This window comes from Pseudoalteromonas sp. DY56-GL79 (genome assembly GCF_041414765.1).
GTDB lineage: Bacteria > Pseudomonadota > Gammaproteobacteria > Enterobacterales > Alteromonadaceae > Pseudoalteromonas > Pseudoalteromonas piscicida.
In genome coordinates, this window is the sequence record NZ_JANHZS010000001.1 from 230687 (window position 1) to 340007 (window position 109321).

Consider the following 109321-nt stretch of genomic DNA (forward strand, 5'->3'; position numbering starts at 1 on the left):
GCGCCAGCAAAACAGGTAGGAAATGTATTAACCTTCGCTCTTGCTTATCCCGATTAGCATGCAGTAGATTTTTAAACAGAAAATAGACTAAAGGCCCAGTAGCTAGGGTGAATACAGGCGTGATAAGTAAATAGCTTCTAACCCCTAACGCTTCTTCAGCAAAATTGGTTGCCATCAGCACACATTGAAATAACAAATAGATGACGAGCATTCGTGCGCGTGGTTGATTGGCAAAAATTAATATTGCGAGGAGATAAGCTCCAACAGAGACGAGTTGGATTATGTTAACTGGAACAATGTGAAATGACTGAAGCACAAGCCGTATTTTTATAATTATTTTTCGCTATTGTACGCCACATTGGCTAAAAACAACAACGCCAGCGTACTAGCTGGCGTTGTGAATAAAGCAAATAAACAATTTTACTTCTTCTTTTGCTGCTTACGTACATTTGCAATACGAGAGCGGTTTTTTAATCTTGCTTCTGCACTTGCTTGATTCGAAGGCTTATTCACCCGCGCCTTACGACGTTGATGCGCAGGTTTCTTCTGGATAGTTTCTACCAGTCTTTCACGGTTTGCTACTTCGTAGCCCGGCAGATAATAGCGTGAAATTTGCTGCTCAATTAACTGTTCAATATGAATAAGATCAGATTCTTCTTCACGGCTTACAAAGGTGATCGCATAACCAAACTGACCTGCGCGACCTGTTCTTCCAATGCGGTGAACATAATCTTCGGCAAGGTAAGGCACATCGTAGTTAACCACGCGTGGCAGGCCAACGATATCCAATCCGCGAGCTGCGACCTCGGTTGCAACCATAACGCGTACTTTACCTTCAGTGAATTCTCTTAAAGCGCGACGACGAGCGCCTTGAGTTTTGTCGCCATGACATACATTTGCATCTATACCATCAAGCTTTAGCTCTTCAACTAGCTTGTCTGCGGTTTCTTTCATATTGACGAACACCAGCACTTGTTGCCAATTTTTGGTCCCGATCAGCTCAGATAGTAACTCGCGCTTACGTTCTTCTTTAACTGGATAAACAACGTGGCGAACCGTGTCGGCTGTACTATTTTCTGGCGTCGCTTGGATTAACTTAGGGTGATCCAACACTTGTTTCGCGAACTGCTTCATTGCAGACGGGAAAGTTGCAGAAAACAACAATAGCTGCTTTTGCTTATCCACCAGCTCAATGATTTTTTGCATATCGGTGATAAAGCCCATGTCTAACATGCGGTCGGCTTCGTCTAACACTAAGTGTTTAACGTTACTCAACGTGACATTACCTAAGCGGATATGGTCTAACAAGCGTCCAGGGGTCGCTACTAAAATATCCACGCCCTGCTTTAAGCGCTCAGCTTGGCCATTGGCGTTAACCCCACCAAACAGTGCCTGCACTTTTAAGTCTGTGTACTTTGCAAATGTCGCACAGTTGTTGGCGATCTGCTCGGCAAGCTCACGCGTTGGCGCCAAAATCAACGCTCTTGGCGTCGACTGTGCTTCAGCCTCAAGCAATTTTTGGATGATAGGTAATGCAAAAGCTGCGGTTTTCCCAGTTCCAGTTTGCGCTGTTGCGAGCACATCACTACCTTGACGGACAGCTGGGATAGCCGCCTGTTGAATTGGCGTTAATGTATGAAAATTGATGTCTTGCAGCGCATCTAAAAGAGGCTGTGCGAAACTAAATGAAGAAAACGTTGCCATAATAACCTACGACCGAGTCAAAAACGGTCGCAGATTATAAATGACAAACCGACTTTTAACAAAACTTAAGCAAGGTTTCGTCAATTAATTTTGGTGTCGAGCCGACAAAGTCACTTTCTTTTAACTGAGAGAGGAGTTCAATTCCCTCTTTTTGTTGAGCTTGCGACAGTGGCACATAAGGTAATCTAAATACCGGTTTGACCGCACCGGTCATAATCAAAGCCGAATTGATAGCGATTGGATTTGGTTCGCAGAAGAGCCAGTTCATTAACGGTTGTAGTGACTGGTTTAGTTCTGGGCTCGGTGTATCCATTAATTGTCTAAATAAACCCGGAATGATGTTTGAAGCAACAGAAATAACGCCATGAGATTGGCTGTTATGACGGCTATCGTGGGCTTGATCATCGTTACCTGACCAACACGCAATGCCTTTCGCTTCATAGTGCGCGATACGCTCATCACCCGCACATTCTTTCATACCAACAAAATGCTTGTGGCTGGCCAGCGGCTCTATGATATCAGGCGTAATATCTTGTCCCGTTCTGCCGGGGACGTTGTAAATAAAGCCCGGACCGATTTCCAAGACTTCTTTCAAGTGTGCCTTCACACCCGTAATTGAGGTTTTACCATAATACGGATTTATTTGTAGTGCACAGTGCATACCCGATGCAAACCCATATTCAGTCGCTTTTTTTGCTTCTCTGGTGTTATTGCTGCCAGTGTTACCAACAATGAGCAATTTATCACCAAATTTATTCGCAGAATGGGCAATGAGCATTAAGTGCTCTTCCCAATTCATCAGTTGGCCTTCACCTGTGGTGCCACCGACAACAATACCATCGACACCGCCTGCTATTTGCGCTTCGACTAGCTTGTCGTAAGTATCTAAGTCAATTTCACCCGCCATTGTGTAAGGGGTTTTAATAGCGGTAATTAAGCTTGCTTTTTTTATTGATTGGATCTGATGCATGGTCTTTCTATTACTCTTCCAGTTGACAGCCATTTTTACCATAAATCTGACTGAGATCCGACCCATAAACCTGAGTAAATCGGTTAAATCTAACGAAATTTAACTTTAGTGCTTGTTATTTGCGTAAAGATCCAGCAAAATCCAAAGCACTGTATATTTATCCAGTTTAATTTTATGGGACTGACACATTTTCTAAATACGCACTTTTATACCACTTTAGAGCTGAGCAGCAGCTTAAAGATACCTGAAGAACAGCTCTTAGAATGGCAACAAATGAGCCTATTCCCAAATCCGAGTTATAGTATTCAAAATCAAATTAAGTGTAGTTCGTACTTTGGCCTGTACGAATGTGAAGAATATACTGATTTTTATGCCCGAGGCCTACTAAATTGGGGGCAACTGTTACTTAAACATAAAGTAGATCAATCAAGTAGTGCATTTGAGTTATTTCAACAGCGTTACTGTGAAGCACTTGCGAAATGTATTGAAAAAGGCTTTTACACCGAAGATCCAAGCTTTAGTGATGACCTTACAGAGCACGTACAACAAGTTTGGCAACAGTTTTTATGTGGCAAGTATGGGGTGATCAGCCAAAATGGTCTCGTAGAGGAAGCGCTTTATATCGATCTAGGCCGCGCGATTATCGACGACATTACAGAAGCAAGAACCGCCAGCAGCATTGCCCCAGAGCAGCGTAGTCAAGTACACAGCGCCATGAAGCTACTAAATAAAGCATTGGCAGCCAATACTCAAGCTGAGCAAACAGAGTCGCTACGCACTCGATACATTGACCAATTGATTAGTAAGTACGACTTATCAATCAAATAATCTGCCGTCTGGCGCACAACCGTTTCGCCAGACAATCTATGCGTATTTATATTTGCTGTTCTATGTGCGCACGAATTATCTCAAATGCTTTTAAGACCTTTAACTGATCTTTACATAAGCTGTCGTACCAAGCATCGAACAGTTCATCATCTTGCTCACTGAGCGTTTGATACTGTGCCAGTAGTGTCACTATGTCACTATGTGTGCAAGAGAGTGTGTCTAATTCTTGCTGTAACGCGCTGTCATCGCTGCTGTGAAGCTTAGCTAAAATTGAGTTATCTAACTCAGCATGTTTATCCATAATAAATGCTCTATATCTGTATTGCGTTGGCGAACAAAGTACCTTCGCGAACGTACTAGGTTTTAATTATTTGCTAGGCCTCTCTCATTTAGTGAAGGTTATTAACCGTTAAGCCAGCCTCAATTGGATCTCACTCTTTTATCTCATATCTATCAAACCAAAAGGCTTACATCGATAGCTATATTCCAAAAAAGTCTATTCGCTACTATTCCGGTTAGGTGTCAACACCAATATGACTACTTGAGAAACTATCTAGAACTAGTTATATCAGGCAATTTTAAGGAAAGTAAGCCCCTTTTAATCAACTGCTCAAGATGCATTCAGTTTAGTTCCGCATGCGTCGACAAATTAGCCGTATCGCACTAAATAGCGGCAACGACAAATTAGTTGTTGAGAATAGTTTTTATTTGATTTATATTGATACAATATAACAACACATTATCTAGGAGTCGTTGTCGTGAAACCCAATATCCACCCTGATTATCAACTTGTTGCCTTCCATGATACATCGGTTGATAAGTACTTTATTGTCGGTTCAACCATAAAATCAGACAGAACCGTTGAACTAGATGGTAAGACTTACCCTTACTTCCCAATTGACGTCTCTAGTGCGTCCCACCCTTTCTACACAGGTAAACAGAAGTTGGTGGCAAGTGATGGTCGAGTTGCGCAATTTAACCGTCGCTTTAAAAACCTTGCGACTAAAAAAGGATAAACCAGATGAAAGTACTAAGCTCACTAAAAAGCGCTAAAAATAGACCGGGATGCCAAGTGGTAAAAAGACGCGGTCGGGTTTACGTAATCTGTAAATCTAATCCGAGATTTAAAGCGGTTCAAGGTAAAAAGAAGAAGAAACGTTAAAAGTCACAATAAGTACGTTTTAAAAAGGTGGGCATTGCCCACCTTTTAACTAAAAGGCTAGTCTTTTGCTTCCCACAATGAGAATTCGCCTAGCTGAATTAGGCGTCCGCTAGCACCGCCAATTCCACCGCCTTCACGGGTATGCTCAAGTTCCAAACGATACTGGGTATACGCATTTGGACTCTCGATAGCAAAGCTATAGTATTCTATTGTATTCGGTAGTTCGTTAAACTGTTGAGTATCTAGCGTAATCCAATTCGTACCGTCATTTGAACCCTGTAGCTGCCACGCATTAGGAAAGCGATGAGGGTTGTCTCCCGCTGTCGCTAATGAGTAGTATTTTGCTGTTTTAGCGCTGTCAAACACATAGTTAACCTGGGCCTTATCAACCTGTTTTATCGGCAACAAGTCAGGCGCATATTGTGCAAGCCAAGCAGGGGCTTCCAACACCACATTAAATTTAGAGGTAATATTTCTATCATTAAGCTTATCTGCCCCCTCATTAAAAGGCACAAGTGCAGTTCCGTTTGTTGTTACCTGAGTGCTAGTGGGCGCAAAGTTCTGATAGCCAAGTGGTACTGGTGGTAACTTACCGACGCTTGCAAGGTAGACTTGATACTCTTCAAATACCGCATCAATCCCACGTTGTTCACCAAATATAGATTTAAAAGCGGTGTCTAAACTCCACGCATCAAGTGTTTTTGCTGCCGCATTAAACTTGCGGATAAAATCGGTGTTACGGTGACTGTTTTCTACCCACTCAAAGAAGAATGCTGTTTGATCGTAAGCATCAACATTGTAGTGTTCCATCCAGCGAACTCCACCGCGTCTATGCTCTAAGTAACCAGCATCTATTCGAATAAAGTTAGCTAGCGCTTCAAGATAGGTGTGATAATCCGTGCCCGGACGATATTCACCTTCAGCCGGAACATTATTGTAGCCATGAGTCAGCTCATGCCACAGCACGCCAATGACTTCGTTACGGATAGCCTCATCTCCAAGACCCTCTAGATTGGCGATGTGCTTAACATCAAACCTAAGCTCCATAAATTTGCCTTCACCGGCCTTTGAAGCCGGCGCATCAAAGTCTCCGGTAATAAAAGTAACGTGCTCAAAAACGTTGATTTCGGTTACATTATTAAATAAGCGCTTGGCAATCTTCAAAGAAATCTCATGAATAAGGGCATTTAGATCTGGTACCGCACGTTCAAGCGCCAGCTGTCCAGGGTGCTCTGGTAGTTCCTTTTTCACTTCAATCACAGGCTCTGGAAACCCTGCCCATGGCGAGACTGGATCCCACACACGGATAAAGTCTTGCTGAACTAATGTCGCTTCCCCTTTGTCGTTACTCGCAACCAGTGTAATGGTTTTTGGCCCTAAAGCTTCAAACTTAACCAATGGGCTTTGCTCTGTACTTGTCGCAGGAATACCACCTTCAAACGTCCACTGCCAGTGAGTCGGGTTAACTAACGACTCATCTCTAAAAACAATATACTCAGAGACTTCTGGAGTCGTGTTTGTTGCATTAAATGCGACGATAGGAATATCCGATACCGTTTTGATTTCGAGTTCCGCTAGTTGCGTAATATCAGCACCATAGCTATCTGTACCACCATGTACTAAATCAAATTTGAAGTAGCGATACTTTTCGCCGCTTTCGGCCAATTCAAAATTGCGAGTCAGTCCTCGAGCAGAGAATATTTCTCCCGCTCTTGAGTCCAGCTCAATCCAATCTGATTTATCATTTGAGCCGTATACTACCCACTGTTTTGGATCTCGGTTCGCTTCATCGTTTGCTGACGTAAAGCTATATTCTCTAAGTTCAATCTCTGTCGCGGCTTTAAACACTACAGTGACGTTTGGCGCAAAAGCGAGGAATTTTGTGCTCGTGTTAGCGTCGATAAGTTTGTCGACACTTTCACCTGCAGGCGAGGCCTGTACACCATCCGCTAAAATAGCCTCAATCTCAACCCCAGTATCTGAAGTGATATTACGCAATGCGCCAGTGTCGGGCTGCCCGGATGATTGAGTTTGTTCAGGCTTATCACGTTCAACAAATTCAGAACCATCATTACAGCCTATTAGTGTCGCAGCGACGGCCATTGCCACCGCTGATAGCATTAATTTTCTCATTTCGTTACCCTTTATTATTAAAATTGGTAGTTAACTTTTAGTAAGAATTCGCGACCGTTCGTGTCATAATTACCCGCTTTATAGAATGGGTAACTTCTAAACGAGTCGTCTTGAGGTGGCATCGCATTTAATAAGTTTTGTACCGTAAACATCACTCGCGTGTTGTCATTAATGTAATGACCAATGGTTAGATTATGCTTTATCCATGCAGGTAACTTTTCTCTTTGACCAAAATCAGCACCGTTCCAATTTTTTCCTTTATAATTTACCTGCCATGAAATTGCGGTCTTTTCCAACTGCCAAGTCAGGTTAAACGATGCCATATCTTTGAAGTTATAGTTATCTTGACTGTCTAACACATCTTCAAGCGGATCTTCGGGACGAAGCTTTTCTTTTTTATTTAAAACATGGCTGTAATCAAGCTTATAAATAAACTCGCCAAGTTCTGACTCAAACGTACCTTTCACACCAAAATTGACGCCGCCATGTTGTCTTTCCGCGGCGTTTATATAACCTTCTCTGATAATTGCTGCGGTGTACGGTAATCCTTTTTTCGTGTTCCCTAACCAGTCGGTTGCCAAACCATCTTGGTCAAAACGCTGTACTCTGTCTTGCATATTGGCGCATTTAGCAGAAGACGAATCAATTAAGCCGTTTTCACACTTCCAGACATTATCAAGAATTTCGCCAGACCCAAGTCGAGTAATTTTGTCTTTAAGGACAATGTCATAAACATCAACATTGAATGACAGCTCAGGGGAGTACTCATACACAAGACCAAAGGTTAATGAATGACCTGACTCTTCTTTTAAAGTTGGATCGCCTGCCGAGATTGTCTCAAAGTCAGCATCTAACTTTGGCTCGTTGATATTTGTTGTGTCTAAGTCTGCGCAGCTGATAGTTAATGCATCAGCATTATATTGAGCGGGATCACCTGTGGTTTGAAAGCGTAGGCAAGCATCTGCAATCACTCTGTCCGAGCCACGTCCAAAGTTACCAGCAAACCCTTGATATACCGAGCTCATGCTAGGACCTCGGAACGTTGTTCCATACGCACTTCTTAGCATCAGCGCGTCAGTAGGAGAGTATTTAAAACCGACTTGATAAGTGAATGCCCCCCCAACATCAGAAATATCATCATAGTGGTCATAACGCAGCGCAATTTCACTAGAGATCTGTTCAGTAATAGGGATCATAAATTCTGTCGCCGCTGCATAACGGTTACGTTCACCATCGGTGATAACACCAGTCAGACCGACAAATTCTTTATTTAGTATTCTGCTATCAGGTGTCGCCCTCGTCCCTTCTTTCATCAGCTCAATATATGCTGCAAAAGACACAAATCCAGCTGGCAATTCAAATAAATCCCCGGACAGATCTGCGGTTAGCGTTTCATTGAACGATAAGCCATCATAGGTTGCCCAATCAGCCATGTTATACATATTGTCTTGGGTCAGAGGCGCAAAAAAAGCTTGGTAATTTGGACGGTAGATTGGCATGCCGTCAACCTCTCCCAACTTTGGTCCTTTTAGCCAGTTATTTCCTTCAACCGTGTGATGCAAGTACCTATCAGAGAAATCGTATTGTGAACGGCTGAAGCCAACGGAATAATAGTAATCTGCTATTTCCCCTTCAAGACCAAAACTAAATGAATAAGATTTATCATCGTATACCCGGCCTAAGCCATCATTTGTATATTCTGAATCATTCACTATCCGCCACATATACTTAACTGGAGCGCCGTAGCCACCAGCTTTATTTTTGATATCAGGATCCCAAAACATGGAACCGTGAATTGACTCTGCATGAGCAAAGAAGAAAGGATTTCGTGCCCCTTTCTTTTCTTGATCGATATAAAATCCGTTAACAAAGAAGCTGTGTTCGTCGTTAATGCTGTACACCGAGTTGATATACAAACTCATGGTTTCAACTTGGTTTCGTAGCAAATTATTACCGGTTTCATCCCACCCACAGCTTAGGCCGTAATCATTGCGGCTTATAAAGTGCTGAACTGCAGTTGGGTGTGGATTATCATCTGTATTACAGTACTGCGCTGAATATTGATTTTTGAACTCGGTGTTCTCAGCCCATACGGTAATTGAACGATTGAGTTCTCGTTTGTTTGTTGGGTCTGGATTATCCCAAACGCTGTCATGAAAAGGTCTGTCGGCACCTGTTAGCGCTTCTTCCGTCTTGTATTCTAGCGAGTAGTCAAACGTAAAGTTGTCTTGTTCAAAACCACCAACAAACGACAAGCCTTTTTTATCACCCGTACCATAGGTATCTTGGCCGTAGAATGCTTCAACGACATGCTCGTCCATACCTTTTTTGGTGATAATATTGACTACCCCAGCCATTGCGTCTGAACCATAGATTGCAGAGCCGCCGCCGGATTGAATATCGATGCGCTCAACCATCGCCGTTGGCAACATATCGAGATTAACAAAATTAGTTTGGCCACCGTAAGGCATTGGGTAATAGGCCAAGCGCTTGCCATTAACGAGAATAAGTGTGTATTCAGGTCCAACGCCTAATAGGTTTAACTCTTTGGCGCCAGGTGTATAGGAGCCAGTTTCTACTTCACCGAGGACGGCACCACTGGCGGCTGAAATGCTACTCAGTGCGTCATACACTGTGTTAAAGCCACTTCTTACCATATCAGCGGAAGAGAGACTTTGAACATTGGTAACACCTTCAATGGCGATACGCTTAATACGAGACCCTGTCACCTCAACACGTTCTATTTCTTCTGCTTGTTCATCTGTTGCGGCTGTTACTGAGTTAGTTGTTACCGCTGCAAGAACAGCAGCGGCGATCAGGCTATGTTTATACATTATTGTTGTCATAAGACCCCCATAATTTAAAGGAACGTTCCAATTTTTTATTAAAATTCTATTTCTCCCTTAACAAAACCAACAAAGCATTAGGCAGAAATACAAAAAGGAACGTTCCAATTATGAGCAATAAAACAAACCTGTCAACAAATTATGTACATTTACAGTACAGTGATGACAAATTGTAATCACCTAGTTCTTGCTAGTTCATTGCAATTTCTTGGTATTTAGCTCACTTTGGTAACGAGACCAAAGCTTATCAAGGGACTCTCCAGTAACTGATTTTATTGCATCTTCAAATGACCAATCTTCTAGTTTTACCGCAGTTTGATTAAAACGATAGGCAAAATCAGGATGAGACTCAGCGAGCCATGCGAGAAAGAACCCAGTATTTGTGTATCCACCAACCCAAGAATCTGACGGCTTAGGTGAACGGGTTTTATGGAATCCAGCTTGAATGCGAATGAGATCAGCCATTCCTTCAATAAATGCATGGACATCGGGTTCAGCATAACTTCTTTCTTTTGGAAATAGCTGATATCCATGGGTAAGTTCGTGCCAGAGCACACCAAGGAGTTCGTATTCCACTTGCTCATCTGGTTGTGCAGCGAGTTTTTCGGTGATGTACTTTGAGCTAAACACAATTTCCATATTCGTTTCGTCTCCAGAGCGATACGCTATTGTGTCCATCCACTTTAGCCTAAATGTGACTTGCTCAAACTCTGGCAGCTCTGCAAAGTGCTTGTACAACCTTGGGGCCAGTTTACGAGTTACGTCATCTACCGTACTGGCTATATCAGGAAAGAGTGCTTGCAGGCGTTTCGACCCTGCCGACTCAGTATCTTCGATAACCACTTTGACCTTTGGCGGCTCAAAGCCTTTCCAAGGGTGATTTGGATCGTAGATTTTTAAATAGTTCGCACGGGTTTTAAGGTCGGAGCCATGCGCATTTTTAGTCATTAGAGTAACATTGTAGTTACCTGGCTTGTCATAAACTACTTCAACACTTTTTGTGGTTGGCAGCGCCGCTTTGCCCTCAACCTTCCAGTTCAGTGCTGTAGGTGAGTTTGCAGATATCGACTGCAGAGAAATTGGCTCATTAAGCTTGGCAACCGTTTTATCTGCAGTAAAGTTCGCCAGTGGTAAGTTTGTTTGTGCATAGAGCGCCAAATCAGCGATTTGCAAAAAGCGGTCGCCCCACTGCGTTTTACCTTCTTGTGCTATCGTAAAGCGCACGTACCTCGCATCCGTTGTTTTGGCTAGGTCGAAAGCGAGTGTTTCACCCCGCCTTGAAAATACGATATTGTTGCGTTTATCAGCCTCTTGCCATACCTTACCATCTATAGATACGGCAACAGTCCAATGCTTTGGGTCTCGAGCGGGTGCATCTTGGGCTGAGGTGAGACTATATTGTCCAAGCGCTTTGACGTCTTTCAGATCAAATACAATCTCAGCGCTAGATTGCTTAGATAAGAATTTGCTTTTTAACGATCTATCAACTAATTGCTCTATTCCCTCACCTTGGATTTGCTCCTTTACGTCGCTCGTTACAGAGAATGCATCGCGTTCGGTGATGTCGTAGAGCGCATTGGCATTCGCTGATGAGGAGCCACAAAATGAGAGTAAAATTAGACTGGCTAATGAGGAGGTTTTCATTGAAATTTCCCAGATTAAAAACAAACATACTGGATCGTTCCAATTAATAATGCAACTTATTTTGAGCAGATTTTTATGTAATTTCTAATAAGTACAGAAAAGGATATCGCTATTTCACCGCTTTTGGAGCTGATGGAAAACTAGCGAGTGAGCCAGAAAGATCAAGCCACGACTCGCTAGTCTTTTTGCCATGTTCAACTAAAGCCAAGACCGATAAGCTAAGCCGCTGTGATAGCACAAGGAATAACCACAGCGATAGGATAAGTTAACTATTCGAATCTCAGCTTAGCTACCAAATAGTAACTCCCAAAAGCCCGGTGGCTCGTGTAGTTTGTGGTATTGCTTTCTCAGTTCATCAATTTTTAAAAGCATTTCACGGGCTTTTTCAACTCTTCCCGAGTCTACTTCTTGGCTCGCCTCAGTAATGGTTTCGAGTACTTTATTCAAGCCCTCAACTGACTCGGCAGACACCTCTTGCTTAAACTGAAATTGCTTACTTTCATTAACGAGTGTAGTCAGCTCGGTTAAGTGTGCTTGCATTTCTTGAGCAGATTGCGCTTTCATAGCCTGCTTATAAATATGGCCCATTTCCTTCATGGTTTTATTCAGTTCGCTTGACTCATGCGCCCCCCCTGACATCGAAAACAACAATACGAATATAAATACGATTTTTCTCATCAAAGTCCCCTTACTCTTTGCGCGCTAGTATAAAGCAATTAACGCATGAGCTAAATTCAATGCTATGAAAAATATGCAGGTTCCGAATAACATTCAAAAAACAGGCAGATAGCGCAACGATTCTAGCGTAAGCTATACTTGTAGCGTATTTAGCAGCACACTTTTTGAATATCAAAAATGTAGAGACTTATGATCCGAAAATTGTTGTTCATCTTTTTATTTTTATCACCGATGGCCGTGCTATCTGCACAACGATTCAACGTTCAGTTTGTAAACCCCGGCTTTGCAACAAAAAATCCTACAGGGGATTTTTGGTATAACGTCAGCAACGTGATGACTGCGGCCGCTAGTAACATGAATATTTCCCTTAAAATAAGTTATGCGCAGCGCAACCATATTTTGATAAAATCGCTCGTAGAGCAAGCCTTGAAAAGTGATGCTGATTACCTTGTGCTGGTTAATGAAAAGTCGAGTGTCGTTCCCTATTTGTTAAACACCAAAGCCACCAACATTAAGATTATTTTCTTGCTCAATGGACCGTCTAAAACAGAGGAAGTGGCTTTGTTAAAGGCAGGACACCAACTCATTGGCACCATTGAGCCAGACAATTTCCAAGCCGGTTTTAAGTTAATGCATCAACTTGCGCGAAAAGCGCTTAGATCTTCTAATCCATCACAGCATGTATTAGCTTTGCTCGGTGATGTAGCGACGACTGCGGCATTAGACCGACAAAAAGGCATGCGCGCTTATCTTGAGCACCATACAGAGCTAGAATTAATTGCAGAGGCAAATTGTCAATGGTCTCAGAATGAAGCTTATCGCCTCACTAAAGCGTGGTTACAGCGAGATCCCGCAATCACAACTGTTTGGGCTGCCAATGATCCTATTGCTTATGGCGCATTACTCGCGGCTAAAGAGTTAAACCGTAAGATCGTCATAGGTGGGATTAATTGGGATGAAGGTATTGCGCCTAAGTTAGATGTTTCGATTGGAGGGCATGTGTTGCTTGGGGCCTATACCTTAGCTCGATTAGCACAATATCATAGAGACTTCACACCGATAGACAGCGTGACCTTATCTATTTTCGAACCGCTGGATGACGCTCACTTACCTTTGTATCATGCCATACATGGAAACTTTCCTGAACACCTGGACTTTTTACGTTACATTAACGATCCAGCGCAATTTACCATTACAGAACTAACTCACTCACTTAATAAAAATAACCACAATAATAATATAAAAAATTGAGAATTTAAGAACGATTAATTAATGCATTAAACAAAACCCAGAAAGATAATGCAATTTAAACCTGTCTAATCTTTACACATTGACAGCGATGTCAACACCTGTTTTAGTAACAAACGTAAACAACATGTAAAACAGGTGAAATATGAAAAACAGTAATACAGTAGTAAAACTTCTTAAGCTTTCGACCCTTAGTGCCTGCGTTTGTGCAAGCCTTTCAGTTGCTCACGCAGATACACAGCGCGTTATTGTCACATTAAAAGACAGCGCAACACCAAATGTTCTGCCAGTGCGCTTAAATCAAGCAGAAGCGACGCAGTTTAAAGCGCAGGCTTTGTCTGAAGCTGCCTACTCCACCTTAGGTACAGCGGCTGTCAACACATTGCCAAGCATTAATGCATATGTCGCCGAAGTTTCTTCTGCGCAAATGCAACAACTACAAGCAAGCGGCAATGTTGCGCAAGTAGAAATTGACCCTAAACGTTATTTGCCAAGCGTAGAAACTTCGGCAATTGATTTACTTGCTGAAACCACACCTTACGGTATTAATATGGTGCAAGCTAACCAAGTATCCGACGGCTACAGCGGCAACCGTAAAGTCTGTATTATGGATACAGGTTATACGCTAGGTCACCAAGACTTACCTAGCACAGGCGTTACTGGTAATGACGGCTATGGTAACTACGACACAGGTGTGTGGAGTAACGATGGTAACGGCCACGGAACACACGTTGCCGGCACAATAGCCGCTTTAGGTGGTAACGGCACAGGTGTGGTCGGGGTAAATCCATCAGGGCAACTAGGTCTTCATATTGTTAAAGTGTTTAATGACCAAGGCCGCTGGGCATACGGTTCCGACCTCATTAAAGCAATTGAACAGTGTGAGCAGGCAGGCGCCAATGTAACCAGCATGAGTTTAGGTGGTAGCGGCAGCTCTACAGCAGAGCGTAATGCGTTTGAACAAAGTTATCAGCGTGGCATGCTACATATCGCAGCCGCTGGCAACGCGGGTAATAGCTCGTTGAGCTACCCAGCATCATATAATGCAGTTGTATCTGTGGCAGCGGTCGATAGCTCTGAGTCAAAAGCCTCTTTCTCTCAATACAACAGCCAAGTAGAAATTGCAGGTCCGGGGGTTGGTGTAAACTCAACATGGAATAATGGCGCGTATCGCAGTATTAGTGGTACTTCAATGGCAACCCCGCATGTTTCTGGTGTTGCAGCTTTAGTGTGGAGCCACTTCCCGCAATGTACTGCTCAGCAAATTCGCCAAGTATTGAATACAACAGCAAAAGACAAAGGCCAAGCAGGTCGTGATACTTCTTACGGCTATGGTATTGTGCAAGCAAAAGCGGCGGTTGATTATCTAACAAATAATGGCTGTGATACTTCAGGTGCAGTCAATGCAAACTTTAACTTCACTGTATCCGGTCTCACTGCGACATTTAACAACCAATCAACAGCAGGTAGTTATCAGTGGGAATTTGGTGATGGTGCAACAAGTTCACAAACCAATCCAGCACACACCTATGCTAGTGCTGGCACATATCAAGTGACACTCACTGTGACAGCTTCAAATAACAGAACAGCTTCTAAAACACTGGCAGTTACCGTTAGTGATGCACCAGCCGGGTGTAATGGTATCCAAGAATGGAGTGCAACTAAGTTCTACAATACGGGCGACCGGGTTTCATTCAAAGGCTTTGAATACCGTGCTACGTACTGGTCACAAGGCGCAAGCCCAGAGATCTACTCAAACGTTTGGACTAAAGTCGCGCAATGTAAGTAAGTTAGTCATTTTAAGTGGCGCTTAAGCGCCACTATTTAATGCCAACATTGCACTACAACACAAAATAACAGAGATCATCAGCCATTCTTTTATTGAAATTGCCTCTTTAAAGAACCACATCCCAAGCATACTCGCGCTGACTATGCCAATGGCTCTTTTCAATCCTTCAACAAGCCCCGGCTGAATTTCGGTTAACGCCTGCATTTGAAAGATAACAGCGACAGCGAATACCACTGAAGAAATAGCCCAGAGCAACCAATGTGCGCGGAAATTTTGATTTTTAAATTGTGGTCGTAACAAGATTAGATTAACAAAAAATACCATAAAGGTTAGAAACCCAGCATGAAAAGAGAGCGAGCTGTGTTGCAAAGCCTGTTTATCGAACACGATACAAAGCCCCCAGCAAAAAGAGGTGATTGCAACTTGTTTTGCACCTGGCTCTTGAAAAGAGAACCTGCCTCCTTGCAATAAAAACGAAGCTAAGACAATCGCAGCGATTAGTATTGACTGCAGTGTGGTTAAAGGTTCCCCAAGTAGCAACCAAGCAAACACACCTGCAAGTGCTGGAGTGATGGATAAAAGAGGCAGGATAACCGCCATTCGCCCAAGCGCAAGGGCCTGAATAAAGTTTACGCTACCAATTGCAGCCAAAATTCCGCTAGCTATCGCAGGTGCTAGATAAGCAGAACTTGGAAGCTGTTTGTCAACAACCAACCAATAGCCTATGTATGCAGGTAAGACTAGCAAACTAAATATCACCGACATTTGCGCGGCTGAATAATGGCTCGCTAGTCTTTTTCGTAAAAAATCAAATACAGCCCAATTTAACGCACTGAATAAGGCTATGACCATTTATTATCCCTGTTGTAATGCGATTTCCGTTTGAAATTTCATGTAATCATTAATTTTTACATGGTCCGGTTTCCAACCCAATAGAAAGCGATAGAAGTCAGCCCACACTACAGGCCACAACAACTCCCACTCAGAAAGGATCTGAGCGATATCAATAGAGGCTGCTTTGCCCAATAATTCTATTCTCAACATATCTAAATACAACTTGAGATACTCATCGGCATGCAGGAGCTGTTCCTTTTCGTCTAGTACCGACGTAATAAACAGCATTAAGTCTGACACACCAATACCCTTTCCGACATACTGAAAATCGAATCCCAGAGCTTGGTTGCCATTAAAGGCAAAGTTAGCAAGCTTAGCGTCGCCATGGATCCAAGTATGCCAATGGCTATTTTTGATACGATCTCGCAATCGTGGTGCCGCTTGTTTAATACTACTGTGCTGCATTCGCTCAAGCTCATCTGGCCGTGTATCCAGATGCCAATAGTTTCCTTGCTCCCACACATGTTCTGCTGGGCTTTGTAAAAAGTGAGCATGGAATTTAGCTAACCACCCTATCACCGCTAATATTTGTGACTCGGACGGGTTAGCAGTTTGCGAAAAGCCTTGAGTTGAAAAGTCTCTAAAGACGATGTAGTCCATCCCTTCACTTACCCCTTCTCCTAAATAGCTAGGTGTATTGCAAGGTGAAAGTAACTCGCATGCATGATGTTTGTAAAAGTGACGTTCTACTTGATAAGACTTAGCTTTACGCGCAAGCGCTACAGAAGATTGTTCAATTCGCCGATGTGCAATATCATTAGGCACTTTAGTGCGCTTAATTGCAAGCTTCCCAGCATCATGATTGATAAATAACATATCACCACAACCGCTCCATAATTGTTGCTCTTGCTGTGTTGACATAGGCGCAGAAATTACATCGTTCGGAATACTTATTTTCACTGTGTTACACCTTTTTGTTATTTAACCTGAGAATTGTTCAATAAACAGCCAAGCTGTTTATTGTATAACTCAGGTTACTGAAACACAGTACAACCCTTTACTTACTATTACGAATACCAATTTGCTTAATTAAGTGACCTATTTTGAGGCGAGAAAGTCTTGTCAATAACAGGCAAAAATTTTTCTATTTAGTTGTTCTAAATAAGAAATTTTTAACGCTGTTAGCGTCAGATATGCACCTTCAAATTGAGCAAGTATTAAAACAAATTGGTATAATAAGCAAACCGTTTTACAGTGCTCGATAATTATAGCTGGTGTTATTATCTTTACCCAACATGAAAAAGCCCTTAACCAATTGGTTAAGGGCTTTTACTTTTACAAAAAAGTTATTTGTTTAACTTACTCATTCACGGCTTGCTTGACTGTTTCTCTCGCGCTTTGTTCATCTAACAAGTTTAAATCGAAGTCGAACTCATCTACTCGGATTGCTTTTTCACGCTTGCGGTTGTAATCAACCAGCTTTGCGTACTCTTCTTCGTTGATAAGGTTACCAACGAGCGCATTATCTAAAGTTTGCTCGAAACGAACACCTGGTTGGATCTCGCGCTTGCGAACTGCCTTCTTAACTTTGGCAAGCAGGTCAAGGCAACCCATCTTAGCCTTATATGCTTGTTCATTGATATCATGACCATCACCTGCGGTAGGCTTCACAAGATGAGTAAGCTGCGCTTTGATTGGCGTATCCATTTGCGCCGCTGCCGCTAATTCTCTGATCATATCATCATTAATTTTAGGCATTTGTTTAGCACTAAACTGCATCGTGATCACACGCATAAATTTACGAGTACCACTTGCCGGGAAGTTGTCTAAGAACTTATGTAGCGCTTCTTCTGCACTAACAAGTGCATGCCTTGTCGCATAATGGAAATAAGGTGCTGCCTGCTCACGCTCTGCTACCGCTACTTTTTGCTCGTAGTATTTGATTGAAGCCATCGCTGCATACAAGTGACTCATTACATCACCAAGGCGTGCTGACAGCATCTCTGCTTGTTTCAGTTTTCCACCTAGTACAAGCAATGAAAAGTCTGCGTATACCGCAAGCTTAGCTGCTAATCTATGCGCGGCTTTTTCATACGCACGCACTTCAGGTAATGGTGATTTTGCATCAGCAGTGAATGGCATAAGACCATATTTGAAAGCACGTAAGCTGTTGGCAACACTATAGCTAACTGTTTTCGTCAAAATACCACGGAATTTACTGTCGGCGTCTTTCTCTTCGCTGTGAATAGATTCAACCATCGACTGCAAATATGGGTGACAGCGCATTACACCTTGACCAAAGATCATCAGGTTACGCGTTAGAATGTTTGCACCTTCTACGGTAATCGCTATTGGCTGTGCAACATAACCGCTTGCAAGGGTATTCTGAGGACCATTTTGAATAGCTTTACCTGCAAGGATATCCATTGCAGAGTCCAATACGTCACGACCTGTTTCAGTCATGTGGTATTTTGCAATTGCTGTTACTACAGATGGCTTAAGACCCATACCTAAACCTTCTGTTGTTAATACCCGCATCGCCTCTTGCATGTAAGCTTTACCTGCAATATCAGCAAGCTTTTCTTGAATACCTTCAAACTGACCGATCGAGAGACCAAACTGCTCACGTACCGCTGCATATTCAGATGCAGATTTCAGTGCGACTTGGCTAGTTGATACACCTAGTGCTGGTAAAGAAATACCACGTCCAGCACCTAAGCAGCTTACCAACATCTGCCAACCGCGACCAATATTCTTCTGGCCACCGATGATAAAGTCCATTGGGATAAAGACTTTTTCACCACGTGTCGTGCCATTATAGAAGCGTATCCCCATAGGGTCATGACGGTTTCCAAGTTGCACACCTGGGTGGTCATGTGGAATTAACGCACAGGTGATCCCTAGTTCTTTCTTACCGCCTAGTAATCCCTCAGGATCCAATACTTTAAAGGCTAAACCGAGTACTGTCGCAATCGGCGCAAGTGTGATGTAGCGTTTGTCCCATGTTACTTCAAGACCAAGTACTTCCTCACCGTTATGCATGCCTTTTTTAACAATACCTTGGTCCGGAATACCACCGGCGTCTGAACCGGCTTCAGGGCTTGTTAACGCGAAACACGGAATATCACGGCCGTTTGCTAAGCGGGGAAGGTAGTGCGCTTGCTGCTCTTTAGTACCATAATGTAACAATAACTCACCTGGGCCTAGTGAATTAGGAACCATCACCGTTACCGCAACCGCAGAGGATTTAGTCGCAATCGTACCTACAATCGTTGAGTTTGCGTAAGGGCTAAACTCTAGACCGCCGTATTCTTTTGGAATGATCAAGGAGAAAAATCTCTCTTTTTTCAAAAATTCAAGCACATGCTCTGGCAGGTGTTTGCCATTTTGAATTTCCGAGTCATCGATCATACCCATTAATTCTTTAACTGGACCTTCTAAAAAGGCTTGCTCTTCTGCACTTAGCTTAGCTTCAGGTACAGCACGAAGCGCCGAAAAGTCAGGCTTACCTTGATAAATTGACCCTTCTAACCAAACATCACCGGCATCTAATGCTTCTTGTTCTGTGATTGAAATGCTTGGGAGGATCTTTCTTAAATTCGTTCTTAGGCTCATAATTAACTCATCCGACCAGATAGATATACCTACATTACGGCATAAAAAATCGTTTAGATCAATTACTCTACTTAATTTTTTAACGGCTTTTTTACTGAGTTATCGAGTGATTAATATAAATGACTGCTAAATTAATGGCTTACAGCTGTAAGTCGAAAAAAGTAAATTACTGTTCTTAGTGAGAAAAATAGGAGTGAACGAGGAGGTTTGACAGCCTCAGCAGTTCTAGACTGACATTTTATCTATAATCAAGTTGGTTTTTAAAACAAACACTGCCACTAAAACAGTGCGATTTTTGCTTTGCATAGCTGCTCTATCGTAGCAGGTGAAACAACAACTTCAACTCCCCGTTTGCCTGCACTAACGTAAACTTGCTCATATGCTAAAGCACTCTCGTGAAGTAAAGTTGGCAACTGTTTTTTCTGCGCAAACGGGCTTATACCGCCAATTAAATAACCGGTTACCTTTTGCGCGTTCTGTTGATCTGCAAGCTGTGCTTTTTTCCCCTTACACGCTTTAGCAAAAGCTTTTAAATCCACTTGTTGCGTGGCGGGAGAAACGGCTACATGCAATGTACCATCAACGTCAATCAGCAGGGTTTTAAATACTTTTTCTCGGTCTAGATTTAGCTTTTTCGCCGCTTCATTGGCAAAGTCGTGATCGTTAGGGTCATGCTCAAATTGCAGCACTTGGAACGCCACTTTAGCTTTTTTAAGTAGGTTAATTGCAGGTGTCATTACAAACTCCTTTTAAGCAGATGTTGATTTCAGTTATACCAAGAAACAAACGCTTATGCTATCGCCTTGCGATAATACCTATCATCCGTCAAAACAAAAATGCCCGCTATCGCAGCGGGCATTTTCAAATAAATTTAAGTTACTTAGTTAAGTCATCAAAGAACTTCTTAACGCCGTCAAAAAAGCCTTGTGCCTTAGGACGGTTCTTACCGTTGTTTTCACCCATAGACTCTTCAAACTCTTGCAGAAGCTCTTTTTGACGCTCGTTTAAGTTTACTGGCGTCTCAAGAACAACTTTACAAATTAAGTCGCCTACCGCACCGCTACGCACAGACTTCACACCTTTACCCCGCATACGGAACATTTTGCCCGTTTGACTTTCCGATGGAATCTTCAGTTTTGCGCGGCCATCTAGGGTCGGCACTTCAATCTCACCACCGAGTGCTGCCGTTGTGAAGCTAATTGGCACTTCACAGTATAAGTTGTTGCCGTCACGTACGAAGATTGGGTGCTCTTTTACACTCACTTGTACGTACAGGTCGCCAGCTGGAGCACCATGCGCTCCCGCTTCACCTTCGCCAGACAAACGTACTCTATCACCCGTATCAACCCCTGCTGGGATCTTAACGTTAAGTGTCTTCGTTTTCTCTACACGGCCTTGTCCGTGACAGCTGTTACAAGGATCTGAAATGATCTGACCTGTGCCCTGACAAGTTGGACAAGTTTGCTGTACCGCAAAGAAGCCTTGGCGCATTTGTACTTGACCTGCACCATGACAGGTTGTACAAGTTTTAGGCTTAGAACCTGCTTTCGCACCACTACCATCACATGGTTTACAGCTCACCCAAGTTGGTACTTGGATATCAACCTGCTTACCACGTACCGCTTCTTCAAGACTTAACTCTAAGTTATATCTTAAATCCGCGCCACGCTGTTGTCTTGATTGACGACGACCACCACCGCCACCAAAGATATCACCGAATACGTCCCCAAAAATATCGCCGAAGTCGCCAGCGCCGCCAAATCCACCATGACCAGCACCACCACCTTGTTCGAAAGCTGCATGGCCGTATTGATCATACATCTGGCGTTTTTGACTATCAGTCAATATCTCGTAAGCTTCTTTTACTTCTTTGAATTTCGCTTCGAGTTCGGTGTTACCTGCAGTACGATCTGGGTGATATTTCATTGCAAGACGTTTATACGCCTTCTTAATGTCACGTTCACTGGCGTCTCTTGCAACACCTAATACTTCATAATAGTCAGGTTTAGACATTTTTATCACACTACTCTTTCTTGGCAACTTATGTCGTTGCAGACTCTGATGAGCCCTGTCGCTTGCAAATTAATGCTAGACAACAGTCTAATTTATAAACACGTAGGGCGCGACAAGCCATACAGCCAGCGCGCCCTCCTTCAAGACTTACAATTACTTGTCGTCTTTAACTTCTTCAAATTCAGCGTCAACTACATCGTCGTCTTTTTTCGCTGAACCTTGTTGGGCACCTGCGTCACCGCCAGCTTGTTGAGCTTGCGCTTTTCCTTGAGCGATTTCCATAAGCTTTTGCGATTTCTCTGCTAGTGCTTGTGTCTTAGCATCGATTTCGTCTTTGCTATCGCCCTTGATTGCTGTTTCTAGCTCGCCAAGCGCAGCTTCAATTGCCGTCTTGTCGTCAGCTGGAAGGTCGTCACCTGCTTCTTCAACTTGCTTGCGTGTAGCATGAACAAGTGCATCAGCTTGGTTACGAGCGCCAACTAGCTCTTCAAACTTTTTATCTTCTTCTGCATTTGCTTCTGCATCACGTACCATTTTTTCTACTTCTTCATCACTTAGACCTGAAGAAGCTTGGATTGTGATCTTCTGCTCTTTACCTGTGTCTTTGTCTTTCGCAGACACGTGTAAGATACCATCAGCATCCACATCAAAAGTAACTTCGATTTGTGGAACACCACGCTGCGCTGGGCGAATACCTTCTAGGTTGAATTGACCTAGAGACTTGTTATCGCTTGAACGCTTACGCTCACCCTGTAGTACGTGAATTGTTACTGCAGACTGATTGTCTTCTGCTGTTGAGAAAGTTTGCGACTTCTTAGTAGGGATAGTCGTGTTTTTCTCGATTAACGCAGTCATTACTTGACCCATAGTCTCAATACCTAGAGACAGAGGACAAACGTCAAGTAGCAGTACGTCTTTCACGTCACCCGCAAGTACACCACCTTGAACCGCAGCACCAACTGCTACCGCTTCATCAGGGTTTACGTCTTTACGAGGCTCTTTGCCAAAGAATTCAGCTACTGTTTTCTGTACCAGTGGCATACGTGTTTGACCACCAACTAGGATGATGTCATTTACGTCGCTTACAGAAAGGTCTGCATCAGCAAGTGCACGTTTTAGCGGCTCGATTGATTGCGCAACTAAGTCTTCAACTAATGACTCAAGTTTTGCACGAGTTAGCTTAACGTTCATGTGCTTTGGACCTGTTGCATCAGCAGTAACATAAGGTAGATTTACCTCAGTTTGCTGTGCTGAAGACAGTTCGATCTTCGCTTTCTCAGCCGCTTCCTTAACGCGCTGCATCGCTAGCGGGTCAGTTTTTAGGTCGATGCCTTGGTCTTTCTTAAATTCTGCAACTAGGTAGTTGATAACGCGGTTATCAAAGTCTTCACCACCTAGGTGAGTGTCACCGTTAGTTGCTAGCACTTCAAAGGTGTGCTCGCCTTCAACTTCATCAATCTCGATGATTGAGATATCGAATGTACCACCACCTAAGTCGTATACTGCAACAACGTTGTCGCCTTGCTTCTTATCCATGCCGTAAGCAAGTGCTGCTGCTGTTGGCTCATTGATAATACGCTTAACTTCAAGGCCTGCGATACGACCTGCATCTTTTGTTGCTTGACGCTGTGAATCGTTGAAATATGCAGGAACTGTGATAACAGCTTCTGTTACTGGCTCACCAAGAAAGTCTTCAGCTGTTTTCTTCATTTTCTTAAGAACTTCAGCTGAGATCTGAGGTGCAGCTCTTTTCTCACCACGCACTTCAACCCAAGCGTCGCCGTTGTCCGCTTTTACGATGTTGAAAGGCATGATGCTAAGGTCACGCTGTACTTCTTCATCTTCAAAACGACGACCAATTAGACGCTTGATCGCGTATAGTGTGTTTTTAGGGTTAGTCACTGCCTGGCGTTTTGCTGGCTGACCGACTAGTGTTTCACCATCATCTGTAAATGCAATAACAGAAGGAGTTGTGCGGTCGCCCTCAGCATTTTCAATAACGCGCGGCTTGTCACCATCAAGTACCGCTACGCAAGAGTTAGTAGTACCTAAATCGATTCCAATAATTTTACCCATGAATCATCTCCGACTTCAAAATTCGTTGTTCAGTTAGTTGATTTGATAAATAAGGTCACCGATTTGTAATTCAAGCGTCACAACTAAAAAAAAATGAAAAAAATTGAAATTTTTTTGCTTTTCGAACGTTTCGGTCAAAAAAACACCCTTAATTGCTTATTTTGAAACAAGTGAAGAAGAAAATACGATGTAATTGACGCTTGATTACCTGGTTAGACCAGTTATGCTAAATGCAACATAATAAATAATGAGAAATGACAACATGACATTTGATGAAATTATTCAGTCGGAGCATTTACAGCAAGCGCAAACACAAATGACGTTTCCTGCAAGTTGGTGTCAAGGCCGCACTGCGTTTGGCGGATTGTCTGCAGCAATAGCAGTGCAAAGCATGAAGCATCAACTGACAGAGCCTCGTCGATTGCTCTCTGTGAGCGTAAATTTTGTCGGACCACTGCTAGAAGGCACACCATTTACCGTTGCAACAACCATTTTGCGTAGTGGAAAAAATGCCACTCAAATGCAAACTCAACTGATCCAATCAGGCGAGGTTTGTCTTATTGCTATCGGGTGCTTTGGCAAGGATAGAGCATCCGCTATCCAAGTTACAAATGTCGATAGCCCTACTCTTTCAGATGTTAATCCAAAGGCAGTTCTTCCATACCAAGAAGGTGTGATGCCTGCATTTTTCCAGCATGTCGCGCTCAATGCCCAGCAAGGAGCTTTACCATTTTCAGGTGCACCATCTTCGAATCTAGGTGGTTGGATGCGATTTAAAGCACAAACTACATCGGTAAATGAACTGCATACACTGGCTCTTGCTGATTCATGGCCGCCAACCTTACTCCAGATGTGTAAAGCGCCAAGCCCCGCCAGCAGTATGTCTTGGTATATAGAATTTTTGTGTGATATTTCACTCGACTCAGACTCTTGGCTGGGCTTTGAAGCCGTGACCCACCATAGCCAAAATGGTTATGGTATTGAAGATGCTAAAATTTGGTCACAAGATGGCAAGCTGCTCGCCCTAAGCCGCCAGACCGTCGCAGTATTTGATTAACATTGATAAATTTGGGCGCATCAAGCAAACTAGCATAAAAGAAAATCAACGGATTTTTGTGTGATTACAGCTTGCCCTGAATGCGATACGCTTGTTGAAATAGACTCTATCGAGTCCCAAAAGCGTGCGGTGTGCCCAAACTGTCGATGCGTGTTGTGTCATGTACAAGGACATCAAAACCAATTAGTACAAGCCTTCAGCTTTTCTGCATTACTATTTTTATTCGCGAGCTTATTTCCAGACTTTATTTCCTACACGCAACACGGTATCACTCAAGTTGTGAGCCTCTGGCAAGCGCTCATATTGTTAGCTGAACATTACAGCTATTTTCTTGCTGGATTATTTGCCTTCACTATTTTAGTTATGCCTGTTGCAGTATGCTCCTTGCTACTGCTTGCGCACACCGAGTATTGGCAAATCATCAATGCGCACAATGCCCGGCATTTAGCCAAATTACTTTCAGCACTGAAACCGCTTAATCTCACGGATATATTTTTAGTCGCCGTGCTCGTAAGCGCTTTTAAATTAATGTCTTTCGCTGAATTAGAGATGGGCCTTGGGTTTTGGGCCTATATTCTGTTCGTTTTGTGTTTTATTGAAGCGCTCTCACTTTTTGATCACGAGTATATGTGGCGTAATCAGACTCAATGTAATCGTCACCTAGTGGAACCGAAGAATTTATCTTCTACGCTAAAACGTTGCAAGGTTTGTGGCTTTTTGGGTGAAGGTGAAAAGTGTCAGCGCTGCTACGCTAAACTAAAATACCGAAAGTCCCAATCAACGCAAAAAAGCTTAGCTTGGATGCTCACCAGCGTCGTGCTACTTATACCTGCTAATTTTCTACCCATCATGGATACCATTAGTCTCGGGCTCCATACGCCTGCAACGATTTTTTCAGGCGTTCAAGTGCTTTGGGAAGCCGGTTCTTATCCTATAGCAACACTTATTTTTCTCGCAAGTATATGTATTCCTATCGCAAAAGCGTTACTATTGAGTTACTTACTTGTACGAGTTAAAAAACCAAAAGACCCAATCACAGCAACAAAAGTGTACCGCTTGCTCGAATTCATTGGCCGCTGGTCCATGATTGATGTGTTTGTCGTGATTATCTTAGTGTCTCTGGTACAGCTCGGTACGGTGCTAAATGTCGAACCGGAAATTGGTATCGTGTTTTTTACTTTGATGGTGCTTTGCCAAATCGCAGCCGTTAATAGTTTTGATCCAAGATTATTGTGGGATAAAAATAATCAATGACTACTCAAGCTGATATAGAAGACAAACCAACGTTTTCAGTGATATGGATTATTCCAATTATCGCGTTGCTCATCACAGGCTGGATGTTATATCAACATCAGGCAAATAAAGGCCACACTATTTTTATAAAAATGACTGACGCAGATGGCATTATTGCCGGCAAAACTGAAGTGAGAGTAAAAAGCGTTAAGGTCGGGTTAGTCGAGTCATTAAAGCTTGAATTAGAACAAAATGCAGTGGTTGCAAAAGTTAGGATTTTACAGCCCTACCGTGATTTATTGGCTGAAGATTCTACGTTTTGGGTAGTAAAACCTAGAATTGATGAATCCGGCATCTCAGGCATGAATACGCTACTCTCTGGCGTATATATAGAGCTCTCCCCTGGTGACGCAAAAACACGTTCGAGCATCTTCACCTTAATGGATGAACCTGCATTAATTGGCTCAGAGGTGCAAGGAAAGCGCTATCAACTCGTGGCTTCAGATGCTGAAGTATTAGACGTTGGCTCCAGTATTTTTTTCCGCAATTATAAAGTGGGTCAGGTTGAGTCTGCACACTTTAGTGTCGAAAGCTTAAAAATGGAATATGGTATTTTTATCTATTCGCCATACGATACGCTTATCACAGACAACGCTATTTTCTGGATTAGCTCAGGCATTGATTTTAAACTATCAACGGAAGGCGTTGAAGTGTCAACAGGATCGCTAGCAAAGATGATCAAGGGTGGGATTTCTGTTGACTATCCACCAACTATGCCAAGCGGCACAGTAGCGCTCGAAAACAAAACCTACGCCTTACACAAAAACTTTGCAATGGCTTTAGAGCAACGTTTTGATCACTTTGATTACTATCTCATTGAGTTTGAGCAATCAATTCGAGGACTTCGAGCTGGTGCACCAATTGAATATCGAGGTATGCGAATTGGCACGATAGAACAAGTTCCTGCGACTGGTGTTAGCGACGATAGACCTTTATACTTTCAACAAAATAACACTTCTGTGCCTGTACTGGTTAAAATTGAGTACGGCCGCATTTACGAAGATGCGCAGCTTGCACAAACATATTGGTCAGAAAATATAGACAAATGGATTAGTAGCGGCCTTAGAGCGTCACTAAAAAGTGGCAATTTGTTAACGGGTGCGGTATATATAGAGTTAGACTTTTATCCAAGTGCAGAAGTCGTTAGTTCAAACAAAACGACTATTTATCCTGTATTACCCAGCGTTCCGAGCGGTATTACAGCACTTTCTGAACAGGTCACAAGCTTACTGAACAAGTTAAATGGGTTACCTCTTGAAACAACTGTTAAGGAACTAGAAGGTGCCCTTCAGCAACACAGGTTACTAGCAATGGAAATGAATCAACTCGTAGAGTCTATTAATAATAACAAGATAACAGACAAGGTTGGCGGTAATTTAACGAGCTTAAAAGATACGTTAAGCCAGCTCACATCAAGCTTGAAGCAATTTGAGCAAACCATGACTCAGTACCAAAAAGGTTCGGGTGTTATGGATCAACTTAGTAATACCCTTGAAGAACTTGAAAGTTTGTCAAATCGCTTAAAGCCTATTTCTAAAGGGTTGAATGAACAACCGAATATGCTTATTTTCAATAAAGAGAGCGGTACAGATCCACTCCCGAGGAAAAATAAATGAAGACTGGCTTAGCGACATTTTTGCTTTTATTTTGTTTAACGGGATGTATAACGAATCCATCGCAGCCGGTTAGTTATTATCAGTTAGGAGCAAAGAGTGTCGCTGACGAAAAGCAAGTTGGGCTCAATCACGTTCTTTTGGTTGATAAAGTGCAGTTAATTGAATTGTTTGATCAGCAAGCTTTAGTGCAATATCAACCAGAGAACAAAGTAAATATCGCTAATTTTCATTTTTGGGCTCAGCCACCTTCAGATATGCTGACGTGGAACTTAGTAAACGCATTAAATGCAACCAACCAAACCACTGCAATTAAAAGCGATAAGTTTTATCGCAACTCGCAAGAACATCAACGTCTCGTTGTAGAAATTAACGAGTTTGCAGGACACTTTGACAAAGGCGCTGTGATGAGCGGGACTTGGTATCTTTACCAATACAAAGAAGGGAGCTATCAACTAACTCAAGTGCAACCATTCCAATTTGAAACAACGCTTGAGCAAGATGGCTTTAGTGCACTTGTATCTGCACATCAACAAAACTTTAACCAACTAACTGCACAAATAAGTCTGCGTTTATAGTTGGTACTCAAACACCACTACAGGTGTTAAGTCGTTATCAATTATAATTTTACCAATACGACTAAATCCCACTCTGCTAAGTAGGTTAATACTGTTGCTGTTGCTTTCTAATGTAATAGCAGCTAGCTTGGTGTAGCTTTGTTCTAATTTCGCATATTCCATAAGTAACCTAACGGCCTCAGACGCATAGCCTTTTCCGGTGAACTCATCTAAAAGCGCATAACCTAAGTCTGGAATATTAAAAAAAGGTCTTTGATATAAACCACACAATCCGATACTAGTGTTGCTGCTTGCTTCTACAACGATGTAAGCTGCGGGCGTACCAATTTGATAGGGAATAAGGTAAGCTTGCTCGATATGCTCCTCAGCTTGTTGTTGCGTTTTTATGCCTTTATCGCGGATGTTATCGATAAAGCTTTTTTGATTCAAAAGCCTGAGTAAAAAGCCGGCATCATTTAAAGTTGCTTTCCTTAAAAAGATCCGTTCTCCCGTCGCTATCGTCATTCTGCCTCCAAAAATATCATAATTAACCTGAGGTTTGGATAAGGAATGTTCCAACTCATTGTTTCTAAAGCACAACTTAGTTTTTTCCTTGTCTAGCCAGAGAGTTTTAGGGAAAACACCGCTTCCGCGTCCTGCTCTCGCTAAGGTACCTACATCCTGTAGGCAAGGCGAATTTACGCACCAATAGCTGGCTATTGGAAGTGAATTCAACGCAGTTAGCGCTAAAACTGGCTGCTAGAAAGGCATTAATTATCCGCAGCTCAGGTTAATTAACTTCCATAGGAACTTTAGCATTTACATAAGCGAATAAAAAAGCTGGGAAACGAATTTGCCCAGCTTTTAATTACTATTGAAATACCGACAGGTTACTGTTGAAACTTGACGTTTTTATACATTTGCTCAACTGAGTCTAGCTTAGTTTGCTTAGGTAAATCTGCAAACGGCTCAGCTTGGAACTTAGCGCCACGTAATTGAATATTTAATCTAGCAGCATCGGTGTTCATTACAGTTTGCTGATAGTACGCTTTAATATCTTCTAATGTGACCGCTTGAACTGCGGCGATTAACTTAGCTTCGGAGTCAAATGCCATATTTTCTTTGAACCAATCGCCTATTAACGGTTGTAGTTCTTCAGAAAGGTTTTTTGGCTCTTCGGTTAATGAGACTAACACTGCATTTTTTAACTGCTCGAATGTTGCCTCATCTAACGCAGCTAAGTCTTTAGCGTATTCATCTTTATACGCATCAAAACGAGCTTGCATGCTTTTAGCATCTTTTACTGGTGTTTGAATATAGAAACCTAGCGCTGAATATTCGTCAATAGCAACACTCGTTGCACCAACCGCATAGGCTAGCTGCTCTTCGGTTCTCAGACGTTCAAATGCCGCCGTTCTTAAGTGCCCTTGAAGCACCATCGCCGCCGCTTTTTGCGCATAGCCTTTGATTGGGTGCACTGCAAAATCGATTACAGCAACATCAGCAACATCAATGTCTTGCTGCCATACAAGTGTCTGCTTTTGCTCTGGTTGCCAATATTTAGCACGTGCGTACTTGGTCACTTTTTGGCGTTTAGGCAGCGCATTATCAAGCGTCTCTTTTACTGTTTGCAAATCGGCTTTATCGTAGTTGCCATAGGCAAAAACACGAACTTGATTATTCGTCAGAATTTGATTTTGCACTTTATCTAAGTCGGCCAGAGTCAAAGATTTAGCTGCTGATATCAATGCAGAATCATCATAACTTCCTGAACGGATAAGCTTTTGATAAACACCGAAAGCTTGTCTGAATGGGAATTCTTTCTCTTGGTTTTTAATGCCACGTACATAACGATCAATGGCTTGGTCAAATGCTCGTTTATTCGTTTCTACACGAACACCAGAGAGCGCATCCTTTATTAATAAAGCTTGCTTATCAGTAAAACCCGAAATATCTAGCATTATCCCATTTGCAGGAGTCAGCCCAAGATGCATACCCGCTATGCTCGCTTCCGTCATTAACTTTGCTTTATCCAAACGGTATAAATCAGCCCAAATCGACAGTGCAACCTCAGTTTTGATGTCTTTTAATGCACTTGGGTTATTGACGTAAATTTTCAGACTACCTTTAGGCTGTTGGTAGAAACGCTCACTCGCAGCATGCCAAACCGTTACGCCATCCGCATCAATAACCTTCTGAACACCCTTTTTCGCATCATCCGCAGATGTTTTCAGTGCGAAGTTTTCAGGTAGCAAGGTATTTACACTAGGAAGTGCTAAATCGAAATTTGCCTCTTCTTTCCATTTATCAAAATCGCTGCGTTTTAAGTCTACAATCTGATATTCACCATCATAGAAGTGTAGTTTTGCATCAGTAGGTTCATCTTTACTGATATACCATACTCGCATTTGCTCAGGTGTTAATTGCTTCAAGACGGCATTAACAGCATCAGCATCAAACTGCGCATAGTAGTAGCTCGCATTGATAGCGTGGTTCATTGGGTAATGCTGCATGCTATCCGCAAGGTTACTGACGTAACCAAATTCATCGCCTTTTTCTAAAAACCTAAATTGATTATTTAGCGACGTTTGGATTTCCTTGAAGTAACGGCTATCGACTCCTTTATCACGGATCATATCGATATAATCAAGTACCGTACCTGTAATTAACTCGCGTTGCTTTAAGCCCTCATCGGTTAACTGAATATCAATCTGTAATGTGCCGTAGTTACCATAACTATTCGGTGTCGCAAATGCACTTAACGATGAGATTAAGCCTTTATCTTTTAGTACTTGAGCAGGGCTACCCGCCATTTCATTACTTAGAAGATAGGTAATGAAATAGTTCGGTTTAACCGCAAACGCACTTGCGTTGTTTTTGATAGTGAAATCAAGCTGTAGCGTCTTAACGTCTTCATTTGGTTTATAATGGACCAGCTTTTTCCCAACGTTATCGAAGTTAAGAGATTGTTTAACCTCTGGCTTCTCGATGTTTTTATTCTTGATTGTCGTGAAATGCTTTTTCGCTTTTGCCACCATCTGCTCAATCGGCTCGTTAGAAATCATGGCTAACTTCATGATGTTCGCAGAGTAGTACTTATCATAAAAAGCAACGGTCTCTTGGTGTAGTTTGCTACCTTCTTTATCACCTAACGTTTCTAGGTTACCAATAAGAAAGCGGTTAGCTGGATGCTCTCCCATCATGTTTCGTGCAAGTTTAAATTGACCAAAAAAGTCCATTTCACGACGCATCGACCACTCTGCGTTTACTGCATTTTTTTCTTTTTCTGTGTACTCAGGGTAAAGCTTTGGAGATTTAAAGAAGTCGGAAAATCTGTCTAATGCCTCGTCATAGGCATCGTTGTTCACTTTGAACATATAATTAGTAATATCCAGCCAAGTGTAAGCATTGTGTGCCCCACCGTTTTTGGTCATGAACTCAGAATAACCTTTGCTATCCGGATATTTTTCTGTACCAAGGAATAGCATATGTTCAAGATAGTGCGCCATCCCTTGCTGAGACATAGGATCGTGTAGTAGACCAACGCCAACACTCAGCGCTGCCGCTGACTTCGATACAGAAGGATCTGATACCAAAATGACTTCAATGCCATTTTCCAAGGTTAACGTTTGATATTGTCTATCATCATTAGGACTTACAACCAGTTGCTCAGAAAGAAGATTCTCAGTCGTGTCTGAATGATTGAGTGAAGAAGTTGTACCACATCCAGTCAAAACTGCTAAGGTAAGTGTGCTAATTGCGAATAGCTTTTTCATAAAACAATCCATTATTGTGATAATTACTTTTTGGAACCAGACTATCATCGTCATTCGACTAAGCTTTTGCAATATAGAAATTTTTTGTTTTGTAACACTTCGTAAACTGAGGAACCTATGCCGACATCCATTTATTTACTGCTCGCTGCGCTATTATTACAAACTCTACTGACCTTAGTTATCATGGTCATAATGGGTAAACGTCGATTTAAAGCTGCGCGAGAGAAACAGATCCAGTTTGATCAGTTCAAAACCATGGCGCTCGACAACGCGCCTGAAGAAGTCATTCTGGCATCTAGAAACTTTACTAATCAGTTCGAAATTCCCGTGTTGTTTTTTGTGGTTTCTCTTGCCGCACTCGCAATGAAACTTGTTACGTTGTGGTTCAGCATATTCGCCCTACTGTTTGTAATTAGTCGTATTGCACATGCCTATGTTCATATCGGTAGTAATCATATTCGAACACGTTTTCGCCTCTACCTTGCAGGGTGTGCCTTCATTGTGTTGCAGTGGATCACATTACTTTTAACACTTATATAACTAAAAATAATAAAAATGCCATCCGTTTTAGCTAATTGTTCTTTAATCTCTGAGCCAATTTGTTAGCATGGCGATGGCAAAAAGAACAACAGGGGCACATAGATGAAACAGGATAATGATATCTGCGATTTTGGACTTCATGCTGGAGAACCATATTCCACGCTGCCAGCTAGCTTTTTAAACTGGATGATAGAAACAGACCATGCAAAATGCGAGTTAGCAAAGTTTGAACTGGACAGAAGAGTATCTGCGGTGGCACAAAACGCCAGAAAATATAGCAATTTTGAGTGTTAGCACTATTAAAATAATTATAATGATCTAGAATACGCGCATAATTTATCAAATAGCTTCTAAATTATGCGCAACTTACTTATTCTTTCAACGGCTTTGCTATTATCAGCATGCCATTTTTCCTCTCCTAAGCAGTCGCAACAAGCAGAATACCTAACCGTATTACACACCAACGATAATCATGGTCGTTTTTGGCAAAATGAAAAAGGTGAATATGGTATGGCAGCCAGAAAAACCTTAATTGACCAATTAAAGAGTGATGCAGAGAAAGCTGGACATGCCGTTATATTGCTTTCTGGAGGCGATATAAACACGGGTGTACCAGAATCTGATTTACAGTTTGCCGAACCTGATTTTAAGGGAATGAGTAAACTCGGTTACGATGCCATGGCAATTGGTAACCATGAATTTGATAACACTCGAGATGTACTAGCCAAACAAATTGAGTGGGCAAGCTTCCCAGTACTGTCAGCAAATATTCTTGATAATACAAATCAAATGCCAGCATACGAGCCTTACACAATTATTGAACGTGCAGGATTGACCATTGCAGTCCTTGGACTTACGACAATTGATACCGTTAAAATTGCCAATCCAAAACATGTTCATGGCCTTACTTTTATTGAGCCTTTAGCAGCCACAGAAAACTGGGTACCTAAGATCAAAGCCAAATATCATCCAGATGTAATGATTGCTGTCACACATATGGGTCACTATCACGGTGCCAATCATGGTATCAATGCACCCGGTGATGTAACGCTTGCTCGCCGACTTCCCAAAGGTATGCTTGATTTGATAGTTGGTGGACATTCTCAAGAACCTGTCTGTGTAGACGAAAATGGTAACGAGGACACCGCTTTTGCTCCTGGCAAAACATGTAAGCCTGATAATCAAAATGGTGTTTGGATTATGCAAGCACATGAGTGGGGTAAGTATGTGGGTAAAGCTGTATTTAGGGTTGATGGTGATACAAAAACCTTGATTAGCTATAACTTAATCCCAGTGAACTTAAAAAATAAAGCGGGTTCTGTGATTGGTGAAACTATTCAAGAAGATCCTCAAATGCTCGCTTTTTTAACACCTTTTCAAGAAAAAGGGCAAGCGCAAATAGCTGGTGCTGTGGGATACGTTGATAGTTTCTTAGATGGCCGTCGCAGTACAGTTAGATTTAAGCAAAGCAACCTCGCAGATCTTATCATTAACGCGCAAATGGCAGCTGTCGAAGCAGACTTTGGCATTATAAGCGGCGGCGGGATCCGAGATAGCATAGAGCAAGGTGATGTCAGCTACAAAGATGTGCTGAAAGTTCATCCATTTAAAAATCGAATTACTTATATAGACTGGAAAGCAAGCGACCTAATTAACTACTTAAACATTGTCGCCAAGTTCCCACCAGACTCTGGTGCTTACTTACAGTTCCACCATATTACGTTTGATATCAAGAACGATAAGGTAACCAATGTTCGCATAGCGGGCGAGTCATTGACTGACGGTAAGACCTACCGTATGAGTGTGAATAGTTATAACGCATCTGGTGGTGACGGTTATCCAAAAATTAATCATCTTCCAGAATATACCGCTACCGACCTAACTGATGCACAGGTCCTCAAAGATTACTTCCAAAAGAAGAGCCCTATAAAGGCCGTGGATTTATAAAAAGGCCCTCATATAAAGCGGTGTGATGCACCGCCTTATATGCATTCATTCTATTTACCAATAATATCAATATCTGACTTTTTCACTCCACTCAGTCCGTAACTATGTAGTTTAGAACGAGACCCTTCTCCATGCGCCTTCGGCGGATAAAACAGCACCTTTTTTTCAGGAAATGCGTCTAATACCTCATCCAGTGCAGCTCTAATTTCACTTAATGTTTTTTCTAAACTATTAGTAAAGTTGGGTCGTTTTCTAATGGTATGCCCAAGCTCAACTAAACGGTAAAAATATTTATCAGCGAGATCCAACAACTCCTTTGGCATCTCTTTGTTTTGATTGAGAACAGTATCGGGATTTACATCGCAAAACTCAACAAGCGCTAAATAGAAGCATAATGGTTTGTTGGCAAGCTGGACACTTACTAGTTTGTCTCTATTCGTCGTTACTGTTTTTGAATACAAATCAATAACAAGCTTAAATTCCGGTAACTTTTCTAGCGCTTGGTTTGAACTTACCTTCGCCTCAATACCTTTTCTTCTCACCCAGTTGAACACTGCAACGCCGATAAACGCCATAATCAGTGGAAAAATATAGGCTGATTTTGGTTTGGTATCATCTAATGAGACCGCAACATAGAAGTTTCTATGCGGCGCAGACAATGTTAGCACTTCACTTTTTTCACCCTGTCCTGCTCCAGACGTATTAATATCAAGAACAGTTAAACGGGCATCTTGAGCGTCTAACACAGTATTGAGTGAGTTTATATATTCTCTTAACTCAGTTTCATTACCTGCGTAATGTAAAAAAGGATCTGCGACAGGTAAACGATTCATATCAATAGCAACACGAAGCGCAACCGCTTCTTTTTGTTGCTTCAAAACCCGCTTAGTTTCAATACTTTGAGAAATGTAGAAAATACCGCTAAACAATAACGCCAAAGCAATAAAAACGGATATATTGCGCTGGCTAATTTCCATCTTCTTCTCCGATAAAGCCATAAGGTAAGGCTTCACATTGCCAGTATCTATCTACCTTATCAAAGTAACTAGATGTTCTTAATTGAGCCACCTGGTTAATAATTCCCTGCATTGCACAAGCTAAATCAGTGTTATTGTTGTTCATTTTTAAATACCATTTACTGCCACTAACATTATCGGCAATTGGCGTAATGTAATTCTTCGAAAACCGCGGCTCATCTTCTTCGGACCAATAAGAAGCTATAATATCAACCTCGCCAGCAGCTAACCGATCGCGGAGCGCTTGATGCGAGCTTAAATAGGTAATATCGAGCGCATTGATATCGATATCTAACTCTTTAAACGCACTTTTTGGTAATATGTGGCCAGAGCGACTTGTTGGATAGTCAAGCAAACCTATTTTTTTATCTAAGAAATACGATTTAGATAATTTAGGTTTTTCTGTGTTTGAGATAAAAAAGGCGGAATAAGCTGGATAACCGATAACAGGCTTATAACTATGCGTTGATTCAGCCATCAAAGCCGACATGATATTGTCTTTCGTTAAAATAAGATCGGCGATCCCCTTAGCAAGAAACTCTATTTGCTCAGCGAGACTTCCTCCCCAATATACTTTCACCTGCCCATATTGCCTAGTGACCACTTCATCTTCACACGCTCTAACTAATACGTCTAACGCGAGACTTTTAATCGGAACATGTATTTTTAACGTGTTGATATTGGACACTGAACGCGTTTTGCAGGTATTTGAGTACTGGACGACAGGATCAAGAATGAGAGGCTTAACCGAAATTAATCGAGCCCCTAAAATCCAGCACAATAATGCGCTTACAAACAACAAAGATACAATTGTTGATTTACTAGTCAAAATGTTACTATGTATCACTAATTGGAATAACCTATCCTTTCTTGACCGCTATTAGATCAATTTTCTTTACTCATTGCAATAGGTAATTTTACTAATAACTCATAACCAAATGAATTTATTACTTTATTGACAAGAAATTATGAATCTTATTGAGTCCTTTTATTTTGTTGAAAAATACGGACAATTGGCCTCACTTTTCGGTTGGGAAGATTGTTCCCTTTTCTACAAGAGATACAAATGTTACGTAAAAGCTTGTCATTACTTTTCGCTGTAGGGATGACTATCACGACGTCAAGTGCACACGCCTGGGGTCAAAATGGTCATAGGATCATTGGCGAATTGGCTGAGGCACATTTAACCGAGCAGACTCGCGTTGCGATTCAACCTTTATTAGAGGGCGACTCTCTGGCTGAAATTTCAACTTGGGCTGATGAGATGCGTTCGGATCCAAGCACGTTTTGGCGTAAACAATCTTCGAAGTGGCATTACATCAACATCGACAACCCAAAAGCAATGCATGAGCACGTTCATGCTGATTTGAATGACAAAGAGAAAGTAAAACACATCCTAGATGGCATCTACTATTCCATCAATACGCTAAAATCAGAATCTAAATCAATTGATGAAAAGCGTTTTGCATTCCGTTTCCTAGTTCACCTTGTAGGTGACAGCCATCAACCGTTTCACGCAGGTCGCGGCAAAGACCGTGGCGGTAACATGATTAAAGTAAAGTTTTTTGGCAGTGATTCAAACTTACACAGCACTTGGGACACCAAATTAATCGAAAATGAGAATCTTTCATTTACCGAGTTTACACGTTTTATTCAAACCACAAATAATGAAATAATTGCTGAATACTTAGACAGCTCGCCAGCAGATTGGTTGCTTGAGTCAAATAATATTGCTGAAAAAGTTTATAACAGCAATGAAACTGAAATAAGTTACGGTTACATTTATAAATATATGCCAACAATTAAATTTAGGCTGCAACAAGGTGGCATTAGATTAGCTGGCCTATTAAACCAAATTTATGATCCTAATTCTAAACCGCTGGTTTCATCATTGAAGTCAGCAAATAAAATAACAGTTAACCATTAGTTTAAAATAACCTACTAACACGGGAAACAACATAATGAAAATCCAACTTCGCAAAAATGCACTTACGCTTGCTATCGCTGCAAGTTTAGGCATGAGTGGCATGGCGGTTGCGGCAGATACATCTTCGTCTATTAAAGGACAGATTGTAGGACCTCAAGGTAATCCAGCTGCAGACACTAAGATTATCATCGTTCACGAACCGACAGGTACACGCCGCGTTGTTACAACGAATGACACTGGTACGTACAACGCATCAGGTCTTCGCGTTGGTGGTCCATATACCATCACTATCGACTCAAACAAATTCCGTGACGCTGAGCTGCGTAACGTTTACCTATCACTAGGTGAAGCACAAAAGATTGACCAGCAGCTAAGCGAATTGCAAATGGAGTCTATCGTAGTTACTGGTACTCCAGTACTATTTAACTCATCTGCAAACGACACTTATTACGGTGCAGATGCAATTAAGAGCACGCCAAGTATCAACCGTGATATTAAAGATGTAGTAAGAAATAACCCGCTAGTTGTTATCCAACCTGGTAATGACAGTGCGATGACAATCGCAGGCTCAAACCCGCGTACAAACTCTATTACTGTTGATGGTATTCCGCTAAACGATGACTTCGGTCTTAACTCTGGTGGTTACCCTACACAGCGTAACCCCTTCCCTCTAGACGCACTTGACCAAGTAACCGTTCAAGTAGCACCAACAAATGCTAAATCAAGTGGCTTTACTGGTGGTAACGTTGATGCGGTATTTAAGTCTGGTACTAACGAAGTCACTGGTAGCGTTTTCTATGAGAAAATGACTGACAGCTGGGCTGGTACGCCTAAAAACGAAGGTAAAGAAGTTCCACTAGAGTTTGAAGAAGAGAACTACGGCTTCTCAGTCGGTGCGCCTCTTATTGAAAACAAACTGTTCTTCTTCGGTGCTTACGAAAAGTATGAATCTCCTCAGTCAATTGAGTGGGGTCCAGCAGGTTCAGGTATCGGCGCTAACGAAACTAACATCACACAAAACGATTTAGCAGCTGTACGCAAAATTGCTTCTGAAGTATATGGTGTTGATACCATCGGTGGTGCAGACACACAACCACAACTGGAAGATGAAAAATACATCATCAAACTAGATTGGAACATCAACGACTATCACCGTGCAAACTTCGTATATATGTTCAATGAAGGTAACCGCACAAACAACATGACTCAAAGCTCAAACGAGCTACGCTTGAGTACTCATTGGTACAATAAATCAGAGAAACTAAATAACTTCAGCTCAACACTATACTCGGACTGGACGGATGATTTCTCAACACAAATCAGTCTCACAAGCAAGTCTGTTGAAACTGGCCAGGTTTCACTTGATAGCGCTTTAGGTCTAGGTGATATTAAAATATCTAATATAGATGTGGACGGAGATGGAACAAAAGGTGATATTAGCTTTGGTTCAGATGAAAGCCGTCATTCAAATTCACTAGAAAACGACCTAACAACATTCAAGTTTGACGGTACTTACCTACTTGACGAACATACACTAGAGTTTGGTATTAAGTATGACATTCTAGACGTTGAAAACCTTTATCTAGATGGTTCTAAAGGTGTTGTCGAGTTTGACAGTCTTGAAGACTTTGCAGGACGCCAAGTAAAAGATTATTCATATTCGAATGGTGTAGGTAATGATCCAAGTAAAGTCGCAGCTGCGTTCAAACGTAAAGACCTAGCTTTATACGTGAATGACCGTTGGGACTTCAGCGATGAACTAGCGTTTAGCTTTGGTCTTCGTTACGAGCGTTTAGGCTCTGACGACAAGCCTGCTTTCAACGAGGAATTATTTCAAAGTACAGGTTATGACAACACTTATAACCTAGACGGCGCTGACATTTGGTTGCCTCGTGCAGGTTTCACTTACTATATGAACGAAGACGTAACTATCCGTGGTAGCGTAGGTCGTTATGCTGGAGGTAATCCTAACGTTTGGATATCTAACTCATATTCAAATGACGGTATAAGCCGACAAGACTTTGGTAAAAAGGATTTTGTAGCACCGAATAACATCCTAAACAATATTTTACCTGAAGCAATTGATGGTATAAACCAAGCTAATAACGGTTCAGTTTCAAACTTTATCGATCCTAACTTCGACATTCCATCACAGTGGACATATATGCTAAATGCAGATGTAACACTTGATATCCCAGGTCTTGGTGACGGATTCGCTTGGACAACGACAGCAATCTTCACTGATAAAGAAAATACTGCAGAGTGGGTGAATGCTCGACTTCTTAATGGTGCAAATCGTCTAGATGCTGAAGTGAACTCTACAATTGATGGGGAGCTTCCGTTCTATAACACAAAAGAACTGGATATTATGCTCACTAATGCAGACGAGAATGGCCGTTCAATTATATTAAGTACAGGTCTTTCTAAAGAGTGGGACAATGGCATTAAGTTTGATATGTCTTATACTCATCAAGATATCACCGAAGGTAACCCTGGTGGTTCTTCTACAGCACGTAGTAACTACCGTTATGGTCACTTTTTAGATCATCAAGAAACACAAATTGGTACTTCGACATATGAAACTGAACACCGCTTTGTACTAAATCTTGGCTACTCAACAGAGTTCATTGAAAACTATAAAACGAATTTCAATCTATTCTTTGAACGTCGTTCAGGTTCGCCGTATAGCCACATTGCGAGATGGACAAGTCTGACAGATGAGAGATATTTCAATGAAGACCTTATTCAGCCTACAGGATATGGTGCAGCGCGAGGCGGGAATTACCTAGCTTATGTTCCAACAGCTAACGATCCTAATGTACTTCGTTATGAAGGTATTACCGAAGCAGAAGTACTAGCTCACTACAAAGAACTTGGCTTATCGGGTTACGCTGGCGGCTTTGTTGACCGCAGTGCAGGAAAATCACCTTGGACTACGACGATGGATCTGTATGTTTCTCAGGAGCTTCCGGGCTTTACAAAAGATCATAAAGGTGAAGTCTACTTTGTAGTTAATAATTTACTTAATCTGATTGACTCTTCAGCAGGTAAGGTACATGTTCAAGATTTTGGTACTAACCGTGTTATTGAAATGGATATTGACCAAGCTACAGGTAAGTACATTATAGGTGAAACTTCTCTTGATAAGAGTAAATTTGAGGCAGAAGACTCAACTTACCGCATCAAGATCGGCGTACGCTACAACTTCTAAGTTTTGACACGAGGGGAAGAATGGTTCTTCCCCTCTTTTTATAAAAGGAAAATTTGAAATGAAACTTAAGTTAATCTCCCTTGCAATTCTAGCAACTTCTTCATTAGCAAACGCAGCTGGATACGAAACTGAATATGTCGGAGAAAAAACGATTAATATTCAATCGACTAATCAAGCGCAATTCATGGACAATATACTAGACAAAATTGAAAAAGGTGCAAAAAAGAAAATAGCATCCCTCTTGCTGAATGCAATCTTTGGTAGCTCAGGTCCAAATTATGCCACCTTATCTCAAGAGTCACTGCAACAGATTGAGAATATAGTAAATAGCTCAATTTTAGAAGCCGATGTGAAACGTGCTCTTGCGGATCTTGATTCTCTTGATGATGGTATAACTTTTTACAACTCTCTACTTACAAGTGGTAGCGAAGACTTCTATTACTTGACAGGCCTAGATAACGAGGCAAGAGACTTGATAAATGAATATATTTTCAAACAGGCTGGCAACGAAGACTTCTTCTTATTAACAGGAAGTTACGCAACCGTTATAACTCTCGCGATGGCAATAAAAACGGAGCTATACCTCAAAGGTCGGATCAGTCAAAGTACCTTAAAGAGCTATGCAGGCCAGTATAAGAAAAAATTACAAGTTTTAGTTAATGAAGCGACTTCTCATGTCCATTCTAAAGTTTATGGAAATTTAGTCCCAGATGATGGTTTTGAATCACGAGCTGTCATTTATGACCTATTTGAAAGTTCGCAACCAGATTATATTTCTGTTCCACCTAGCCGAGAAGGCTTAGAAGAATTATATGATAGAATCGATAACAAGAGAGAGTATTATATCTCAAATATTGTGGGCGAAGCGCGAAGTGTACTTGCCACGTTAGATAGAGTAGAAAATAATTAGTTTTACTTTTAAAGCATCAAATATTTGCACTTAATTAGTTAATATCTCATTGGTCAACACTAGTTGACCTTTTTTACAGTAAAGCTATAGCTGCACACAGCAACAGGAATATGCAGAAAGCAAACTATAAAGCCAGAAAACTAACGTTTCATTCAACCTTACTTTGAAGCGTCATTAACAGCCCAATAAAATTCTCTTTCTGCTCATCGCTAAAACAACTAAGTAACTCAGCTTCCCATGCCAATGCAAGCGGCGTTAATGTTTGATAAAGCGCTCTTCCTTGCTCTGTCACTGCAATAGTTTTTGCACGTTTATCACTTGGACTCACTAACATCTCAATCAACTCTCTGTCTTGTAACTGCTTAATTGCTCTTGAAACGGTTGATTTATCCATGCTTGCCAGTTCGCAAATGTGCTTAGCGGTGATCCCCTCCTTCTGTATTGCGTGTGATAACACCCGCCATTGTGGCTGCGTTAACTCTCCCTTTTGTTCATAGACGTGTGCAAAGTCATTGCTCACTTTTGTTGACAGTGAAACGAGCTGATACGGCAAAAATTCGTTTATATTCAGCAGCTTTTCATTATTTTTAGACATTATTTTACACTCCCAACTGTCACTATAAATTTACAGAGCGACTAGATGACAAATATTGAAAATACTCTCACATGAGAGTATCTTACTATAAAACACAAAGGAGTCGAGACACATGAGCCAAGAACTTCAATATTTAACTGGATTTGGTAATCAATTTGAAAGTGAAGCACTGCCGGGCGCTTTACCGATTGGTCAATTTTCACCGCAAAAAGTAAAATACGATCTTTATGCAGAGCAATATAACACCACCGCTTTTACAGCGCCTCGTGCTGATAATCGTCGAAATTGGTTCTACCGTATTCGCCCTTCTGTTTTACAAGGTGAATATGAAGCTATGGATAATGGCCTATTGCGCACGGCACCAATAACTGAAGCCGTTGCCCCCCCTTCCATGTTGCGCTGGAACCCTATCGATATACCACAAGAAAAAACAGACTTTATCGATGGCTTAGTGACGATGGCAGCTAACGGCAGTGCCAATGGCCAAAGCGGGATTGGTATTCATGTTTACGTTGCTAACGCATCAATGGAAGGTCGTTATTTCTATAATGCGGATGGCGAGTTGTTATTCGTCCCACAGCAAGGTGAACTCATTTTACACACTGAGTGTGGAAAACTCGCAATTAAACCAGGTGAGATTGCCGTTATCCCTCGTGGTATCAAATTCAGTGTAGAGCTTTTAAGCGATACGGTGCGTGGTTATATTTGTGAAAACTACGGACACCCTTATATATTGCCTGAGCGAGGCCCTGTTGGTGCGAATGGCTATACCAACGAACGTGACTTTCAATACCCGGTTGCCGCCTTTGAGGACAAAGAAGGCGATTTTGAACTCGTTGCAAAGTTTAATGGTAATCTGTTCCGCTCTGAGATTGGCCACTCACCGCTTGATGTGGTTGCATGGACAGGTAATAGCGCCCCATACAAATATGATTTAGCGCGATTTAATGTAATGAACACCGTAAGCTTTGACCACCCAGATCCGTCAATCTTTACTGTACTTACTTCTCCATCAGGCACACCTGGTGTTGCAAACGTAGACTTTGTGATCTTCCCACCGCGCTGGATGGTGGCAGAAAATACATTCCGTCCGCCTTATTATCACCGTAATATCATGAGTGAGTTTATGGGCTTAATCGAAGGTGTTTACGACGCTAAAGAACATGGTTTTGTGCCAGGTGGTATGAGTCTACACAACTGTATGTCTCCTCATGGGCCAGAAGCTGATGTATTTGAAAAGGCGAGCAACGCAGAGCTTGCACCACAGCGCTATGAAAACACACTCGCGTTTATGTTTGAGTCACGTTACATTATCTCTCCAACTAAGTATGCTTTAGAAGGCAAAGCGCGTCAGCCTAACTATGCTGATTGCTGGAAAGGCATTAAAAAGTACTTTAAAGGAGCATAAAGATTATGTTGAAACTCTATACTTATTTTCGCTCATCTGCAGCCTATCGTGTGCGTATTGCTTTAAACCTTAAAGGATTAGACCACGAGTTAGTCCCAGTAAACTTGCTTAAATCGGAGCAAAGCGGCGAGGCATATTTAAGTAAAAACGGTCAAGGGTTACTACCGGCTCTGGAAACTGAGCATGGCGTTCTTGCACAATCTTTAGCGATATTGGAGTGGCTAGAAGAAACCCAAACTGGCCAAGCATTGCTACCACAAGATCCTTGGCAAAAAGCGCAGGTAAGAAACTTTTGCTACGCCATAGCCTGTGATATCCACCCTATCGATAACCTACGTGTGCTTAAATATCTATCAAGTGAGCTAGGCGCATCTGATGAACAAAAAAATGAGTGGTATCGCCACTGGGTTATCGAAGGCTTTAAAAAGCTAGAGCCTATGATTGGCGACGGTCAATTTTGCTTTGGCACGGAGCCCACACTCGCGGATGTTTGTTTAGTACCACAAGTATTTAATGCACTGCGCTTTAAAGTAGATATGACTGCATTTCCTAAGATCAGTCGAGTGTACGAATATTGTAATACGCTTGATGCGTTTTCTGATGCGGCGCCTGACAATCAATTAGACGCACAATAAGGCAAGTAAGCGATAAGCCAATTAAAAAGAGTGATATGCTAAGCGTATCACTCTTTCAATCAAACGAGCGTTTGTTATTTCAGTGCGCTATAGACATGATCAAAATGGCCAATAAGGTCGTGACCAAGATCAGTCAAATAACCCCCATCTGGGCTGTCAATGACCCCTTTTTCAAATAGTCGCATCGCTGCACCTTGTATACCTTCAGGCGCACTGCTATGAATTTTTATCCCCTGATGCAAACTATGTCTTGGAAATCTAGCTAGTAAGGTCAACTCATCCAACAATTTTTGGTCTAATGCCATTGTCATTTTTCCTTATTCTTCTATAGTCATTTAACACTCTAGTTCAAAAAACCAAATTTGATGAAGTTTTTAATTTGTTTAATCGCTGTTAATTTGATCTCACTGCCTGTTTTGGCTACAACGCCCACTGATTTGAGGTTATATGGAGAAATACCAAAGCAAGTCTGTTGGTATGAAGGAAAGTCATATAGCGAAGGCGCACTATTGCTACAGTTTGACATGCTGTTTGTCTGTGCAACGAAAAAGTACAACGAAGACAATGGCAAACTTGTGTGGGTAAAAGCTGACGCGTCTGGTGCACCAATAAGACCTGAAATTTCGGATAAAATTAGGGTAAACTAGGCGTAATATCTAAAGTTATATAGAAGTAAAAGATGACAACCCAAGCGAATAACCCCCTTCACGGTATCAAGTTAGAAGAGATCATTGTAAAACTTGAGCAGCAACTAGGCTGGAAAGAAATGGCTGCCGCCGTAGATATCAACTGCTTCAAAGATAACCCAAGCGTTAAATCTAGTCTCAAGTTTTTGCGTCGCACACCTTGGGCAAGAACCAAAGTGGAGCAACTGTATCTAGATACCTTCCACGGCTTTCAGTGGCCAGATATAAAAAAATAACCCGCTTTCTCTAAGCTTATTTGGCTGCATAAAGCGCGTTGTAGGTGTCCTTAAGCTTTTCAAGAATATGCTTGGGAACATTTTTATTGCAAGCCAAATAAAGTGATGTATTAAACTGCTCTAATGTGTATACCGGCTCAAGTAATTGAGCCGTATGCTCTTTTGCACTTCGAAACCTAAACTGGGCATCACTTAATATCACCAAATCAACAAAGTCTTTGCGTGTCTTGAGTAGCTCAAAAACCTTATCAAAAGAATTAATCAGGATCAGCTGTTTTCCTTCTTGAAAACCATGCTCCATTAAAAATTGGTGGCTAAAATTGTCTCGGATAACCGCTGTTCGATAAGCTTGCGCATCTTCTAATTTATTCAGCTTGATTTTGCTTTCACGTAGCGCATAAAAAGAGGTGGAAAACGTATCAATTGGAAATACCCAAGTAAACTCATTTTCGCGGATGGTATTTCTGGCTGTTGAAAACACACAGGTATCTTCTTTTCTTAATGCAGCATTATAGGCCGCAGGCCATGAAAGTACGTTGATGGTGTAATCAATGCCAGAGTCATCAAGCACCGCCCTGACTTTATCCGCTGAACGCCCAATTAGTTCTCCTTTTTCATTAAGGTATTGGAAGTCAGGAAAGTTCTCAGTGACTATATTTAGCGTATAGGCAAGCGCACTGAAACTCATCAGCAAAATACAAAGACCAAAAGAGCGTGCACCCTTCATGAAACTCTCCCCATAGCTACTTGAATAATATAGTCTTAACTTAAAGGTTGAGCAATTTTTAAAGAGATAGAATGGCTTCTTGTAGATGGGAGTTATGGCTAATTTATCGAAGCGAATGATTGATAGACAAGGATCCCCCCGCCTATCACAGAGTTAATAGTTACTTTAGCTATTGTTGATAGCATCGATTAGAAATGCACTCAGCTTAGCACCTTCTTTAAGCGTGGTTTCTGAGCTCGTTTGTCCAACAAGAGAGCTATCGGTAAATGGGGCAATTTCCATCATGTCTGCACCTGTGATTTTAAACTCACCACGCAGCGCTTGTAGAATTAACATCGCTTCGTCTGGAGTCATACCGCCTGCCTCTGGAGTACCCGTTGCAGAAGCAAACTCTTCATCAAGTGCGTCAATGTCAAAGCTAACATAAAGCTCTTCAACACCGTCAGCCTTTAGCTGTGCAATAACTTCATCTACAATCGCTTGTGCACCACGCTCTCTGATCTCATGAGCCCAATGCTGCTTAACGCCGAATGTAGATTCCCAATGAGACTTAGGTTTGCCACTCGAGCGGATCCCAAATTGTACTAAGTGATGGGGTGCAGGTAAAAACTCTAGGATATGCGTACACCAAGAGCCAAAGCATAAATCGATACCTAAGCGCTCAACAAGTAAATCCGTGTGAGCATCAAAATGGATAATCGCTGTTTTTACACCACGAGCACGCTTTGCTTTAAGATACGCTTTTGTTAACGGGTAGCTGATTGAGTGATCACCACCAATGCCAAACACACCTTTATCTGGGTAATTTTCGTAAAAGCCATCACACACATCTTCTGTAATAGATAATGGTGAGACGTAATAATCACTCTCAGGGTCAGCATAAAGTGCCTTTTGACAATTACTGATCGTGCTCTCGTTTAAATATTTGTCATGTAGTAAATGTGGAATAACACGCACATCGCCAAGGTCAAACGCGCTCGTTTGCGGCTGTTGCTCTATTAATGTCGAACGCAAAAATAGTGGACCCCAGTTGGCGCCGCGTAAAATACCACCGCCACAATCTGAACTGATCCCAAGAATTGCCGCTTTATGTTCACTTTCGCCCAATTTTTCCAGTGAGGCTTTCCATAACGTATCGACCCCCTCTGTTTGTCCATATAGCTTTTGTCTTAGCGCGTCTTTTCTTTCTTTCGCTGTGTTTACTGTAAACACACCATCACCCGGCGGGCATAAACAGTGCTCAAGTTTTTTATGGAATTGTTTTTTGCTCTCAGACATCGCTATCCCCTCTTATATGCATAATCATGCGACCCAGAAAAATCTCCACTATTGCGCTTTATATTTTGCGTCACACTCAAAATACGATTGGCTTATAATGAGTAAAAGCGATAAATTAAAAATAAAAAAACTTATAAATCAAAAGGTTTTCTCAATCTCTAACTTCGCTTTCGGAAGACATTGACTGTTCATTAGGTCGTTGTTGCAGCACATATAACAGGTTCAAATAGGAAGTCAACCGCAGTACCGACAATGCGCATTGATGCTGCGGTTGTTTATTCATAGAGGGTGTTTAGTTATTCGTAGTGGCGTGGCACTTTTGTTTTAATTACAGCGATATAGCCATGCCAACTTGCGTACGCTAGCAGCGGCATAATAACGATAAACCCAGCCGTTCCAGTTGCAAACCCAAGCATCACCAGAAGCACTAAGATCCCACACCATACCACCATAGCGCCGACATTTTCCTTCACTGCATGCATTGAGCTTATTACCGCAGTCATAATATCCACTCGACGCTCCATCATTATTTGTGGAGTAAACGCTGAGATCGCAAATACACACACCAATAAAATGCCCCCCACTATCGAGCCGAGTGCTAAAAATGCCGAAAGTTGTTCAAACGTTGGATTCGGAACATTTGGATATAATGCATGGATAAGCGCAGCTAGGCGCATCCAAACAATCATAATGACCATCAGTAACACCGCAAACCCCCACTCGCCAGCCGGATTACGGAACATTGACTTAAGGCTGTGTGATAATGTTGGTTTATGGCCCTTTTCCAACTCCCACGCGACATCATACAAGCCAGCTGCAAAAGCAGGCCCGATAAGCGCAAAGGCGACAGCGGCAGGCAGAATTACCAAGTGAGTACCTGATTGGTACACTAACCACATGATAAAGGCAGGTATAAGGGTAAAAATAAGTCCATACACTAGGCTAAGTAATGGCGCATTTGCAATATCTTTAAACGCTAATGCGAGCCAGTGAAACGGCGCCATGGTTGGGACTTTGTTGCACTCAAAGCAACGCGCAAATTCGTTATCTTTATTTATAGAATGTGTAGCAGGCATAACCATTCCTCATTGTTGCTCTCATGTTAAGGTTTAGTGGAACATCGACAATCCTGCAAGCTATCCCGAGCTATAATAACAGCTGCATTAATTCTCTAACCAATTTGAAGGGAAAAACATCATATAAGCTTCGTTAGAAATTTTTCATTAAGAACAACTAAATAGTAAAATTTTTGCCTTGCCTAAATGGATTTAGATACCTTAGCGGTAGCAGGATGTAAGAGCGGGGCTACTAATGCTATTTCCCTGCTTCAAAATAACGCATTTACTTAATACGGTTGGTATAATTTAAACATGCCACGCTTAAATAGGACATCTGTCCTGTACTTGATAGGCATTAACTATAAACATTACGCTTTAATTATAACTAAGGTTTACTATGGAAAAGGTATTTCACTTAGGTCTTACGAAAGCCGACCTACAAGGCGCTTCACTGGCAATTGTTCCGGGTGATCCCGAGCGCTCAAAACGCATTTCCGAATATCTTGACTCTCCAGTCTGCTTAGCACAAACTCGCGAATTTCATATTTACCTTGGCTTTTTAAATAAAAGTCCTGTGGTAATTTGTTCAACAGGTATAGGCGGCCCATCAACGTCAATCGCAGTTGAAGAATTAGCACAGCTTGGTATCACTACCTTTTTACGCATAGGTACGACTGGCGCTATTCAACCACATATCAATGAAGGTGATATTTTGGTGAGCACGGCATCAGTGCGTTTAGATGGCGCTAGCCAGCATTTTGCGCCTATCGAGTTTCCTGCGGTTTCTGATTTCCACACCACTTCAGCGATGGTACAAGCCTGTGAATCGTTGGGCATTACTCATCACGTTGGGATCACTGCGTCTAGCGATACTTTCTACCCTGGGCAAGAACGTTACGACACATACTCAGGCTACGTCAGAAAGGCGTATCAAGGTTCGTGTGCAGAATGGCAAAAGCTTAATGTGATGAACTATGAGATGGAATCTGCGACATTATTTACCATGTGTGCAGCACTTGGATTGAAGGCAGCTTGTCTTGCCGGCGTCTTGGTAAACAGAACACGCCAAGAAATCCCTAATGTCGACCATCAAGCTGTTGAAAAGAAAGCCGTCACTGCAGTATTAAAAGCAGCTGAACTGTTACTTTCGAAATAATAGCGCTAAGCATAGAGATTGAGTGGTTACTCAATCTCTATATGTGTAAGCAAGTGCTCGGCATTGTATGCCTTTAAAACAGCTAAGCTTACTTGCAACTGGTTAGCACAGCCCTGCTTTTCTAGCAAAGTGATCCCTACTACATTTACCTCAGATAATACTTTACCCGACATCGCTAATTGACTTAGTGCACTTTGTAATGGCGATAAGCTTGGGTTGTAAGCCGCATTTTCAGCATAACGCCCATAAAAGCACTCGCCAGTGTCTAGTTTAATTTCCACCGCACTTTGATTGTGTGTGTAGGGGCAATAAGCGTGCAGATAATGCCGATAAAGCGCCGCACTGATTGATGCAGGCGATGTTTCATGAGCAGCAAGATGTTGCGCTTGAGAAAAGAGTTTTTCACTGTTGCCCAGATCGTCCGGACCAAACGAAGTCGGCAGCAAATCACACAACGAGGTTTTGCCTGTCGGCAATAAAATTTCAAGCTCCTTTGCGGTGCTTAGCTCATTCATAAATTGGCGACAAAATCCGCAGGGCGCGGCATTGATCGTCATTTTAGAGATTTCAGTTGCGCCATTTAACCACGCATTGTTAATTGCCGCTTGCTCAGCATGAACAACCAAAGAAAGCGCCTGATGCGAGAACTCTAAATTTGCGCCTAAAAACGCTTGTTGAGATTTATCATCCCAAGCAATGGCACCAACATAAAATTGTGAAATAGGAGGCGTAGCAAACTCAGCCGCAACGTCAAGCAAAGCAGCCTCAAGCTCAGATCGAGATAATTGAAAACGGTTTTGATATTGTGCTAGCTGGGAATAACTAAATATTCCACGATGGGCAATGGCGTATTGCGTTAACGCACTTTTTATTGATGGTTCTATCTTTGCCATATTGTTGTCATGTTTATCTATGGCAGGATAGTTTACGCAAGAGTTACAGCCGACTCAACCATTCTCTTGCAGATTTAAAACACTCAAAATTTTCAGCGCTGATATTAAAACGCTTAATTTTTTGTAGAAAAAGGTCATGCATATAACCTTCAAAACCAACAACGCGTGCAATATGCAAATTGCCAATATTATGCGCAACTTTTGGCATTATGTTCACAATATCAATCGCCGCAAAGCGGTGTTCAAGTTCACTCACATCCACTAATACTTTGCTACTATTATGCTTTTTTGCATATAGATTGGCTTTCTCGTATGCCGAGACCACATCGTTTGCATTCGCAATGCCTCTGACCTTCATCATAATCAGATCATTACACTCATCAAATGTGACGCTAGTAGAAATTTTGTGCATGTATCGTAGACCCATCAATCGACAATTCTTGAATAAAACAAATAAAACGACTGGTTAAACCAGCCGCGCATTTTAAATCAATGAGAATTACTGTCAATAAATATACTAATAAAAAACCAACCAAAATAAAAAAACCAATCCATTGGGATTGGTTTTGTAGCTGTTATGCTTATAAATGTAAAATTTTACAAAAATAGATTATTCAAATTGTTGCACTAACCCGTGTTGCGCATTCCCGCCGCAATCCCTGTCATCGTGATCATAAGTGCCAGTTCCAAATCGTGATTGGTTTCTTCGCGCACACGCTTTAACAGTTCTATTTGTAACAAGTTTAGAGGATCGGTATACGGGTTTCTCAGCCCGATTGATTCTTTGATCCAAGGTTGCTGTGACAACAACGATGACTCTGGCGCAAGGCCGCGAATAAGCTCGATGGCTTGCTGCAAGTTGTCTCTTAATTCATCCCCTAGGCCTATATAGTCATCACTAACTAAACTTGCATCATACATCTCGCTGAGCCAGAGATCGGCTTTACAGAATACCATTTCGAGCATTTCTAAACGGGTTCTAAAAAATGGCCACTTTGCGCTCATTTCTTGCAGCATGTCTTTACCAAACGTTTCTACGGCAGCTTCAAGACCTTCTTTTGCCCCCAGCCAAGCAGGCAACATCAAGCGATTTTGACTCCATGCAAAAATCCATGGAATCGCCCTCAAACTCTCTACTCCACCGTTTGGATTACGTTTAGAAGGCCGTGAGCCTAATGGTAATTTAGACAGCTCTTGCTCTGGCGTTGCCATTCTAAAGTAAGGCACAAACTCAGGATTCTCTCGAACAATACTGCGATACTTTTTACAGGAAGCTTCACTTATCGTCTCCATTACCTCTACCCATTTAGGTTCAGGTCGAGGAGGTGGCAACAAATTACTTTGTAAAATCGCGCTGGTATAAATAGATAGGCTCTGCATCGCGACTTTAGGTAAACCAAATTTAAAGCGGATCATTTCGCCTTGCTCGGTCACTCGCAAGCCACTTTTTAGCGAACCAGGAGGCTGAGATCTCAGCGCTTGTGCAGCAGGCGCCCCCCCTCGACCAATCGTACCTCCACGGCCATGGAAAAGGACCAGCTCAACGCCCTTCGCATCAGCAAGATTAACCAGCTTTTCCATTGCATCATACTGCGCCCATCCTGCCGCCATCATTCCTGCGTCTTTTGCTGAGTCGGAATAGCCGATCATGACATATTGCTTGGCACCAATCGTGCCTTTATACCAAGTGTTCTCAAATAACCCGCTGATCACTGATTGCGCATTGTTTAAATCATCCAGTGTTTCAAATAGCGGGGCTACCGGTAAGTTGAATTTACACCCGCTTTCTTGGAGTAATAAATGCACGGCAAGAATATCAGAGGCACTTTGCGCCATCGAGATAATGTAAATGCCGAGTGCGTTTTGGTCTTGATCCGCAATCGTTGCAAATGTCTCTAGCACCTCTTGGACATTGGAAGAAGGTTGCCAATGACGTGGCAGTAACGGTCGTCTCGAGCTTAGCTCGGTTAATAAGAAAGCTTGCTTGTCTGCTTCTTGCCACTGAGCATAATCACCAAGACCCAAATAGCGTGTTAATTCAGAAAACACTTCGGTATGTCTGGCGGAATCTTGGCGAATATCTAACTTACATAAAGACACGCCAAAACAGTCAATTCGTCTTAATACATCCAACAACAAACCGTCGGCAATATTAGCCATGCGACAATCAACCAGCGAGCGATAACACGCCTCTAGTGGCTCTCTTATCTGTGATACCTGTTTAATCTTGTCTTGATAATGCGAGGGCGTGCCTTTGATTTTATATTCCAATGCTGCAATGGTTTCTTCTACCTCGGCGCGTACTTGCTTTAATACATGGCGATAAGGTTCATTGCTACCGTCCGCTCGCGCTATAAAGCTTTCAGATGCATTACTCATAGAAAGTTCTGCACCCAAGATTTCTAGATCGCGACGATATAAGTCAAGCGCCATCCAGCGGCCGTGATCAAGCACAGATTGCGTCACATGAGAAGTAACAAACGGGTTGCCGTCTCTATCGCCACCCATCCAAGAAGTGAGCTGGATAGGACTAAAATTGGCTGGTAGTTGTAAGTTTAATCGCGTTTTCACTTGGGCGTTGAAATACCGAACAAACTTAGGCACGGCTTCCCAAAGACTATTTTCGATAACCGCGAACCCCCACTTTGCTTCATCCAGTGGCGTAGGTCGCTTTTCTCTAATATCGCTAGTGTGCCACGCTTGTGAGATCAACTGCTCAATACGGTCAATGACCTCATCGTAGACAGGGTCCTCACCTGAAGTCACCTCAAGCACTTTTAAACACTCACTCAGCTCGACGTGTTTATTGATGATGGTTCTGCGTGTTACTTCAGTCGGGTGAGCGGTTAGCACCAAATCGATTTTTAGTTTGCTTATTACATCTGCTACTTCGTTTAGTGTCAGCGCGCCAGCATCGACTTTACTTTGCAATTCATCAAGCGCCTTATCTACTTCGATCATCACGCCGTCTGGAGAGCCCGATTTTGAAATGGTGTGGAATTGTTCTGCGACATTCGCCAGGTTTAAGAAATGATTAAATGAGCGAGCAACGGGAAGTAGCGCTTCATCGCTTAGGCTACGTAAGGTGTCAATCAGCGCTTGCCTATCTGAATCATTACCGCTTCTAGAGGATTTTGCTAGGTGCCTAATTTCTTCAACTTTATCTAGCGTCTCTTGACCCTGCGCTTGTTGAATAATTTGCCCTAACATCTGCCCCAAAAGGCTCACATTACTACGTAGGCTTGCGTATTGCTCAGTCATACAATCTCCTTGATGAAAAGATACTAGAACTCCACTATACCGAGAATAAATTGATTTGCGAACGATCTATTTTCAAGACGTTAACGTAATAACATGACAAAGATAAGTATTATTCGAGTGAGCGAATGATTGTATTTTACGATGGTAACTGTCCGCTGTGTGTAGGAGAAATGAATGAACTTAAACGTTTCGATCAACACAATAAAATTGATTTAGTGAACATTCACGATAGCCGCTTCTCTACCGAGTTTCCTGAGATAGAGCATGAAGCGGCTATGGCTAAACTCCACGGTTATGATAGCCAAGGCAAGCTCATTGTAGGACTAGATGTTACCGCAGCGGCCTGGGGTCAAGTTGGCAAACATCGCTGGATCAAGTTATTGAGATTACCCATCATCCGAACAATTGCAGACGGCGTTTACTTGTTTTTTGCAAGGCACAGAATGAAAATTTCTAAACTTCTGTACCCAAATCAATGCGGTATGCAAAATAGTGGAGACTGCAATCGTGACTAACCTCGCCATTATAGTGATTGGTGCAAGTTCAGCGATTGCCCAGGCCTTTGTAAAAGCACAAACCGAACAAAGTCCCGACGTCAATGTGATCTCGGTGTCTAGGCAAGCTAAAACGGCTCAACAAGCTAATAATCTGCATTTTCAGTGTGATTATTCTAAAGCACAAATTCGTCAAGTTGCGAGCCGTATTCTCGAGTTGGGCTTAACGGTAAAGAGCGTCACTATTTTTAATGGCTTACTCCATGACGAGTTTGATAAATTCCCAGAGAAAAAGCTTGAGGAAATTGATCTCGAATACAGCATGGCGCTGTTTAATATCAATACCATGATCCCCATGCTTTGGTTGCAAGCTTTATTGCCAGCCTTGAAAGGTAAGCAGCCATGCGTAGTTACGGCTCTCTCTGCCCGTGTTGGAAGCATCAGTGACAACCGGATGGGCGGCTGGTACAGCTATCGCAGTTCAAAGTCTGCGCTTAATATGATGTTTAAAACTGCAGCAGTCGAGCTTGCGCGTCGAGCAAAAAACATTAAGCTCATTTTGTTCCATCCAGGCACTACTGACACGCCACTTTCAAAACCCTTTCAAGCCAATGTCCCAGACGAAAAACTCTTCACGCCGGAATTTGTGGCACATCAACTTAGCGGGATCATCGCAAATAGCCACCCCGATGGTACGGTGAGCTATGTTGACTGGCAAAATAAATTAATTGAATGGTGAACACATCATGAAACACTTCTCAAGTGACGATATTAAAACCTTAGACGAGCGTTATCGCGCATTGATGATAAATTCGCTGTCGGGTTTCAAAAGCGCCAACTTAATTGGAACAGTTGATGAAACAGGTCAAGAAAATTTGTCTATCGTCAGCTCCGTTTTCCACCTCGGTGCCAACCCGGCACTCGTAGGTGTGATTTTTAGGCCTCATAGCGTACCTAGGCACACACTGGAAAACATCTTAGCGACTGAAAAATACACCATTAATCAAGTCAATGTTCAAATTTATATGGCAGCTCATCAAACCTCAGCCAGATATGAAAAGAGTCAATCTGAATTTGAGGAAACGGGGTTAACCGCCGAGTATTTAAATGCTTTTCCAGCTCCTTTCGTCAAGGAAAGCAGACTAAAATACGGGCTTACACTCAAAGATCACCAAACCATCAAGCTCAACGATACCGAGCTGGTAATAGGCGAAATTGAGACGCTTCACGTTGAAGAAAGCGCTTTGCTCGAAGACGGCTATATTGATATCGAGGCACTAGATAGTATTGCAATTTCCAGTTTAGACGGCTATCACAGTACCAAACGTATTAATCGTTTGGAGTATGCAAAACCAAACAAGCCAACCAGAATTAAGCTACTTGGCTAGGTATCTTTACAACGATTCCAAGAGCTCGAGTAACTCTTCGAGCTCTTCTTTAAAGTGTTTCCTTTGTTTGTCGCTCATGGTGTCTTTAAGTTTAAAGGCGAGACTTGCATACTCTTTTATTCGTCTTGCTTGAATATCTAGGATGCGCTCAGGCAGCGCTGTGGGTGTAGTAACTATCGCTTGCTGCAACAGCTCAGGTGAAACCTGCTCAGTGCCGCTCAGTAACATAGCTTGTTTAAACTGGCTAAATCGCCTTTGTTCATGTGCACGCCAAACCTGACGCGCAAACTCGCCTTGCTCATAATATTCGTTAATAAGCTCCTTTTGTTTATCACTCAAATCACCAAGCCAACGCTCATAGCGGTTAAATTGATCTCCTTCCTCCCAGTCATCGTCCAACATTTCTTTTTCTATGTTGGCTATCAGCATTTCTCGCTGTTCACGGTTGAGCGAATTTAGGTGTGTTTCTAACTTGGGATATACGGCTTCAACGACGGAATACCAATAGTTTCTTGTAGTATACACCATATGCACCATGTCACTCTCTGTCATGGTTTGCCAGTGCTTCAACAGTGATTGGATATGAGATTTGTATTTTGGTAGTTCTGACTGCCGATGCCACGCAACCAAAGATTCTACATCAGCCTCCAACTTTTCCTCTTGCTCATCCGTCAGCTCAACATAATCGGAAATATAATAACTCGCTAACCATCCTAGGTTGTTGTAAGCCAATCTTTGACTACATCCAGCCAAACACAGTAAACATAGCGCCAGTGCTATTAATTTCTTCATCCCATTGCCTCAATTTTTGTTTTTATTACCTTATATTAACGCAGTATCTGCCATTTTAGATTTGTATTTTGTAAATCTGTGTTTCTGGCATTAGAATAACTAACAACATAGTTAGCATAGCTACCTTAAGGAGGTCTATGATGTTAGGCAGGATTTCAAAAGCATGTATCGCCATTGCACTATTAAGCCAAGCACCTTTGGCAACAGCTGGATTGGAAGAAGGCATAGATGCACTCAATGCAGGCAGGTTCGAAGAAGCACTACAAGAATTCAATTATTTAGCTGAAATGAACTACGCTCCGGGCATTTATCAACTCGGTGTAATGTATGAAGGCGGCTACGGTGTCGTCAAAAATCCACGTAAAGCGGCAGAGTTATTTCAACAAGCCGTTAAACTGGGTGAAGCCGACGCAATGTTTGCGCTAGCCGTCATGTATGACGAAGGTCGCGGCGTTAAAAAGGACCGCTCTAAATATGTTGAGCTAATGACCAGAGCGGCAAACAAAAACATGCCAGCTGCGCAATTTAACGTAGCGCTGATGTATGCAAACGGTGACGGTGTACCACAAAGTTACCGCCACGCACTTAACTGGTATGAAAAAGCCGCCGCAAACAACTACACCTTAGCCATGTTTAATTTAGCACTCATGTATTTTCAGGGCTTAGGAGTCGAGAAAAATATTGAACGCTCGTACGTATGGAATACGTTAGCGGAGTTTAATGGTTATGCTGAAGCCACAAAGAGCCGAGTGCTCGACGAGAAACAGCTTTCTCCTTCACAAATCGAACAAGCAAAAGAACTCGCTAATAGTATTTACGAGCGAATTCAAGCCGGTAAATACGTAGCAGAAACACGTACTAAATAATCTAAGCTTAGATTAATAAAAGTGTTAAATAATAAAGGTCTCCTGCGAGGCCTTTATTATTTTTCCTTATTAAGACTGGGTCAGTATCATCACACCTAGGTAGCAGTCATGCTCATTGTTAACTGTGATAATCTTTTTATTATTGTTGAACCCGCTAACACTAAGCTAAACTAGCACTTCATTCATAATGAGCTGTGAAAATGAACCGCAAAAAGAAAATTTACGAAACCTTAAAGAAAAAAGACAAGCGTGCTAATGCTAAACTCCACAAAAGCAACAAACCCCGTTATATTTCAAAAGCAGAGCGTGAAAAAATCGCAGCCCAGCAAGACATTGAGGAGTTAAATAGCGAAAACAATGAACATTAATTGCCTAGGTTTTATGTCAGCTTGTCATTAACTGTTTTAATTTAATCAATCTTCCAACGTTAGATGAGGATCTCTGCTCTTAAAATGTCGTCACAGTAACGTGCTCGTTAGCCTTAATTAGCGAAAGATTAACGTTAAACGAATGCATGCTAGAGACCTAAACTAACAGCAGTACGACTGTTTTACACAGCGATTAAACTGAATAACGGATTACTGCGTAATTCACTGCTATATGTTTGCTATCAAAGATTTTTACGGCTATCTGGCATAGCTCGGTTAAGCAGCTAAATTAATTAAAATTGAGTTGCTTGTTTGAACAGAGAAAATTCGCACTTGTTTGATGTCATTACTCCCAAGATTCCGAGTCTTTGCAAACAAGGTGGATGATGGATGCAGGGCTTGATACCCAGAATGCCTGAAATCCTTCAGGTAACGGCTCGATGTCATCGCAGCGTACGACGCCAGCAGCTTTGAGGTGCTCTGACGCTGCCGCAATATCATTGGTAACAATCTCGAGCCATGTTTCGGCTTGGCTGATACCTGGTACGCGGTCGAGCCAGAGATTATTGGAGCCAAACTCAAAGCCAACTGATGGAGCATGCTCTGTTATTTCTTTGAGGCCGATGACATCTCGGTAAAACTGAAGAGTTGCCTCGTACTGATGAGGCGGCAGCTTCATGGCGATATTACGACCAGCTGTGAACTTAACCTTAGTATTCATGTGAACTCCTTCCTGACTGAAACTGTAATCCTGTATCGTGTTAGCCTGAATATTGGGCTGAGCCAGTACTCTCTCTAGCATCAGCTTTTTTACCTGTTGATATAGTGAAGTCCCTTAAAATAACCACTGATATTTCAAGCTAAGTCTTATCTTTAAGTATATTGGATCTCTATATGTAATGGCGCTTTGCTCAACACATTAACGCTACTTTTTCCTCAAAAAGAGCCACTCTAAAGGCCTTGTAAGCAGCTTCGATTGGCTAAGCAGCATCTTGTTACGCCATTTGGTATTATTGGATTGGAGAATCGGCTTTTTATGGCTAAAGGTATAAAAGCCTTCTTCGCCATGATATTGACCCATGCCAGAGTGACCTAGGCCACCAAAGGGTAAAGACTCAACAACCACGTGCACTATGGTTTCGTTGATCGCTAGAGTCCCCGTTGCGAGCTCCTTTGACACTTTATTCATGGCAACCTGAGACTGTGTAAATAAATAACTCGCAAGTGGTGTGGTGTCCTCCCTAATATAGCTAATCGCATCATTTACGTTGGCTATTTTTAGGATGGGCAAAATCGTTCCAAATAACTCCTCTTGCATCACCCTCATGCTTTTGTTGACCTGAGTGATGATATGCAGAGGTAGCTGACGATTGTCGCGTGCTGGCTCAGCTTGCCATACACTCGCACCTTTACTTTTGGCATCAATAATAATGTCGTTTAAGCGCTGAAACTGTCTGTCGTTAATAATTGAAGTTTGGTTTTTTACACCTACTTTTGTTTTATATGTTTTTTCGTAGTGCTGTTTCAGCTCAGCAATAAATGCGTCGTATTTTTCTTCGTGCACTAACACATAATCTGGTGCAACACAGATTTGACCTGAATTAGAGAGCTTCCCCATTAACACACTTATCGCAGCGGCGCTGATATCGGCGTCATCAAGCACAATAACCGGTGATTTTCCTCCTAACTCTAAGGTGACTGGCGTGAGATTTTTAGCCGCAGCCGCCATCACCTTTTTGCCAACTGCTGTTGAACCTGTAAATAGCAAGTGATCGAATGGCTGCTCAGTAAAAGTCGAGGCAATATCAGGTCCACCTTCAATGACGCACACTTCATTGTCCAACCCTTTAAAAATGGCTCTTATCACCGCATTCACCTTAGGAGTGAACTCGCTCAATTTGAGCATAACTTTGTTTCCAGCGGCAAGGGCAGTAATAACGGGAACAATCGCCAGCTGAATTGGATAATTCCACGGGGCTATCACGCCCACGACTCCTTTTGGCACAATCTCAATTTTTGCCTTAGATGGTAGCCACTGCGCACCGGGTGAACGATGCTGCACTTTGCTCCATTTGCGCAGGTGCTTCGCGATATAATCAATCGAATTGATGCAAGGCATGATGTCTGCAATCACGGTATCGAATCGACTCCGAGTACCAAAATCCCGATCTGCCGCCTCGACTAATTGATCTTGCCGCTGCAACATACGTGATTTTATTTCAGTTAATAGACGTAAACGCTTTTCAAGCGCGGGGTAAGGATCTTGGTTAAAGCGACTTTTTAACTGAGTAAATGTGGCTATTAAAGTGCTGGTATTATCTTCAATCATTATCAGGTCCTGCTAATGTCTAATTTGAATATAGCAAGGAAAAAACAACGGGTCTATCTTCAAAAAACTAGGTATTACTATGGAGGCAGGCTGCGTATGACCGAGTTGCCTTTCGATGGACACAGCCTGTGGAGAATGGCAACTTTAAAACCCTAGTATGCTCCTTGCCAAAGTCAAGGTAACAATTGTAATTAACCCTATCGCGACTATGTTCAAAACAAACCCTGCTCGGATCATGTCTTTAATTTTGATCTCACCCGAGCCAAATACGATGGCATTTGGCGGTGTTGCAACTGGCATCATAAAGGCGCAACTGGCCGCGATTGCAGCAGGAATAACCCAAGCTAAAGGAGAACCCGTGATTGATTCAGCGACAGGGCCAAGTAAAGGTAAAAAGCCTGCAGCCGTTGCGGTATTGCTGGTAATTTCCGTTAAGAACGTAATAAGTGCTGCAACAACTAGTACTCCAAGCACTAAGCCCATGGCATCCGCGCCCGCAAGTAAGTTAGCAATGTAATCGGCAAGTCCTGAAGATTTGATCTGTGCCGCTAGTGATAAACCACCGCCAAATAATAGCAAAATACCCCAAGGCACCTTAGCTGCGCTTTCCCAATCTAAAATACGTTCGTCACTTCCCGACTTGGCTGGAAGAACAAATAGTAACAGTGCAGCGGCAATTGCAATGCCAGTATCTGACAATTTAAGACCCGTAATATCACCAATTAGCGGTCTAAAGATCCAGCACACTGCCGCTAAAATAAATACCGCAAAAACCCCTTTCTCCGCACGAGACATTTCACCGAGTGCTTTTAATTGGGAAGTAAATAACGACTTAGTATCAACATTAATTTCTTCTTTATCGACCTTGTAAGTCACTTTGGTCAACCAGAACCAAGCAAATGCCAGCATCACCAAAGACAAAGGCACACCAATCATCATCCAAGTGGCAAAGCCAATCTCAATTTGATAACTGTCGGATAAGTAAGCAGCCATTAACGCATTTGGTGGCGTACCAATTAAAGTTGCAATGCCTCCAATACTGGCTCCATAAGCGATAGAAAGTAATAGCGCTTTAGCAAAGCTTTGGCTATCTCCACCCTGCTCTTTTACCAAGTGAATAACCGAAAGTGCAATCGGTAACATCATGACCGCCGTTGCCGTGTTTGACATCCACATAGATAAAAATGCTGTCACGCCCATCATCGCTAAGATCTGTATACTCGGTTTAGTGCCTGCGAACAACATGGTATTCAGCGCGATGCGTTTATGCAGCCCCCACCTTTCCATGGCGATTGAGAGCAAAAATCCACCCAGAAATAGATAAATCAAAGGATGCGCAAACGGTGCAGCAACCGCTTTAATAGATGCAATCCCGACTAGAGGCGAAATAACCAAGGGTAATAACGAAGCCGCCGGAATAGGCACAGCTTCGGTTATCCACCAAGAAGCTAGCCAAAACGCTAAGCCTGCGGTTCTCCATGCTTCAACCGACATGCCAGTTGGTGGTTCAACCAAACAGATCAGTAACATTACCAAGGGACCAAGCCACAGAAACAGCTGCGTTTTTATCGTTTTTTTATTCTCTTCTGTCATTATCTTGAACCTTTAAAACTTATATTTTAAGCCAACAGCGATGCTAGTATCGTCTTGTGTTTCAAGGTCGAGCTGCGTTGCCATCACATACAAGTTAGTTTGTTTATCAAAAATATAGTCTGTACCTAGCGTCCACTGAGTCGCATCTTCACTGTGGCGTAATCCGCTTGAGTCTTTGGCAAATTGTAGCTTCGGTCGCCAATTATCGTCGAGTTGGTAACTTGCGCTTAGCACATAGCCATTACCCGATTTGTCTTTCGCTAGATTTTCACTGTCTTGGATGATGGCACCAAGTTGTAACTTTTGCCACTTGTAAGCCAACGCGATACGCGTAGCAACCAAATTACCAATACTGTCGGTATGACTTAGGGCAACATAGTAATCTTTATTTTTTAATGCTCGGTCACCATAAATTGCGGTTGCTGCAAACCCGGCTTCATCGTTGCTAGCGTCGTCTTTAGGTGTGTAGGTCAGAGAAAAAGAAAAGTCATTCCATTTAGGTGAAGAATAGGTAATTGAATCACCAACTCTGTCTTGGCCTGCTAGCACTTGAGCAATATCACTTTGGGTTTCGTTAAATTGATCGATTTTACCTTCACTGAACTTAAAACGTGTGTCGTTTCTGCCCACTAAAACGGTACCAAATTTCCCTTCAAGGCCAACATAGGTGTTCCTTGCTGAAAATGGCTCGGTGGTATTGTCGTGTTCAAAACCTTTAACTTGTACTTCATATTTGTAGACGAGTTTTAGATCGCTTGATAATCCGTGGGCACCTTTTACACCAATTCTCGAAAATGGTGCGTCAATTTGTGTGCCCTCTTTGGTATAGCGCATTACACCTTTGTCTGTGTTGGCAATTTGAACTTCTGCTTTACCATAAATGCTGTAGTCTGCGGCTAACGCAGAGGCTGATAACGTTGCACTGGCAACTGTCAACGCCACTAAAGATTTACTTGCTGTCATAACTTGTCTCATTTTTTGATTATTGTCGCTTAAGACAACGCAATTCTGAGACCAGAGTTTATTTTTTAATATAAATCAAATGGATAAATCAAAATCAAAGGTTAATGGTGGCTAAAATGTGCGGATTTCCGCACACTTAAATCTATAATGTGTCACTAAACTCACCCATCATCATTGGTGAACATAGTGCGATTTAAACCATACTTACTCATCTTGTCGTACAAGGTTTTTCTCGGCACTTTTAGCAAATTCATCGCATCTTTTATGCTGCCTTGGCTTTGTGCCAGCGCTTCTTCAATTAACGATTGTTCGTAGTAGCTCACCTTCTCAGCCAAACTCAACGTTTCATCAGACAAATTGTTTTGGATGTTGTTACTCGCAGTCATCGCACCACCGAGCAAAATATGGCGCTCGGCGTGGTTTCTCAGTTCTCGCACGTTCCCAGGCCAATCTTGTGCCAACAGCTGCGCCTCTAATTCAGGGCTAATTGGCTGCATAGGTTTATGAAATCGAGTAGCAGCAATGGAGCTAAAGTGTTTATATAGCAGCGGAATATCAGCTTTTCTGGAACGAAGTGATGGGATCATCACTTTGACGAGGTTAAGTCGATAAAATAAATCCGAGCGGAATTTACCTTGCGCGACTAAGGTTTGTAAATCCACTTTGGTCGCTGCAACCACCCTAATGTCCAGTGCTATTGCAGTGTTGCTGCCAACAGGCGTCACACTTCTTTCTTCTAAAACGCGCAGCAGCTTCACTTGTAAAGCCGCAGACATGGCTTCGATTTCATCCAAAAAAACCGTGCCGCCTTGGGCAAAAGAAAATTTTCCCTCGCGAGACTCTTTAGCACCCGTAAATGCACCACTTTTGGCACCAAATAACTCACTTTCAATCAGCTCTTCAGGAATTGCACCGCAATTGATAGCGACGAAGTTATGGTTTGAGCGCTCGCTATGGTCGTGTAAGTATCGTGCCACCAATTCCTTTCCTGTACCGGTTTCACCTTCAATCAATACGTCAGCTGGGGTATCAATCACAGCATCAAGCAAATGCAGCATTTGCTGCATCTGTTTTGTCTCACCTAAGATCCGCACGCCCGGCGCAGACTTTTTCTTAACTTGCGCTTTTAGCTCTCGGTTTTCCATCACCAACCGGCGTTTATCAAGCGCCCTTTCTATACAGTCAAGTAGCGGCTCTGACACGGGCTTTTCAAAAAAGTCGTAAGCCCCTTTTTGGATGGCTTTTACCGCCACTTCAACATCCGCAAAGCCGGTTAGAAATACCACAGGTAACTCAGAATCAAACTGCATTACCTGCTCTAAAAATTGAATGCCATTGACCTCGGGCATATTGATATCACAAAGCACAACACCGCTAAACTGACGAGAAAGCTTTTTTAATGCAGGCGTCGCACTGGAAAAACACTGCACAGAGTACCCTTCTATTTCAAATAGTTGCTTTAGTGCATCTCGTATACTTTGTTCATCATCAATGATTAATAGTGTTTTCTCTTCAGTCATGTTGCGGATTCTTTGTGTGTAAACTAATTAAAAACTCGGCACCACCTTGCGGATGATTATGGGCACTGAGTTTGCCATGAAACGATTCAATGATCTGTTTTGAAATGGATAACCCTAAGCCTAAACCATTACCTGATTTAGTGGTGTAAAACGGTTCAAATATGTTGGATAAAGCGTGCTGTTTTATCCCTTCGCCCGAATCAATAATAGACAGCTGGATCTTGCCTTCATGCTCCACGGCGCGAATATAAATACATTTATTATCTTGCTCAACAATCGCTTGGCACGCATTGCTAATAATATTTACCAGAACTTGCTCAAACTTAAATGGGTCAACCCAGATATTGCACGCAAGCCCCTCACTTTGAATTGCTACACCGTAGCGTTTTAGTTCAGGCCCAACTATAACTAAGGCGTTATCTACTGAGTGTTTAAGGTTGGCCACCAGCATCTTATTATCATGATGCTGACTAAATGACTTTAGCTGCGCCACGATTTTATGCACCCGAGTGATTAAAGATTGGATCAGGACCATGTTTTCGGCTACTTTGCTCACTTCTCCCTTTTGAGCCAACCGTTTAGCACTGGCAACATACGCACTCATGGCACTAAGTGGTTGATTGATTTCATGGTTAATACTGGCGCTGAGCTGCCCTATGGTTGCCAACTTGGCAGCGCGAATAAGTGCATCTTGCGCCTGTTCGAGCGCTTGCTTGCGGCTCGCAACCTCAGCCTCGAGACTCCGCTGGCTGAAAAGCAGTTGTCTGTATCCAGTCAGTTTACTCAATGTGTACTCAACAACAACAAAGAGTAAAATCAATACCAGTGCGGTTACCCCAAGCCGCGGCCACTGTGCCGCTTTTATCGGCGCAACTTCATGCAGCAAATAAAGTGTGTATTGCTTGTTAAGCGGCCTCTTTTGCATCAGCGCATCGCTGCCATGTGATGAAGTTTTAACTCTGGTTGGTGAAAGCACGCGCCAATCAATCGGTAATAGGGGTTCGTTTTCAAACTGCCTTGAGGATTCAATTTCTTTTCGCTTGGCGGGTGACAATTGCCCTAACGAGGCTAACCGCCACTGCTCAACATCAGATGCCAGCACAATATGATTGTCGTCCACAATTAAGAAATGGCTATCAGTTCCCGTATCAAGCTGGGCTTTATCTGATTCAAATTTACTGGCGTTAACCTTCATCACCACCACGCCCACAAGCGAGCCGTCTTTGTAGACAGACTTAGCAAAATAGAAGCCACGGGTTTTGGAACGTAAACCGAGCGCAAAAGAGACATGTTCATTGCCCTTGATTGTTTCGTAAAAATAGGGGCGAAAGGCAAAATTGCTGCCTTTATAGCTATGCGGCAAATACCAGTTGCTACTTGCAATCACAGTTCCACTGAGGTCTAGCAGGTAAACGTCTGACGCACCACTGGATATTTGAATGTCCTGTAGATATCTGTCCAGTTCATTGGAGTTTATAGCGGTTGCTTGCTGTAAGCCTGATTGCACCAAATTGCTTAAGCTCAATTGCGTTTGGATAGCTTGATAACGAGTAAATTCAGTCTGGATATAACTATTGAGCTTCTCTAGGTTGGTTTTAGTCTGACCAAGGACATTTTCCTCATCCTGTGCCACATTGAACAAATAGCTTGCCCACAGCCCACAAAATAATAATAAAAGATAAATTAATATCTTAACTGAGAACTTATGTGACACACGCAACTCCTAATTGAACTCATTGAGTCTATCAGAAGCAGAATATCAATTAAATCAAATCTCTTTAAATCAATGTATCACTAAGCGCTAAGACCGGAGATAAGCAAGATTATATCCCCGGTCTTGATTTTAAACGCGTATTAGTTGGCGTATTAATTCGCGCTAATATTTAGCGTTACATTGCTCGCTGCTTGGTAGCCTTGCAGGCCGATATGCCAAGTGCCTGCCTGAGGGTTGGAGATTGTACATACCTCATTATTGCCATTTTTGTACGGACGACATTGGTAGGTGCTGGTATTTGGTTGCGTGCCAAAATTAACATAAAGATCCGCGTCTCCCGTGCCTCCCGACGTCGTAATTGTCAGGGTTTGGTATCCCGCGGTTAGTGCTTGACTAAAATACTGCCACTGTCCGCTGGCGACAGAAATATTATTGATAGTTTCGTCAATAGGCGTATTGCCACTTGAGGTATCGTATTGCCCTACCAAACTGACCCCCGAAATCGCGTTCCATGCTTCTACCATCACGTAATACGTGCCAGTTTGCACAGCGGAAATATTGCATTGCTCGTTACTAGACGAGTTAGTGCTTTTGCAGTCATGAGTGTTCAAAGTAGGTTTGGAGCCATAGCGAACGTAGAGATCGGCATCACCAGTACCACCTGACGTGGTAAAACTTAAATTAGTTGCACCTTGTGGTACTTCCATGGTGAAAAACTGTTGGCTTTTAGAAGCGCCAGAAATCCCCGTTTTAGCCACGCCATTTTCAAGCTCATTGTTTGGCGATGGCGGAGGTGTATCACCCGCATTTTTGCCAAGCTCAGCAACAAACGCCAGCGCGAGTTTTGCAAATTTTTGTGCATGTGTTGAATCAAATTCGGTATCGTTGGTGGTATGAATTTTTCTGTTGATCTCAGACATTCTTGATTCAAATGGCATGGAAGCTGGGAACCCTTGCTGATACCAAGATGCATGGTCAGAACAACCATAACCGCATTGGTCATAAGCATAGCTTAGGTTTGGCAAATAAGTTTCTATTAATTGGCCTAAGAACTGATTCTGTGCGCTGTTTGTATAGTCTGTCATCATCACAATATCCGCACTACTGCCATTGCGGCCAGTCATATCAAATTGTGTCATACCGACTACGTTTTTTCCCTGAGAGCTGTACGACTGCGCGATAGCTTTAGAACCTCGAAGCCCAACTTCTTCTGCCGCAAAGCCCATGATTTGGATTGTCCTCTGAGGCTGATAACCATCTTCAACAATAGCGCTTAGCGCTTCGGTAAGCACAGCTATCCCAGAGGCATTATCATCCGCACCCGGCGCAAGCCCACTCGAGTTAGATTGGTTAATTGAATCAAGATGCCCGCCGATAATAACGATTTCATCACTCAGTTCACTACCTGGAATGGTGACAATCACTGAAGATTGAGCCCAAGAATGGCTAAAATATTCAACACTAATATCTGAGCGACTTGCTGCAATATCACTCCATGTTTGCTTGACCCATGCAGCAGCATCAATGCCTGTTTGCGAGGTATAATAGCGGTTATAAAAACTGGTTAGCGAGTTGACGCTGCTGTCCAAGTTCACTGTACTGACTTTTGAGATTAAGCTGTTAACCCGAGTGGGGTTATCAATGCTGTAGTTAACCAGCGTCGCACTTGGGTTTACGCTTTCTAACTGTGCAAGATAGCTTTGTGCCTGCTCTAAGGAGTCATGGGCGACAAAACCACCACAGCGGTGATATTCGTCGTGCATAAATGCACTCAGGTGTGAGTGTAAGTTTGCAGGTACTTTTAACGCTTTGACTTCACTGTTTGGTAAAGAAAGCTGCTCGAAATGAGTACCGCGAATAGAATTATGGACTTGGAAATGCTGACTAGACTTCGCATCCATCGTCACCCAAACCTCTTCAGACGCTTCAGAAAAGCCACTCAAACAGGCAATGCTCAGTAGCATAGGTGTAGTTAATTTCATTGTTGTATCCTCAACTCATTTGAATAACAACATGATTTAAGCGCTGAGCAAAATAAAAGGATTATTCAAATGAGGTAAATTTATGATTTTATTTATTAATAAAGAAAGGGAGCTTTCGCTCCCTATAATTGTTACTTAGTTCGCTTTGATATTCAGTGTTACACCGCTTGCTGCGCTATAGCCACGTAAATCAATATACCAAGTACCCTGTTGTGGGTTTGCAATCGTACAGGTCTCGTTGTTACCGTTTTTATAAGGGCGACACTGATAGCTCGACGTTGTTGATTGAGAACCAAAGTTTACGTATAGATCCGCATCACCTGAACCACCTGAAATGCTCACTTCAAGGCTGCTGTAGCTAGCATTTAGATCTTGCGTGAAACGTGTCCAGCTGCCAGATGCAACACTGACATTTGACTCAGTGCGATCAATTGGTTGAGTTCCACCTGTTGAGCTGTATGTACCAGTCAAAGTTACGCCCGAAATCTGATTCCACGCTTCGACCATCACGTAGTACTTACCAGCTTGAATGTTACTAATATCGCAGCTTTCGTTGCTTGTAGACGTTGTGCTATTGCAGTCATAGGTGTTTAGTGTCGGACGAGAGCCATACTTAACATAAAGGTCCGCATCACCGCTACCACCAGAAGTTGTGAAGTTTAGGCTAGTCGCATCAGCTGGCACATCAAGGGTAAAAAACATTTGCTCTTTTGCCGCGCCACTGATCCCAGTGCGAGGCTGACCGTTCGTCAACTCTTCGTCGCCACCAGGAGGTGGTGGTGGGTTAGTATCACAGCTACTACCTGTGCTTAAGTTTGAGTTAACGCCAACCGCTGCTAAAGCAGCTTGTACGTCACCTGGTTCATAACCTAGGTCACATGCCGCATCCATTACGCCATTACCAGCTAAGTCCCAGTCAGTATTAGCGGTCCAATACATTTGGTTAGCTTTTGCCATTACGATAAAGGCTTTTTTCGTATCCCAACCTGCCGTAGTTGCTAGATTGTAGAAGGCTTTATTGAACACCCCTGAAGTGTGGTGAACGTCCATGCTAGACGTATAGTTAGACTGATGATCGATTGAGCGACCGTCTTGCGTTGGGTCATTCATATAACGCAATGCGCCACTGCCTTTGAAGATGTCTTGGCCAACTAACCAGTCATTGCTGCCTTTCATAAAGAATTCGGCGGCTTCACCTGCCATATCAGAAAACGCTTCGTTCAAGCCACCTGACTTATAACGGTATACCAGACCTGAGTTTTGCTCAGTGAAACCATGGCTCACTTCGTGAGCAGATACATCAAGACTTACCAACGGGTAGAATGTATTCGCACCATCGCCAAAAGTCATCGCGCTGCCATCCCAGAACGCATTTTCATAATTGCTGCTGTAGTGAACACGCATTTTAAGCTGGAACGACAATGGCGCAGTACCTAGCCAATCGTTGTACATGTTAAACACAACATTACCAAAATAATGTGCGTCGTTCAGCGGTGAGTATGCACCGTTAATTTCTTTAACTGTGTTTTCTGGGCACGTAAAGCTATGTGCAGTCGAACCGCTGCTACCGTGATTTAAGTTAATTGTCTTAACGTTCGCATTCGTCATGGTACAAGTATTACCCGACTGCGCTACGTCTAGATGACCGTAATCAGTACCATACTGGTAACGACCCGTTTTTTGGTTACCACCAGGGCCTGTCGCATTTGCATGCTGCAAGTTGTTGAAGCTTTCTAACACTTCGCCTGTGTTTGCATCAATGATCAAATATGGACGCTTAGGCTCATCACCATAAGTAACAAAAGTGACTTCGTACACTAAACGTGCCGTTGAATTGCCATCAAGCCAGATCGCAAGGCGAGATTTTTCGTTATGTTTTTTAAGCTTTTTGTCTGCACTAAGCGACTGTTTTTCAAACTGACTCAACGCCATTTTGGCATTTAGCTTGGGTTTTACCGAACCGATGTCAGCCGCGATGTTATAAACCGCCGCACCGTGAGCTTTTTTAAGCGCACCGGCATCGTCAAACGTCAAAATGACCGAATCACCAATCACTGGTAATCCTTGGTACATTTGTTGGAAACGCTTAGTTACTTCACCTTTTTTACTATTGAAGCTTTTAAGCTCCTTTAGTTGGCTAGCATTTTCTAAACCAATCAGCACTTCTGGCTGTGTACTCAACACAGTTTGAGAGGCTGATTTAAGCATAGTATTAATGTCAGCTTGCTGGTTTAAGTATTGTTTTGTAGCAGCTTGAGCACTGAGCGAAGTAAACGCAATCGCACACGCCGTAGCCATAGTTACTGTAGATAATTTCACGAATTACACTCCTAGTATTGTTGTTTTATTGTCCTTTTCATCATTGCTTCACAAGAAGTCTTGGATGAAATGTGACTGTTTTCTCCTTCAACTGCAGAAGACATGGCAAGCCATTAGCTTTTGCCACGCCTTATTAGACTAGGCAGCAAATCAAATAAATAAACCCCAAAGTTAACATTTTAATAATATTTAATTTACTTTAAATATTTATGCAATGCTTTCATGCATTTGTTTAAAAAATAGACCCAGGCTTAATATCTTGAATTAAGTAACAAAACACATCTTTGTAAATTTTTTGATACGATATGAGTAAATATGCCAATTTCTTCCCTAAAATAACTTTACAATCATTATGTTGTATCAAAACATGTAGTAACTACTCGGTAATTCTTTCTTGTTTGTGCTTCATTTGTTCAACCCAACAACATATAGAATTTAAAATTATTAATAAAATTCAATAAATTAGAAATCTTACTCTCTCGGTATAACACTTGCAGTTTGAATAATTACAAGCTGCAACGAAATTAGGAGGAGTAATGGATACTTTTGAAATATTATCCTACGCAGATCATAGAGTTGGGGCCGTTCTAACAGGGAAAGCAGCCGCAGAAGAATTGCAAAATGAATTGTTAAATAGCCACCTTGTTCAACATGAGCATCTACAACTGGTTAATCCGTATGACAAAGATGCCGACAAAAGACTTGAACCTAAAAGCGAAAGCCGTCTTGCCAGAAACATGCTTAATTGGCATTTATACCTTGGCAGCATGGGGGTGATATTAGGCTTTCTCATCGCAGGGCTATTGGTAAGTTATGGACCGGCTTTCACACAAGCTAATCCTTACTTAACGTTTATCGCTTTATTAAGCCCCGGCTTATTTTTAGGGCTATTTGCTTCAGGCCTTATTTCTTTGCGTCCGGACAAAGATGCGTTTAATCAGGCGGTGATGAATAAAATCGCAGAGGGCAAGTGGCTGCTTATCATTAAAACGAATAATGAGGCGCATCGCAGCAAACTCATGTCGTTTTTTAAAAACAGCACCAACGCAGACGTTTTAAACTAGGGCCTGTTGACCTTTGCTGTTTGATTTTTGTTCTCCTGAGTGTGTTTTGATCGCGACGCTCGACTTGCCGCCTAGTAATCTAGGCAAAAGTTGAGCAACAATGAACAAAGCGCACTCAGGGGAACCCAAAGGGCAGCGCTTGATTGGAATTTCTACTGTGTTATCGCCTAACTTACATAGAATAACTATGCTACGCAGGCTCTGCCTTGTATAAATACCAATCAAACTGCTGCAAAAACAAACTTGAAAGGTCAACAGGCCCTAGAATAAGAGGTAACCTACATGGAAATTTTTAATGCAATAAAGCAAGATCACGATCATCAACGCGCCCTATTGAATATGTTGGCAGACACGTCTGGTGATTCAAAGGTCCGCGAAAAATACTATAAAGAGTTGAAAGACGCGCTAGAAGCGCATGCCATCGCAGAAGAAAGGTACTTTTACGCCCCTCTCATGGACAGCGATATGACGATCGAAGACTCTCGCCACGGTATCGCGGAGCACCATGAAATTGATGAGTTAATTGAGGCACTGGATAATACGGAGTTTTCCGACCCTAGTTGGCTTACTAAATTGAAAAAGCTCAAAGACAAAGTTGAGCATCACTTGGCCGACGAAGAGCAAGCGTTTTTCCAGCGTGCGGGTAAGGTACTTGATAAAAGTGAAAAGTCGCAACTTGCAGATGAGTATCAAAAAGAGATGGAAGAGCAGTTATAGTTTTCTATGCTCACAACATGTTGTGGGCATTTATTTTGCTGAATGTTGGTAAGCCGATACCATCACAACAATTTACCAATTAATACCAGTCCAAGCATGAGCAGTAGTCCATTCATCACCAGCAAAAATTGCTTTTTAGGTAAGCGTTTCGCAAGGTGCACACCGAGCCTATTACCAAGCAACGCTAAAGGTGTAAAACAGATAGCAAGCAGCACATGTTGCCACTGTAACAACCCAGTTGCAGAGAAGGTCCCCAACTTAATCACATTCATCAGCGCAAATAGTACCGCAACCGTCGCGATATAAGCCGTTGGCTCTAATTTTCGAGCGTTAAAATACACCATGAGTGGTGGGCCGCCTGCATGAATTAAGGTCGTGGAGATACCAGCTGCGGTAGAGGTGCTCGCGGCCAGTAACCTTAAGTGCCCAACACTTTCAGGTGTATTTTTAATCAGTAAGCTTTTAAGCGCAAATACTATACTCATCGCTGCAATCACAACCGTCAGCCAAAACTCACTGACACCTTGAAGAAAAAGCGTTGCTAAGGCTATCCCGACTAGTGTACCTGGCAATAGCCGCTTTAATTCTGACACATTCCATAAGCGCCAATAGCTCTTCAGGCTAAAAACATCCGCGACGATAAGTAGCGGAAGCATCAACGCAATGGCATCCCTTGGGTTCAACACCATCATCAAAATTGGAACAGAAAACGCCCCTAACGCACCTGCGAAGCCAGACTTTGAAATACCACTTAGCAGAACGACAAGGGCAATTACTGCAAGTTGAATTGGTTCTGTCATTCTTCAATTCCTTTAATTTTAGGCGCTGAATTTAATAATTAAGTAATAAAAACCACAGCGCTTCAACATCTGTTACTGCGGTAACCTGCATGTTGTCACCAGCAATCAGACCGATGCCATCGCCTTGCTGAAACCCCTCACCATCAAGCGTCGCTTCGCCGCCAACAATGTGCAAATAGGCTTTTTGCGCGTGCGCATTCAGCTCAATCTGTTGACCTTGATGTAGCTGCAAGCGGTATATTTCAGCTTCAGCATTGATACTCAGAGTACCCTGTGCGCCTGTAGGCGTAACAATGGGCGTAAGTGCGCTACTTTGTTTAATTTGAATTTGTTCATAACTTGGCATTATGCCTTTAAGCTTTGGCTCTATCCAAATTTGTAAAAAGTGTGCAGGCGCTGTCTTTGAAGCATTATATTCTGAATGAAGAATGCCACTACCTGCGCTCATTCTCTGAACTTCACCTGCCGCCACAGTAAACTGATTACCCATACTATCTTGATGTGCTAATTCACCGCCAATGACATAGGAAATAATTTCCATATCTCGGTGACCATGAGTATCAAAGCCATGACCACCAAGCACCGTGTCATCATTGATCACCCTAAGATTACCAAATCCCATGTGGGCGGGATCATAATATCGACCAAATGAGAAACTATGTTGGCTTTGCAACCAACCAAAATCAGCTTTACCTCTATCTTGTGCTTTTCGAATATATCGCATGTTTCGCTCCAAACGCATGTTGATGACCTTAGTCTATTGCCTGTTTGAAACGAATAAAATTTGATAATTTAACATCAATCATTCTACTCAACAGAATCTTCCAGCTGCATGCACCGATATCTTAACTCACCAATAAATGCGCGCGCTGCGGGCCCAAGCCTGTCACCATCTTTAAAAATAAGATGAAGCTGTGCTTTACGCTGACTATGTTGCGATAGTGGTAGTGGTTTCAAGACGCCAGAATCTAGTTGCGTTTTGATAGCCGGAATAGGTAACCAAGCAAATCCTAAGCCTTGCGCTATCATATCTATCGAGGTTGTCATATGGCTCACCGTCCAACGTTGATGCGCCCCCAACCAACCTTCATCTTTTTTACGTGAGATTGCAGAGTCTCTCACTACGATTTGGCGATGGGATTTTAAGTCTTCGAATGTAAGCGCGCGACCAAATTGATGTAATGCGTGATTGGAATTTGCCACTGCAACAAACTCAATTTGGCACAATTCTTCACTGAACCCGTCTTGTAAAGTCACCGGCGAGATAGCGATGTCTACGTCAGTATTTTGCAAAAGTTCAGATGCGCCTGTTAATACTGACTCAACCAGCTCAACACGCAATAAAGGGTATTGCGCAGATGTATTTTCTAGCACCTTATAGAGTACCTGCTGTGGGAAAATTTCATCGACCGCTATGCGCAGTTGACTCTCAACTCCCTCGCCCAGCGTCTGCCCTACCGCTTCCACTTTCGCCGCTTCTTCCAAGAGATAATTGGCACGGCGCAGCATCATTTCACCCGCTTCGGTTAACAGGGTTCTTCGCCCTTCGACTCTAAAAAGCTTAACACCAAGGCCTTCCTCAATTTTATGGACCGCAGTGTGGATACTTGACTGGCTTTTATGTACTTCTTTAGCAGCTTGATTAAAACCACCATATTCAACAACGGCTCTAAACATTCGCCACTGCTCTAGTGTTACTCTCAACATACTGATTTAACCTTATATTTATACGTTATTGTTCAATGGCTGGTGGTTTATCTTCACAATTTTCACCATGGCAGGTATTAAGATCTTCTTGCGCTTTTTCGTCCGCCTGAAGTACCTGTTTGAGGTCAGCCATACGCTGACGGATCGCAACACCATAGCTTTCATCGTCTCCCCACACATCGGCGAGCATGTGCATAGATTCAACATCGTGTTTGGTAAAGAGGTAACCCGCTCGTGCGACATCTTCTTCACTATGGCCCAATAACTTAAGCGCCTGCTCACCTAGCTTCACAGCAGAGACAAAAGTTTCTCGCTCAAAGACAGTGACACCCAATTTTATTAGTTGGTAGGCATGACGACGGTCGGTCGCACGAACTACAAGTTTTAGATCCGGAAAGTGTTGTTGCGCTAACCTGACGATTTCGAGGGTTTTATCTGGTTCATCAATCGCTACGACCAGCATTTGCGCTTCGTGAGCCCCTGCGGCTTCGAGCAAATCTAATCGTGCACCATCGCCATAAAATACTTGATTGCCAAAGCGACGGAGTAATTCAATTTGACTTGGGCTGTGATCCAAAATCGATAAATGATAACCCTGCGCATGGAGCAAGCGCCCTATCACTTGGCCAAAACGCCCGTAGCCGACCACAATCACGTTTTGTGTCGCTTCCATCGTCTCTAAGCTATCTTGTTCTTGAGTAGTATTGGCTTGGCGTTCAACTATTTTGTCGTAAAGAATAAAAATAAGGGGCGATCCGAGCATAGATACCGCAACAACCAGTGTAACTAATGCGACTTGATCTGGAGTTAAGATTGCTAAACTACCAGTAACAGAAAGTAGTACAAACGCGAACTCTCCGCCTTGACACAGGGCTGCGGTAAATAACCATGTCGCTCGCTTATGCAGTGAAAACGCCGTTGCCAACATATATAAAATAACCGCCTTTAACCCCATTAATAGCACCACTGACGCTAAAATAAATAACCATTTTTGTGCCAATAAGGAAAAGTCGATTGATGCGCCTACTGTCATGAAAAAGAGGCCAAGTAGTAACCCTTTAAACGGTTCAATATCGGCTTCTAATTCGTGGCGAAATTCACTTTCCGCGAGAACAACACCCGCGAGAAATGTTCCAAGCGCTGGGGATAAACCAATGCTTTGCATCAATAACGCGGTGGCGATAACGATAAATAGCGCCACTACGGTAAATAGCTCGCGCATTCGAGTGCTGGCAATATATCTAAATAACGGCGCGGCGACATAATGCCCAGCGGCGATGATAGCCAAAATGACAAAAACAGAGATAATCACTTGGAGATAAGTCGGAAAAGCGTGTAACAAATTGCCGTGGCTATCACTCACAGCCAAATCACTAAATGCTAACAACGGCATAATCGCGAGAATGGGGATCACGGCTATATCTTGAAATAACAACACCGAAAACGCATTTTGACCGCCAGATTGTTTAATCAAGCCTTTTTCATTTAAGGTTTGCAGTGCAATGGCGGTAGAAGACAGTGCCAACATTAACGCGATGGCTAATGATTGCTGCCACAAAAAGCCAAGCGCTAAATCAATCGCGAAATAGAGTACAGCCGTTGTTATAACCACTTGTAAGCCACCGAGACCAACTATAGAGCGGCGCATCGTCCAGAGCCTTTTGGGTTGTAACTCAAGCCCGACTAAGAATAGCATCATCACCACGCCAAACTCAGCAAAGTGCATGACGTCAGTTTGCTCTCCCACAAGATGAAGAAGATGAGGACCAATTAGGATCCCTGCTAATAAATATCCAAGCACAGAGCCAAGCCCTAGCCGTTTAGCGATTGGAACCGCCAATATCGCAGCAGCCAAATAGATAGTCGCGAGCAGTAACATAATAAAGACACCTGTTGTTGTTATCGTCTTTATTATGTTCAGGGTAAGTGCATTTATCCAGTCTTCGTTCTAAAAAACAAAATATAAGTGACTAAAATCCAGCAATTAATTTTGTAAATCCGAATATATTGTAGGATGGCAGATCTGCATCAAAATACTTGGATCTGGCAGGCAGCTAAGAGCGAGGAACGGACATTGATGATCATAAAAATGTCCAAACCATGATAGCTTGAGAATGACACTTAATTGTTAACCAAACCGAAGTATTTAACTAATATCTCCTCCATCAATGTCCTACTATTTATCAGTCTAGTGCTTCCCATATTTTGGTGACATTTTAGTCACATTAGGTTTGCTAATATCCCATCATCTCATCAATTTAATTTGCTTAAATATTGGAGGAAGACGATATGAGCAAGCAAATGAATCAGGCATTGTGGCCAATAAGTAGAGGGAGGTTATTATGAGTTGGCAAGATAATAAGCTTTCGAGGTTGGCTTTGTGGGTAGTACTTTTTAGCGTGCCACTGTTTTCCTACGCAGCAGAGGCTCCCGGAGCACTAACTATTATTGTGACTTCACAAAAAACAGAACGACCACTTTCCAAGGTACAAGTTACGCTTAAAAAGCGAGAGACCGCCTCAATACAAACATTAACTACCGATAAACAAGGGCGCATTGTTGTTGATTTACTTAATCCAGGTTTGTATGCGTTAACATTAAACAAAGATGGCTTTGTTCCACTTTATGAGCCGAGTCTTCGTGTGGTTACTCGCAAGAATAAGAAAGTCGAGTTCGAGCTAAACGAACAAAATATTGAGGTGATTGAGGTTCGAGCACAACAAGCGGATAAAGCGGGCTCAGGTTCAAACGCTTATCTGGATAGAGAAGCATTACGAGGTGCTGTTGGTGGTGGTGCTGATCCTTTACTTTCATTAGATGGCTTGCCGGGGTTAGCATCTTCAAGTGAATTCGCAAGCTTCAGTGTTCGAGGGCGAGGACCTAGAGATAATTTAGTGTTTGTGGATGATCTCCCTTTCGATAAGGCTGTCCATTTTGATGCAACATTAGGAGAGGAGGAAGATGTCGGGGGTGGTGGTCGATTCTCGATATTTGCGCCGAATGTCATTAGTGGTGCTGAGTTTTCTCCCGGTGGTTGGGGACCAGCATATGGCGGACGTGCAGCTTCACTACTGAAACTCGAAGTTGCCGATGGCAACCCTAGTCCATCAGCAAGCTTTCGTTACGATCTCGCGGGCTATGAAGTGGGCTACGATGGTCCTATGGGAATTACAGAAGACGCAACCATGTTGTTTTCTGCTCGCCGATTAGATTTCGGCCAATTATTTGAAACAATAGATGAATTAGATATAGGCAATCCGGTTTTAAGAGATGTTATCTTAAAGTCGGTTGTACCAATAAATCAGAACCACAGCGTTGAGATTTTATTAATCGATACCCAAGAAGATTATTCCCGCGATATAACCCATGTTTTTGCATCCCCTAACTTTGAAGATGTTGCTCTGCAAGATGCTGAACAAGATAGTGATTTATATGGTTTAACCTTGCGTTCATTTGTTGGCGAAACATCTGTTTGGACTAATAAGCTGTACTACCGTAAAAGTGATAAAGTTAGCTCAGAAGGCGAAGCCTTTCCAGATCTTGTCCCAGAGGGAACACCTGCCTCGGGTCTTCCAATACGTGAAAATATTATTACCATTAGTGAAGGTGAAAAAGAGCTTGGCTGGAGAAGTGATTTTGAAACAGAAAATCAGTGGGGTATGTTCTCCACAGGTATTAGAGTTAGTCAAATTGAACTAGATTACAGCACGGTTTTAGATAGTGACTGGACTCGGTTTGTTTATGATGACGATGATTTTAGACCCGACCCAACACAGCGTTATATTGTATTAACACCAGAGAATATGAATTCATCAATACGTCAAAAGAAAACTAACTATGCTGGCTATGTTAATCAAGTAATTGAATTTGATAGCTTGAACTTTGCAACGGGGTTGCGCTTTGAGCAAGACGGTTTTGCTGACGAAAGCTTGGTTTCACCTCGATTTAGTATTGACTGGATGCCAAATGACTCCGTTAAATATTTTGCCACGGCAGGAATTTTTCATCAGTCACCACGCTATTTAGAGATTGCCGCTAATGAAACTAACGATTTAAAGAACGAAAAAATCACCCATAGCAGCATTGGCTTTCAGTATTTTTCGACAAGTAATTGGTCAGTATTAACAGAGGCTTATTACCAAAGCCTTGATGATCTTGTAGTTGACCTTGACAGAGCTAGTGGTACGTTTGCCAATGTTGGGGATGGAACGTCATACGGTGTAGACATTGTTGTTAATGCCACTATTTTTGAAGGACTTTACGCTAGTGCAACCTACTCTTACAATGATGCTGTTGTAGACCGTAAAGATGGCCGCGGCGAGCTTGCTGCTGACTTTAGCCGAGAGCATGTCGCTACACTAGGTTTGACATGGGAAATTAATGACCGTTGGAAAGTTGCTGGTCGTTACAAGTACCTTTCTGGTTTACCTGATGATGAGTTTATAATTCACGAAAATGTATTGAGTGATGGACAACCGTTACGCTATTCCAAAGAAATCATTGAACGTAATATTGGTCGTAAAAGTGGTGCTGGAATATTAAACGTCCGCGTTGATTATCGCAGGGCTTTCGGCCCTATAGACATGACAGCCTTTCTTGATGTCATTAATGTCACGGCGGCTTCTTCAAATGATGAAAGTGAGTTTGACTACCGTCGTGGTGTTGTTGTTAAAGATGATAGCGAAGCTGAGCCGCTAATTGGCTTGCGGTTAGATTACGCTTGGTAGGAGCGAAAATTAAAGGAGAGTTGAGCATGGCACAAGCGCTTGATGATGCAGCAATTCGTGCATTGATTGTAGAAGACAATCGTGACATTTGTGAAAACATTGCCTCCTACCTTGAAAAGCATCGCTTCATCCTAGATTTTGCTTATGATGGCATCAGCGCTATGCACCTAGCAAACACGAATACGTTTGATGTGATAGTTTTAGACCTAATGCTTCCGGGCATGGATGGTCTGCGCTTTTGCCAAAAGTTACGCACTGAGGCTGATGTTGAAACGCCTGTGCTCATGTTAACCGCCAGAGACACGCTCGATGATAAACTAAAAGGATTTGAAGCAGGGGCTGATGACTACTTGGTTAAGCCCTTTGCGTTACAAGAGCTGCATGCTCGACTTCAAGCACTACACAAACGTAGCCTTGGTAAGAAAGACAAGCTTTTAGTGGTTGACGATTTAACCCTAAATCGCTCAAGATTAACGGTATACCGTGCAGGAAAACGTATTGAGCTAAGCCCTATCAGTATGAAACTCTTGCAACGGTTAATGGAAGAATCACCGTCTGTCGTAACTCGCGATACACTTGAAACTTTATTGTGGGCAGATGAACACCCTGACTGTGATGCGCTTCGTTCTCATATGTACAAACTTAGGCAAGCCATTGACAAACCCTTTAATAAACCACTTATTCATACCATACACAGAGTTGGTTATCGACTTGCCGATGAAGAATAATGATGTATAGGTACAGTTTAAGAAAGCGAGTTGCTATTGCCTTTGCTGTGTGTGTTGCAGTGCTCAGTCTGGTTTGGGGCTTTGCATTTTTTGCCGCAATTAAGCTCAGTGAAGATCGAGTACTAACGCGTCAACTTGAGCATGCGGTTGAAAGCTATCCTACTATGCCAGCGAATCTTCGAACCTATGAACATATCGATAACTTACCTGAACCTCTGAAAATGTGGGCGCAAGCTCGCCCTGAAACCGGCGTATACGAGTTTGAAAGCGCTGAATTACATGTTGCTGTTATTCAGCCAGCCAATTCTTCTCAAAGTGTGTTTATTGTTTTCGATGTTGCTGGTATTGAGGCTGAGTCATCTGAAGACTGGTGGTGGCTACTTGGTATTACTGGTGTAGTGGGAGCACTTGGATTGCTCGGGTTTGGGCTTGGAGTGATTGTGATGCGCAGAGCCTTGGCTCCAGTAACACAACTTGCAAAAGTTGTGTCGAAGATAAATCCAGAACAGCTTACAGATGAAGACCATAAACGTATTGAGGCTAGTAAGTTCGGTGATGATGAAGTCGGCGTTCTTGCTAGAACTTTAGAGCAAACATTAGAGCGGATCGGAGCATTTATCGAAAGAGAACGCTATTTTACAGGAGCTGCCAGTCATGAATTGCGAACGCCTATTACTGTGATAACTGGTGCGTTAGAGTTGCTTGAATTGAGTACTCTTTCAGATACGGATAAAAAAACATTAGCTCGCCTTAAGCGTGCAAATCTCGATATGAAAACCACCATTGAAATGTTTTTGTGTCTAGCTCGTGAAACAGATGATGGTTTATATGATAAGCAGTTTTTTGTTATGCCGCTGCTAAATAAAGCAATTGAACAACAGCATCACTTGTTAAATGGCAAAAGCATAGAATTAAACATTGAGCAATTGGCTAATCCTAAAATTTATGGTCATCCCCCGGCATTTTTTATAACGGTCAATAATATCATTCGAAATGCGTTCGAGCATACACTATTAGAACAGGCTAAGATCTCTATTTTGATTAAGGAAAATGAGCTTTTAATCACTAATCAGCTCAACATTAGACATGATGAGAGTAATACCTCCATCGAGGCAACTTCGGCTCAGGGTTACGGATTAGGTTTAGGTATTGTACAAAGATTATGTGAACGCAATGAATGGTCATTTTCATTGCGTTCTGAGGCTGGCTATATGGTCGCTAGTTTGTCATGGTAAAATTTAAAATTGTTCTGACTCATCCAAAAGGAATTAGGCTTTACTAAAACTTATAAATAACCCCATTACTACCTCAGCTTCAAAATCACTGCGTGCAATAGGGCTATCTCTAACTTCACTACTGAAATATTCAAATAGTGCTTCACCATATATTTGCCAATCACTGTTTATGTTTTTTCGGTAGTTGTAGTCAATACCAAATGAACGTAATCCACCACTTAGTTTGGTTTCTTCTAAGCCTGATGATAGCGATTGCATTTCATTAATACCAAACCCTTTGTTTGCGTAGTCACTGTCGTGTACTACGAAAACTAAATTAACTTCAGAGCCTGTACCGTCAGTTTGCTCACCGAATCGACGACCAACACCAAATAACGCTAAATTTCCTTCATCGCTGGCAACTACACGACTAACTAACCAATAGCGCCAGTCAGGGGTAAATGAGCGGCGAGCTTGTAAAACCAGTTCAAATCCTTCTTCTTGATTACCAAGGCCATCTAATCTGCCATCGTCAGAGTCGCTTTCTTCTCGGCCTTCTTCAAATCCGATCAAAGCACCTACCAGCCAATTGTCACTAAGTAGTCCTCGCCAGCCAATTGCTTCTCCTGCAAAGTAATAAATATTATCACCACTGCGCCATTGCACAGCACCAGCAGGTTGTGCTTCAAATCCAAATTCATCAGAACCTTCGTAAGCGGATTCATATTCAATCCCCAGCCCTAAGCCAAGTGCCCAGCCATCTTCACTCTCGGTGAAATCATCAACAGACGGAAGAGGAACTAAAACAGGATTGTTTTCTTGTGCTATTACTGCGTTATTAAAGGTAGTTTGTATGAGCAGTAAAACAGCTAAAAATATGAGTTTTTTCATATGACTAACTCGATTTTTGAAAGGGATTTTATATAAATATTTATACGTATAAGCGTAAGAAATGGTTCATTACTACTGTTAAATTTTTTATTCGAATGCAGCGTTGTCACAAGAAGAGCCCTAGCCGTTTAGCGATTGGCACCGCCAATATCGCAGCAGCCAAATAGATAGTCGCGAGCAGTAACATAGTAAAGACACCTGTTGTTGTTATCGTCTTTATTATGTTCAGGGTAAGTGTATTTATCCAGTCTTCGTTCTAAAAAACAAAATATAAATGATTAAAATCCAGCAATTAATTTTGTAAATCCGAATATATTGTAGGATGACAGATCTGCATCAAAATACGTGGATCTGGCACCGCTACAAAGCCGAATTTTTCATATAGAGTATGCGCATCAAAAGTTGCCAGCATAAAGCGCCTTAAGCCTTGCAGCTCTGGATGTTCAACCACGGATTGAACAATTGCTTTGCCTACCCCTTTACCTCTGGCACTTTCCTCAACTATCACGTCGGCAAGATAGGCAAAGGTGGCATAGTCAGTTATCACGCGACAAAAACCCTGAAACTCGCCTTTATCATCCAAATACATGAAGCTCAGACTATTTTGAATGGCTTTTTCTAGCAATACTTTAGGCATTTGTTTTGCCCAATAAGAATTAGAGATCAGCGCATGGATAGTATCAAGATGGCGTAAAATTAGAGGAGTATCAGTGGTTATCATTATTGTCCCGGTTAACGGCAAGAATAGAGCTAAAAATTAAGCGATTTTTAGCAAGAAGCAAAGTGAAATTTTCACAGTCATAAATCTTTCATTATTGCGTCACCCTTCCGTCAATAAAGCGGCGTAATCTCCTTTTTGAAGACTCCCCTTGATTGATTTAGAGTTGTTGGCAGTGCTGACTCAGTTAGCACTGCTTTTTTTTTGCTCAATACCAGACATAAAAAACGGCGCTCTAAGCGCCGCTCAATTAACCAAGCTTTTGAATAACTAACCTAAGTTTATTTGATAGGTTGGTGGTTGGTTAAGTTTATTACCCAGTCGGGATAATCCTTTCCACCATGCAAACCCAAACAACAACATCGCTATAATCCAGAGCGAAGCACTCGTTGGCGAGGTGCTTAACTGACTAGCTTGGTAAACTAAAGTCGCCATGATATAAGCAATTGAGGTCGTCCAGCCAATAACAAGCCACATCCATTTACCGCCAGATTCACGTTTAATTGCACCTAATACCGCTACACAAGGGGTATAAAGTAAGATAAAGACAAGATAACTAAATGCACCGATTTGACCATTAAATTTCGCAGCCATTGCAGTAAGTAGCGCAGTGCCACTTTCAGCGCCTGACTCTAATTCGTTAAGTCCTAATGGATCACCAAGGTTTGCGATAAGATCTTTACTATTGTCTACTATGGTCATCAACGCTTCTTTTAACGAAGCCAACAATGAAAACTCTCCACCTTCTTCTTCGACACCGGTATAAAGCGCATCTAAAGTACCGACAATAGCTTCTTTGGCAAACATACCAGTCACAACACCAACCGTAGCAGGCCAGTTTTCCTCTTTTAACCCAATTGGCTCGAAGATTGGCGTGACCACTTGTGCAGCCTTCGCCAAAAGTGACTTATCTGTATTCTCATTGCCAAACGAGCCGTCGGTACCAATCGAGTTTAATGCACTGAGTAAAATAACCACCATGACAATTGTTTTACCAGCACGTTTGATAAAGCCGCTCAGGCGCTGCCAAGTAGTAATGAATATATTGCGCCAAATTGGCATATGATATGCTGGCATCTCAGTAAACGAGGGTAATTTTTGCGTTTTGAATACTTGCTTTCTAAATAAAAAGCCAGAACCTACCGCAACCACTATGCCAAGCAAATACAGACCAAAAACGACATTGGCTCCGTTCGTTGGAAAGAAAGCCGCTGCAAATAACGCATATACCGTCAAACGTGCGCCGCAGGACATAAATGGCGCCATAATAATCGTCAGTAACCTATCTGACTCTCGGCCCATCGTTCTTGACGCCATAACCGCAGGCACATTACAGCCGAATCCAACAATCAAAGGTACAAAAGCATTGCCTGGTAGACCAATGGATGACATCAAACGGTCAATAACAAACGCGGCCCGAGAAAGATAACCACTGTCTTCCAAAATGGATAAGCACAGATACAGCACCGCAATAACAGGGATGAAGGTCGCCACTAATTGAATACCCGCACCAAAACCATCAGCCAATAACACACTTAGCCATTGAGGTGCGCCAATATCTGCCAGCAAGATTTTTACACCATCGATGAGTAAGGCGCCCACGGCGATGTCAAAAAAGTCGATAAATACAGCACCAACATTAACCGCAATAGTAAACATTAAATACATCATGGCTAAGAAAATAGGCACGCCAAGCCAGCGGTTGAGCACAATTTTATCAAGCGTTTCTGTCGTATCTGCACGTTTTGGCGTAATGATACTTACGCCATCAGCCAACTTTTTCACTGCTCGGTGACGAGCAACCGCTTTTTCGAGTGGATCGCTGCTAGTGCTTTCGGTGTTTTCCATCACAGGTGCTTTTGGAAACCGAGTGATCTGTGCGAGTTGTTCCAACAACGCTTCTTGCCCTGTACCTTTAGCACCGTGGAATGGCACTACAGGTAACCCTAACTGTTCAGAGAGTCTTTTTAAATCTAACTTTCTCCCACGCTGTGTTGCGACATCAACCATATTTGCAACAACGAGAATAGGTTTGCCTAATTCTTTCAGCTGGGAAGTTAATACTAGATTTCGCTGTAAGTTTGCGGCATCCACGATGTTAATGATGACGTCAGCTTCATTTTGCTTTAGGAAGTCACACGCGATTTGCTCATCTTGGCTTGGTTCAATTTGTTCCATGCTATAGAGCCCGGGCAAATCTACCAATTCTACGTTTGTGTTTTCTAAAGCAAAATAGCCGAATTTTTTCTCGACAGTTACCCCTGGCCAGTTCCCTACTTTTTGTTTAGAGCCGGTCAGGCGGTTAAATAATGTGGTTTTCCCGCAGTTCGGGTTGCCCACTAACGCAATTTTCATACGTGAGCCCTTAATAACTTATAAAACTTCAATTTCAACGAACTGTGCATCGGCCTTACGCACGCTCACAAAGGTGTCGCCAATTTTCACTTGCATCGGGCATCCAAGTGGGGCGACGTTAATGACTTCTATTTGCTCACCAGGAATAATTCCAAGTGCCATTATTCGACTCAGTAACGCAGTATCTGGATGGGTAAGAGAAGTGATGGTCGCTGCGCTATTTTTGGAAAGTTTATCTAATGTCATTGATTATGAGAACAATTTGCAATAAAAGTATGGGCGCATCATACCTCATTGACTATTTTCTTTAAACTAGATTGCGACAATAATCTATTATTGCTTGTTATTTAAGGTGTTTACTAGTTAAGATGAACTAAACCATTGCCATATGCCTGACTGTATTAAGGGGTCCTGCCAATGAGTAACGACAAAAAAAAATGGACGCTCAAAAGCATTGCGGCGGAATTAGGCGTGTCAAATGCAACTGTATCGAATGCTTTTAACAGACCAGATCAACTTTCTAAATCCAAACGAGAAGAAATTTTAAAAGCCTGTAAAGAATTGGGTTATTTTGGACCTAACAAGGCAGCCCAATCGCTGCGTAAGGGCTCGTTTAACATTGTCGCGCTGGTACTACCCGATAGCGTTGAATATATGGTATCAGATCCCGTTGCAAGTAGCTTTATGCGAGGAGTTGCAAGCGTTTTAGAAGCTCAGCATATTAACCTACTACTGTTCTCAGGCACCGCAGATAATGTCGGAGACATTGTCGATTTCGTCGACGGCTTAATTTGTTATGGCCGCCCGCGTAATCCCAAGTTAATTGAGCATCTTGCGAATGTTAGCAAACAGGTTGTGACAGTTGACTTTGATTTGCCCGCGCGTGCCAGTATTAATATCGACAACCAACAAGCCGCCTTTGATGTAGCGAGTAAAGCACTAAACGACAATAGTGATGTTGCTATTTTTGGTTTGAGATTATTAGACACTGATTTGCTATGCCGCGTATACGAGCAGAACCTAACAGACATAGAGACCTCTATTGCGCATCAGCGTTATAGCGGATATCTCAAAGCCATTGAAGAGCGTGGGTTAACACTTGGCGAAGACAGAGTGTGGAATATTCCTGAAAGCAGCGAAAGGTTTGCAAATATAGCCGCAAAAGAACTACTTAACCTCTCACCAAGGCCTAATACCGTACTGTGTATGAGTGACTTAATTGCACTACCGCTGTTAAGAGAAGCCAAAAAACTTGGTGTAAAGATACCGCAGGAGCTTAAAGTCGTTGGTTTTGATGGCGTTGATGAAGCGCTACGCTTTAGCCCCAGCCTAACTACCATTCATCAAAATAGTGAAGAAAAAGGCCGAGAAGCAGCCAAACTCTTCTTGGATAAAAGCGATGCTAAAGTAATGCTTGGCTATACCTTAAAAATGGGGCAAAGCTGTTAATTGCCCCAAGCTAAATACTTAAATATGAGAAGCTCCTTACGGACAACCGCCTTCCATTTCGAAAAGCACCTCTCCCCAAGGATCATAGAAAGTCCATGTACAAAACTCTCCACCTACACCTCCACCAGAATTGCGACTTGGATATCGCCCAGTAGCTGGCGGTAAATCAATAGCACCATCTGAAGTATCACTACTTTTCACACTCGCTTTTCTATATATATTAAGCGTTTCGATAATGCAATTCCTCATTACGTTTTGGCTTGCAGGACTCTCCCTTAAATGGCGCACGGTTATTCCTGCAAATTTCGTCATGTCTTTGTTTAAATCCATGCGAATACCATTACTAAACTCTAAATTATATACCACTCTATGGTTGCCATTCAGTGCATCATGAAACTCTATATCTATCATTCTTCTTCGCGGTACATACTCTACTTGATCTTTAAATCCAACACTTCCCAAACCTATCTTGAAGCCAAACTGAGTAACACGAGTAGTCTCAAATGCCGCCCCTAAGCTACCATATTCTTCAATTAATTCATTTTCCGCACGTCTTCGTAGAGTCGTTCTTGTCCTATCGTCGAAAGCGAGTTTTGCAGCTCGGGTAATAGCTTCATTTTCACAGTTATTTTCAGATAACGTTTGCTGGCGGCTAGTGCTAGTATCGATAGCCAGCGTAGATTGCATACTTGATGAATTATACTCTTGGGAAACTATCGTTGTTGCTCGGCCCCAAGCATCATAAGACTTGATTAACTCGTCCGCTAATGCATTTGCATGATTTGGTACAGGTAAAATTTGACTTAGAAGCTCCATTTCCGCACTAACCCCTCCTTGATTAGCATGCCATAACTTATAAAGCCACTTCAGCTTCGAGTTTGCATTGATAATTGAGACTTCTTTAGTATCAGAGCAACATTCTTGGATGTGCTCTCTACCAATTACTCCTTCATTTTCATAACACGTCAGTACTGGCAGATACTTTTTAGCAAAGTTTTCAGCGTTACTTGCATCACAAGTATAATATAATTCCGAATCATACATTTCTCTGGCTGAAGCTTCAGCTGTAGCAACCTTAGTTAAAGTTAATATAGCCGCTAGCACCAAACTTGAAACTGACAGGTATTTATTCACTTATATTCTCCTTAATATATAGTCAGCTGAATAAATCCAGATTAGTAAAGCATGAAACCATATAAGGAACAAGAATATTCACAAGCAAACACATTTACCTAACAATTTTGTTTGAAATCAGTCCTGCTGTGATTAAGAATATACAAGATATTACTAAACAAGCCGCTAAGCCATACTCCAAAAAGATCCAACCTGACAGTACTGTACCGAGTAATCGCCCGATAGCGTTCGCCATATAATAGAAGCCCACATCAAGTGACACTCCATCACTATCAGCCAAACTCACAATAAGATAGCTGTGAAGAGATGAATTGATAGCAAACACAATACCAAAGAGAAAAAGTCCACCTACTACGGCTAAGCTTGTCCAGAGCTGCGCTTGAAGTGAGATAGCAATCAACAGCGGAATAGCCGCTAAATACAACGCCCATCCGCTGACTTTACTTGGTGTTGATGCAAACGTATCACGACTAATAAATCTAGGAGTTGTTGATTGCACGATGCCATAACCGATAACCCAAGTAGCCATAAAGCCACCAACCCACCAATGATCCCAACCGAACTGCTGCGACAAAAAGACTGGAAGCGCAACCACAAACCAAACATCCCGTGCGGCAAACAAAAACAATCGCGCGGCAGATAGCATATTAATTGCTCGGCTTTTTGAAAATACATCACTAAATTTGGGTTTGCTTTTAGCCTTGCCTAAATCGCTTTTTAAGCTGATAAGGCTAAACAGCCACACTAATAGCAACATGATTGCCATCAACCACATCGCGCCGGTAAAGCCAAGTAAGGTAAGCAACAACCCGCCAAGGAAAAATCCGACGCCTTTTAGCGCATTTTTAGAGCCGGTAAGTATTGCTACCCACTTAAACAAGGTCCCTTCTTCACCCGATTTTACGATGGCCTTTATCGCACTTTTGGCACTCATTTTATTGAGATCTTTGGCAATACCTGAGAGCGCCTGCGCTGCCATAACATAAGGCACGGTGAGCCAGTGCGTTGGTGCTACCAACATCAATAATGCCACTATTTGTATGCCTAACCCAATATTCATGGTGCGGTTTAAGCCAATGCGTGCGCCAAGCCATCCTCCAATTAAATTGGTGACAACACCAAAAATTTCATAAAAGAGAAATAGCATGGCAATTTCAAGCGGGTTATAACCCAATTGATGAAAATAAAGCACCACCAACATTCTGAGCGCACCATCCGTTAAGGTAAACGCCCAATAGTTGCCTGTCACAATGAGGTACTGCTTGATATCTTGAGGTATATTGCGCAGCTGCATAATGTCTTATTCGCCTAACGACAATCCGACTTTACGTACTAATTCCGCGGTACGATTTGCATAACCCCACTCGTTGTCATACCACACGTACAGCTTAACCTGAGTACCATTAACTACCATTGTAGATAACGCATCGACGATGCTAGAGCGAGGATCCGTTTTATAGTCAATAGAAACTAATGGTCTTGATTCATAACCTAAAATTCCGTTAAGCTCATTAGCAGCAGCTTGCGCCATCCAGTGGTTAATCTCTTCCACTGTGGTTGGCCGTTCGACCTCGAACACGCAGTCTGTTAATGAAGCATTCGCCAATGGAACACGAACGGCGTGACCATTTAGCTTACCTTTTAATTCAGGAAAGATATGGGTAATAGCAGTCGCTGAACCCGTTGTTGTCGGAATTAAACTCATGCCACAGGCCCGCGCGCGGCGTAAATCCTTATGTGGCGCATCCAAAATGGTTTGCGTGTTGGTGATGTCATGAATAGTTGTCATCGAACCGTGTTTTATGCCGATATTTTGTTGCAATACTTTTACCACGGGCGCTAAGCAATTCGTGGTACAAGAAGCGGCCGTAACAATTTGGTGGGGCATGTCGTCGTATAGATGGTCATTCACTCCCATCACGATATTCAATACGCCTTCTTCTTTTACCGGTGCCGTAACAACAACACGCTTAACGCCTTGATCTAAATACTGTTGCAGCAAAGCTTTGGTTTTCATTTTTCCGGATGCTTCGATCACGACGTCACATTGAGACCAGTCGGTTTGCGCAATCTCTTTGTTTTGAGTCACCGACAACACAGTTTCACCTATTTGGATCTGTTCATCTTGAAAAGACACACTGTGATGCCATTTACCATGGACAGAATCAAACTCTAGCAAGTGTGCTAGGGTTTCTGCATTGCCCGCTGGATCGTTAATTTGTACAAACTCGATTTCAGGCCAGTCAAAGCTAGCGCGAAGCGCCAAACGCCCCATTCGACCAAAACCATTGATCCCTACTTTAATCGTCATAAGAACTCCAAAATCTAATTATTAGTTACAGCAAGTTGCCATGCGTGTTGGCCGTTCGCCCATCGCATTTAGCCTCACTAACTCAGCTTTTATATAATCTGGTTGATGCATAACCGTGGCGTTTATCACCGCCTTCATCCATAGCGGTAGCGTTGGGTTTATAGAATAAAATACCCATTGTTTTTGCTTGCGATCACATAGAATTCCAGCCTTCTTCAGCTGCGCTAAATGCCGCGAAACCTTGGGTTGGCTATCTTGTTCAAGCGCAGCCATTAGCTCGCAAACACATAGCTCACCTTCCACCATCAACATGGCAAGCGTTTTTAAGCGGATCTCATCCGCTAGGGATTTATAAAATTGCAAGGGTGTAAGTAGCGTATGTTGTGGCTTACCTTCGCGTAGTAGGGAAATAACTTGTTCATTGATGTCGAACAAGGTTTGCTCATAAGCATTACTGCAGCTTCGCTCAGCTGGACTCGCAATATCCCACGCAAGGACATGCTCCCCTTGCAGCTTACCTTCGCATTCAGATTGCACTTCAGAGCATAAAGTTACCACCACATCAAAGTGTTCGTCCTTATACTCATTGAGGTGTTTGCTGTACAGATTGTCCGTATTAACCCCTAAATGGTGTAGCATTGAAAGCGTAGTCGCATTCACACTGCTTGGCTTAGTACCTGCACTATAGGCATGAACATCCGAACCACCATGAAAGTTAGCTAGCGCCTGTGCTAAAATTGACCGCGTTGAGTTCCCAGAACAAAGAAAAAGTAGCTTCATCATCGCATAACAAATTAATTATATAACTTTATTGTTATATAGCTAATTCGCTATGTCAATAACGCTTTATTGATATTTATCTATACATAGCAGCTCACCTAAGATTGCGAGCTGCCACCGAGAATAATTGACTTAATCGATGTTGAGGTATTTAAAGCCAGCTTTCTACGCGCAACTTTGGTTCCTAGATATGGTTAGGAAAGCAGCGATTGAATGTTATAGTCCTGTTCTATGGCGTTTTCAGAAATCTTAATCACGGCTTCATCTTTTGCGAGATCAACTCGCAACTCCGCTTTGGCATTATTGCCCTCCCAAGTTATAACCAGATCTGAGCCTTGGCATGTTAATGCAAAATTGCCATCAAATGCACAACTAGTATTACGCAGTTTAATTAGTGTTTGCAGACCTTTCACGACAGGTTTATCGAGTGCGGCTTCCACCATCGCTACATCCAAATAAGGTCGGTTGATATCGCGTCCAACATTACTTTTTTCTAGGAGCACCATGTCATTTTCCATAGCCAATAGACCACCGTAATAAACTTGTGGTACTCCAGGGCAAAAGAACTGAATTGCTCTTGCTACCAAATAATAAAAATCATGCTTCCCTAAGGCTTCATAATAACTGCAATTGACTTGATACAAGTCAACATTGCTCGCTGCAGCGCCGGTTGCCTTGCGACTTTGGCCTTTACTGTTGCTATGGATTTGCTCAACCAAAGCATCAATTTGATTAGCATCGAGTAACCCTGGTTTATCCCCTTCAGGCCCGGCATCAATAATGCCAATTCCGTCATGAGTATCCAGCACGGTTAGACAGTTACGCGGCGCAATATCCAACCACTTGGCTAAAGCCGAGAAATCTTTATTGAATAAACTGTGTAAAATAAGCGGAGGGAGCGCAAAGTCATAAACACGGTCGACTTTGCTGGCAACCTCCACTTGAGTTTTGTAATAACTGTGAATTTCGGCAATGGTTTCCATGCCAAGCTCATTGGCGCGCTTAGATAATTGATTAATAAAAGCAAAGGCCTCATCAGTCATAAAACAGCTGGTATTTGCGCGTTTGATTGCATACCCTGCGGCATCTAGTCGAATAATTTTCACTCCACTGTCTGCAAACAATGTTAAGACTTTTTCTAAATAAGCGCGCCCCGCTTCTGATTCAACATTAATATCAATTTGGTTATCAGTAAAAGTGGTCCAAAAATCCACAACTTCGCCACTCGCTAACGCCTTTTTAGAAAAGCAACTTCCCGGCCTCGGACGATAAATTACTTGCGCTTGTGCTTGCGTAATCCCATCAGGAAAGACATCTTTCTCTTTTAAAAACATCGACCAAAACGGTGACTTTTGGCCATGAGCCAACACATCTGCAAATTCCGCTGACTCTCCTGACACATGATTAACGATAAGATCCGCCATTACCTCACAGTGCTTGGCAATCAACTTAATATGTTGCCAATCGCCCAATCGTTCATCAACTTTGGCATGATCAATCGGGTCGAAACCTGCGTCACTGCCATCAATTGGGTAGTAAAAAGGCAAAATGTGGACACCACCAAATAGTCCAGCTAACGGGCCCGTTAGTAACGTATTTAATTGTGCAAGGCCGCCGCCAGACAGGCGATCAGCATACGTGATCAACTGAACTTGGTTTTTCATAATTTACTCATTAAAAAAGTTGAGACTTAATCGATTAAGTTATATCTTTAATCATGAACAAACAATAATCAAGTTTTATCGTAGCGTTCTACTAAAAATAATTCGCTTAATGCAGATTAGTATTACACTCAGTCTTATGTAAAGAAGTAGACCAGCTACATAACAAAGCCCTTCAAGAGGTGAACAATGAGCAGCAAGTCGAATCACACTCAGCTCAACACATTGCGCTGGTTAACTTATATGATGTTTTTGATGTTTGCGATGACATCAGACGCCGTTGGCGTGATCATTCCAACACTGATCAGCGAATATCAACTTAGCATGACCCAAGCTAGCGCCTTCCACTATGCCCCAATGATTTTAATTGCCTTTAGCGGCTTATGCTTAGGATTTTTGGCAGATAAAATAGGCCGTAAGCTCACGGTGTTAATTGGCCTTATACTATTTTCATCTGCATGTTTTCTGTTCGCACTGGGTGAAACTTTCACCATGTTTTTAATGCTTTTATGTGTCATTGGGTTAGCCATTGGCCTATTTAAAACAGGTGCCCTCGCTCTTCTAGGTGACATTTCTAACGGCGCACAAGAACATACTCAAACCATGAATAAAGTCGAAGGCTTCTTTGCCATCGGCGCGATAATTGGCCCTGCAATTGTCAGTTATCTATTGATACAGGGGGTGAGTTGGACCTATCTTTATGTGCTTGCTGGTGGGCTGTGCTTAATACTCAGTATCGTGACTTTAAGCACTGAGTTTCCCAAGTTTAATACCGCTCATGCACAAAACAATGCAGGCCTATCTCATACAGCAGCCATGCTCAAGAACAAATATGCACTTGGCTTTTCCCTCGCCATAGCACTCTACGTTGCAACTGAAGTCGCAATTTATGTCTGGATGCCCACTTTATTACAGGATTACCAAGGTGATTTAACTTGGCTTGCAACTTATGCGCTCACCATCTTTTTTATTTTACGTGCAATAGGTCGCTTTATGGCTGTATGGTTACTCGCTAAGTATCGTTGGCAAAGCGTAATGCTAACGCTGAGCTTTGCTATATTTGTATGCTATTTTTTAACTTATCTTTATGGTGTTAATGCCGCTATCTATACGCTCCCGCTAAGTGGTTTATTTATGTCTATGATTTACCCAACATTAAACTCAAAAGGGATCTCTTGTTTTGACAAAGCTCAGCATGGCTCTGTTGCTGGTGTGATGCTATTCTTCACCGCGCTTTCTGCTGCGCTAGCACCACTTCTGATGGGCATGGTGAGCGATTACTTTGGCCATGTTAGCTATGGCTTTGTACTTGCGACTGGGTTTGCATTTTTACTCTTTGCGGCCATGTTGTACAACTGGTTAAAGGACCCTGCCCGCTTACCATTGAGCAAAAACGCTAAGTTGCAGCGAGTGTAACCCCTCCAACCACAAATATTTCGCGGGTTAAAATTCATAAAAACCAAAGCATTAAAATTTTGTTTGAATTATTGATTAATTTTTAATTGCAACCAAATTAAATTGTGCTAAAAATAAACTTAATCGATTAAGTTTATTTTTAATAGACCGCACGAGTTTGACAACGATAACAAGAGGCAAATGATGACAACAATCAAAACCACCCTATTTACACTCAGCGCACTCACGCTTGCAATCTCTCACTCGGCGGCCGCTGAAGAAAAAGCACACACAAAGCCTGCCGATGGCTTCGAGAAAATAGTCGTAACGGGTGTTCCAAAGCGAACAACCATTATGGAATCGAGTGTTTCTGTTAGCAGCATAGGGCTGGAGCAAATCTCTGTTGCAACCCCCAGAACTACCGCTGAAGCATTCAAACTAATTCCTGGTGTAAGGTCAGAATCAACCGGTGGTGAAGGTAATGCAAATATCGCTGTACGTGGTCTTCCTGTCGCATCCGGTGGCGCTAAATTTTTGCAGCTACAAGAAGATGGCTTGCCGATTCTGCAATTTGGTGACATTGCTTTTGGTAACGCCGATATTTTTATGCGCCTTGATAATACCGTGGAGTCAATCGAGTCTATTCGTGGCGGCTCGGCTTCGACTGCCGCCAGCGACGCTCCCGGAGGTATTATTAACTTGATTTCAAAAACGGGTGAAAATGAGTCAGGCAGTGTTGCCACCACGTTTGGTTTAGATTATGACGAGTTTAGAACTGATTTTGAGTATGGGAGTTATTTAAGTGACGACATAAAATTTCATATTGGTGGCTTTGTGCGCCAAGGTGAAGGCCCACGTGACACCGGCTATACCGCAAATAAAGGCGGCCAACTCAAAGCCAACATCACCAAGGAATTTGAAAGTGGCTACGTTCGTTTGTATATAAAACACCTTGATGATAAAACAGCAGGCTACCTTCCTATGCCTATGTATTCTAATGGCAACTCCATCAGCGGCTTTGATGTACTGTCAGATACCCCTCACTCTGTTTATTTCACCGCCACGCAAGGCTTAGGTGGTAACAATCAAATTCGTCAAGGGGATATGCGAGACGGAATGCACCCTGTTGTTGATAGTATCGGCTTTGAAGCAAATTTCAAACTAGGTAATGACTGGCAAATCGAAAACAGGTCCAGAAAGTCGAGTATCTCAGGCACATTTATGTCGCCTTTCCCTGCTGAGGTCGCTAATAGCCAAGCAATTGCCGAGAGCATAGCCGGTACCGGTGCAACACTCACCTTTGCCAACGGACCAAAAGCGGATCAAGCGTTCAATCAAGCACTACTAATGCGCGTTCATACCTTCGAAGTGGAAATGAATGATTTCGACAACATCATGAATGACCTAAAGCTCACCAAATCATTTGGTACTGACACGTCACTCACCTTCGGCTATTTCATGTCATCGCAAAATATCAATATGTCTTGGTTATGGAATTCATACTTGCTCGAGGTTAAAGGAGATAACGCAGCGCTTGTCAACGTGGCCGCTGCGGATGGCACAGTATATTCTGAAAACGGATTATATGCCTACGGTACGCCCTATTGGGGAAATTGCTGTCAGCGCAACTACGACACTGAATACGATACTCGTGCCCCATATATCGCCTTTTCAACAAAGCTCGGCGATATTTCAGTTGATGCGAGTGTGCGTCATGATTCAGGTAAAGCGACAGGTACATTTGCAGGTGCTGTAACATCTCGTGTAGATATCAACCGTGATGGCACTATTTCAAAGCCAGAGGAGCAAGTTGCGGCCATCGATCTCGCTAACCCCAATGTAGTTAATTACGATTGGAGCTACACAAGCTACTCTGTCGGCGCAAACTACCAAATGACCTCTAGCAGCGCCATATTCGGCAGATTCAGTGAGGGCGGTCGTGCAAATGCAGACAGACTATTGTTCGGTAAAGTGAATATTGATGGCAGTGTTGCTGATGAAGATGCTGTGGATGAAGTGACACAATATGAATTTGGTATCAAACAAAAGTTTGAACAAGGTCGTCTATTTGCAACTTTATTTTACGCCGAAACAGAAGAGCAAAACTTTGAGGCAACCAGCCAAAAGTTCTTTGACAGGCAATACGAAGCACAAGGTATTGAACTTGAAAGTGTCTATTTTATTGGCTCCTTCGACTTACGAGGTAGCTTAACTTGGACTGATGCTGAAATCGCAAAAGATGCACTCACTCCCGTAGTCGAGGGTAACACGCCAAGGCGGCAAGCTGACTTTGTTTATTCCTTATTGGGTAAATATAACTTCGATCAAGGTGCTATCGGTTTAAGCCTCATCGGCACCACTGACGCGTACGCACAAGACAACAACGAGTTAAAATTTGACGGTTACACTCAGGTCAACGCGTTTGCAAGTTATGATCTGACTGAACGCTTCAATATCGCGTTAAACGTAAACAATCTCTTTGATACCACTGGATTAACAGAAGCCGAGGAAGGCGTAATTCCAACTAACAATATTATTCGCGCTCGCAGTATTAACGGCAGAACTACGTCTGTCACTTTAAAATACCGTTTCTAATTAGGGGTAGTAGTTATGCAATTAACATGTTTTGGCGAGATGCTTATCGATTTGTTACCTACCGGCGACGGTAGCTTTAAACCTATTGCTGGCGGCGCTCCAGCGAATGTGGCGGTAGGCTTTGCTAAACTTGGTGGCAGTGCTCGGTTTGTGGGAGGCTTCGCTGAAGATCCCTTTTCGCTGCAATTAAAATCAACCTTGGCGCTATATGCTGTTGGAACTGAATATTGTGTATCCATAAGTGGAGCGCAAACCGCCTTGGCCATCGTCCACCTCGACGCCCAAGGAGAACGAAGCTTTTCGTTTTACCGCGACAATACCGCAGATATTGCAATCCGCCCAAAAGACTTTGAGCATTTGCAATGGCCAGATCACGGGATATTTCATTTTTGCTCAAACACGCTTACCGATGCAGAAGTTACAAGTACCACCATGGCGTTATTAAAGTCTGCTGCGGCTCATAATCAATTAATTTCATTTGATGTTAACCTGCGCTTGAATCTATGGCAGGACTTATCTTGCTTATCCGAACGTATAGAAGCTTGCTACCCCTACGTCGACATATTAAAAGTGAGTAAAGATGAGCTGAGATATCTTGCTGAAGAAAAGAACATGAGAGAAGCTAGCTATTTAGATTGGTTACTTAGTATCGGCGTACAAGCGGTGATCTCAAGCGATGGGCCAAATCCTTGCAGTGTATTAACAGCTAAAGACTTTTATTCCGTCGCCTCTCCTACTATTGATGCGGTTGATACAACCGGCGCTGGGGATAGCTTAATGGCAGGGTTTCTATTTCAACTCAGCCAACACGGGATCTCAAAAGATACACTCGTGCAAAACTTCCCAACCGTAAAAAAGGCACTTAGCTTTGCTGTGAAATGCGGTGCGTTTACTTGTGAACACAAAGGTGTCATGCCCTTTATGCCAACGCTTATAGATGTGTCTGAACGGTTTTCTTCCTTCAACCCTGAGGCTTTGTTAGGTTAATACCTAAAGCGGGAAAAGGTTTTCCCGCTGTTTTATTATAAAAATCGAGGCTTAGAAACCTGTTTCATAGTCAATATGAGCAGAGTTTGTCGTCTCGTATGTACCATCAGTATAAAGAATAGTTGCAGTCGCATTGTACTGACGATAAGCACGAATGGTCATGTTACACGTTGTACCACCGCTGCAACTCGCATCACCATTCCAAATTACTTTGCTAATCGCTTTAGTGGCATTTGCGATATAGAATTTACCAGAAGTTGAATTACCGAAAGAAAAATCAATTCCTGAACAATAGCTAGTGCCGTTACCCGATACATTACCACCCGACTTAACATTGAGAGAGCATCTTAAGTCAGCAGCTTGAGAACTAAACGACAGGGTACCCATTACTACCAATGCTGAAGCAATTAATACTGTTTTCATTAATATGTCCTTTATTTATGTATTAGTTTACAACCAACTGTATTGGTCAAAAAACAACCTAACACAACAATAGTAAGAAACTCAATTATTTTAACCTATAATAAACCTTAAAATTACAAACAATTCAAAAGGCATTAAATCGAGTAAGTTCATGAGAAGTGATATAAACGGTGAAGAGACAAGCTATAGAGTATCGAAATAATAGACTAAATAAAAAAGGCCGCAGCGGCGGCCAAACACATCATGGGTAAAACAATGAAGGGATGTAAGTGTGAATACACGAGTCATTCTATGTGAATTATCATAAATTAAAATCACATTATAAAGATTGTTATCATCGCTTTTTTCGAATGGTCTATTTCTGCTACGCTCGTGATACAATCGCGAAATTAAAAACTACAACAAATTGTCTATGCCATTACTTTGGATTGTTACTTTACTTTGGGCGTTCTCATTCTCTTTGATTGGTGTTTATTTGGCAGGCCAAGTCGATGCTTGGTTTAGCGCTTTGTCTAGAACCTTGCTTGCAGCAATTGTGTTTATTCCATTTTTGAAATTGAACTCGGTAAATAAAGAGTTGATAATCAAGCTGATGGCAATCGGTGCAGTGCAGATTGGTCTGATGTATGGCTTTTACTATCATTCTTTTTTATACCTAAGCGTACCTGAAGTGTTGCTATTCACTGTGATGACACCCATCTATATTACTGCACTCAATGACTTACTAAACCGGTCGTTCAATGCCACCTTCTTGCTGTCTGCGCTCATAGCTATCATTGGTGCAATCACCATTAGATTTACAGAGCTTACAAGCGACTACCTTTTTGGCTTGCTTCTAGTGCAAGGCGCAAACCTTTGCTTTGCAATAGGCCAAGTAAGTTACAAACGCTTAAGTAACCATTACCAGCTGGTACATCACCAAAGCTTCGGTTTTTTCTTTATTGGTGCGTCCCTCGTGCTCGCCATTGGGTTTATGTTATTCGGCAATCCCCAGCAACTCCCAAGTACTAATCTACAATGGGGAATACTGATTTATTTAGGCTTGATTGCTTCAGGTGTAGGATATTACGTCTGGAACTTAGGACTGACCCGCGTCTCGGTGGGTGAGCTCGCGGTAATGAACAATGTGCTGATCCCAGCTGGGATCATTGTCAATTTGCTGATTTGGAACCGGGAAGCTGACCTCATTCGTCTTGGAATTGGCAGTACCATTATTTTTGCGGCATTGCTCTATAGTAAAAGCGGTGTAAAAGTATAGCCGCTTTGACTTATTTACCGGATTCGACAGAGTCAAACTCCATTTGTGAATTGAAACACGCCAAGGCTTCAATATCTTGATATGGCTCTGTTGACCAACATGTTTTTCTAAAGCGCTCATACACTTCACGAAAAGGTGTACAAATTAGCTCAGATTCATCCATCATAATACAGCTAAAGTCTTCAGACTTTACTATGATATAGAGATACTCACTTCCGCCTTCTTCAGCAAAAAATACGGAATCCCAAAAGTAGCCTTTCTGTCGCATCTCTTCTCTCGGAAACGCAATATTATCCTGCATATAAGCAAGTAATTCATCCACTTGAGGACGAGCATTCAAGTTTAATTTTATCTTTAGCAGTTTTGTTTCCATGGAATAAGATTAACTCCTCCAACCTTTAACCATTTTGGTACTGAGCATAGCTTCCTTCATTTTTTATTCCTATTTTCTACTTATCATTTTCGTAATAACGACTATACCTAATTCCCCCAAACGGGCCCAACTATAAAATTAGTAAAATGTAACAAGCTGTTTTGCTTAAGATAACCATTAACGCCCATGAGCCAGATCTACCGAGTTAGGTATTTGACGAAAATTTCGTTAATATCTAGAGAAAAATAAAGTAAAAATATGATGACAAGAATCGTACAACTATTCCCTCTTTGGGCCATTATTTGCTCAGTAACCGCTTATCTTTTTCCGACTCTATTTAGCGCGTTTAAAGGCAGTATTATTCCGTTATTAATGTTGATCATGCTGACAATGGGTTTAACCCTGACTACAAAAGATTTTTTACGCGTGCTCGACAACAAAAAAGCCATGTGCATTAGCGTGCTGCTTCAATTTACAGTGATGCCAAGTGTTGCCTACTTGATTGCAACCACAATGAGCTTAGAAACTGACCTACTAATTGGTATGATTTTAGTGGGCACGGTTGCTGGCGGCACGGCAAGTAACGTTTTGTGTTATCTCGCCAAAGGAGATGTCGCGTTATCGATTTCTATGACCGCGATTAGTACTTTACTCGGCGTGTTCTTAACGCCACTACTAACCACATTGATGATAGGCCAGGTGGTTGATATTCAGTTTTCTGATATGTTGATGAGTCTGCTAAAGATTGTGCTACTTCCTGTGGCTGTGGGCGTTGCTTTCAATACCTTGCTTGCCAAACCACTGGCGCATTCTGTTATCAAAACAACTCCGATACTACCTTTACTTTCAATGCTTTCAATCGTTTTTATCATTGCGGTGATCGTTGCTCTTAATCAACCTAAACTTGAAAGCATCGGGCTCGTTATGCTGGTTGCAGTGATCCTGCACAATACCGCAGGGCTACTTTTAGGCTATTTCATTCCAAAACGGCTCGGTTTTGACGAAAAAGTATGTCGCACCATGGCCTTTGAGGTGGGCATGCAAAACTCGGGGCTTGCTGTTGCGCTTGCCATGAAGTTTTTTACTCCTGCGGCGGCCGTAGCAGGTACCCTATTTTCTATTTGGCATAATGTCAGCGGCTCAATATTAGCAGGAATATGGCGACGAAGCGCCACCAGCTCATCTGATAACAATAAAGCCTAACATCAAATGTTAGGCTTTTGGTAATTGCTTATAAAAGTGAATTTTGCAATCTGATGAGCCGTGGATTTGTTCACATTTTACAATCTGGTAATCGCGGCTTATTAGCATTAATAGCATGTTTTTAAATAGATTTCTCGACTTTACTCTGATAGCGCTATAGCCTTGCGTTTGGCACCACGTTTCTTGCATCATCAACAGCTGCTTGGCAATACCCTTACCGCGATATTCTGGCACTACCGCGCCTAACCAGCTATAAAACTCGTTATTTGGCAGTTCGTGGCCCAACTTATATCCAACAGGCATACCTTGAACGTACGCCACCAGCAACAAGTGCTGTTTATCTCGCAGTTTGTCTACGACTTCCTCACCCTTTCTTGGCGTGGCAAATTCAGGAATTTGGTTTTCTATCGCAAGGAGGTCATCTATCGAGCCGACTTTATATTCTAGATTCATATTAATGTCTGTGTAATTGAAAAGGTATCGCCAACAGTCACTTCGGCATAAGCGCCGTTAATCAGCGTTAAATTCGGCGCTTGATGGCCTATATCCACATCGTATAGCACGGGGAAATCGCAACCAGTAAAGACTTTTTGCAATGCATCTAGGTGCGTCCAGTCACTATCTTTTGCCAGCGGCTCTGGATTTCGACCAATCAAAACTCCAGCGACTTTCGAAAACCAACCTCGTAATTTAATACTTTGCAGCGCACGATAGTATGCCGCTGGCGGCATTTCACCATTTTCAAAATATAAGATAATCGACTCATCAGGGTGCGCCTGTGAAAAAGCGTCCAGATCAAAATATTCCGTACCAGCCAATAACATGTGAATATCCAAACAGCCGCCTAATAATCGACCAGCAAACTGCTGCCGGTGATTGCCAATGGCCAAAATACGCCATTGAGTGCTAGCGGATAAGTTAAATCCAGCATCGGGAAAGTCAACAAAACTGAGTGGCTCAGCTTCAAAATGTGTCGAGGGAAATTGCGTAAAAGAGTCATTAGGCGCGCGCCTCAAATGGTTAAAAAGTCCAACCGTTAATGCGTCTTGTTGATGGACATTTAATTGCATAAGGTTAGTCGCATGCACGCTTGCCCAGCCTAGTTTGCAAGTCACTGCGCTCAGCAAAGTGCTGACATCAGAGAAACCGATGAGCCATTTTGGCGGAGCATGCGCCAACTTCTCCCAATCAAGCAATGTCAGTAAATCCATTGCAATTGCACCGCCCCATGGCGGCATAATCGCGTCTATTGTGTCATCGAGTAAGTATCCCATAAGCTCATTCGCACGGGTTTTGACATCCGCGCTAACGTAGTTGTGGTTATCTCGCAGGCATTCACCAACCACGAGTTCAAAACCTTGTTGCGCGAGATAACCCAAAGCGTTGTCTAATCTCTCGTGCATAGCAGCAGGTACGCCCGCTGAGAATGCCGTGATCGCAATTTTACTGCCCGCTTTCAACGGTTTAGGATACTTCATCATGATTTCCGTTATTTTTTTGCTTATCCTACCTGAATTTCCGCTTTTGCATACTTTAAATTCTCCCGTTTCGGGCGAGCGATCAAGTATAGAAAGGTTAACGGCCCCAAGCGTCCAATCAGCATTAAAAAGATGATTACCGCTTCACCGGGTTCGGACAATGAGCCGGTGATCCCTCGAGATAAGCCAACCGTGCCTAATGCCGACACCGCCTCAAACGTGATATCCGTTAAATTTGCCTGCTCGGTGATCGTTAAAATAAGGGTTGCGAGCATCACGGTAAAAAAGTACACCACGGTGAGACTAAGCGCCTTAAATACCGTTTCAGGCGAGATCTGTCTGTGTCCGATAGCGACTTGATCTCTGCGTCTCAGATAAGCGTAAGTTGCCATTAATAGCACCACTACTGTGGTTATTTTAAGACCACTGGCGGTACTCATAGAGCCGCCCCCTATTATCATTAACCAAATGGTCATCACGGTACTTTCGTCATTCACCAGCGCAAAGTCGATACTGTTAAAGCCCGCTGTACGTGGCGTCACCGCTTGCATCCAGGCAGTGATAACTTGCTCGGACAACGGCAAGGTTCCAAGGGTCTCTGGGTTATGTGCTTCAAAAAGCCAAAATAAGCTAAATGCCAGCACATTTAACACCGTGGTTGCTATCAACACTAACTTAGTGGCAGATCCAAAGCGGCTCCAACGGCGTCTTTTCACTATATCCATCAACACCACAAATCCAAGTCCGCCAATCACAAATAACCCTGATATCACAAGATTAACGACCCAATCACCACGAAAACTGGTTAGGCTGTCATCATGCAATGCAAATCCGGCATTGTTAAAAGCCGAAATAGTGTAGAAGAAGCTTTGCATTATCGCATCACCAAGCGGTAGCGTTTGATACCAATGGGCAAGCAAAATGGTAAACCCTATAGATTCGATGATCAGCGCATAAACTAACACGCATTTGGCTGTATCAACCAACTGATCAAATCGAGCAATACCAAAGCTTTCTTTTACGATTAGTTGTTTACTAATGTCCATTTGCTGCCCCATCCCCCGCAGCACCACAACCGTAATGGTCATAAAGCCAAGTCCACCGATTTGAATAAGACTGGCAATAACGAGATGGCCAAAGGTCGTAAAATCATTTGGCGTACTCAAAACGGCAAGTCCTGTCACCGTTACCGCGGAAGTTGCAGTAAATAATGCTTGCATTACTTTGATGTCTTGGGTGTGTGCTATCGGTAGCAACAGTAAAATAGTACCTAAAGCTATCAGCCCACAAAATCCAATAAACAGAACTGCTGGGGGGCTTAACCTCAGCGGCTTTTTGTGGGCTTTGGGCTTGCTATTTGGATAGGGGTAATAGTGGGGACTCCATGTTTTCATTACGCCCCCAGTTTTTGCGCGATAGAATTTAACGCTTTTAACTGACCGTTGAGGATCACTTTATCATCTTCGTTGATCAAAAATGACTCTGCCGGATTGCTATAACACGCTTTGCCGCGCTGCACTAACACAGCCTTGATTTCGCCCTTTGCACGCTTTAATAGCGTTGCCAAAGATTGCCCGCAGCTTAATTTATTCACGATGACTTCCACCATGTAAAAGCCGTGCCCCAACTGCATATATTGATTGACCATAGGGTAATTCAGTGTTTGTGCAACCTTGATCCCCATTTCTTCTTCAGGGTGGATCACACGTGTTACGCCTAAACGGGATAAAATTGTGTGATGCGCTTCTGAGCTGGCCTTTACCCAAATTTGCTCAACGCCTAAGTTCTTTAGCGAAAGTACACATAAAATGCTCGCTTCTAGGTTTTCACCAATGGCGACCAGCACTGCTTTGCTTCTCGTAATATCTAGTTGGCGTAATGCCGTTTCATCGGTCGCATCCAAAGAGGTGGCATAATCAATATGCTCAACAACTTGGTTCACCACACGTTCGCGACTATCTACTCCTATCACTTTGTTTCCAAGCCGCTTTAATTCCAAACAAGCCGCAAAACCAAATCGACCTAAACCAATAACTACAAATTGTGCCATAACAACCTCTATATACTCCGTTATGAGAAATGCTTATTGAGCGGTAAAAGTAAAAACCGATAACCAACCCCGGGCTCAGTTTCTATGATTTTTGGTGTAGCAGCATCGTCACTGAGTTTCTTACGTAATTGGCTGACCACAATCCGTAAATAGTGACTATCTTCCACATGGCTTTCGCCCCAAATTTGCTTTAATAAGGTTTGCTGACTGACTAATTCTTGTGCTCTTTGTGCAAGCATACTGAGTAGTGCAAATTCCTTTTTCGATAGCGCTAATGGTGCGTTATCCATAATGACTTGATGCTTTTGTAGATCTATCATCAACTTGCCATAATCGATGGCAAGCAAGCGTTTGTTTGGTACTAAATCTCGTAATAACACTTTGACGCGTACCACCAGCTCTTTGATGCTAAAAGGCTTCGTCAGGTAGTCGTTTGCGCCGCCCTCCAGCAGTTTAATCTTCTCAGCCTCTTGATCTCGTGCAGTTAAGATCAATACAGGTAGCTTGCTGGTTTCTCGGATCTTCTTCAAAATGCTATATCCATCAAAATCTGGAAGCCCGAGATCTAAGATTACTAAGTCTGGCAGCTCACCCTTTAACACCGACATGGCTTCCCTTCCTGTGCTGGCTTCCACATAATTCAGCCCTTCAGCTTTTAATGCTAAGCGGATAAAACGACGGATCTCTTCTTCATCGTCAATCAATAAAATGGTGTGAGTCATCAATGCGCCTCCTCTTTTGGCAAACTAACTTCCATTGTGCAGCCTTGCGTCGTCGGCAAAATGCGAATATCACCGCCATGCGCACGAATAATACCCCTCGCCACACTCAGCCCTAAACCACTACCACCGTCTTTGCTGGCGCTTTGTCGAAACGAGCTAAAGGCGGTAAAGACTTCCTTTTGCCGAGCAACGGGGATCCCAGGGCCGTTATCCTGAATAAATATCAACAACGCTTGCTGCGTTTCTCCTAAGGAAATCTCAACCCGCTCTCCATCGGGACTAAAGGTGACTGCATTTTCGATTAAGTTAAACAGGGCTTGCTCAATGAGTGCAGCTTGTATCGTGAGAATTGGACTCATATTCTGTGGCATTCTCGAGACGCATGGCGCGCCTAACCGCAAAATCACGTTATCAATCAAGACATCAATAGACGTAGGTTGCTTCAAAAGCGAAAGCTCATCTCCCTGATGCTGTAACTTGGTGGCTTGCAAGATATTTTCGATATAGCGAAACAAACGGAGGCTTTCTGATCGTGCCGACCCCAACAGCTCATTTTGCTCATCTTGGTCTAACTTATCACGATAGGTTTCTAGTGTTTCGAGTGCTCCCATCACCGCAGCGAGCGGTGTGCGTAAATCATGAGAAACCGACAACAAGATATTGGAGCGTACATTCGCAACTAAAAGCTGCTGTTTTTGCTCTTTGATATAACTAGATAAGTAGCTGGTAGCTAATGCCACAGCGATAAATACCACTAAATTGACCACGTCTTCTGTGTTATTCATATGAAGCGTGTATCTGGGGTCTGTAATGAAGAAGTTGAACACTAGACTGCTAACAATCGCCACCCCCAGCGCCATCCAACGTTTCGCGATAAGAGAAACAACAACAACCCCCAACTGTAATACCAGCAGTACACTGATCGCCGAATGTAACAGCGAGTCTAAGGCAACGGCAAAGGCGCTGGTTAACAGCAAAATCAGAAAGCTAACGAGGTACTCGTTCTTGGCAATAAATCCATTCTCGGAAAACATAGTGACTCCAACTTGCGCTATGTCTTTATTCTATCCTTGTCGAAATTCCGTTGCCGTATAATTTGCGTAAAATTTACTTAGCTTTAGGCTAGTTAGCACAAGAGCCTGTTTATCTATCAAGCTTTTTTTGCATGTTGATGATAAAAAGGCTAAGCGCATATCTGATAAAGCCATTGTGATACGCTGGCACAAGCTGTTTAAAAGCAACTGGGTAACTTAGAAATTCATTGAAGAATGGCCGAGAGCGAGTACTGACCACTTATTGTAAAAAACTCAAAAAACGACAGCGCACAAACCTAGCAAATTGTGAACGTTTGCTGGCTGGACCAAATAGAGGCTTTAGCAATAACTCCTCAAGCTGCGTTAACCGTAGCCTCCCTCATACCGTGCGCGATAAGCTGATTTTGGCGTCGAGAAATACGTAAACGCCAATAACTAGTCGCTCCTGAAACCAATTTAATTTATTGAATTACTTGAAGATCTAAACGATCTTACTACCCTCAAATTGCAGCTTTTTTGAATCACATGGCGAAAACCGAGAACTAAAATGAGAAACCTGATGAAGCGTGGAGTTCATGTGCAAGCAGCCGTTGCCTGTGGCATCACAAGTAAAGGGCCTTGGCGCAGCTCCAAAACACCCGGTATTCAACAGGCTTTAAGCTTAAATTATCTGAAAAACGAGGGACTATATTCACTCAGAGACGGATGGATAAAAGTACATTACCCAAACGGGTAATCTGTTAGATGAAACGCCCTGTGCGGACCCGCATGCAGGGTGTTGTGGGGGCTGAGGGCTAGATACCCTCGGCTACCCGATTAGGCCTTTTTTTCATAAATTTTTCGGATTTTTTCGACTTCATTTACTAATGGATCTCTATCGACTTCCCCACCAGAATAAGCCTCTATATCAATGTAGCTTATTTCCGTTACAGTCTTATTTGCGTATTCATAAGTTGCGGTAACACTAAATTCCGCAGGACAACTAGACGATGCCTCATCACCTAGAATCAGGAAACTTTGAGCTAATGGAAAAACTAGCTCACTATTTGGCGAAAATTGCTGAATGGGTAAAGTAAATGCTTTTAAAGTACGTAAATTCTTATTTGGTTTTGCCGCCTCATTAAATTGGTAGAAATCACGATCTAATTCCAACCTTAAATTTTTAGCGCCAACCAACCCTGTATTTTTTATGCTTAAATATATAACAGGAGTATGTTTCTTAAGTAAGGGTTGAATAGTGATATAAGGTCGAGTTAATGCTTCAGTTTGAAGCTGACTTTCTCTGATAGATTCTTCACTCAATTTAACCATACGATGAGTTAAAAATGCGTAAATTGCAGTTAAGAAAACCAAAATAGCTGTTAAGCATTCCATTGGATTTTCTTTAACGAAGAATAAAAAACTTTCCATGCGACGACTCCCTAGGCCTAACGCCGCAAATAAACGGCAAAAATTAGTTGGCTAAACTTGTGAGGCACGAACAAAGCCAACTGATTTTTGTCCGCCCTTTTTAATTTGCTTTGTTATATGCGTTTACTCAGAAGTTTTAGTAAATTTATATTCACAAGAAACAACCGCTGCGCATAGCCCACTAAATGCTAAAACACATACTGAAGAAACCATTCCCCAAATTGAAACCATAATCGCAGGTCCGCTACTATTTGATACTGTCATAGTAATTCCGTTTCCAAGATCTTTAGTACCACCAAAGCCACTAAAAGCACCATAAATACCGATACAAACAGTAATTATTAATAAAATATAACTAAGAACTCCAAGTACGCGGGATGCAATAAGTAATCCCTTAAGGTTCTCAGTTTGGATTTTTGAGTATGGGTATAGTTTCATATTATTCCTTTAATTTAAAAGTAACTCCGATTTGGAGACGCATATAGACATAATGACTCCCACACGGTGTTAGCCTCCGCTTTTCGTGGGTTAGCTTAATTCAAAGCCAGAGCCATAATTAGTTTGTCAAATAACTAAACAGCAGAGGCTAACATGAATAAACATAGCACACTTTTTATCGCTCTTGATACACATAAAGAATTCAACGAAGTCGCCTATATTGAAGAACATAGAGGCGCAAACGCTGTTCACCTTGGCCGATTCTCCTCTTCCAAACTGGCCGTTCAAAAGCTCGTTCGCCAATTCGAATCTAAATACCCTGGCGCAACCCTTCACTTTGTTTATGAAGCGGGACCATGTGGTTATTGGATTTACCGATTAATTACCAGTCTTGGCCACTTCTGTTACGTGGTCGCTCCTTCGCTTATTCCTAAAAAGCCTGGCGAGCGTATCAAAACTGATAAACGCGATGCACTTAAGCTCGTAAAACTCCTCAAATCTGAAGACCTAACACCCATTTATGTCCCTGAGCCGGAAGATGAAGCCATCAGAGATTTATCTCGTGCTCGAGAAGTCGCCATGAAAGACTTAAAAGATGCTAAATATCAATTAAAAGCGTTGCTGCTTCGCAATAATATTAACTACAAAGGCACCGCAAATTGGTCGCAGAAACATTTACGTTGGCTCACTGAGCTGGTGCTTCCACATCCCGCACAGCACATTGTCTTACAAGAATTTCTGCAAACAATTACCGAGCGAATAAGCCGACTTGAACGACTAGATAATGAACTGACACATCACGTTCATCAGTGGAGCGGTAAATCGCTCGGTAAATCGCTGACACCCACCACTAATTTGCACCTTCCTAAGATACCGCCTAAGCTTTAATTCTGCACTCAAAGGATTGAGGAAACCAAACTATGGCTATTGCCCGTAAAAGACAAATTAGTTTAACCGACACCAAATACTACCACTGTATCTCCCGTTGCGTAAGGCGTGCTTTTCTGTGTGGTGAAGATAAATTTACTGGGGTAAATCGCTGACACCCACCACTAATTTGCACCTTCCTAAGATACCGCCTACGCTTTAATTCTGCACTCAAAGGATTGAGGAAACCAAACTATGGCTATTGCCCGTAAAAGACAAATTAGTTTAACCGACACCAAATACTACCACTGTATCTCCCGTTGCGTAAGGCGTGCTTTTCTGTGTGGTGAAGATAAATTTACTGGCAAATCATACGAACACCGCCGTGATTGGGTTGAAGAAAAGCTCTTGATGTTGGGCTCTGTGTTTTGTATTGATATCTGTGCTTATGCCGTGATGAGTAATCACACTCACATTGTTTTATATGTTGATGATAGAAAGGCTGAGCGCCTGTCGGATGAAGCGATTGTCATACGATGGCACAAACTGTTTAAAGGTAATTGGATAAGCCAAAAGTTTATTGAAGGTGAGGCTCTCAATGAATCGGAGCAATTGATATTCGACGAGCTGGTTGATGAGTACAGAGAAAGGCTCGCAGATATTAGCTGGTTTATGCGAGTGCTTAACGAAGACATCGCCCGCCGAGCAAATAAAGAAGATAATTGTACAGGCAGATTTTGGGAAGGACGATTTAAATCCCAAGCATTACTGGATGAAGCTGCACTGGTAGCTTGTCTCGCATACGTAGACCTAAACCCCATTAGAGCCAACATCGCCGCAACACCTGAAACCTCAGACTACACCAGCATCAAAAAGCGAATTGACCATGCGAAATTAGGTAAACAGCCAAAAAGCCTACTACGCTTTGCTGGCAGCCCAAGAAAACATATGCCGAAAGGACTGCCTTTTGAGCTCAAATCCTATATTGAGTTGGTTGAACTCACAGGCCAATGTATTCGCGCCGACAAGCGAGGTCATATCTTTGAGTCACAACCCATACTCTCTCGATTAAATATCGAACCTGAAAACTGGATAAAACTCACTACACAATTTTCACGGGTATTTCACGGTGCAGTTGGTCGAGAGCGGACAATAACCGCTTACTGCGAAACACTTCAAAAACG

95 protein-coding genes and 4 pseudogenes (1 of these 99 only partly in view) are annotated in these 109321 nt (G+C 42.5%); 41 read left to right on the forward strand and 58 right to left on the reverse strand.

From position 1 onward, the window contains the following. From NO992_RS00910 to NO992_RS00920, 3 genes are all read right to left on the reverse strand, one after another. Positions 1–175: the start of a helix-turn-helix domain-containing protein gene (locus tag NO992_RS00910; RefSeq protein WP_371373572.1), read on the reverse strand. It extends 722 nt beyond the left edge of the window; the window shows 175 of its 897 coding nt (coding positions 1–175); the start codon lies at positions 173–175; its stop codon lies off the left edge, out of view. Positions 176–420: 245 nt separating this feature from the next. Then, positions 421–1704, reverse strand: coding sequence for a DEAD/DEAH box helicase (locus NO992_RS00915; protein WP_017216738.1), 1284 nt, complete (start codon positions 1702–1704; stop codon positions 421–423). Between the two features lie 55 nt (positions 1705–1759). Beyond that, complete coding sequence (locus NO992_RS00920; protein ID WP_017216737.1) at positions 1760–2674, reverse strand: dihydrodipicolinate synthase family protein; 915 nt, start codon at positions 2672–2674, stop codon at positions 1760–1762. A gap of 174 nt (positions 2675–2848) precedes the next feature. Here NO992_RS00920 and NO992_RS00925 point away from each other — a divergent pair, with 174 nt between their 5' ends. Further along, complete coding sequence (locus tag NO992_RS00925; RefSeq protein ID WP_017216736.1) at positions 2849–3502, forward strand: DUF6058 family natural product biosynthesis protein; 654 nt, start codon at positions 2849–2851, stop codon at positions 3500–3502. A 46-nt stretch (positions 3503–3548) separates the two neighbouring features. Here NO992_RS00925 and NO992_RS00930 read toward each other — a convergent pair whose 3' ends face one another. Continuing rightward, a complete protein-coding gene (locus NO992_RS00930) occupies positions 3549–3803 on the reverse strand; it encodes a hypothetical protein (protein WP_010373062.1) in 255 nt (84 codons plus the stop codon). Positions 3804–4260: 457 nt separating this feature from the next. Between NO992_RS00930 and NO992_RS00935 the strand changes: the two genes are divergently transcribed. After that, the gene (locus tag NO992_RS00935) at positions 4261–4518 is read left to right on the forward strand and encodes a type B 50S ribosomal protein L31 (protein ID WP_010373063.1); all 258 of its coding nucleotides are present in this window, start codon (positions 4261–4263) and stop codon (positions 4516–4518) included. Between the two features lie 5 nt (positions 4519–4523). Next, positions 4524–4664 carry a type B 50S ribosomal protein L36 gene (gene ykgO / locus NO992_RS00940; RefSeq protein ID WP_010373066.1) on the forward strand — a complete coding sequence of 47 codons (141 nt, stop codon included), beginning with the start codon at positions 4524–4526 and terminating at the stop codon, positions 4662–4664. A gap of 57 nt (positions 4665–4721) precedes the next feature. On the opposite strand, the gene NO992_RS00945 is transcribed toward ykgO, so the two are convergent. The 4 genes from NO992_RS00945 to NO992_RS00960 all read right to left on the reverse strand — a co-directional run bounded on the left by NO992_RS00945 (position 4722) and on the right by NO992_RS00960 (position 11965). Beyond that, positions 4722–6797, reverse strand: coding sequence for a basic secretory protein-like protein (locus NO992_RS00945; protein ID WP_371373578.1), 2076 nt, complete (start codon positions 6795–6797; stop codon positions 4722–4724). Positions 6798–6814: 17 nt separating this feature from the next. Next, positions 6815–9643, reverse strand: coding sequence for a TonB-dependent receptor domain-containing protein (locus tag NO992_RS00950; protein ID WP_371373581.1), 2829 nt, complete (start codon positions 9641–9643; stop codon positions 6815–6817). Positions 9644–9838: 195 nt separating this feature from the next. Then, the gene (locus tag NO992_RS00955; RefSeq protein ID WP_371373585.1) at positions 9839–11287 is read right to left on the reverse strand and encodes a basic secretory protein-like protein; all 1449 of its coding nucleotides are present in this window, start codon (positions 11285–11287) and stop codon (positions 9839–9841) included. Between the two features lie 285 nt (positions 11288–11572). Beyond that, positions 11573–11965, reverse strand: a complete 393-nt coding sequence (locus NO992_RS00960) for a cytochrome b562 (protein WP_010373073.1) — start codon at positions 11963–11965, stop codon at positions 11573–11575. A gap of 189 nt (positions 11966–12154) precedes the next feature. Here NO992_RS00960 and NO992_RS00965 point away from each other — a divergent pair, with 189 nt between their 5' ends. Beyond that, entirely contained in the window at positions 12155–13216 is a 1062-nt protein-coding gene (locus NO992_RS00965) for an ABC transporter substrate-binding protein (protein ID WP_371373589.1), read from the forward strand. Between the two features lie 142 nt (positions 13217–13358). After that, the gene (locus tag NO992_RS00970; protein WP_371373592.1) at positions 13359–15002 is read left to right on the forward strand and encodes a S8 family serine peptidase; all 1644 of its coding nucleotides are present in this window, start codon (positions 13359–13361) and stop codon (positions 15000–15002) included. Positions 15003–15023: 21 nt separating this feature from the next. On the opposite strand, the gene NO992_RS00975 is transcribed toward NO992_RS00970, so the two are convergent. The 6 genes from NO992_RS00975 to dnaK form a co-directional block, all read right to left on the reverse strand. After that, positions 15024–15854, reverse strand: coding sequence for an EamA family transporter (locus tag NO992_RS00975; protein ID WP_138527185.1), 831 nt, complete (start codon positions 15852–15854; stop codon positions 15024–15026). 3 nt (positions 15855–15857) lie between these two features. Continuing rightward, positions 15858–16796 carry a phosphotransferase gene (locus NO992_RS00980; protein ID WP_371373595.1) on the reverse strand — a complete coding sequence of 313 codons (939 nt, stop codon included), beginning with the start codon at positions 16794–16796 and terminating at the stop codon, positions 15858–15860. A gap of 399 nt (positions 16797–17195) precedes the next feature. Beyond that, positions 17196–19451, reverse strand: a complete 2256-nt coding sequence (locus NO992_RS00985; protein WP_371373598.1) for an acyl-CoA dehydrogenase — start codon at positions 19449–19451, stop codon at positions 17196–17198. Between the two features lie 278 nt (positions 19452–19729). After that, on the reverse strand, positions 19730–20188 hold the full coding sequence (gene ybaK / locus NO992_RS00990) for a Cys-tRNA(Pro) deacylase (protein ID WP_010373086.1): 459 nt from the start codon (positions 20186–20188) through the stop codon (positions 19730–19732). Positions 20189–20327: 139 nt separating this feature from the next. Continuing rightward, positions 20328–21464: a molecular chaperone DnaJ gene (gene dnaJ, locus NO992_RS00995; protein WP_017216728.1), complete on the reverse strand. Its 1137-nt coding sequence runs from the start codon at positions 21462–21464 to the stop codon at positions 20328–20330. 153 nt (positions 21465–21617) lie between these two features. Further along, complete coding sequence (gene dnaK, locus NO992_RS01000; RefSeq protein WP_371373602.1) at positions 21618–23540, reverse strand: molecular chaperone DnaK; 1923 nt, start codon at positions 23538–23540, stop codon at positions 21618–21620. A gap of 262 nt (positions 23541–23802) precedes the next feature. Here dnaK and NO992_RS01005 point away from each other — a divergent pair, with 262 nt between their 5' ends. The 4 genes from NO992_RS01005 to NO992_RS01020 are packed head-to-tail and all read left to right on the forward strand — an operon-like array spanning position 23803 to position 28081. Further along, the gene (locus tag NO992_RS01005; protein WP_371373606.1) at positions 23803–24597 is read left to right on the forward strand and encodes a thioesterase family protein; all 795 of its coding nucleotides are present in this window, start codon (positions 23803–23805) and stop codon (positions 24595–24597) included. A gap of 60 nt (positions 24598–24657) precedes the next feature. Further along, the gene (locus NO992_RS01010) at positions 24658–25851 is read left to right on the forward strand and encodes a PqiA/YebS family transporter subunit (protein WP_371373608.1); all 1194 of its coding nucleotides are present in this window, start codon (positions 24658–24660) and stop codon (positions 25849–25851) included. Continuing rightward, the gene (pqiB, locus tag NO992_RS01015; RefSeq protein WP_371373611.1) at positions 25848–27506 is read left to right on the forward strand and encodes an intermembrane transport protein PqiB; all 1659 of its coding nucleotides are present in this window, start codon (positions 25848–25850) and stop codon (positions 27504–27506) included. Before NO992_RS01010 ends, pqiB begins: the two co-directional genes overlap by 4 nt. Beyond that, on the forward strand, positions 27503–28081 hold the full coding sequence (locus NO992_RS01020) for a membrane integrity-associated transporter subunit PqiC (RefSeq protein WP_371373614.1): 579 nt from the start codon (positions 27503–27505) through the stop codon (positions 28079–28081). Before pqiB ends, NO992_RS01020 begins: the two co-directional genes overlap by 4 nt. Here NO992_RS01020 and NO992_RS01025 read toward each other — a convergent pair. Then, positions 28076–28585 carry a GNAT family N-acetyltransferase gene (locus tag NO992_RS01025; RefSeq protein WP_371373617.1) on the reverse strand — a complete coding sequence of 170 codons (510 nt, stop codon included), beginning with the start codon at positions 28583–28585 and terminating at the stop codon, positions 28076–28078. The two genes, NO992_RS01020 and NO992_RS01025, sit on opposite strands and share 6 nt — an antisense overlap. A 365-nt stretch (positions 28586–28950) precedes the next feature. Next, complete coding sequence (locus NO992_RS01030; RefSeq protein ID WP_371373621.1) at positions 28951–31836, reverse strand: insulinase family protein; 2886 nt, start codon at positions 31834–31836, stop codon at positions 28951–28953. A gap of 117 nt (positions 31837–31953) precedes the next feature. Between NO992_RS01030 and NO992_RS01035 the strand changes: the two genes are divergently transcribed. From NO992_RS01035 to ushA, 3 genes are all read left to right on the forward strand, one after another. Next, positions 31954–32376 (forward strand): MAPEG family protein, encoded by a 423-nt coding sequence (locus NO992_RS01035; protein WP_010373104.1) that lies wholly within the window; start codon positions 31954–31956, stop codon positions 32374–32376. 102 nt (positions 32377–32478) lie between these two features. Continuing rightward, positions 32479–32670 carry a hypothetical protein gene (locus NO992_RS01040; protein ID WP_010605345.1) on the forward strand — a complete coding sequence of 64 codons (192 nt, stop codon included), beginning with the start codon at positions 32479–32481 and terminating at the stop codon, positions 32668–32670. A gap of 63 nt (positions 32671–32733) precedes the next feature. Further along, positions 32734–34323 carry a bifunctional UDP-sugar hydrolase/5'-nucleotidase UshA gene (gene ushA / locus NO992_RS01045; protein ID WP_371373624.1) on the forward strand — a complete coding sequence of 530 codons (1590 nt, stop codon included), beginning with the start codon at positions 32734–32736 and terminating at the stop codon, positions 34321–34323. A gap of 50 nt (positions 34324–34373) precedes the next feature. Here the strand turns inward: ushA and NO992_RS01050 are convergent, their stop codons facing one another. Continuing rightward, complete coding sequence (locus NO992_RS01050; RefSeq protein WP_371373627.1) at positions 34374–35300, reverse strand: hypothetical protein; 927 nt, start codon at positions 35298–35300, stop codon at positions 34374–34376. Then, entirely contained in the window at positions 35290–36168 is an 879-nt protein-coding gene (locus NO992_RS01055) for a PhnD/SsuA/transferrin family substrate-binding protein (protein ID WP_371373630.1), read from the reverse strand. The genes NO992_RS01050 and NO992_RS01055 overlap by 11 nt, the downstream gene beginning before the upstream one ends. A 237-nt stretch (positions 36169–36405) precedes the next feature. Between NO992_RS01055 and NO992_RS01060 the strand changes: the two genes are divergently transcribed. The 3 genes from NO992_RS01060 to NO992_RS01070 are packed head-to-tail and all read left to right on the forward strand — an operon-like array spanning position 36406 to position 41387. Then, positions 36406–37266 carry a S1/P1 nuclease gene (locus tag NO992_RS01060; RefSeq protein ID WP_017216714.1) on the forward strand — a complete coding sequence of 287 codons (861 nt, stop codon included), beginning with the start codon at positions 36406–36408 and terminating at the stop codon, positions 37264–37266. Between the two features lie 34 nt (positions 37267–37300). Further along, complete coding sequence (locus NO992_RS01065; RefSeq protein ID WP_371373633.1) at positions 37301–40477, forward strand: TonB-dependent receptor domain-containing protein; 3177 nt, start codon at positions 37301–37303, stop codon at positions 40475–40477. Between the two features lie 58 nt (positions 40478–40535). After that, positions 40536–41387 (forward strand): hypothetical protein, encoded by an 852-nt coding sequence (locus NO992_RS01070; RefSeq protein ID WP_138527174.1) that lies wholly within the window; start codon positions 40536–40538, stop codon positions 41385–41387. A gap of 148 nt (positions 41388–41535) precedes the next feature. Here the strand turns inward: NO992_RS01070 and NO992_RS01075 are convergent, their stop codons facing one another. Beyond that, on the reverse strand, positions 41536–41982 hold the full coding sequence (locus tag NO992_RS01075) for a MarR family winged helix-turn-helix transcriptional regulator (protein ID WP_371373636.1): 447 nt from the start codon (positions 41980–41982) through the stop codon (positions 41536–41538). Positions 41983–42094: 112 nt separating this feature from the next. Between NO992_RS01075 and hmgA the strand changes: the two genes are divergently transcribed. Next, the gene (gene hmgA, locus NO992_RS01080; RefSeq protein WP_371373639.1) at positions 42095–43390 is read left to right on the forward strand and encodes a homogentisate 1,2-dioxygenase; all 1296 of its coding nucleotides are present in this window, start codon (positions 42095–42097) and stop codon (positions 43388–43390) included. A gap of 8 nt (positions 43391–43398) precedes the next feature. Beyond that, complete coding sequence (gene maiA, locus NO992_RS01085; protein ID WP_026000885.1) at positions 43399–44025, forward strand: maleylacetoacetate isomerase; 627 nt, start codon at positions 43399–43401, stop codon at positions 44023–44025. Between the two features lie 74 nt (positions 44026–44099). Here the strand turns inward: maiA and NO992_RS01090 are convergent, their stop codons facing one another. Further along, positions 44100–44330, reverse strand: coding sequence for a TIGR02647 family protein (locus NO992_RS01090; RefSeq protein ID WP_010373121.1), 231 nt, complete (start codon positions 44328–44330; stop codon positions 44100–44102). Positions 44331–44390: 60 nt separating this feature from the next. On the opposite strand from NO992_RS01090, the gene NO992_RS01095 reads away from it, so the two are divergent. Together NO992_RS01095 and NO992_RS01100 are read left to right on the forward strand one after the other, a co-directional pair. Next, entirely contained in the window at positions 44391–44672 is a 282-nt protein-coding gene (locus tag NO992_RS01095) for a DUF1496 domain-containing protein (RefSeq protein WP_010373124.1), read from the forward strand. Between the two features lie 32 nt (positions 44673–44704). Continuing rightward, on the forward strand, positions 44705–44947 hold the full coding sequence (locus NO992_RS01100; RefSeq protein WP_017216709.1) for a VF530 family DNA-binding protein: 243 nt from the start codon (positions 44705–44707) through the stop codon (positions 44945–44947). A gap of 16 nt (positions 44948–44963) precedes the next feature. Here NO992_RS01100 and NO992_RS01105 read toward each other — a convergent pair whose 3' ends face one another. The 3 genes from NO992_RS01105 to NO992_RS01115 form a co-directional block, all read right to left on the reverse strand. Continuing rightward, positions 44964–45674 (reverse strand): transporter substrate-binding domain-containing protein, encoded by a 711-nt coding sequence (locus tag NO992_RS01105; RefSeq protein WP_017216708.1) that lies wholly within the window; start codon positions 45672–45674, stop codon positions 44964–44966. 165 nt (positions 45675–45839) lie between these two features. Next, positions 45840–46952: an arginase family protein gene (locus NO992_RS01110; RefSeq protein WP_010373136.1), complete on the reverse strand. Its 1113-nt coding sequence runs from the start codon at positions 46950–46952 to the stop codon at positions 45840–45842. Between the two features lie 296 nt (positions 46953–47248). Then, positions 47249–48028: a DUF2189 domain-containing protein gene (locus NO992_RS01115; protein WP_010373139.1), complete on the reverse strand. Its 780-nt coding sequence runs from the start codon at positions 48026–48028 to the stop codon at positions 47249–47251. Positions 48029–48407: 379 nt separating this feature from the next. Between NO992_RS01115 and udp the strand changes: the two genes are divergently transcribed. Further along, positions 48408–49166, forward strand: a complete 759-nt coding sequence (gene udp / locus NO992_RS01120) for a uridine phosphorylase (RefSeq protein WP_010373142.1) — start codon at positions 48408–48410, stop codon at positions 49164–49166. A 26-nt stretch (positions 49167–49192) separates the two neighbouring features. Here the strand turns inward: udp and cdd are convergent, their stop codons facing one another. The 3 genes from cdd to ppc all read right to left on the reverse strand — a co-directional run bounded on the left by cdd (position 49193) and on the right by ppc (position 53320). Next, positions 49193–50059, reverse strand: a complete 867-nt coding sequence (cdd, locus tag NO992_RS01125) for a cytidine deaminase (RefSeq protein ID WP_371373645.1) — start codon at positions 50057–50059, stop codon at positions 49193–49195. 43 nt (positions 50060–50102) lie between these two features. Beyond that, complete coding sequence (locus NO992_RS01130) at positions 50103–50420, reverse strand: hypothetical protein (protein ID WP_232288019.1); 318 nt, start codon at positions 50418–50420, stop codon at positions 50103–50105. Positions 50421–50686: 266 nt separating this feature from the next. Beyond that, the gene (ppc, locus tag NO992_RS01135) at positions 50687–53320 is read right to left on the reverse strand and encodes a phosphoenolpyruvate carboxylase (RefSeq protein WP_371373648.1); all 2634 of its coding nucleotides are present in this window, start codon (positions 53318–53320) and stop codon (positions 50687–50689) included. Positions 53321–53445: 125 nt separating this feature from the next. On the opposite strand from ppc, the gene NO992_RS01140 reads away from it, so the two are divergent. From NO992_RS01140 to NO992_RS01150, 3 genes are read left to right on the forward strand one after another with little or no spacing between them, the layout of a single operon-like run. Continuing rightward, positions 53446–53835: a thiol-disulfide oxidoreductase DCC family protein gene (locus tag NO992_RS01140; RefSeq protein WP_371373651.1), complete on the forward strand. Its 390-nt coding sequence runs from the start codon at positions 53446–53448 to the stop codon at positions 53833–53835. Next, positions 53828–54553 carry an SDR family NAD(P)-dependent oxidoreductase gene (locus NO992_RS01145; RefSeq protein ID WP_371373654.1) on the forward strand — a complete coding sequence of 242 codons (726 nt, stop codon included), beginning with the start codon at positions 53828–53830 and terminating at the stop codon, positions 54551–54553. The genes NO992_RS01140 and NO992_RS01145 overlap by 8 nt, the downstream gene beginning before the upstream one ends. A 7-nt stretch (positions 54554–54560) precedes the next feature. Further along, a complete protein-coding gene (locus NO992_RS01150) occupies positions 54561–55202 on the forward strand; it encodes a flavin reductase family protein (protein ID WP_010373163.1) in 642 nt (213 codons plus the stop codon). A gap of 6 nt (positions 55203–55208) precedes the next feature. On the opposite strand, the gene NO992_RS01155 is transcribed toward NO992_RS01150, so the two are convergent. Then, a complete protein-coding gene (locus tag NO992_RS01155) occupies positions 55209–55994 on the reverse strand; it encodes a DUF6279 family lipoprotein (protein WP_010373168.1) in 786 nt (261 codons plus the stop codon). 140 nt (positions 55995–56134) lie between these two features. Between NO992_RS01155 and NO992_RS01160 the strand changes: the two genes are divergently transcribed. Together NO992_RS01160 and NO992_RS01165 are read left to right on the forward strand one after the other, a co-directional pair. Continuing rightward, positions 56135–56860, forward strand: a complete 726-nt coding sequence (locus NO992_RS01160) for a tetratricopeptide repeat protein (RefSeq protein WP_010373171.1) — start codon at positions 56135–56137, stop codon at positions 56858–56860. 200 nt (positions 56861–57060) lie between these two features. After that, positions 57061–57228: a DUF2986 domain-containing protein gene (locus NO992_RS01165; RefSeq protein ID WP_253103598.1), complete on the forward strand. Its 168-nt coding sequence runs from the start codon at positions 57061–57063 to the stop codon at positions 57226–57228. 346 nt (positions 57229–57574) lie between these two features. On the opposite strand, the gene NO992_RS01170 is transcribed toward NO992_RS01165, so the two are convergent. The 8 genes from NO992_RS01170 to NO992_RS01205 form a co-directional block, all read right to left on the reverse strand. Continuing rightward, on the reverse strand, positions 57575–57949 hold the full coding sequence (locus tag NO992_RS01170; protein ID WP_371373657.1) for a hypothetical protein: 375 nt from the start codon (positions 57947–57949) through the stop codon (positions 57575–57577). 204 nt (positions 57950–58153) lie between these two features. Further along, complete coding sequence (locus NO992_RS01175) at positions 58154–59557, reverse strand: coniferyl aldehyde dehydrogenase (protein WP_371373660.1); 1404 nt, start codon at positions 59555–59557, stop codon at positions 58154–58156. 144 nt (positions 59558–59701) lie between these two features. Further along, entirely contained in the window at positions 59702–61150 is a 1449-nt protein-coding gene (locus tag NO992_RS01180; protein WP_371373663.1) for an SLC13 family permease, read from the reverse strand. 12 nt (positions 61151–61162) lie between these two features. After that, the gene (locus NO992_RS01185) at positions 61163–62113 is read right to left on the reverse strand and encodes a porin (RefSeq protein ID WP_371373666.1); all 951 of its coding nucleotides are present in this window, start codon (positions 62111–62113) and stop codon (positions 61163–61165) included. Positions 62114–62274: 161 nt separating this feature from the next. Then, the gene (locus NO992_RS01190) at positions 62275–63633 is read right to left on the reverse strand and encodes a sigma-54-dependent transcriptional regulator (protein WP_371373670.1); all 1359 of its coding nucleotides are present in this window, start codon (positions 63631–63633) and stop codon (positions 62275–62277) included. Continuing rightward, a complete protein-coding gene (locus NO992_RS01195; RefSeq protein ID WP_371373673.1) occupies positions 63626–65347 on the reverse strand; it encodes an ATP-binding protein in 1722 nt (573 codons plus the stop codon). Before NO992_RS01195 ends, NO992_RS01190 begins: the two co-directional genes overlap by 8 nt. Before the next feature lie 152 nt (positions 65348–65499). After that, positions 65500–67329 carry a M28 family metallopeptidase gene (locus tag NO992_RS01200; RefSeq protein WP_371373676.1) on the reverse strand — a complete coding sequence of 610 codons (1830 nt, stop codon included), beginning with the start codon at positions 67327–67329 and terminating at the stop codon, positions 65500–65502. Positions 67330–67464: 135 nt separating this feature from the next. Next, positions 67465–69648, reverse strand: a complete 2184-nt coding sequence (locus NO992_RS01205) for a pre-peptidase C-terminal domain-containing protein (RefSeq protein ID WP_253103571.1) — start codon at positions 69646–69648, stop codon at positions 67465–67467. A 536-nt stretch (positions 69649–70184) separates the two neighbouring features. Here NO992_RS01205 and NO992_RS01210 point away from each other — a divergent pair. Together NO992_RS01210 and NO992_RS01215 are read left to right on the forward strand one after the other, a co-directional pair. Further along, positions 70185–70712, forward strand: coding sequence for a hypothetical protein (locus tag NO992_RS01210; protein WP_017216691.1), 528 nt, complete (start codon positions 70185–70187; stop codon positions 70710–70712). A 282-nt stretch (positions 70713–70994) separates the two neighbouring features. After that, positions 70995–71429 (forward strand): hemerythrin domain-containing protein, encoded by a 435-nt coding sequence (locus tag NO992_RS01215; protein ID WP_010373198.1) that lies wholly within the window; start codon positions 70995–70997, stop codon positions 71427–71429. A gap of 62 nt (positions 71430–71491) precedes the next feature. Here NO992_RS01215 and NO992_RS01220 read toward each other — a convergent pair whose 3' ends face one another. The 4 genes from NO992_RS01220 to NO992_RS01235 all read right to left on the reverse strand — a co-directional run bounded on the left by NO992_RS01220 (position 71492) and on the right by NO992_RS01235 (position 75815). Beyond that, positions 71492–72229, reverse strand: a complete 738-nt coding sequence (locus NO992_RS01220; protein WP_371373680.1) for a sulfite exporter TauE/SafE family protein — start codon at positions 72227–72229, stop codon at positions 71492–71494. Between the two features lie 31 nt (positions 72230–72260). After that, positions 72261–72953 (reverse strand): pirin family protein, encoded by a 693-nt coding sequence (locus NO992_RS01225; protein WP_371373683.1) that lies wholly within the window; start codon positions 72951–72953, stop codon positions 72261–72263. A gap of 83 nt (positions 72954–73036) precedes the next feature. Beyond that, positions 73037–73936: a LysR family transcriptional regulator gene (locus tag NO992_RS01230; protein WP_371373686.1), complete on the reverse strand. Its 900-nt coding sequence runs from the start codon at positions 73934–73936 to the stop codon at positions 73037–73039. Between the two features lie 25 nt (positions 73937–73961). Beyond that, positions 73962–75815, reverse strand: a complete 1854-nt coding sequence (locus NO992_RS01235; protein ID WP_371373689.1) for a monovalent cation:proton antiporter-2 (CPA2) family protein — start codon at positions 75813–75815, stop codon at positions 73962–73964. 463 nt (positions 75816–76278) lie between these two features. Between NO992_RS01235 and NO992_RS01240 the strand changes: the two genes are divergently transcribed. The 3 genes from NO992_RS01240 to NO992_RS01250 are packed head-to-tail and all read left to right on the forward strand — an operon-like array spanning position 76279 to position 80626. Next, a complete protein-coding gene (locus NO992_RS01240) occupies positions 76279–78663 on the forward strand; it encodes a carboxypeptidase regulatory-like domain-containing protein (RefSeq protein WP_371373692.1) in 2385 nt (794 codons plus the stop codon). A 53-nt stretch (positions 78664–78716) separates the two neighbouring features. Beyond that, positions 78717–79391 carry a response regulator transcription factor gene (locus NO992_RS01245; RefSeq protein WP_371373764.1) on the forward strand — a complete coding sequence of 225 codons (675 nt, stop codon included), beginning with the start codon at positions 78717–78719 and terminating at the stop codon, positions 79389–79391. Next, entirely contained in the window at positions 79391–80626 is a 1236-nt protein-coding gene (locus tag NO992_RS01250) for a sensor histidine kinase (RefSeq protein WP_371373695.1), read from the forward strand. Before NO992_RS01245 ends, NO992_RS01250 begins: the two co-directional genes overlap by 1 nt. A 33-nt stretch (positions 80627–80659) precedes the next feature. Here NO992_RS01250 and NO992_RS01255 read toward each other — a convergent pair whose 3' ends face one another. From NO992_RS01255 to NO992_RS01270, 4 genes are all read right to left on the reverse strand, one after another. After that, entirely contained in the window at positions 80660–81496 is an 837-nt protein-coding gene (locus tag NO992_RS01255) for a MipA/OmpV family protein (protein WP_371373698.1), read from the reverse strand. Positions 81497–81788: 292 nt separating this feature from the next. Continuing rightward, the gene (locus tag NO992_RS01260; protein WP_371373701.1) at positions 81789–82217 is read right to left on the reverse strand and encodes a GNAT family N-acetyltransferase; all 429 of its coding nucleotides are present in this window, start codon (positions 82215–82217) and stop codon (positions 81789–81791) included. A 267-nt stretch (positions 82218–82484) separates the two neighbouring features. Next, entirely contained in the window at positions 82485–84569 is a 2085-nt protein-coding gene (gene feoB, locus NO992_RS01265) for a ferrous iron transport protein B (protein WP_371373704.1), read from the reverse strand. An 18-nt stretch (positions 84570–84587) separates the two neighbouring features. After that, entirely contained in the window at positions 84588–84815 is a 228-nt protein-coding gene (locus NO992_RS01270; protein ID WP_010605304.1) for a FeoA family protein, read from the reverse strand. Positions 84816–84986: 171 nt separating this feature from the next. Here NO992_RS01270 and NO992_RS01275 point away from each other — a divergent pair, with 171 nt between their 5' ends. After that, positions 84987–86018 (forward strand): LacI family DNA-binding transcriptional regulator, encoded by a 1032-nt coding sequence (locus tag NO992_RS01275; protein WP_371373707.1) that lies wholly within the window; start codon positions 84987–84989, stop codon positions 86016–86018. A 36-nt stretch (positions 86019–86054) separates the two neighbouring features. Here NO992_RS01275 and NO992_RS01280 read toward each other — a convergent pair whose 3' ends face one another. The 5 genes from NO992_RS01280 to gtfA form a co-directional block, all read right to left on the reverse strand. After that, positions 86055–87152, reverse strand: coding sequence for a hypothetical protein (locus tag NO992_RS01280; protein WP_253103549.1), 1098 nt, complete (start codon positions 87150–87152; stop codon positions 86055–86057). 94 nt (positions 87153–87246) lie between these two features. Next, complete coding sequence (gene arsJ, locus NO992_RS01285; RefSeq protein ID WP_371373710.1) at positions 87247–88446, reverse strand: organoarsenical effux MFS transporter ArsJ; 1200 nt, start codon at positions 88444–88446, stop codon at positions 87247–87249. A gap of 6 nt (positions 88447–88452) precedes the next feature. Continuing rightward, complete coding sequence (locus NO992_RS01290; RefSeq protein ID WP_039495001.1) at positions 88453–89463, reverse strand: ArsJ-associated glyceraldehyde-3-phosphate dehydrogenase; 1011 nt, start codon at positions 89461–89463, stop codon at positions 88453–88455. Between the two features lie 21 nt (positions 89464–89484). After that, positions 89485–90246 (reverse strand): metalloregulator ArsR/SmtB family transcription factor, encoded by a 762-nt coding sequence (locus NO992_RS01295; protein WP_371373713.1) that lies wholly within the window; start codon positions 90244–90246, stop codon positions 89485–89487. 191 nt (positions 90247–90437) lie between these two features. Next, the gene (gene gtfA, locus NO992_RS01300; RefSeq protein ID WP_371373716.1) at positions 90438–91907 is read right to left on the reverse strand and encodes a sucrose phosphorylase; all 1470 of its coding nucleotides are present in this window, start codon (positions 91905–91907) and stop codon (positions 90438–90440) included. 186 nt (positions 91908–92093) lie between these two features. Between gtfA and NO992_RS01305 the strand changes: the two genes are divergently transcribed. From NO992_RS01305 to NO992_RS01315, 3 genes are all read left to right on the forward strand, one after another. Then, on the forward strand, positions 92094–93320 hold the full coding sequence (locus NO992_RS01305; RefSeq protein WP_371373719.1) for a sugar MFS transporter: 1227 nt from the start codon (positions 92094–92096) through the stop codon (positions 93318–93320). Positions 93321–93503: 183 nt separating this feature from the next. Further along, on the forward strand, positions 93504–95894 hold the full coding sequence (locus NO992_RS01310) for a TonB-dependent receptor domain-containing protein (protein WP_371373766.1): 2391 nt from the start codon (positions 93504–93506) through the stop codon (positions 95892–95894). Positions 95895–95909: 15 nt separating this feature from the next. Continuing rightward, a complete protein-coding gene (locus NO992_RS01315; RefSeq protein WP_371373722.1) occupies positions 95910–96881 on the forward strand; it encodes a carbohydrate kinase in 972 nt (323 codons plus the stop codon). Positions 96882–96932: 51 nt separating this feature from the next. Here the strand turns inward: NO992_RS01315 and NO992_RS01320 are convergent, their stop codons facing one another. Continuing rightward, the gene (locus tag NO992_RS01320; protein ID WP_010373774.1) at positions 96933–97304 is read right to left on the reverse strand and encodes a hypothetical protein; all 372 of its coding nucleotides are present in this window, start codon (positions 97302–97304) and stop codon (positions 96933–96935) included. Between the two features lie 412 nt (positions 97305–97716). Between NO992_RS01320 and NO992_RS01325 the strand changes: the two genes are divergently transcribed. Beyond that, positions 97717–98562, forward strand: a complete 846-nt coding sequence (locus tag NO992_RS01325; RefSeq protein ID WP_010373776.1) for an EamA family transporter — start codon at positions 97717–97719, stop codon at positions 98560–98562. A gap of 10 nt (positions 98563–98572) precedes the next feature. On the opposite strand, the gene NO992_RS01330 is transcribed toward NO992_RS01325, so the two are convergent. Beyond that, positions 98573–98935, reverse strand: a complete 363-nt coding sequence (locus NO992_RS01330) for a DUF6176 family protein (protein WP_371373725.1) — start codon at positions 98933–98935, stop codon at positions 98573–98575. 258 nt (positions 98936–99193) lie between these two features. Here NO992_RS01330 and NO992_RS01335 point away from each other — a divergent pair, with 258 nt between their 5' ends. Continuing rightward, positions 99194–100138, forward strand: a complete 945-nt coding sequence (locus NO992_RS01335) for a bile acid:sodium symporter family protein (protein ID WP_371373728.1) — start codon at positions 99194–99196, stop codon at positions 100136–100138. A 9-nt stretch (positions 100139–100147) separates the two neighbouring features. Here the strand turns inward: NO992_RS01335 and NO992_RS01340 are convergent, their stop codons facing one another. From NO992_RS01340 to NO992_RS01365, 6 genes are read right to left on the reverse strand one after another with little or no spacing between them, the layout of a single operon-like run. Further along, positions 100148–100591 (reverse strand): GNAT family N-acetyltransferase, encoded by a 444-nt coding sequence (locus tag NO992_RS01340; protein ID WP_371373731.1) that lies wholly within the window; start codon positions 100589–100591, stop codon positions 100148–100150. Beyond that, a complete protein-coding gene (locus tag NO992_RS01345; protein WP_371373734.1) occupies positions 100588–101619 on the reverse strand; it encodes a S66 peptidase family protein in 1032 nt (343 codons plus the stop codon). The genes NO992_RS01340 and NO992_RS01345 overlap by 4 nt, the downstream gene beginning before the upstream one ends. Positions 101620–101639: 20 nt before the next feature. Continuing rightward, positions 101640–103010, reverse strand: coding sequence for a TrkH family potassium uptake protein (locus NO992_RS01350; RefSeq protein WP_371373737.1), 1371 nt, complete (start codon positions 103008–103010; stop codon positions 101640–101642). Then, complete coding sequence (locus tag NO992_RS01355; protein WP_017216668.1) at positions 103010–103666, reverse strand: TrkA family potassium uptake protein; 657 nt, start codon at positions 103664–103666, stop codon at positions 103010–103012. Before NO992_RS01355 ends, NO992_RS01350 begins: the two co-directional genes overlap by 1 nt. Positions 103667–103686: 20 nt before the next feature. Next, on the reverse strand, positions 103687–104388 hold the full coding sequence (locus NO992_RS01360) for a response regulator (protein ID WP_371373740.1): 702 nt from the start codon (positions 104386–104388) through the stop codon (positions 103687–103689). After that, a complete protein-coding gene (locus tag NO992_RS01365; RefSeq protein ID WP_371373743.1) occupies positions 104388–105422 on the reverse strand; it encodes an ATP-binding protein in 1035 nt (344 codons plus the stop codon). The genes NO992_RS01360 and NO992_RS01365 overlap by 1 nt, the downstream gene beginning before the upstream one ends. Before the next feature lie 121 nt (positions 105423–105543). Between NO992_RS01365 and NO992_RS01370 the strand changes: the two are divergent. Together NO992_RS01370 and NO992_RS01375 are read left to right on the forward strand one after the other, a co-directional pair. After that, positions 105544–105639 (forward strand): annotated as a pseudogene (locus NO992_RS01370) (transposase); the annotation flags it as partial. Positions 105640–105948: 309 nt separating this feature from the next. Further along, positions 105949–106158: pseudogene (locus tag NO992_RS01375) on the forward strand (group II intron reverse transcriptase/maturase); the annotation flags it as partial. Between the two features lie 80 nt (positions 106159–106238). Here NO992_RS01375 and NO992_RS01380 read toward each other — a convergent pair. After that, complete coding sequence (locus NO992_RS01380) at positions 106239–106832, reverse strand: hypothetical protein (protein ID WP_371373746.1); 594 nt, start codon at positions 106830–106832, stop codon at positions 106239–106241. A 123-nt stretch (positions 106833–106955) separates the two neighbouring features. Continuing rightward, positions 106956–107270 carry a hypothetical protein gene (locus tag NO992_RS01385; RefSeq protein WP_371373750.1) on the reverse strand — a complete coding sequence of 105 codons (315 nt, stop codon included), beginning with the start codon at positions 107268–107270 and terminating at the stop codon, positions 106956–106958. Between the two features lie 153 nt (positions 107271–107423). Here NO992_RS01385 and NO992_RS01390 point away from each other — a divergent pair. From NO992_RS01390 to NO992_RS01400, 3 genes and pseudogenes are all read left to right on the forward strand, one after another. Continuing rightward, positions 107424–108083: pseudogene (locus NO992_RS01390) on the forward strand (transposase); the annotation flags it as partial. A gap of 107 nt (positions 108084–108190) precedes the next feature. Further along, positions 108191–108289: pseudogene (locus tag NO992_RS01395) on the forward strand (transposase); the annotation flags it as partial. 103 nt (positions 108290–108392) lie between these two features. Beyond that, positions 108393–109321 (forward strand): transposase (locus tag NO992_RS01400; RefSeq protein WP_371373753.1); only part of this gene is annotated, 929 nt, incomplete at its 3' end.

What these genes read in the sequence shown, in the direction of transcription:
- NO992_RS00915 (WP_017216738.1), bottom strand. Translation starts at nt 1,704, where the DNA reads ATGGCAACGTTTTCTTCATTTAGTTTCGCACAGCCTCTTTTAGATGCG.
- NO992_RS00920 (WP_017216737.1), bottom strand. Translation starts at nt 2,674, where the DNA reads ATGCATCAGATCCAATCAATAAAAAAAGCAAGCTTAATTACCGCTATT.
- NO992_RS00925 (WP_017216736.1), top strand. Translation starts at nt 2,849, where the DNA reads ATGGGACTGACACATTTTCTAAATACGCACTTTTATACCACTTTAGAG.
- NO992_RS00930 (WP_010373062.1), bottom strand. Translation starts at nt 3,803, where the DNA reads ATGGATAAACATGCTGAGTTAGATAACTCAATTTTAGCTAAGCTTCAC.
- ykgO (WP_010373066.1), top strand. Translation starts at nt 4,524, where the DNA reads ATGAAAGTACTAAGCTCACTAAAAAGCGCTAAAAATAGACCGGGATGC.
- NO992_RS00945 (WP_371373578.1), bottom strand. Translation starts at nt 6,797, where the DNA reads ATGAGAAAATTAATGCTATCAGCGGTGGCAATGGCCGTCGCTGCGACA.
- NO992_RS00950 (WP_371373581.1), bottom strand. Translation starts at nt 9,643, where the DNA reads ATGACAACAATAATGTATAAACATAGCCTGATCGCCGCTGCTGTTCTT.
- NO992_RS00955 (WP_371373585.1), bottom strand. Translation starts at nt 11,287, where the DNA reads ATGAAAACCTCCTCATTAGCCAGTCTAATTTTACTCTCATTTTGTGGC.
- NO992_RS00960 (WP_010373073.1), bottom strand. Translation starts at nt 11,965, where the DNA reads ATGAGAAAAATCGTATTTATATTCGTATTGTTGTTTTCGATGTCAGGG.
- NO992_RS00965 (WP_371373589.1), top strand. Translation starts at nt 12,155, where the DNA reads ATGATCCGAAAATTGTTGTTCATCTTTTTATTTTTATCACCGATGGCC.
- NO992_RS00970 (WP_371373592.1), top strand. Translation starts at nt 13,359, where the DNA reads ATGAAAAACAGTAATACAGTAGTAAAACTTCTTAAGCTTTCGACCCTT.
- NO992_RS00975 (WP_138527185.1), bottom strand. Translation starts at nt 15,854, where the DNA reads ATGGTCATAGCCTTATTCAGTGCGTTAAATTGGGCTGTATTTGATTTT.
- NO992_RS00985 (WP_371373598.1), bottom strand. Translation starts at nt 19,451, where the DNA reads ATGAGCCTAAGAACGAATTTAAGAAAGATCCTCCCAAGCATTTCAATC.
- ybaK (WP_010373086.1), bottom strand. Translation starts at nt 20,188, where the DNA reads ATGACACCTGCAATTAACCTACTTAAAAAAGCTAAAGTGGCGTTCCAA.
- dnaJ (WP_017216728.1), bottom strand. Translation starts at nt 21,464, where the DNA reads ATGTCTAAACCTGACTATTATGAAGTATTAGGTGTTGCAAGAGACGCC.
- dnaK (WP_371373602.1), bottom strand. Translation starts at nt 23,540, where the DNA reads ATGGGTAAAATTATTGGAATCGATTTAGGTACTACTAACTCTTGCGTA.
- NO992_RS01005 (WP_371373606.1), top strand. Translation starts at nt 23,803, where the DNA reads ATGACATTTGATGAAATTATTCAGTCGGAGCATTTACAGCAAGCGCAA.
- pqiB (WP_371373611.1), top strand. Translation starts at nt 25,848, where the DNA reads ATGACTACTCAAGCTGATATAGAAGACAAACCAACGTTTTCAGTGATA.
- NO992_RS01020 (WP_371373614.1), top strand. Translation starts at nt 27,503, where the DNA reads ATGAAGACTGGCTTAGCGACATTTTTGCTTTTATTTTGTTTAACGGGA.
- NO992_RS01025 (WP_371373617.1), bottom strand. Translation starts at nt 28,585, where the DNA reads ATGACGATAGCGACGGGAGAACGGATCTTTTTAAGGAAAGCAACTTTA.
- NO992_RS01030 (WP_371373621.1), bottom strand. Translation starts at nt 31,836, where the DNA reads ATGAAAAAGCTATTCGCAATTAGCACACTTACCTTAGCAGTTTTGACT.
- NO992_RS01035 (WP_010373104.1), top strand. Translation starts at nt 31,954, where the DNA reads ATGCCGACATCCATTTATTTACTGCTCGCTGCGCTATTATTACAAACT.
- NO992_RS01040 (WP_010605345.1), top strand. Translation starts at nt 32,479, where the DNA reads ATGAAACAGGATAATGATATCTGCGATTTTGGACTTCATGCTGGAGAA.
- ushA (WP_371373624.1), top strand. Translation starts at nt 32,734, where the DNA reads ATGCGCAACTTACTTATTCTTTCAACGGCTTTGCTATTATCAGCATGC.
- NO992_RS01050 (WP_371373627.1), bottom strand. Translation starts at nt 35,300, where the DNA reads ATGGAAATTAGCCAGCGCAATATATCCGTTTTTATTGCTTTGGCGTTA.
- NO992_RS01060 (WP_017216714.1), top strand. Translation starts at nt 36,406, where the DNA reads ATGTTACGTAAAAGCTTGTCATTACTTTTCGCTGTAGGGATGACTATC.
- NO992_RS01065 (WP_371373633.1), top strand. Translation starts at nt 37,301, where the DNA reads ATGAAAATCCAACTTCGCAAAAATGCACTTACGCTTGCTATCGCTGCA.
- NO992_RS01070 (WP_138527174.1), top strand. Translation starts at nt 40,536, where the DNA reads ATGAAACTTAAGTTAATCTCCCTTGCAATTCTAGCAACTTCTTCATTA.
- NO992_RS01075 (WP_371373636.1), bottom strand. Translation starts at nt 41,982, where the DNA reads ATGTCTAAAAATAATGAAAAGCTGCTGAATATAAACGAATTTTTGCCG.
- hmgA (WP_371373639.1), top strand. Translation starts at nt 42,095, where the DNA reads ATGAGCCAAGAACTTCAATATTTAACTGGATTTGGTAATCAATTTGAA.
- NO992_RS01090 (WP_010373121.1), bottom strand. Translation starts at nt 44,330, where the DNA reads ATGGCATTAGACCAAAAATTGTTGGATGAGTTGACCTTACTAGCTAGA.
- NO992_RS01095 (WP_010373124.1), top strand. Translation starts at nt 44,391, where the DNA reads ATGAAGTTTTTAATTTGTTTAATCGCTGTTAATTTGATCTCACTGCCT.
- NO992_RS01100 (WP_017216709.1), top strand. Translation starts at nt 44,705, where the DNA reads ATGACAACCCAAGCGAATAACCCCCTTCACGGTATCAAGTTAGAAGAG.
- NO992_RS01105 (WP_017216708.1), bottom strand. Translation starts at nt 45,674, where the DNA reads ATGAAGGGTGCACGCTCTTTTGGTCTTTGTATTTTGCTGATGAGTTTC.
- NO992_RS01110 (WP_010373136.1), bottom strand. Translation starts at nt 46,952, where the DNA reads ATGTCTGAGAGCAAAAAACAATTCCATAAAAAACTTGAGCACTGTTTA.
- NO992_RS01115 (WP_010373139.1), bottom strand. Translation starts at nt 48,028, where the DNA reads ATGCCTGCTACACATTCTATAAATAAAGATAACGAATTTGCGCGTTGC.
- udp (WP_010373142.1), top strand. Translation starts at nt 48,408, where the DNA reads ATGGAAAAGGTATTTCACTTAGGTCTTACGAAAGCCGACCTACAAGGC.
- cdd (WP_371373645.1), bottom strand. Translation starts at nt 50,059, where the DNA reads ATGGCAAAGATAGAACCATCAATAAAAAGTGCGTTAACGCAATACGCC.
- NO992_RS01130 (WP_232288019.1), bottom strand. Translation starts at nt 50,420, where the DNA reads ATGATGAAGGTCAGAGGCATTGCGAATGCAAACGATGTGGTCTCGGCA.
- ppc (WP_371373648.1), bottom strand. Translation starts at nt 53,320, where the DNA reads ATGACTGAGCAATACGCAAGCCTACGTAGTAATGTGAGCCTTTTGGGG.
- NO992_RS01140 (WP_371373651.1), top strand. Translation starts at nt 53,446, where the DNA reads ATGATTGTATTTTACGATGGTAACTGTCCGCTGTGTGTAGGAGAAATG.
- NO992_RS01150 (WP_010373163.1), top strand. Translation starts at nt 54,561, where the DNA reads ATGAAACACTTCTCAAGTGACGATATTAAAACCTTAGACGAGCGTTAT.
- NO992_RS01155 (WP_010373168.1), bottom strand. Translation starts at nt 55,994, where the DNA reads ATGAAGAAATTAATAGCACTGGCGCTATGTTTACTGTGTTTGGCTGGA.
- NO992_RS01160 (WP_010373171.1), top strand. Translation starts at nt 56,135, where the DNA reads ATGTTAGGCAGGATTTCAAAAGCATGTATCGCCATTGCACTATTAAGC.
- NO992_RS01165 (WP_253103598.1), top strand. Translation starts at nt 57,061, where the DNA reads ATGAACCGCAAAAAGAAAATTTACGAAACCTTAAAGAAAAAAGACAAG.
- NO992_RS01170 (WP_371373657.1), bottom strand. Translation starts at nt 57,949, where the DNA reads ATGAATACTAAGGTTAAGTTCACAGCTGGTCGTAATATCGCCATGAAG.
- NO992_RS01175 (WP_371373660.1), bottom strand. Translation starts at nt 59,557, where the DNA reads ATGATTGAAGATAATACCAGCACTTTAATAGCCACATTTACTCAGTTA.
- NO992_RS01180 (WP_371373663.1), bottom strand. Translation starts at nt 61,150, where the DNA reads ATGACAGAAGAGAATAAAAAAACGATAAAAACGCAGCTGTTTCTGTGG.
- NO992_RS01185 (WP_371373666.1), bottom strand. Translation starts at nt 62,113, where the DNA reads ATGACAGCAAGTAAATCTTTAGTGGCGTTGACAGTTGCCAGTGCAACG.
- NO992_RS01190 (WP_371373670.1), bottom strand. Translation starts at nt 63,633, where the DNA reads ATGACTGAAGAGAAAACACTATTAATCATTGATGATGAACAAAGTATA.
- NO992_RS01200 (WP_371373676.1), bottom strand. Translation starts at nt 67,329, where the DNA reads ATGAAATTAACTACACCTATGCTACTGAGCATTGCCTGTTTGAGTGGC.
- NO992_RS01210 (WP_017216691.1), top strand. Translation starts at nt 70,185, where the DNA reads ATGGATACTTTTGAAATATTATCCTACGCAGATCATAGAGTTGGGGCC.
- NO992_RS01215 (WP_010373198.1), top strand. Translation starts at nt 70,995, where the DNA reads ATGGAAATTTTTAATGCAATAAAGCAAGATCACGATCATCAACGCGCC.
- NO992_RS01220 (WP_371373680.1), bottom strand. Translation starts at nt 72,229, where the DNA reads ATGACAGAACCAATTCAACTTGCAGTAATTGCCCTTGTCGTTCTGCTA.
- NO992_RS01225 (WP_371373683.1), bottom strand. Translation starts at nt 72,953, where the DNA reads ATGCGATATATTCGAAAAGCACAAGATAGAGGTAAAGCTGATTTTGGT.
- NO992_RS01230 (WP_371373686.1), bottom strand. Translation starts at nt 73,936, where the DNA reads ATGTTGAGAGTAACACTAGAGCAGTGGCGAATGTTTAGAGCCGTTGTT.
- NO992_RS01235 (WP_371373689.1), bottom strand. Translation starts at nt 75,815, where the DNA reads ATGTTACTGCTCGCGACTATCTATTTGGCTGCTGCGATATTGGCGGTT.
- NO992_RS01240 (WP_371373692.1), top strand. Translation starts at nt 76,279, where the DNA reads ATGAGTTGGCAAGATAATAAGCTTTCGAGGTTGGCTTTGTGGGTAGTA.
- NO992_RS01250 (WP_371373695.1), top strand. Translation starts at nt 79,391, where the DNA reads ATGATGTATAGGTACAGTTTAAGAAAGCGAGTTGCTATTGCCTTTGCT.
- NO992_RS01255 (WP_371373698.1), bottom strand. Translation starts at nt 81,496, where the DNA reads ATGAAAAAACTCATATTTTTAGCTGTTTTACTGCTCATACAAACTACC.
- NO992_RS01260 (WP_371373701.1), bottom strand. Translation starts at nt 82,217, where the DNA reads ATGATAACCACTGATACTCCTCTAATTTTACGCCATCTTGATACTATC.
- feoB (WP_371373704.1), bottom strand. Translation starts at nt 84,569, where the DNA reads ATGAAAATTGCGTTAGTGGGCAACCCGAACTGCGGGAAAACCACATTA.
- NO992_RS01270 (WP_010605304.1), bottom strand. Translation starts at nt 84,815, where the DNA reads ATGACATTAGATAAACTTTCCAAAAATAGCGCAGCGACCATCACTTCT.
- NO992_RS01275 (WP_371373707.1), top strand. Translation starts at nt 84,987, where the DNA reads ATGAGTAACGACAAAAAAAAATGGACGCTCAAAAGCATTGCGGCGGAA.
- arsJ (WP_371373710.1), bottom strand. Translation starts at nt 88,446, where the DNA reads ATGCAGCTGCGCAATATACCTCAAGATATCAAGCAGTACCTCATTGTG.
- NO992_RS01290 (WP_039495001.1), bottom strand. Translation starts at nt 89,463, where the DNA reads ATGACGATTAAAGTAGGGATCAATGGTTTTGGTCGAATGGGGCGTTTG.
- NO992_RS01295 (WP_371373713.1), bottom strand. Translation starts at nt 90,246, where the DNA reads ATGATGAAGCTACTTTTTCTTTGTTCTGGGAACTCAACGCGGTCAATT.
- gtfA (WP_371373716.1), bottom strand. Translation starts at nt 91,907, where the DNA reads ATGAAAAACCAAGTTCAGTTGATCACGTATGCTGATCGCCTGTCTGGC.
- NO992_RS01305 (WP_371373719.1), top strand. Translation starts at nt 92,094, where the DNA reads ATGAGCAGCAAGTCGAATCACACTCAGCTCAACACATTGCGCTGGTTA.
- NO992_RS01310 (WP_371373766.1), top strand. Translation starts at nt 93,504, where the DNA reads ATGACAACAATCAAAACCACCCTATTTACACTCAGCGCACTCACGCTT.
- NO992_RS01315 (WP_371373722.1), top strand. Translation starts at nt 95,910, where the DNA reads ATGCAATTAACATGTTTTGGCGAGATGCTTATCGATTTGTTACCTACC.
- NO992_RS01320 (WP_010373774.1), bottom strand. Translation starts at nt 97,304, where the DNA reads ATGAAAACAGTATTAATTGCTTCAGCATTGGTAGTAATGGGTACCCTG.
- NO992_RS01325 (WP_010373776.1), top strand. Translation starts at nt 97,717, where the DNA reads ATGCCATTACTTTGGATTGTTACTTTACTTTGGGCGTTCTCATTCTCT.
- NO992_RS01330 (WP_371373725.1), bottom strand. Translation starts at nt 98,935, where the DNA reads ATGGAAACAAAACTGCTAAAGATAAAATTAAACTTGAATGCTCGTCCT.
- NO992_RS01335 (WP_371373728.1), top strand. Translation starts at nt 99,194, where the DNA reads ATGATGACAAGAATCGTACAACTATTCCCTCTTTGGGCCATTATTTGC.
- NO992_RS01340 (WP_371373731.1), bottom strand. Translation starts at nt 100,591, where the DNA reads ATGAATCTAGAATATAAAGTCGGCTCGATAGATGACCTCCTTGCGATA.
- NO992_RS01345 (WP_371373734.1), bottom strand. Translation starts at nt 101,619, where the DNA reads ATGATGAAGTATCCTAAACCGTTGAAAGCGGGCAGTAAAATTGCGATC.
- NO992_RS01350 (WP_371373737.1), bottom strand. Translation starts at nt 103,010, where the DNA reads ATGAAAACATGGAGTCCCCACTATTACCCCTATCCAAATAGCAAGCCC.
- NO992_RS01355 (WP_017216668.1), bottom strand. Translation starts at nt 103,666, where the DNA reads ATGGCACAATTTGTAGTTATTGGTTTAGGTCGATTTGGTTTTGCGGCT.
- NO992_RS01360 (WP_371373740.1), bottom strand. Translation starts at nt 104,388, where the DNA reads ATGACTCACACCATTTTATTGATTGACGATGAAGAAGAGATCCGTCGT.
- NO992_RS01365 (WP_371373743.1), bottom strand. Translation starts at nt 105,422, where the DNA reads ATGTTTTCCGAGAATGGATTTATTGCCAAGAACGAGTACCTCGTTAGC.
- NO992_RS01380 (WP_371373746.1), bottom strand. Translation starts at nt 106,832, where the DNA reads ATGGAAAGTTTTTTATTCTTCGTTAAAGAAAATCCAATGGAATGCTTA.
- NO992_RS01385 (WP_371373750.1), bottom strand. Translation starts at nt 107,270, where the DNA reads ATGAAACTATACCCATACTCAAAAATCCAAACTGAGAACCTTAAGGGA.